Origin of the sequence: Rhizobium sp. FKL33 (assembly GCF_005222915.1) — a bacterium.
Classification (GTDB): Bacteria; Pseudomonadota; Alphaproteobacteria; order Rhizobiales; family Rhizobiaceae; genus Rhizobium_E.
Genome location: NZ_STFX01000007.1, coordinates 56,425 through 142,634, shown reverse-complemented (window position 1 = coordinate 142,634; position 86,210 = coordinate 56,425). Strand labels below are relative to the sequence as shown.

Genomic DNA, 86,210 nt, shown 5'->3' with positions numbered 1-86,210 from the left:
TGAAGGAGGAGGAGCGGCGCTTGATGCCATGGACGATATAGCCCTTGCTCAGCAAGAGTTCGGCGAGATAGGCTCCGTCCTGGCCGGTGATGCCGGTGATCAGCGCTACCTTCTTCTTATCAGTTGCCATATGAGATTGCCCCAATGTTGTGAACGATCAGATTGAATTAGTGTTCTTGATAAACTTGTCTGTGTTGCAACGCAACGAAGTGTTTCCTGAATGGTAAACTGTGCGGCATTGCCTAGTTAAGCGCCAAAATCTGGGTATTTTCTATGCAATATGCTGCAGTCGCCTGATCATGGGCGGGAGCCGTTTGGGTCTGAGTTATGCGAAACAAATTCCATGCGCGCGATTTCTGCTCCACCGCACGGAGTTCTCGTCGGGTCTTTCGAGAGCTTAGTGACGATGCTTTCGTAGTTTGATAACCGACCGGTATAAAACCGGTAATCGATCGAATAATTTTCGCAGTTGATTTTTTTCTTATTAAACTTTGAACTGACGAAGCTGCAGGCATTCATCATATCCTCCAGTTGGTGTCCTCGAAGCGATACACTCTTGTCGATAAGGGTAACATGCCCCTACCTTGCCGATATTTCGCATATCTTGTAGCTTGTTCTGCATTAAGGGCGTGTTATGACACCAAAAGTACGGGGCCATTTGTTGGCTCGGATCATTCCGTGTAGGTTTCGATCATCAGGTGTCGCCGGAGATGGTTAAGTATTTGAAATATAATGTTATAGTTTTCCACAATATTCTGACTTTTGTCTTTTTTCATCATTTCTACCCTTGGTCGAACATTTCTTCAAAGCGGCTTCAAACCCCCTTCAAAGGCGCTTCAAAGCAAGTTTTAGGTAGTGGCTGGATTTTGTTGTTTTGCGGCTCTCATAGGTTGAGTGTGCTGGTTTTCCTCACTTGCTTCCGACCTCGCCATCGCAAATCATTGAGGCGTGATTTGTCCGATGCTTTTGAGGTCTTTCATGAACACGCATTCGCCTTCGATTGAACTGCTGCCGGTTGGTTCCTTGCGACCCTATGCCGGCAATGCTCGCACCCATTCCAGGAAGCAGATCGGCCAGATTGCCGAGAGCATCAGGCGGTTTGGCTTTACCAATCCCGTGCTGATCGGCGATGACGGCGAGATCCTCGCGGGCCATGGCCGGGTGAGGGCGGCCAAGGAGTTGGGACTGACGGACGTGCCAGTGGTGCGCCTGTCGCATCTGACGCCGGCCGAGCGGCGCGCCTATGTGCTGGCGGACAACAAGCTGGCGTTGAATGCCGGCTGGGACAGCGAGGTGCTGGCGATCGAGCTGCAGGGGCTCATCGATCTCGACTTCGATGTGACGCTGACCGGCTTCTCGCTGGCGGAAGTCGACTTCGCTCTGGATCATGCGCGTGAGGCGTCGCCAGCGACGGTGGACGATGACGCCGATCGGATCGTGGCGCCATCGTCCGGGCCGGCGGTCAACCGGACGGGTGATCTCTGGCGGCTTGGCCGGCATCGGCTGCTTTGTGGCGACGCGCGGTCGAGTGAGGATGTGGATCAGCTGGTGGGTGGAGAAAACATCGATCTGATCTTCACGGATCCGCCCTACAATGTGGCGATCGACGGCAATGTCGGTGGACTGGGCTCTGTCCGCCATCGCGAATTCGCCTTCGCCTCCGGTGAGATGAGCAGGGAAGAGTTCACCCACTTCCTGACTGTCACATTGAGCAACGCCGCCCGTGTCGCCAGGGACGGCGCCATCGCCTTTGTCTGCATGGACTGGCGTCACATGCGCGAGATGCTCGATGCCGGCGAGGCGGCGTTTTCCGAGCTGAAGAACCTCTGCGTCTGGAACAAGACCAATGGCGGCATGGGGACCTTCTATCGCTCCAAGCATGAGCTGGTCTTCGTGTTCAAGGTCGGCTCTCAGCCGCACACCAACAGCTTTGGTCTGGGCGACAGCGGTCGCTATCGTACCAATGTCTGGGACTATGCCGGCATCAGCAGTCTCGGGGTCAGGCGTATGGAGGATCTGGCCATGCACCCCACCGTCAAGCCGGTGGCGCTGGTGGCGGACGCCATCAAGGATTGCTCGCGGCGCGGCGAGACGGTTCTGGATCTCTTCGGCGGCTCCGGCTCGACGCTGATCGCCGCCGAGCAATGCGGCAGGGCGGCCCGTCTCATCGAGTATGACCCGCTCTATTGCGACACGATCATCGAGCGCTGGCAGCGCTATACCGGCAAGCAGGCGGCGCTGGAGGGCAGGGGAGATCAGGCGACCTTCGAGAGAATGCGAGAGGAACGGCTGGAGGGGCAGATAGAAAGCGGCGCCGGCGATGAAACGCCCCATCGACCAACGAGCACCGCACATCCTCAGCCGGCCGTCACTTCAGTTGCAACCCGCAAGCCCAGGAGCCGCCGCCATGGATGAAGAGGCGATCAAGAGGCAGATCCTGTTCGGCGAGGACAGCGAGCCAAAGCGCCCCGCCAATCGCGGCCAGTTCCAGAAGGGTCAGTCCGGCAATCCCAAGGGGCGGCCGAAGAAGGCCATTGCCGATCATGCGCTGTTCGACCAGCCGATGCTGTCGGCGGCCCTCAGTCTTGCCGATAGCCATGTGCCGGTCCGGGAGGGAGGGGAGACGCACTCCATTCCCTGGCGCGAGGCGATCATGCGCTCGATCTTTACCAATGCCGCCAAGGGCAATGCCCGCTCTCAAACGCTGGCTGTGCACACCATCATGCGTGCCGACGCGGAAAGGGCGCGCAAACGCGCCGAGGAGATCGCTTTCTGGCGCGACTACCAGCAGAAGACCTGGGCCCAGATCGAGGCTGCAAAGAGGAAGGGGCTGCCGCCGCCAACGCCTCTGCCTCACCCTGATGACATCATTCTCGATGTGCAGGAGGGCGTCCGCTTCAAAGGGCCCATCGACGAAGTCTGGCAGGCAAAGCTGGAAGAGACCATTCGCTACCGGGATGCGCTGATCATGCAGGACGCGCTCGACCAGCGCAGCGACAGCCGTCTTGACGGCGAGCCGATGCGCGACCCCGGAGCGGCCGGTCTGTGCGCCCATCTCCTGGAAAAGAGCATTCCGCCGCGATTGAGGCTCACCGACACCGAATGGTTGCTGCGGATGATGAAATATGAAGGCATGCCGAAGCGGGCGCTGATGAAGGAGCTCTATGGCGCATGGCGCGGCCTCGGCAAAGACCTGCCGCGTGGCTATGTCTTTCCGGAAAGGACGGTCATGGTTGAGAACATGGAAATCATCATGAGCAAGGTTCATGAGATCCTCGCCGCCGAGGCATGATCGTTGCGCGGCGAGGCGGGCGCGGAAACGAAAAGTTTTTCCCGCAGCAGGGAGGCTCGTGTTGTCAATGCAGCCCGCGCTGCCGGCCCCGCCTCGCCACGAGGGGGTGGACGTAGGCCGGCTGAGGAATAAGCGAACTCCCCGCTCACGCGACTGGACTTCAGCCGCAAAGGAAGCATTGCTGTCAGGGCGGAGCGGAACTCGCCTCCGCCTGCCTACGCCCGCCACAACTATGCGGGCTTTCGTCAGTGCAAGCGCTGGATGGTCCGGCGCTGTATCGACGGAGATCAGCATGACCAGCAAACGTTCCAAATCTCGCCACAAAGACCCCGTAGGTGACGGAAATCTATGCGAAATCGGCGCGGAGTCGAATGAATCTATAATGGAAGGGGCCTGCGCCGGGGATGCTGTCTTGGCGACCAGTCCATTGCCAGCCGGCAGAGCAAACACAAAATCGGCCACAGTTCTGGCGATGCTCCGCTCCACGTCGGGCGCTTCCTTGGCTGAAATCATGGCTGCGACGGGCTGGCAGGCGCATTCGGTGCGGGGATTTCTGTCAGGCACAGTGCGTAAGCGCTTGGCGCTTGTGGTGACATGCGAAACCACCTGCTCTGGGGAGCGGCGATATCGTCTCGGTACCGATGCGCCTCTTGAAACCATCGTAACTACGGAGCCATCCGAACCTGTCGATATTCCAGCCTTTCTGTTGAAGTCCAAGGCCACGAAAGATGCGCCCGGCATCGAGAGTGAGACAGAGTGACATGCCGAAGATGGACAGCATAGACAGCATCAACCAGTTGAACGCATTGCCCAGATCCCACTTGGTCGACCTCTGGACCGAAACCTATAAGTGCTCGCCGCCGAAGGGCATGAGGCAGCCGCTGATGATCCGCGCGATAGCCTGGCACTTTCAAGCAAGGGCGCAGGATGGATTTTCGGCCGATACAAAACGGCTTCTGAAAGCCGCAGTCAAACGTGTGATGGCTGAGTTGGAGTCGTCTCGCACAAACGCGTCTTCTTCAGTGGTGCGAGGTGGCTCTTTAATCAAGAATAGGCGCAACCTCTCAATTCAGAATGCGCCTCGACCACTGCCTCCGCCAGGCGCACGCTTGATCCGTGACTGGAATGGGCGGCGCTATGTGGTTGATGTTGTTGAAGACGGATATATTATGGACGGCAAACACTATAAATCGCTCACCGCCCTAAGCTTCCGGATCACCGGCGTCAAATGGTCTGGCCCCAGGTTTTTTGGCCTATGAGCGAGAAGAGGACTTTCCGCTGCGCCATTTACACCCGCAAGTCCAGCGACGAGGGGCTCGATCAGGCCTTCAACTCGCTCGACGCACAGAGGGAGGCATGTTCGGCCTATATCGCGTCTCAGGAGAGCCTCGGCTGGCGGCTTGTTCCCGAACTTTACGACGATGGCGGCATATCCGGTGGTACGCTTGAGCGTCCTGCGATCCAGAGGTTGCTGCGCGACATCCGAAACGGCGCCATCGACATCATCGTTGTCTACAAGATTGATCGCCTGACTCGCTCGCTCACGGATTTCGCCAAGCTCGTAGATGTGTTCGACAAGCACGGCACATCGTTTGTCTCCGTCACCCAGCAATTCAACACGACCACGTCCATGGGCCGCTTGACGCTGAACGTGCTGCTGTCCTTTGCTCAGTTCGAGCGGGAAGTCACGGCGGAACGCATCCGCGACAAAATCGCCGCGTCTAAGAAGAAGGGAATGTGGATGGGAGGCACCGTGCCATTCGGCTATAAGGTAAACGACCGCAAGCTTGTCATTGATGAAGGCGAGGCCAAACAGGTGCGGCGCGTCTTCGATCGCTATCTTGAGTTACAGTCCGCGAAAAAACTACTGGCCGAGCTCAATGGGCTGCAGGCATCTGCGGAAGCTGGGATTTGTGTTGGCGCATCGAAGCAGGCGAGGCGGTATAGCTACAGCAATCTCTTGTCCATGCTGGCAAACCCCATTTACGCGGGAAAAGTCCGGCATAAGAATTTAGTCTACGATGGCGAACATAGCGCTATCATTGCGCCAGAGACCTTTGCAGCCGTTCAACGAGCCATGGCCGACAATGCTGTTGTGGCGAAGGGAGCGCGTCTCAACCCCGACATCCATCTGCTGACTGGTAAAATCTTCGATCATGAGGGGCATCGACTGACGCCCGTCCACGCCACCAATCACGGCAAACGCTACCGCTACTACGCGACCGACATGCGTCGAGCGGGGAGCGAGAAGGCAACCAAAATGCGGATCGCGGCTGCCGTCATTGAGCCGGTCGTGATCGCGCAGATGATACAAATGCTGAGAGACGGCCCAAAACTATCGCAATGGATTGCGGATTTCGGGGACCAGAGTGAGGTGCAGACGCTGCTCGAACAAGCCCACATTCTGTCCTTGCGGCTTGAGGCCGATCGTAGTGGTGTGCAGCGTCGACTTATCTTCCGGACGATCATGGATCGTGTGATAATCGGGGCGGCTGAAATTCGCTATGTTTTGAATATCGCCATCTTGCTGCGCATCCTTGCAAATCAATGGGATTTCAACGTCGAACAAGACTTTATCCGCCGCTTGTCTTCATGTTTCCCTGATGATTTGCATGACGAAGATCACGGCCTGAAATTGATCGAGATTGTTCAGCCCTGCGTCATCAAGCGCCGCGGCGTGGAGATGCGACTGATTGTCGAAAATGCCGCCGCGATGCGCCCGGAATATGATGAAACACTCATCGCCGCGATCGCCAAAGCTCATATCGCTGTTACGATGCTGACAGAAAGAAAGGGAAGATCGATTTCCCAAGTCGCAACCAATCTTCGCATGAATGGCTCCGACCTCTGCCGGGTTCTTCCGCTGGCATTCCTTTCGCCGAAGGTGACACAAGCCATCTTGTCGGGACGACAGCCGCCGGAATTGACCCTGCGCAAACTGACGCGCAGCGTTGAAATACCGATTGCTTGGGTGGATCAGGACGAGCTGATGTAGGGTTGAGGAAGTTTAACCCGCGATATTGCGAGAAAATTCTAGCGCCCTTGGGAAAAGGTTAATGAAATCAAAGTTTTGATTTTGGTGGGTGATGTAGGGCTCGAACCTACGACCCGCTGATTAAGAGTCAGCTGCTCTACCAACTGAGCTAATCACCCGTCCAGATGCGCTTGCTGCGCGTCTGAGGGGCCGTATAATCAGCTTCCGCCAACTTGGCAAGGGCCACCTGGTCAGAAAGTGCGATGGTTATCAACAGGGTTAAAGGCAGCCCTTGGAACAGCGGTACACTTTAACGTTTGCGCTTCAGCCGACGTTGGACCGGCGCCTCAAGAGACTGGTGGGATGCGATCAACGCCTCAGCTGCGTCCAGCGTGAGCGGCCGGCCGAGATGATAGCCTTGGCCGAGATCGAAACCCAATTCGGTCAAGGCTGAGGCCTGGCTTTCGGTTTCCACGCCCTCGGCGACCGTGATTGCACCAAAACCCGAGGCGATTGCCACTACGGCCTTTGCGATCGAGAGCGAGCCATTGTTGCTTTCGAGGTCGGTGATGAAACTGCGATCGAGCTTGATCTTGTCGAATGGAAAATCGCGAAGATAAGCGAGGGAAGAATATCCCGTGCCAAAATCGTCAATCGAGATCTTCACGCCCAGGGCTTTCAATGACTTAAACAGAACAAGGCTGTGCTGGGCGTCGCCTACGAACACCGACTCGGTGATTTCCAAATCAAGGCGTTGCGGCGCTAACCCGCTTTCGTCCAGCGCGCTTTTGATTGCCTTAACAATGTCGGCGCCCTGCATTTGCCGCGCCGAAAGATTGACGGCCACCGTCAGCTTCTCTGGCCATGCGCTGGCGACGGCGCAGGCGCGGCGAAGCACCCATTCACCGAGTTGCGAAATGAGGCCGGTCGCTTCGGCCAGGTCGATGAAATGGCCGGGGCCGATCAGGCCAAAGCGAGGATGGCGCCAGCGCACAAGCGCCTCGAAGCCGGCGAGACTCCGGTCGCCCAATCTGAAAAGGGGCTGAAAATCCAGTTCCAATTCATTGCGTGTGATCGCCTCACGCAACTCCACGCTCATTTGCCGGCGTCGCTGGGCGGCAGCGCTCATGATCGGCGAATAGACGCGGAATGTCGCCCGGCCAGCCTCCTTTGCGGCATAGAGCGCGATGTCGGCAAGCCGCAGCAAATCCTCATCGGCGCCGGCGTGATGGGGGGCCAGGGCAATGCCGAGACTGCAACTCAGCATTTCCTCGCCGTTTTCGAGCGCGAATGGCTCTGCGAACACGGTCTGCACTTTCTGACCAAAGGCCTCGACGTCACTGACGTCAGCGAGTTGCCCCACCAGGGCAAATTCGTCACCGCCTAGTCGCGCGATCAACGTGTCGGGGAGGGTGGAGGTGAGCCGAACGGCGAGTTGGCGCAACAGCGCATCGCCGGCGCTATGGCCGCCCGTGTCATTGATGTCCTTGAAGTTATCCACGTCCAGAAAGGCGAGCGCCACCACTCCGCCCTTCTTTATTGCCTTGTTGAGCCCGTCGACAAAGGCCGCCCGATTGGCTAGTCCTGTCAGCGTGTCTTCAAGCGCTAGCTTTTCGAGCTTCCGTTCAAACATCCGCGCCTCGGTGACATCCTCGGAAACCCCCAGAAGAAAGCGTGGGGCGCTGCCGTCGCCGACCTGGAGCATTTTCTTGGTGGTCTTGATGATGCGGGTGGCCCCATCGGCGATTTGATGCACCGCCTCATAGACATACGGTTCCCCGGATGTGATCGCGACCTGGTCGGACGCTAGGAATGTCTGGGCGATATGAGCAGGGAAGATGTCGACATCGCGACGCCCCAGAACATCGGCAGGATCCTTGCCGTCATTGGCGCCGCTGACGGCATTGAAGATGATGTAGGCGCTTTCGGCTGCGATGTCCTTGACGAACACCCCATTCGGCATGTTTTCGATAATCGCGTTCAGGATGGTCTGCGTTTCATCCAGTCTACGCTGGGCCTCGTTGAATTCCGTACGGTCCTGAACGATCGCCAGAATTGCGTCGACGCCATTGAAGCGTATCGAACGCCCGTAGGTCTGGACCTCAAACGTCTCGCCATTCGCCTTAAGGTGGACCCAACGGCCGGTTCTCTCAATGTCGCTGCGCACATTGACGGCCAGTTGCATGCGCCTACGTTCATAACTCGGACGGATGTCGAGAACGGTCATCTCCGCTAGTTGCTCTCTGCTGTAGCCATAGAGATCGAGCATGGCGTCATTGACCGTCAGGAATTCAAGTGTCTTGGGATCGTACACCCACATCGGCGACGGATGGGTCGCGAACAGGGATTGAAAGTCATTTTCGCCGATCGGAATGCGAGGCGTTTCAATATTGCCCATTATTAGTCACTTTGAATGAGTAATTGTGACAACGTATCGCAAAAGTATGAACAAATACAAAAAATGGCTGCACAAACCCCAAAGACGATTGCGTGCGATTTCCGGAATTGGGTGGCCCAGGAAGCTCACCAACAATGCTGTCAATTGCTTCAAACGCTGAAAGTCGCTGATACTGGCAGGGAATTCGAGCGCTTGGCCCGCATGAATTCATAGCTCGCCAACGTTGCGGAGAAAACAATCAGCATTTAAGTGAATACCTTAATGTCGAGTTAACCATAAAAATAGGCCGCATCAGCGCAAAAAATATACGTTTCGCCTATTTGGCTGATATAAATTTAGGCTTTAGTAAAAAAAATCTTAATGCTCTGGACTCTTCTCGGCTGAAATGTATATTGCGCTGCAATAGTGCTGCGTAGTGAATGAGGGGCTAATCATGTATCTTGATGTGGAGGCTCGTTCGTCTCAAGTTGAGAATGGCTTGCGAATTCTTTTGTCGAATCCGCGGTCCTTGACTGTTTCGCGCTACATGAATGCAGGCTTGAAGCGGGCAACAGACGTCGTCGTTTCCCTTTTCGCGCTGATCGTGCTCTCCCCGATTTTGTTATTCATTGCTTTTTTGATCCGCATGGAATCGAGCGGTCCGGCTTTGTTCTCACAGAGGCGTTGGGGACGAGGCGGCAGCACAATCAAAGTCTACAAGTTTCGATCAATGTATGTCGATTTGTGTGATCCAACTGGGGTCGCCCAAACTGTTGACAACGATCCTCGCATAACGCGTGTCGGAAGGTGGCTTCGTAAGGCCAACCTTGATGAATTGCCGCAGTTGATCAATGTCCTTCTTGGCGACATGTCGCTTGTGGGGCCTCGTTGTCACGCGATCGGCATGCGAGCGGCGGGTGTGCTGTATGAAGAATTGGTTCCTGAGTATCACCTGCGCCACAGCGTCCGGCCGGGGATGACGGGTCTTGCTCAGGTTCGCGGTTGGCGGGGTTCGACAGAGTCTGCGTCGGCTTCGAAAGCGCGTATAGCGGCTGATCTTTACTATATCGAGCACGCGTCTTGGTTTTTTGATGCCGAGATTCTGGTTGCTACGGTTGTTAATGAGTTGCGTTGCGCGAGTGGATCTTGATTTTGATTTCGGATCCGTTTGGTCTTTGCGTTGCATGTGGGCAACAAGTGTAAAGTGCTTATGTAGCGTAAAGTCGGAATTCAACTTTTGACTTGATTTATACGCCGGTTTCTTGGCGGAGTGTGGACGGGGAATCATCTATTCGCGCTACGGTGCGTGTGTCAGGGGAATATATCATGGTGCGGAAGAAACATATTGGCGTATGGGCGATGATGGTTGTGCTGAGCTCCTGCACGACTTTGCCGCGGTCCGGTCCGACGCATCAGGCGATCGACTCTCAGGCGTCTGAGAAGCTTGTGTCTGCTGATAAGAAGTCGGGTGTGAGCTACGCGTTGGTCGATATTACAAAGAATGTTGTCGGTCACTACGAGTATAGCATTATCTCGTCGCTTGAGGCTGGATTTGGAGTTGGAAGGTCGGCCCCACCGGAGGTCCAGCTCGGCGTTGGTGATGTGGTTGAGATTTCTATCTTCGAAGCGCAGGCTGGCGGTCTCTTTATTCCGGATGACGCCGGAAGCCGTCCCGGCAATTACATCACTCTGCCGAAGCAGACTGTTGACCGTGCTGGCATGATAACGGTTCCGTATGCCGGTTCCGTTGAGGCTGCCGGGCGTCCGGTGTCGGCGGTTCAGGCGGATATTGAAAAGCGTCTTGCAAACCGCGCCATCGAGCCTCAGGTCGTTATCACGACGACTCTCAGCCGTTCGCAAATGGTCTCTATCCTCGGTGATGTGAATTCTCCGGCGCAACTTGACCTGAATCCCGCGGGCGAGCGCGTGTTGGAAGTTATTTCGCGCGCTGGCGGCATCAATGCTCCTGGTTATGAGACTTACGTAACGATCGAGCGCCGAGGAAAGAAGGCGACCGTCCTGTTCCGCACGCTGATCGACAAGCCGTCCGAGAATATCTATGTGCGCCCAGGCGACGTTGTTTACGTCAATCGCGAGCGTCGGACCTATCTGGCGTTCGGTGCGTCTGGTCTCAACGGTCGCATTGACTTCGAAGACTCCAACTTGACCCTCGGCGAAGCCGTTGCCAAAGCTGGTGGTCTGCTGGATGATCGTGCTGATCCTAGCCAGGTGTTCCTCTATCGTGAAGTCGATCGCAAAACTCTTCAGGAGACTGGCGTTGATGTGTCTCGCTTCTCCGGCGATTTGATCCCGACGGTATTCAGAGCCAATCTTCGTGATCCCGGGACCTTCTTTGCTGTTCAGCAGTTTAAGATGAAGGACAAGGACATCATCTACGTGTCGAATTCGAACGCCACTGAAATCAGTAAGTTCCTGAGCTTCGTCAACGGCGTCTCCAACACGACAGCGAATGTCCCTGCAAATGCATTGACGACACGTAATTCTATTCGGCGGTTAACTAACTAATCGGTGCCGCCGATAAGATGAGTGTAAATCTATTGCATTTCTCGACCAGAATGGTATGGGTAAGAAAATGTTAAAGGAGACACGAATGAATAAGTTTTCGCGTGAAGTGCTCGCTGGAGCAGCTTTCGCTGTCTTCGCGGGTCTGGTTGCCCCTGTTGCCGCGTTTGCACAAGATGCTCCCGTTGCAGCCCCGACTGCGCAGGAAGCCAAGGCGGACACGTCTTGCTTCTTGGCTCCGGCAAAGCTGTCGGCTGCGGAAGTCGATGCCTTCCTCGCCAACCCTGCGAAGTTGCTGGCAGATGAGCCTTCGGGTGGCTTGCCGCTTTCGAACAAGGTGCGCGCGCTTGCTGGCTCCAGCAGCCAGGCTGCCGCCAAGATGGTTGATCTGTCCAAGTCCGCGACAGACATCCAGAAGGCTGCCATCGGCGCTGGGTTGTCTCGTGTGGTCCAGGCCTGCGCGAGTTTCCCTGACTATGCAGCAAATATCCAGAACCTCGTTGCAGGTCTCGGTGATAGTACTGTGATCGCCGCCTTTATGGCTGCGTCTTCTGATGTCCAGGTGGCCGCTGTTGGTGGAGCAGGCGTCGGCGCGGCCGGTGGTGGTGTTGGGGGTGGTGATACTTCTGATACGTCAAGCCAGACGAATGCAGATAACTCCACGACTTTCGGTGGTAATGCGACAACTGCTCAGTCTGCCGGTTCTGCTTTTGATGTCGGTGATGCCGGCGGTTCCGCAACCGAAGTGATCAGCGGCGTTACAGATTAACATCGTCTATATAAATTAACTAAAACGCTGATATTGCCGAAATATCAGCGTTTTTTGTTTGACTGTATACGGGCTGAATTTAAATTTGGGGCCTGTGAAATTACTGGTGTGAAAGCAGACAAAATGGCTCTTGCTGCAGACGAGTCCAACAGCGAATTTGAACAATCTATTGATTTTGAAGCTCTGCTAGCCGTTGCCCGGCGCCAGTGGCGCGTTGTTGCGGTTGCTGGAGTGGCTGGTATACTGCTTGGTATCGCTTACATCGTTACCGCGGTGCCCCTTTATACATCGTCAGCATCTCTTCTTATCGACTCGGGCAACCAGAAGATTGTAGACCAGCTCTCTGCAGTCAGTGGGGTTTTGGAGGATGAGGCTTCGGTACTAAGCCAGGTAGAGCTCTTGAAATCTGAGAAAATCGCTCAAGCGGTTAGCGACAAGCTTGACCTGAAGAACGACAAGCTCTTCATGGCTTCGAAAACGGGGCCTTTGCAGTCTGTCATTGCTATTGTACGTTCGTTCTTGAACGTTTCATCGTGGTTCTCGAAAACGCCAGATATAGTGTCCAATGAAGCCACGCAAAGGTCCATACTCGACACACTCTCCAGTAATCTCGCGATATCCCGGGTTGGTCGAACTTATGTCCTGCAACTGAGCTACACATCCCCAGATCCAGGATTGTCGGCAAAAATTGCTCGATCTTATGCTGAGGCGTATCTGACCGATCAACTCGACTCAAAATATGATGCGACTCGACGTGCAAGCGATTGGCTGCAGCAGCGCATAGGAGAACTCCGGCAAAAGTCACTTGAAACGGATATGGCGGTCCAGAGGTTTCGTGCTGAAAAGGGTCTAATTGCGACAGACGGCAAGCTTGTCACCGATCAACAGTTGGCCCAACTAACTAGTCAGTTGATCGTAGCCCAAGCGGAGACCGCAAATGCGGATGCCCGCTATCAGCGGATTAAATCGATTATCGACAGTGGCCAGTTGGACGCAGCCGTTACCGACTCGATCGAAAGCGCCGTTATTACGACACTGCGCGAAAAATTTCTTGAAGCATCCCGTAAAGAAGCGGACATAACAAATCGCCTCGGCTCAAGACACGTTCAGGCTATTCGGCTCAGAACGGAAATGAGCGAATACAAACGGTTAATGTTTGAGGAGTTGTCTCGCATCGCCGAAAGTTATCGCAGCACCTATGCTGTTGCGCGGGATCGTCAGAAGAATCTCGAAGACCAAGTCGCTCAAGCTAAAGGCATCAGTGCTTCTGCAAATGATTCACAGGTTCAACTCAGAGAGCTTGAACGAGAGGCCGAAACCTACAAAAATCTCTATCAAACCTTTTTGCAGCGGTATCAGGAAGCGATTCAGCAGCAGTCTTTCCCGGTAACGGAAGCGCGCATCATTACGAATCCTTCTATCCCGGAGAAGCCGAGCGCGCCTAAGAAGCCGCTCGTCTTAACCCTGTCTGCCTTGCTCGGGCTTATGGCTGGTGCCGGTATCGGCGCATTTCGTGAGTTCAGGGATCGTTTCTTCCGGACCGGCGATCAGATTTCTTCTGCCCTTGGTCTCGAATTTCTAGGGACGATCCCGCTTGCTGCCGATGCCGGACCTGTCAAATCTGCGGACACGAGCCATAAGCGAGCGATAATCAAGACGAGCAAGATTGCTGATCAGGTAATTGATCATCCGTTGTCCGCTTTTGCGGAAACCTTGCGAAGCGCCAAGATTGCTGTCGATATTTACACAGGCGCCAAGAAGCCGAAGATAATCGGGCTTGTTTCTGTGCTGCCCGGGGAAGGTAAGTCGACGGTTTCGGTCAATTTTGCGGAATTGCTTGCCGTGCAGGGAGCGCGCGTGTTGCTGATCGATGCAGACTTGCGTAATCCGGGTGCCACCAGAATGCTGGGTCGACATGCTGAGGCTGGTGTCCTCGAAGTCATCCAGGATGGCGCATCGGTTTGGGACCTGCTTCTTGTCAATCCCAAGACCAAACTTGCCTTCCTGCCCGCGATTGTGAAGCGCAGAATACCGTATTCGTCTGAGTTGCTCGCGTCTGAGGGTATGGATCGGCTACTCGCGCAAGCGTCAGAGCGGTTCGACTACATCGTCGTCGACTTGCCGCCACTGGCGCCAGTGGTCGATGCCCGCGCGGTTGCTTCCAAAATGGATGCTTTTTTGTTCGTCGTCGAGTGGGGTCGCACTGCCCGCAATGTCGTCCGCAAGACGCTTGAACATTCTCCGACTATCGTCAACAAATGCGCAGGCGTGGTGCTCAACAAGGTCGACAACAATAAGATGAAACTCTACCAGCAGTACGGATCTTCGGAGTACTACTATTCAAGGTATTCCAGTTATTATCGCGAAGACTGAGGCGGGGAAGTCGATGTTTTTGCGATTGGCCGTGGCTGGTCTGTTTGCCTGCAGCGCCGCCTATTCGATGCATCTCGCAATCGAGAATGGGCGGGCTCGGGAGATGGTCGCGGCCGCACGTGAGTTGGAGAAGAGTAGGACGTCCTATTCTGCGTCGCAACTTGACCAACTTGTTTTGTCTGATGGCATGGCTTTGGCCATGGAAACATGTCGTTCAGATGTTTTGCGGCCTGCTTTGAGTGTTCAGCTTGTCTCTGCTTCCATGAGAGATGTGGGCGCTGATTTTGACGGTTGGTCACGATCGATGGGCCAAGCCCAATCCTTAGTACGCCATATGGCGCGCTGTATGCCTTCAGAAGGAAATGTCTGGGTTCGAGATAGTCTGTTATCGCGGGCGATCGCGGAGAATCCGACAGAACTTGCTGACAAGATCGCCATCAATGTTGCTCTTAGCCCAAATGAGGCAATTCAACTGCAAGCGCGCCTGGCATTGTGGAAGAAGCTTACTCCGACGACGCTTGAGGCCGCGCAGGACGTTATGACTGCGGATGTTTCGACCATCCTCAACTATGGGGATCAGCGCCTCCTCAAGCCACTTCTTGAAAATACGCCAGTGAGTTTGAGCGCTGTGGTGGATTCCGAAATCAGCAGGCTCGCGGATGATAGAAAGAATTATATTCAAGTTATCCGTGGCCGGCTGAACAAGTCCAGCCGGCTTCATTGATTTCGATTCGAGGTGTGGCCCCCTCGGGGGCTGCCATCCCTTAGATTTGCGTAGCCGCTCCAATAAGGATGCGCCCGTCGCGGTGAAAGGTTTTCGGATAGCTTGATGTTTACACCGAATGCCAGACGCGTGGGTTGCCTGCCGCCTGGATCATGATCCAGTTGAGGCCTGTCTCACGCCAGTTGCGGATGCGGCTGGTGAGCGAGTCCAGAACCAGATCGCCTTCCGAGGTGCGCACCACCAACACCAGATGACCTTCACCCCAGCTGGTGCGGGCTTGTGCAAGACGCAGTGCCCTGGCGGGCCAACCAAGCCGGATCAGTTCATGGCGCTTGGTGATGGCGAAATCTTCGCAATCGCCTGCAACAGGGGCCAGAGACCACTCATCGCCACCGATCGCGCCATAGTCGTTCTGAGGCGTAATCTGACGATTGACCCTGGAATTTACCCGCTTCAATTCCTTGAACTTCGCGGATGTCAGGGTGACCGTGTCTCTTCCTCCCGATGCTCTGCACTCGGACGGCTGCTTGGTGCAGAACAGGACATGGGCGAAGGGTTCCAGCGAGCGGCTCCGCTCGCTGATGAAAAGGGTTTTCGCGTCCGGCGCCGCCTTGCGGGCAGCGCTGCCCAGGCTGAAGGCCTGAGCCGTGGTTGCGGCCGTTGTGCCCATCAGCAGCGCCGCCGACATGATCATCCAGAATTTCATTCTCATGACACATCCCCGTTTTTTCAAAAATCGGGGCGCTGACTTTACGTCGGCTTGCTTTTCAGCGCGCGCCCCGTGTTTTCCATGGGGCCAAGTTACGCGGTTGGACTGTCCATCCCGCTAAACGGTTCAGTACAATTTTATTGAGTGTGTCTTTTTTCTAATTTTTGGACAGGGCGAGAATCTGTTGGGTCAGTTTGCTACAGTCTCTGATCTCTTCACGCGTCTTGTCGACGTTGAACCACGATTGGTGGAGAGCGATACGCAGGCAGCCAAGGCGCCTGCGAAGACGGCCGCCACAGCCGGAATCTGTATCGAGAAGTCGACGATGTTGTGAAGCATCTGCAGGATCAGAATGGAGAGGCCGAGAACCGGCGCCCAACGAAGTTTACGGCGGGCGCTGATGCCCCGGGCAAAGATCCAGATGAGGCAGACGACCGTGATGAGCGTCGCCACGAGAAAGGGCAGTCCCAGCGCAATCACGCCATCGAGATAGAAATTATGCGCCCGCTCCCAAGTGCCATACAATCCGCAGGCGGCGTCTTTGTAGGCCGGAAACACCATTCTAAATGTGCCAAGGCCTGTTCCGGTGAGCAGGTTGTCATCAGCCAGCCGCAATAGGCCAGGCATGATGCAGAAGCGGGCGTCCTCGGTTCCTTGTGTTTCTGCGCGCAGAAGGGCGCGTCCCGAGAACAACAAGCCGATGCCGATAACGACGGCGATGGCTATGAAAGCGCGTGCAAGCCGGAAGCCCAGCTTCGGTCTCGATGACGAGAAGCCGCTTTTCCGGCTCTGCATCGATTGTTGACCTCCCAGGAAGGAGAACATGAAGACGATAAACAGGAGGCCGACCATGGTCGCCGCGAGACCGGCGCGTGAGCGAGTCAGAGACATAGCGCTGAGCGCCAGGGCTGCGCACAACATGTAAAGCGCGGTCCACAGAGCGTCGGGTGTTTTCGTCGCGCTGCGCGCGCCGATCATGCGTCGCCAGAGATTTCCGAGGCCTGCATTTTGCACATGATGAAAGGCGAGGGCGCAGGCGAACAGTGTCGACATGCCGAGATAGGTGGCCGCCGTGTTGCGGTTGACAAAGACGGCGGTCAGGTCACCGAGGTAGAGGCGCTTCTTCTCGAACATCAGACTGTCGGGAAAAAACAGAAACTGGATCAGGCCAAAGGCGGCGATCGCGCCGCCCGTCAGCGCCAGGAAGCGGATCATTTTCAGCGCCTGCTCGTCCTGTCTGAACAAACAAATGCCGGATAAAAAGACTGAGAAAGGCAGGAGCACCGCGATCAGGCCCTGCATTGTGTCTGCGGGAGCGACTGATATCGAATGGTGGCTTGGTCCGTAATAAGCGGCGGATGTGCGCCAGATCGCGTTGACGAGGCTGTCGGGTGCGTAATCGGATGCCTGAAACAGGACCCAGCCCGCCAGTGCAAAGGCAAGAAATGCCGCAACTGCGAAGGCGAAGCGATTGCCGGTCGATGGCGCCGCAATCAAAACCGAAAGGACTGTTACAAGGAACGAAAAAAGTGCAAGCAGATGCAGAGGGCCTGGTTCTACTGAGCCGAAAGGAAGCAGGAGCGCCGGAAAGAGGATCAGATAGACAATTCGTAATACCCGCTCCAGCCATGAGACCGAATGCGAAAACAGCTTTGCCATCGATAGTCCCCCCGATATTGCGCCGGTCGCCGCAACAGTATCCGTCCGGTAACGCTTTTCTCATGAATAATCATGAGATTGAGCCGTGCCGATCTTTTCAGTATCAATCCTGCGGCGCGACGCAAGAGAGAGTGTAATATGTTCAGGCGGCTAAGAGAGTTTTTTAAGACACGCGAGCCCGTTGCGCAGCGTCCGCGTCTGACAATTTCTCCCGATGCTGTCCATGACATCTTTGCTGTTGGCGACGTGCATGGACGGCTGGATCTCGTCAGAGAAGCCGAGCGCAAGATACTTGCTCAGCCTGCTGATACCGAGAAAATCCGTCTGGTGATCTATCTCGGCGACTATGTCGATCGCGGGCCTGACTCTAAGGGCGTGCTTGATTATCTGATGGAGCCGCTGCCGTATCCCTTCCAGCGCATCTGTATATGCGGCAATCACGACGACGCGTTCTTCCAGTTCGCGATGGCGAAGAGCTTCGATAAGCGCTGGCTGGAGTTCGGCGGCGATGCCACCTTGCGTTCCTATGGAATAGACAGCAGCTATGTGCTGCAGACCTCTCCGGATGGCTCTGAACTGAAACGATTGATGAAGCTGGAAGTCGCGCCAGCGCATCTGATGTTTCTGAAGAATGCTCCGACCAGCGTGCGCTGCGGACCATATCTGTTCGTGCATGCCGGCATCATGCCGGGCGTCCCGCTAGAGGAGCAGGACGACATGGACCTGATGTGGATGAGGGAACCATTCCTATCGCGCGGCCCCGAGCTGGATCTGACGGTGGTGCATGGACACACGGCCACGCAAGAGGTTGTCTTCGGAACGAGGCGCATCGGCGTCGATACCGGCGCCTATATGACAGACAAATTGACGGTGCTGCATATCGGCCGACAGGGTGTCTCGATCTTGTAAGGAACCGGGACGAGGGGCGCATCCTTGATGCGCCGCTCCGGGACAATCAGACGCCCACCCATTTCCGGGGATCTAGGCTGGCCTGCATCATCTTCCATTTGAGGCCGGTCTTGTTCCACATGCGGATGGCGTCGATGCGGTTGTCGAGAACGAGATCACCTTTGTTGGAGCGAACGACAAGCACCATGTGGCCTTCGCCGCTCGCAGTATAGGTCACAGCCAGACGCACGGCCCGTGCGGGCCAGCCCATGCTGATGAGCTTGTGCCGCTTGGTGATGGCGTAATCCTCGCAATCTCCGGCCTTCGGGCTCAGCGCCCAGCTATCGCCGAAGCCGGCGGCAATCTGATCGTTCTTGGGCGTAATGGCAGAATTCACCGCCATGTTGATCTGGCGGAGTTGCTCCTGCCTCTTTGCCGTGAGGAAAACCGGAGCGCGGCCCCAACGGGTCCGCTTTGTCGCGCGGCAATCATCCGGGTTCGCCTTGCAAAACAGCACATGGGCAAAGGGACCGACCGTCTGTATCTTTTCGGAGATGAAGGCGAGTTGCTTGGCGCCGGCGCCTGCCGTGCGGCTCGCGCTCGACAGGGAAAATGCCGCAGACTCTTGCGCCATGGTCAGGCCCATGAAGGCGGCAGACAGGGCAATGAAGGTCTTTGCAACGGGACGCATCGCGGTTCTCCTTGTTTTCGGCTCTTTGAATGCCGGTCTTTCCTTGCGATGTGCCAAGGATAGGAGAGAGCGATTTGGGTCCGCTTACAGAATTGCCTCAATTTTTATCGAAGTGCGTTTTTGATACGGCTCTTTCGATCGAGCCTGTTTCAAGCTTTTCGTCTGGCCGTGAAGGCGCTGTGACCTGTGGGATCTTTTGACTGATCTTATGGTCTCGTCCGTCGTCACGGACGAGAAGCTGGCGCTCGCAGCCGGCTTTCCAGCAATTCCAGGCCGGGCCGCCAAAGGGCTTCAAGAAGCTCGAGCGTTTGAAGTAAGCCGCTGTCCGCTTTTGTTCTGCGCCTTTGGGGTTGGGATAGATCACCAGATTGTAGTTCCCCGGTCGGCTCATTTCCTGCCGGAACCGGACCGACAGGGCGTAATCGTCTTTCTCATATTGAGACACGGTGAGGATTTGCGAGGATGCGCCCGCCACGCCGCGCCATTGTTCAAGGCCATTGAAGGCGTCGACAATTTTTGTCAGCGTCTTCGTCATGTCGCTGGAGAGTTTTGGCGAGCCAAGCACGAATTTGACGCGCACGTTGCCGGCCGCTTCGTCCTCGTGGCCCTTGACAATCATGAAAAGTCGCTCGCTTCCATCCGGCCGCACCCTGCTGGCTCCGAAAACACGCTCCCAGGAGCACTCGAAGGCGCCGCTTTTCAAAGCGTCTGGCGCCCATTTGGAGATTGGCACGCCCTGTTTCCGGAGAGCGTCGCACAGCGTCTGGCCATCTGGCATCACCGACACAAAGCTTGCTAGCGGGCCCATCAGTTCGGTTGTAAGCCGCGCTTTGGTAAGCTGTTTTCCTGATGCCGGGAGCCTCGATGTCTTCGGCGTCTTGTGCGCGACGATCGTTTCCGGTTCCGAAAGATCGATGTTCAGGATATCCGCCACTCTTCGAAGGTTGCGGCCATCATGGGCGAGCAGCAAGACGGCGCATAGGGCGGATAGCAGCACAAAGAGACCCAGCCAGAAAACAACAATGTTTCCGCGTGCTCGATGAGGCTTTAGTCCGCTTTTACTCATGGCAGACCCTGGGGCTGTTCCGCCCACGTTTCGTATGCCAAGCATCGTATTATGCTGCGGCGCAATATTCAATGCTGAGCAGAAATTGAAACAAATCCAGGTTAATGGCGGGGTGGGGGGACCGAATTTCGGCAATAAAGGCAGGATCCGAGGAAAGTTCGCATCCGATCGACTGTTTGTCCAATTGTATCTGGTTCAGTTCTTAAACGGGACGATCGATCAGGCGTCGCACGCCGACGAGACTAAGCGATAAAATTGAACGCCTATTGACTGCCTGCTTGCAGAAACAGCGTTGCATCCCTCGATCCCCGCCTTTGATCATGGCTCCTTTGACGGACGGACGCCAACAAGTGGCCTCTCGAACTGCCAGAGCGCCCGTTTCTGCTTGTGACCTTCACCTTCACCCGTACACTCCATTCATGAATGAAGCTTGAATTATTCCGCGGATGGAATACAGTGTGAAGACGGATGAGTTGGAACGTCGAATATACCGATGAATTTGGTCACTGGTATACGCCGTTGGCGGAAGCCATCCAGGACGATATCGACCGTGTGGTGGGGTTGCTGGAAGCAAAAGGTCCACAGCTGCCGTTTCCCTATTCCTCCGGCATCGAAAGGTCGGAGCACGAGCATATGCGCGAGTTGCGAATACAATGCGGCGGCGAACCTTATCGAATATTCTACGCGTTTGATCCGCGACGAACAGCAATCTTGCTCATTGGCGGCAATAAGGTTGGAAACGATCGTTTTTATGATGAGATGATCCCAATCGCGGATCGATTGTATAGCCAGTACCTGATCGAAATCAGGAAGGAAGGACTGACGCCATGACAGGACACCAACCGTTTAATGCCCTGCGAGATCGCATGTCACCCGAACGCCGCGCGCGCAATGCGGATGCAACTCAGGCTATGTTGCATGAAATGGCTCTGCATGAACTGAGGCTGGCGCGCGAGAAAACGCAGGCCGATGTGGCGCGGGAGCTTCACGTAAAGCAACCCGCCGTCGCAAAACTGGAACAGCGCGCCGACATCTATGTCAGCAATCTCCGCCGCTACATCGAGGCGTTGGGCGGCAAGCTCGAAATTGTCGCGAGATTTCCTGATGCTTCGGTCAATATCAAAAATTTTGGCGATCTTTCCAAATTACCATCTACGCCAGAATGAAATAGACCATCCTGCCAAAAAGACCGCCTCGCATCGATTGTGCGGATAGCGTCACACGAAATGTCGAGATCTCATGACTTACGAAAATCCTGGCAAGGATTAAACGTTGGTCGGTTGTCTGGCTGCAACAAGGCCTGTCTGCATGCCATGGGTTCATATTGGTAACAATTAAGTACCCGTAGTTTCAGTCGGGGCATCATCTTATGTATAGTTTTTCCGCGTGCGCCCGCATGTATTGCGTCAAGGCTTCATTTGACAGATGGCCCGTCCGAGCGTGATTTGACCGACGAAACACCTGTAGAAACCGCAAGCGCCTTCAGACTGCCTGCCCGCAGAAACTGCGCTAACCTACGACCCGTTGTTCAAAAATTACCGGGAACAAAAAACTACGCCGCAGAGACAATGCCGCCGAAAAGGGGAAAAATCACCTAAATTTGGTGGAGGTTCTTGAGACACGGCGCCTCTCCGCCTTGCAAGCCTTTGAAGTGTCGGAAGCATTCCGAGCCGAAAAAAGTGAATGAAATCAAGGGCGTAACAGTGGTGGGCAAGCAATACGTTCGAACTAATCTCCTGTAGATTTTTAACTGATTGACTTTGTTAAGAGAATTTGTCGGCCAGAGTTTGTGCGGTGATCGATGGCATGGATTTATGTTGAGAACAATTAAGCCCCCGTAGTTTCAGTTAAAACTTCACCTTAAAGTAATTTAAAACGGTTGATACGCGCATGTGTTGCGTTGGAAAGATGATCCTTCCGAGCGAGATTTGGCCGACGCAAAACCGGAGAAACCGAAACGGCCTCCCGCATGCCCACCCGCAGAAACTGCGCAAACCTTCGACCCGTTGTTCAAAAATTACGGGGAACAGAAAACTACGCGGCAGAGACAGTGCCGCCGAAAAGGGGAAAAATCGCCTAAACTTGGTGGGTGTTCTTGAGACGCGGCGCGTCTCCGCCTTGCAAGCCTTTGAAGTGTCGGAAGCATTCCGAACCCGGAAAAACAAGTAAAATCAAGGCTTTAAAAATGGTGGGTGATGTAGGGCTCGAACCTACGACCCGCTGATTAAGAGTCAGCTGCTCTACCAACTGAGCTAATCACCCGTCCAGATGCGCTTGCTGCGCGTCTGAGGGGGCGTATAAAGGGGTTGCCTGAGCTTGGCAACCCCTCGGGCGTCACAAATCTGAAAAAATTCCGCAAAAGCGAAGAAGGCTTCGGACCTGTTGAAAACTCACAGGAAAAGCTCTCCCGCCGCGAGCTTCACCGCCTGGCCGCCGATGCGGGCGCGGATGACCCGGCCGGCTTCGGTGTCGATGTGAAGATGGATGTGAGAGGCGCGGCCCATCTCCACGCCCTGTTCGATGAAGAGGGCGTGATGGCCGTCTGTGAGGCCGTCGAAGCGCTGGATCGCGCCGCTCATGGCGGCCACGGCGCCGCCGGTCGCGGGGTCCTCGGCGATGCCCATATCGGGGGCGAACATGCGCGCGTGGAAGCTGGCGCGGTGATCCTCGCCGCCGCGGCAATAGAGATAGCAGGCGCCTGTCGGGACCGCTTTCGTCCAGAGTTTCGGGTCGAAGCGCACGGCTGCGGCAGCCGCCAGTCCCGAGACAGGGACCATGACGAAGGGCACGCCAGCGCTCCAGAGCGACAGGCGGTGGTTTTCGAAGCCGATATCGCCGGCGCTGAGGCACAGCGCGTCGGCGATCGCCTGGATGTCGAACTCGGTCGGAATTTCTTCCGACAGGCGAGGCAGATCGAATTCTGCGAAGGAGGTTTCGCCCGCGGCCAGGCGGACGGCGGCGCGCACCGGGCCGACCTTCTCCTCAAGCACGCTGACGAGATCGATGCTTGCGTCCGGCGCCTGGCGTTCGGCGAGCGCGATGGCGCAGCCGACGGTGGGATGGCCGGCGAAAGGCAGTTCGCGGCCTGGCGTGAAGATGCGCAGTTGCGCGGTGTGCGCAGGGTTTTCCGGCGGCAGCACGAACACGGTTTCGGACAAGTTGAATTCGCCGGCGATGGTCTGCATCGCCTCATCGGAGAGGCCGGAGCCGTCGAAGACGACGGCGAGGGGATTGCCCTTCAGCTTGGCGGCGGTGAAGACATCGTAGATGGCGTAGGCGCGGGACATGGTCATCCTTTCCGGTCGAACAGCCAGGTGAGTAGGTGGGGCATGAAGGCGGGATAGTCATGCGCGGCGGGATCCGCATCGCGGATCGCCAGCGCGCAGTCGATTTCGGGTTCGGGATCTGCGGCGATATGAGCGGCGATGCGGGCCAGCATTTCGTCGGCCGTCAGGTCGAAGAAGAAGCGACGAAACACGGTCACGGTGTTGTGCGACTGGACGGCGTAGGATTGCGCCTCCGCCCGGGCGGATGCGAGGTCGAAGCCGGTTTCTTCCTGCACTTCGCGGCGCATGTTGAAGTCGAGATCGCAATGGCCCGAGATCACATCGCTTTCGTCCATCGAGCCCGCCGCGCAATAGACCCGGCCGGGATTGGCGGTGTGGCGCCCCATGCGGATGGCGATCAGCGCGCCGTCCGACGAAATCGGCAAGGGCAGCCCGAAGAGATGATAGCCGCCCGCCGGCCGCGCCAGTTTCCGCCAATGCAGAAAGGTGGCGAAGGGCGCGAGATAGGCGTCTCCCTCGATGCGGCCTTCAGCGAAGGACAGGCGACGCTGGAACACCATGCGTCCGTTGAACAAAGCGGGATTGGCCGCCACTTCCCGGGTCCAGTTCTCCTCGATGGCGGCGCGATTGTCCGTCACCCAGGGATGGTCCCCCTCATGCACCGCGAGACGATATCCGACGATCGGAAAAACCTGGCCGGCGGGCGGAAAGCCTGCGGCTTCGAGACTGGTTTGGGTATTCACGGCAGATGCAGCTCCATGACGACGGGGCAATGGTCGGAGGCCTTCGGCCGGTCCCAACCGGTGCGCGGATAACGATCCACCTCCTGTCCCGGCGGGAAGGGCGTGCGGAAGGGTTGGCCAGATCGGACGATGTCGGGCGCCGCGTCAGAATTGGCGGCGGACAGCGCCGGCGACAGCCAGATATAATCGAGCTGGCAGAGATGGCGGTCCTCAATGCCGCGGGCGTGGAACAGCGTCCAGCGATCGTCCTCAGGGCGGCGCGTCACGGCGTTTTCGGCAAAGCCGTCATGGCTGAACACGTCGAGGGCGCTTTCCGTCTCGCGCGCCGGAGTGAAGGTGAACCCCGTACGACGGTCGCCGCCGATCAGCAGCTTTTCCTGATAGTCATTCATGTCGCCGCAGATGACGAAGTTGCGATGGCCGACGCCCTCGCCGAAACGGGTTTCGATGATGCGCCGGACAGCGCGCGCCTCGGCGCGGCGCAGCGGCATGGTGGCGGTGCGACCATCCATGCCGTCACGCGGGCTGGTCATGGATTTGAAATGGCAGACGAACAGCGTCAAGCGCTTGCCGCCGATGCGGACGTCGAGCTCCAGGCAGTCGCGCCGGAAAATGCGATCGTCGGGCTTTTCTGTCGCGGTGAGCGCCTCCTCAAAGAGGTCGAAATCGCGGAAAGTGACGGCGGCATGGCTGCGGATATCGATGAATTCTATCGGCGCCCCGTCGCGGGTGCGGTCGCGCATCATCACCGCCACGTCGATGCCGCGGCTGTCGTTTCCCTTGATCAGATATTTCTGGCGATAGCCTTCGCCGACCATTTTGTAGAGATAGCCATATTCGAAGGCGTTCAGCGCTTCGAGGCTTTCGACCTCCTGCAGGCAGAGAATGTCGGCGTCGGCGTCGGCAATGGCGAGCGCCGACATCTGCCGCGTGTCGTCGGTCGAAGACACCATCCGCGCCTCCTCGAGGCGCCGGTAATCGGCTTCCGAATCGATGGTGTAGAGACGGAGCGCGCGGTCCTGGCGGAGCTGGTTGCGAAAGCCGGTGAAATCGAAGCGATTCAATAGGTTTTCGATGTTGAATGTCCCGATCCGAACCGCCATGACTGTCTCCGTTGACATCGCGACGCTAGCACGAGGCCTGACGGCAAGGCAAACCCGCGGGGGCGGCGGATGAGGCTGCAAACCAAATTTGGGTGCAGCTGAAATGCCCGTTGTAGACCTCGCGGCGGTCGTGATTTAGTGCGCGCCAAATGAGCAAACGCGCATATCCATAGACAAAAAAAGGGGAGTTCTCCGAAATGAAAAAGTTCCTGCTCGCCGCGGCCATCGCAACGGCCGCCATGACGGCTCCTGTCGCGGCCCTGGCCAACGATCTCTTCGGGGCCATCGCCTATTCGGGCTCCACCGGCTCTTTTGGCTGGAGCACGGGATTCAGCACGCGCCGCGCCGCAGAGCGCGAAGCCCTGGGCAATTGCGCCGACCGCGCCAATGATTGCGAAGTTGCGACATATTTCAAAAACGCCTGCGGTTCGCTGGCGGCCGGTTCCAACGGCGGTTGGGGCGCTAATTGGGGCGATCATATGGGCGAGGCCGAGCGCAAGGCCATGAAGATCTGCAATCAGAACGACAGCGGTTGCTCGGTCGTCGTCACGAAATGCGCCGACGATTGATCGCACCGGCTTCGTTCCACGTCGCCTCTCGAGCCCGCCGCTGCATTCGGCGGGCTTTTTGATGATTGACGCCCGAGCGGTCGCGAAGGCGCTTGCGCCTTCTTCTCAAGCCTGTACCGTCTCGGCAACAGCGCGGCTTTTTTGCGAGCCGCGTCTTACATTCGGCTTCGATGAAACTATGTCTGCTAAGTGATTTGCCGCGCCGCCGTCGGACTTGGGGTCCAATAAGAGTGGCCGGCGGTCGGACAAGCGAGAGGGCATGTAGAGAATGACGACAGCGCAGGATCATCAGGGCGCCGCGCAACCGGATCGAGACGGCGAGATCGTGGGCGCATGGCCACAATCGCGGCATGCCGTGCTTGACTGGCTCATCAGCGAAACCCGTAGCGAACGCTTTCTCGACAATCTGTTCCGCGACATGTGCGTGCGGTTGAACGCCGCCGGCCTTATGATCGGCCGCGCCACTATCCATCTGCGCGTGCATCATCCGCAATGGTTGGGCGCGCGCATTCTCTGGCGTCGGGGTATGGAAGAAGCCGAAGTCGACACGTTCGACTATGGCATCGAGGAGACGCCGCAATTTCAGCGCAGCCCGGCGCGATTGCTCTATAGCGGCGTCAATGAAGTGCGCCAGATTCTCGGCGATCCCGCTCTGGCGGAGCATTTCCCGCTCTATGGCGATCTCTACAAACAGGGCTTGACCGAATATCTCGCCTGGCCGCTCGAATATACGCTCGACAAGAAGCACATCATCACGTTTTCCAGCGATCGGCCGGGCGGGTTTCAGCACTGGGAGATCACGGCGCTCCGGGACATTCTCCCTGTCTTCGCGCTGGCGTCCGAAGTGCGTGTCAAGAACCGCATGGCGCGCACGCTGCTCGAAACCTATGTGGGACCGCATGCCAGCGAACAGATTCTCGCCGGCGCATCGACGCGCGGCAGCGGCGCGACGACCGAGGCGGCGATCATGATCTGCGATCTCCGAGATTTCACCTCGCTGTCCGATCTCTGGCCGCGCGACGACGTCATCGACATGCTCAACGCCTATTTCGACGCGCTGTCGGAGCCGATCGAACGGCAGGGCGGCGAAATCCTGAAATTCATGGGCGATGGTCTGTTGGCGATCTTTCCGCTTTCAGACCCACAGGCCTGCGCCAAGCTGCTCCTCGCCATCCGCCACGCCAGCCGGCGCATGGCGACGTTGAACCGGGTTCATGAGGATCGGGGCCTGCCCAATCTGCGCTTCGGCACCGGCGTGCATATCGGCGATGTCATGTATGGCAATATCGGTTCGCGCCGCCGGCTCGACTTCACCGCCATCGGTCCCGTGGTCAATATCGCGTCGCGGCTGGAAACCCTGACCAAGGATCTCGGTCGCAGCGTGCTCCTGTCCGGCGAATTCGTCGAGCGCGCCGGCTGTCAGGACGAGGTCGACAGCGTCGGGCTGCATGTGCTGAAGGGGCTCAATCATCCCGTCGACGTCTACGCCCTGCAGGCGTAGCGCCGGGAATGGCCCGCACGACAGTTCTCCGAGAGGGTCAGGGGGCGGGCAACAACGTCTTGGTGCGCCCCGACAGCCAATAGCCGAACAGGCCGATCCATTCATGGGCGGCGAGATCGAGATTGGCCAGGCCGACCGCCGTCGAGCGTGGCCGGTTGAGAGGATGCGAAAGGCCACGCGTGCGATAATCGACGGGGTAGGGGATGAAATCCAGCCCCTGTTCGCGGAACACCGCCACCGAACGCGGCATATGCGAGGCCGAGGTCAGGAGCAGCCAGCGTTCGCCGGGTTTGGGCGTAACAGCCTTTTTGGTCTCGACGGCGTTTTCGAAGGTGGTGCGGGAGTTTTCCTCCATCTCAATCCGCTCCGGGGCGACGCCCATGCCGATCAAGGCCTCCCGGGCGAAATAGGATTCGCTGACGCGGCCTTTGTCGGTGTCGAAGCTCCAACCGCCCGAGAGGAAGATGCGCATGGTCGGATAGCGATTTGCGAGCGCGGCTGTTTCGGTCACCCTTTCGGCGGCGTCGTTCAGGATCACCCGGTCACGGCTGATCGCAAGATGCAGATCGACAGCGCCGCCGAGCATCACCACGCCCGTCGGCGGTTCGGAAAGATCGGGCGCGGGAAAGCGATCTTCGAGAATGGCCACCGGCAGGTTGCCGAGCGGCGTAAAGCCGGCGGCAAAGGGGATGGCGAGCGCCAGCGCCCCGATTGCAAAGCCGGTTCTGCGCCAGCGCAACACCAGCAAGAGCGCCGCCAGCAGGCCAAGCGCGACCATCACATTCGAGGGCAGGATCAGCGTGTCGACGAGTTTGGACAGATAGAAAAACATGTCGGCTCCAGGCGGGGGCGCTCATCGCGCAGATGCGGCGACCCTACAAGAGATTCCTTTCGAAATCGAAATCCTGCGGTTCAGCTGCGGCTGCGGTTCATGAGGAATGCCAGCACCGGCGCGCCGATCATCGCGGAAACCAGTCCAGCCGGGATCTGGTAGGGGAAGGCGAGCATCCGACCGCACCAATCCGCGAGCGCCATCAGGGCCGCGCCGATCAGCGCCGCGCCGATTGTCTGGGCGCCGGCGTGGCGCAGGCCGGCTTCTCGGGCCAGATGCGGCGCCATCAGGCCGATGAAGCTCATCGGACCAACGGTCAACGTCGCCGCCGCGGTGAGGAGCGCCGCCAAGGCGTAGAGGGTCAGGCGCACCTTCGGCAGAGCGAGACCAAGCGCCTGCGACGGCGCAGGGCCGAGCGGCAGGATCTGCAGCCAGCGCCGCCCCATGAACGCCAGCGCCACGAGCACGAGCATGGCTGCAAGCGAAACAAAGGCGGTCTCGGCGTCGACGGCGTAAGTCGAACCGCTCATCCATCGCACCAGCGCCATGCCGCGGGGATCGCCCATCGAACTCAGGGCGCCCGACAGGGCGTCCGCCATGGCGCTGATTGCGACGCCTGTCAGCAGCACGCGTTCTGCGGCGAAGGCCGAGCGACGTCCCATGGCGAGAATGCCGAGCAATACCAGCCCCGCGCCGAGCCCGGCGAAACCGAGTTGCAACGACACGACAGGCGTGGCGACCAGGAACAGCGACAGCGCCATGCCCATGGTCGCGCCGGCGCTCACGCCGAGCACTTCGGGGCTCGCCATCTCGTTGCCGGTCAGCCGTTGCAGGATGACGCCCGCGACCGCCAGCATCGCGCCGGCGCCGAGCGCGGCGAAAACGCGGGGTGCGCGATAGGGCAACACATCGGTCAGCGTCTGGCCGAGGGACAGTTCGAAGCCCCCGTCCAGTCCCCGGCCAACCAGCAGGGCGATGGCTATGATCAGAATCGCCAGAAGGATCGCGAGCGCCGGGACCCAGGCGGGCGTCGACCGTTCGGTCACCACCGGAGCCGCGCTCGCGCGAAAGCGCGTCTTCAGGCGCGGCAACAGAAGCAAAAGCAGCGGCGAGCCGAAGACGGCGGTGACGGCGCCTGTCGGCAGCGAATCCGAGAGATCGCCGAGCAGCGCCACGAGCGCGGCGTCGGTCAGCGTCAGAAGCGCCGCGCCGATCAGGCTCGACCAGATGAACAGCGACAGCGGCCGCCTCGCGCCGCTGATGCGGGCAAGGAGCGGCGCGACGAGACCGATGAAGCCGATCACGCCGACGGCGGCTGTCGCGACGGCGGCGAGCGTCACGGCGATGGCGACCGCCGCGAAACGGGCGTAGCGCACCGACACTCCGCGCCCCGCCGCGCCATCCTCGCCGAGATCGAGAAGGCCGAGCGGCCGCACCGCCAGAAAAGCAAGCGCCGTGAGGAAAGCGAGTTTCGGCGCGAGCGCGAGCGGGACGGCCCAGCTCTGCTGCGACAGGGATCCCGCGCCCCAGACGAACAGGCCGACGAGATAGCGGTCGTTCATCAGGATCAGGATGGCGGAAAGCGCGCCGCACCACAGGCTGATCACCATGCCCGACAGCACCAGCGAAAAGGGGGTGAGGCCGCGTCGCGCCCCGATCAGGAAGACGAGGCCCGCCGCAGCGGCGCTGCCCAAAAGCGCGATCCCGTCGCGACCGAGGGAGAGGAGCGCCGGCGCATAGAGCATCGCGGCGGCGAGCGCCAATTGCGCGCCGGCGGCAATGCCGAGCGTCGTGGGCGAGGCGAGCGGATTGCGCAGCGCCTGCTGCAGGATCGCGCCCGACAGCGACAGCGCCGCCCCGACCATCAGCGCCGTCGCGATGCGCGGCAAGGCGGCGTTGATGAAGACGAGTTCCGCCATCCGATAGCCGGCGGCGGACGGATCGAGCGCCCAAAACCGGTCGATCCTGATCCAGACCATGAGGCCGGCGAGGAGCGTGAGCCCGAGGGTCAGCGCCAAGGGACTGCGGCGCGGATCGATGAGAGACAGGGTCATGCGCGCGCCTCCAGAGCCGATGTCAGCAAATCGGCGAAACGGACCGCCTCCACGACCATGCCATAGGCGAGGGCGGGCGGCAGGACCGACAGCCGACCCGTGCGGTTGAAGGGCAGAGCCTTCCAGATCGGGCTCTCGCCGACCTTGGCCATCACGTCGCGCGGCGTCGGCTCGAAGAGGACGGCATGGGTGTTTTCCGTGGCGGCTAAAGCGAGGCCTTCGAGCCCGGTCATGGCGAAACCCCAGTAATTGCAGGGCGACGTCCAGGCGTTCTTGAGGCCCAGGCGGTCGAGCGCCCCTTGATAGAGGCCCGGCGCGCCATAGACATAGGCATGGCGGTCGTCGATCAGATAGAACAGCAGCTGATCGCCTTTCGGCAGCCGGGCGAGACGGGCTCGGCAATCGGCGAACATGTGGTCGGCGCGTTCGAGATAGGCGGAGATTGCTCCGGATGCGCCGAGATAGTCCCCCATACGCCGCGTTTCGGAGATCGCTTTCGGCAGCACCGGGTCGCCCGAGCCGTCAAAGACGGAGATGCGCAGGCAGGGCGCGATGTCCTTCAGCTTCGGCAGCAAGGCGTCGAGAAACGGCGTGGTGATGATCAGATCGGGCTTCAGCGACGCCAGCAGTTCGAAATTCACCTCCCAGGCGCTGCCGAGATTGACGACGCCGGCCGGCAAAGCCGGCGCGCCCATCCATTTGTCCCAGTCGGCGGCTTCGGCCACGGCGGCGAGCCCGCCGCCGGTCTCGATCAGCGTCGACGCCACGGAATAATCGAGCGTGGCGATGCGGCGGAAGCGCGGCGTCTCGGCCCGGGCCGTGAGAGCGAGAGGCGCGACCGCCAGGCTGGCGATCACCGCGCGGCGGCTGAGGGGGAGGCGGTCAGGAAACATAGGCGAGCGGAATGTCGAGGGCCGGATGCGGCATCACCGTCATGTCGACGCCGTAGATCATGCGCAGCGTTTGGTCGGTCATGATGTCTCGCGCCGGGCCGGAAGCGACGAGCCGCCCGCCCTTGAGGGCATGGATCTCGTCGGCGAAACGCGCGGCCATGTTGACGTCGTGCAGCACGATGATCACCGACAGCGATTTTTCCCGCGACAGGCGGCGGATCAGCGCCAGAAGCTCGAGTTGATGGGCGACATCGAGCGCCGATGTCGGCTCGTCCAGAAGCAGGCAGCGGCTGTCCTGCGCCATCAGCATGGCGATCCAGGCGCGCTGGCGTTCGCCGCCGGACAGGGTTTCGACCATGCGGTCGCGCATGGGCGCGGTATGGGTGATGTCGAGCGCCTCTTCGACCTTGGCGCGGTCGATCGCGGAAAAGCGGCCCAGCGCGCCGTGCCAGGGATAGCGGCCGGCGGCGGCCAGTTCGCCCACCGTCATGCCGGCGGCGGTCGTCAGATCCTGCGGCAGGTAAGCCACCTCGCGGGCGAAGCGGCGGGCGCCGAAGGCGGCGACGGGTTCTCCGGCAAACATTATATCGCCGCCCGACGGCGCGATCTGCCTGGCCAGAAGTTTGAGAAGCGTGGATTTTCCCGATCCGTTGTGGCCGATCAGCGCCGACACGCAGCCGCTTTTGAAATCGATCGACACGTCGTCGAGAAGCAGTCGCTCGGGGACCTTGAAACTCAGGCCGCGTGTGGAAAAGACAGGCTGACTGGGAGACATCTCAATACCTTTCGCGCCGCTCCGGTGTCCGGGCGCTTTGTCGCGTCATCTGCGTTGAAACGCCGCTACATAATATGATAAGTTAAGTCAAGTTAACTTGCGGCCGCTACGCCGCGCCAGGTATGGACAAGGTCTCGTGTCTCAATGAATTTCGTTCCCCGCATGAACAATCGCATCGGCGGCTACACCGTCGAGCGCTATTTCCATCGCCGTTACTGGAACGGCATGGCGGCGGATCTCTGGGACGTCACCTGCGCGCCTGGAGCCGGCGGATTTTATAGCGCCCGGGATCCCCGTCTGTTCGTGGCGCTCGCCGCCGATGGCGGCGGCGACGCGCGTTTCGAGATGCGCGAGGTCGGCGGACGCATGAGCGCGCGGAGCGTTGCGCCCTTCATCTCCTTCATCCCGGCCGGCATGGATCTGGAGGCCTATTCGCACGGCATTCGCTCGGTTCGTCATCTCGATCTGCATTTCGACGCCGAAACGCTGGAACGCCGTTTTGGCGAAGATGTGGCGCCTTCAGTGTTCGAACAACCACGCTTGATGCTGTCGGAGCCAGACCTGTTCTCGTTGGCCGAACTCCTGGCTGGCGAATGCCTGACGGAAGAGCCGCTGCACGATCTCTATGGGGACGGGTTGGCGCTCGCTCTCCTTATTGCGGTGATGAAACTGCCGGCCCCGGAACGGCGCATGCGGGGCAAGCTCGCGCAATGGCAATTGCGCCGGGTGACGGATTTTATCGAGGACAATTGCCTGCGCACCATTCGCCTCGATGAACTCGCGACGATCGCCGGCCTGTCCGCCTGCTATTTCAGCCATGCGTTCAAGGCCACCACGGGCCTGCCGCCGCATCAGTGGCAGATGCGGGCGCGGATCCGCCGGGTCAAGGAGAGGCTGGCCGAGAGCCGTCAACCCTTGGCGGAAATAGCTGCGGAAATGGGCTTTTCGGACGCTGCCCATCTGACGCGGATGTTTCGCCGCCATGTCGGCTCGCCGCCATCCGTATGGCGGCGGGATCGAGCCGAATGATGGCCTATCGGCCTCGCGATGTTGATTTCGGACAAAATCGTTCAAGCCCGCAAAAGAACGGTCAAGCAGCGGGATAAAAGCTGACTTATAAAGTCAGCTTATTATCAAGCATGATGCAGGCGCGCGAGCGCTCGCGATGGGGACAAGCATGACACAGATGAACAGACGGGCGCGCCCTCAGCCTTGGCTTGCGGCCGGCGTGGCGGCGATAGCGATCCTTTCGGCGCAGGGCGCCGCCGCACAGGAGGCCACCCAGCTCAAGAAGATCGTCGTCGACACGGACGAGAAGGACAAGGCGACCGGGCCGGTCAAGGGCTATGCGGCGGTAGCGACCGAAGCGGGCGCCAAGACCGCTATGCCGATCAGCCGCGTGCCGCAATCGGTGAGCGTGATCGGCCGCGAGGAACTCGAGGATCGCGCCCTGTCCGGCAAGATCGACGAAGCGCTGCGTTACGTCTCCGGCGTCACAGCCCAGCCTTTCGGCAGCGATCCCGACACGGATTGGACCTATATCCGCGGCTTCGACGCCACCCAGACCGGCGGCTATCTCGACGGCCTCAATCTCTACAGCTACGGCTTCGGTGGTTTCCAGGTCGACTCCTATTTCCTCGACCGGATCACGGTGCTGAAGGGCCCGTCCTCGGCGCTTTACGGCGGCGGCAGCCCCGGCGGCATCATCGACATGACCCGAAAGACGCCAACCGATGAGCCGCTTCTCTCCACCGAAGCCGGCGTCAACAATTTCGGCAACGGCTATGTCGCCTTCGACGCATCCGACAAGATCAAGGACAGCGCCTTCAGCTATCGCCTGGCCGCCAAGGTCTCGGGCGGCAATTACCAGACCGATTACGGCAACGACCTGCGCAGCGCGGTAATGCCGCAGCTGACCTGGAGCCCGGACGATTCCACCAAGCTCAATATCTTCGCCTACTACTCGACGCTCGATCAGCGCCATAGCGCGGGCAGCTTCCTGCCCTATTACGGCACGGTCAAAGACGCGCCGTTCGGCAAGATCGATCCGGACAACTACTATGGCGAGCCCGATCTCGACGAGGGCACGACGCGCCAGACCATGATCGGCTACAATTTCGAGCGCGAACTCGACAATGGCGTGACGCTCAAACAGTCGCTGCGCTACGGCCATGTGAAGAAATACGAAAACGCGCCTTACACCTATGGCTGCTATGACGCGGTCACCTATTTCAGCGACTGCTCGTCCGCCGACGCCGAGAATGCGCAGTTCTATCGCATCGGTTTCGAACATCACACCAGCGTCGACGCGCTCAATGTCGACAACCATGCCGAAGGCTCCTTCGACACAGGCCCGATCAGCCATGACCTGATGGTCGGGATCGACTACAAATATTTCAAGATCGACCAGGTCCAGGCTTCAGGCTACGCCGCGCCGATCAGCGTTCTCGATCCGGATTATGGCGCCGACATCGTCACCACGCCCTATCTCATCCAGGATCTCGTGCAGCAGCAGGTCGGGATCTACGCCCAGAACCAGATGCGTTTCGGCTCCGGCTGGGTCGCCACGCTGAACGGCCGCTACGATTTCGTTCATACCGATTCAGACTATGATCTCGGCGGAACGGACTATGTCGCCGACAACACGGCGCTCAGCGGCCGGGCGGGTCTGGCCTATGAATTCGCCAATGGCGTCACGCCCTATGTGAGCGCCTCCACCTTCTTCGATCCGGTCATCGGCACGACCGCGAGCGGCGAGGGGCTCGATCCGGAAGAAGGCTACCAGCTCGAGGCAGGCGTCAAATACCGGCCCGATTTCATCGACGGCGTCTTCACCGCCTCCGTCTTCCAGATCGTCAAGCAGAACTGGACGCTCACCAATCCCACGACTTACGCCAGCGAGCAGATCGGCGAAGTCAAATCGCGCGGCGTCGAACTCGAGGCCAAGGTCGATCTGACCGAACAATGGCGCGCTGTCGCCGGCTTCACCTATCTCGACATGGAGATCACCAAGCACAATGTGGCGTCCTATGTCGGCAATTCGCCCTATCTGATCCCCGAGGTGTCGGCGACGGCCTGGCTCGACTACAAACTGCCGGCCGGAGCGCTGGAGGGCGTCAGCATCGGCGGCGGCCTGCGCTACCAGGGCAAGAGCTGGGCGGATCTGGAAAACACACTGCGGGTTCCCGAAGCCGTCGTGGCCGACGCGGCCATCCGTTACCAGAAGGACAATCTCGGCGTCTCGCTGACCGCGAGCAACCTGTTCGACAAGGACTATGTGACGGGCTGCCAGGGAACTCTGGTGTGCTCTTATGGCGCCGGGCGCACCGTGATGCTGAAGATCAACAAGCTCTGGTAAACCGGCGCGCGAGAGACGGCGGACTCTCAAACGTCGAAGGCCGGCGGATCATGCATCCGCCGGCCTTTCGCATTCATGACGCTCTGTAGGCGGCGTCAGGGTCCGTCGATTTCGGTCGGGAGGATCGGTCTCGCCTCATTGGCCTGTTTGGCTTCGTAAACCCATTCCCGCCAGATCGACACCAGCAGCGCCATCAGCACCGGGCCAACGAACAGGCCCAGGAAGCCCATGGTCTTGACGCCGCCGATCAGGCCGAAAAAGGTCGGCAGGAAAGGCAGCTTGATCGGTCCGCCCACGAGCTTGGGACGCAGGGTCTTGTCGACGATGAACAGTTCGACCGAACCCCAGGTGATCAGCGCCACGCCGGCCATGAAATCGCCGCTGGCGGCCAGATAGATCGACACCAGCGTGAAGGACAAGGGCGCCCCGCCCGGGATGAGCGCCATGACGCCGGTGATGATGCCGAGGGTGACCGGCGAGGGCACGCCGGCCAGCCAGTAGGCCACGCCGAGCACGATGCCTTCGCCGATGGCGATGATGGTCATGCCCGAGACGGTCGAACTGATGGTGAGCGGCACGATCCGCGATACGCGCCGCCAGCGACCCGGCAGCACCTGTTCGCCGAGCTGGTCGAGTTGGGCGACGAGATGTTCGCCGTCGCGATAGACGAACAGCAGCGTGATCAGCATGAACAACAGGCTGAGCAGTTTCTGGAACGCGGTTGCGCCGATGACGAGCACGCCCTGGCCGATATTGCCTATATTGGCGCCCGAGACCACCTGCACCAATTCGCCGAAACCGCCCGGCTTGCCGAAATGCAGCGTCCATTGCTCGCTCAGGAAATCGCCGACCAGCGGGATCTGCAGGAGCCAGAGCGGCGCGGGAGCGCCGGCCGCATTGGCGGCCATGGCCCAGGCGCTCCACACCTTGATTTCCTTGACGGCGGCGATGATGGCCAGCGACAGCGGCGCGATGATCACCAGCAGAACCAGCGCAAGGGCGATGGAGGCGGCGAGCGTCCTGCGGCCGTTCACGGCGTCGAGAAGACGCCGGTAGATCGGCCAGGTGGCGAAGCCGATCACCAGCGCGGCCAGCACCGGAACGACGAAGCCGTAGAAGAAATAGACGCCGGCGATGAGCACGAACAGCAGCAGCCATCGCGCCGCCGAAGTCGGCCCGACCAGAGCCGAACGCCGCGGCGTTCGCGACGCCTGCTCTGCCGAGGGCGTGATTTCTGCCGAGTCTGTAATGATCGCCATGTCTGTTGTCTCGTAAGCGCCGTTTGCAGCGCGATTCGCTAGCCCAAGGCCGGGTGTTAGGGAAGCGTCTTAATGGTCGCGATTGATGAAATTATTGCGAACGGACGAATTACGCGGGGATTGAGGAACTTTAGCGACGAAGAGACGGTTGGGCGCGCGTTACTTCAAAGGAGTTTTCCATACGCTTGCTCAATATCGTTACACTGCTTCTCATCATCGTCGGGGGGCTCGACTGGCTATTGGTCGGTCTTGCCGATCTCGATCTGGTCGCCAGGCTGTTCGGCGGCCAGAATTCGGCGCTCGCGACTATCATCTATGTGCTTGTCGGCCTGTCGGCGCTCTGGCAGCTCGTTCCGTTCTCCCGTTCGCTGTCCGTCGGCGAAACTCGGGCGGAAACCAATCTCCGATAAGACTTCGCAAGACAGCATTGTCGCGGGGACCGCTAGAAACTCCGCGATAAGCCTTTTAGTCAGGCGACCTTGTGGGCGGATTTAAGCAGGGGAAAGTAGCGGGCGGCGATTTCGGCGGCCGAAACGGGCCGGGAGAAATGGTAACCTTGCAGTTCGTCGCAACCCGACAGCTTGGCGAAGGCGGCCTGCGTCTCTGTCTCGATGCCCTCGGCGGTCACCGCCACTTTGAGCGCATTGGCGAGCGAGATCGTCGCCTGCAGCACGGCGCTGGCGTTTTCATCCGCCTCCAGCGCCACCACCAGTGAGCGGTCGATCTTCAGCCGGTCGAAGCCGAATTCCCTGAGAGCGCCGATGCTGGCGTAACCGCAGCCGAAATCGTCGAGCGCGATCTTGACCCCCATCGCCTTCAAGGCGTCGAAGGTCTTGTGCGCCTGTTCCGGATCGGAGATCAGCACGCCTTCGGTCACCTCGATGGTCAGACGCTGCGGCGAGAACCGATGCCGCTGCATGAGTTCGGCGAGATTGGCGACCAGGAAGGGGTTCTTGAGCTGGATCGGCGAAATGTTGAGCGCCAGCCGCGTGTCGCCCCAATCGGCCGCAGCCTTGAACGAAAGTTCGGCGATGCGCAGGCCGAGCTGGTCGATCAGGCCCGAACGCTCCGCGGCGGGGATGAACAGATCCGGTCCCACCAGCATGCCGTCCGCCTTTCGCCAGCGAGCCAAGGCTTCGACGCCGCCGAGTGCGCCGGTGCGGGCGTTGATCAGCGGCTGGAAGGCCACGTCGATTTCGCCGTCGGCCAGCCCCTGGCGCAGGTCCTGCTCCAGATCGCGCTGGCGGCGGGCGTCGCGGTCGAGCCCTGCCTCGTAGTCGACATTGACGCCGCGTCCCATTTCCTTGGCGCGGTAAAGCGCGAGATCGGCGCGGCGCAGCAATTCGTGGATATCGCCGGCGGACGGGTCAGAAGAGGCGATCCCGACGCTCGCGCCGATCTTCATCACCCGACCGTCGATGTCGAAATGCGCCGACAGCGCCTGCTGAATCGAGGCGCCGATGCCGGCGTCGCCATGGTTTTCGGAGAGAACGGCGAATTCATCGCCGCCGAGGCGGGCAATCGTCACATCGGCGGGAAGGGCGAGAGTGAGCCGCTCGGACGCGGCTCGGATCAGCTGGTCGCCGACGGGATGCCCCCAAATGTCGTTGACGGCCTTGAAGCCGTCGAGATCGACGAGATGCAGGGTCAGCGCTCGCAGGCCCGGCGAATTGAAGCTGCGTTCGGCCTGCTGATACAGCCCGGAGCGGTTGAAAAGTCCGGTGAGCGGATCATGCGCCGCCTGCCAGGCGAGAGACGTTTCACGCCGACGCGCGTCGCGGAGAAGCAGTCCCGCAACGCCGACGATTCCCGCCACGATCGCGATGAAAACGCCCGCCGCTGTCTCCAGACTGGCCTGCACCTTCTCGAAGCTCGCCGTTCCCGGCTTCTGGCTCGGCCAGACGAAATAGGCGATGCGCTCGCCCTTGATGTTGCGCAGCGCGATCGAGAGATTGCCTTCCACGGGGGCATTGCTCAGCGTGAGACCGCGAATGTTGAAGGTGCCGCGCACGTCGCCGATCATTTCCGGCGTCAAATGCTTGGCGAACAGCAGCACATGCGAGCGTTCGTAAGATTGCCCGGGCTTGAACGCCGCCGGCTGAATGGGCGCCGCGCCAACCACCGCGACGCCGAGCCGGGTTCTGGTGAAGCCTATCGTCAGCCTGTCGTGACTGATGGTCTTTTCCCTGGCTCTGGCGAGCAGCGTCGACAGGGAAAGATCGAAGAACTGATCGGCGTGATCGATTTCGGAACCGTTCTGATACGCCACCAGCGGTCGGTTGAAGCCGTCAAAGACGATCGCCGTGTCATAAAGCGGGTAGTTCGCCGTGGTCAAAGCCCAGGTGTCGATGATCCATTGCTTGGCGTCCGGCGTCTGCACGACGTCATAGGCGTCATCCCAGAAAGCGTTGTCGCGCAATGTCGCGGACAGGCGCGAGCGCAGCGATTTCGACGCCCCTTGGGCGGCCGTGACGGCGCGCGCGTCGTCGATCCGGTCGGCATTATGATAGATTGATGTGACGGACTGGACCACCAGGGCGGCGAGGGTCGCGCTGAGCGCCACGAGGAGCAGGCCGACGACCACCACCATTCCGGCATGGCTCAAGCCGTTTTTCTTGTGTCGCAAAATTCGCATGCCGCCTCCGCGAATCCGCTCTCATCGCGGTTCATGTCCCTTTTCGCATATTACCGCTTTCGAATGATAATTCACAGTTAACACGCCCAAGGAATTCAGGGGTTTTCTTGAGGCTGACACCCTAAAACGGAAAAAATTCCGCAGTGCGGCGCAACCTAGCCTGCCTGAATGCGTTGTGCCTCGACCCGTAGCGGGTCCTCGACCCTGCTGCGCGGATGTACCGAAAAAGACGATATGGAGTTAGTTATGAACGGGTTCGACGGCGCTCTCAGGGGACGGCGCGTGATGGTGCTTGAGGATGACGTGCTCATCGCGATGGACATGGAGGATTTCCTCCTCGGCGTAGGCTGCAAGGTCGTCGGCCCCATCTCCAATGTCGAGGCGGCGCTGGAAAAGGTGGAGACGGTCGAACTCGATGGCGCCGTCGTCGATCTCAACCTGCGCGGCGAACTCTCCATTCCCGTCATCGAAGCCCTGAAATCGCGCGGCGTGCCAGTCGTCGTCTGCAGCGGCTACGCCGAGTTGAGCGGGGTTCAGGACATGCTCGCAGATGTCCCGATGGTGCCAAAGCCCTGCGATTTCAGCGCGTTGTCGAGGCTGCTCGCCGAAAAGTTCACGGCGCCTTCAGCCCCTCAGCCAGCGGGAAGCTGAGCAGGCATCTGAGGCCGTCATTGGCGAAATCCATGATGGCCCGTCCTTCCAGTTCATATTCGATCATGCTGCGGATCAGTCGCGAACCCAGGCCGCCTTGGCCGGGCGCGCTGATGGCGGGTCCGCCCGTTTCGATCCAGTTGAAGTGAAGCAGCGGCGCGTCGCCCTGGCGCGGCTCCAGCGTCCAGCTGGCATAGACGCGACCTTCCTGCTGTGACAGCGCGCCGAATTTCGTCGCGTTGGAGATGAGCTCGTGAAACACCAGAGCCAATGACAGGGCGATGCGCGGGCTGATGCGGATATTCGGCGACGTCTCGACGGAAATCCGTCGCTGGAGGTCGTCGAAGCTGGCCGCGGCGCGGGTCAGCACGTCGTGCAGCGCCGTTTCGTTCCAGTTGTTCTCGAACAGAAGCGCATGTCCGTCGGCCAGAGCGGTGACGCGGGCGCTGAGGCTCCGCTCGAACTCTTCCACGGTTTTGGCGACCCGGGCTGTGCGGCGGATCAGCGACAGCATCACCGCCATGTTGTTCTTGACACGGTGGCTCAGTTCGCGAACGAGGATTTCGCGCTGATGCTCGGCATGACGGCGCCTATGACGTTCGCGCGCTTCGGAAAGCGCCCGTTCCACTGCGGAGGGCAGGCGGTTCAGCTTCTGCTTCAGCACATAGTCGGTTGCGCCGCGACGGAATGCGTCGATGGCCGCATCCTCGCCAAGCACCCCGGATACGAAGATGAAAGGAGTTTCCGGCGCATGCTCCACCACGATGTCGAGCGCCGCCATGCCGTCGAAATCCGGCAACGAGTAATCGGAAAGAACGAGGTCGCATCTGTGCTGCGCCAAAGCCGCCATGAATTCCAGCCGGCTGGTTGCGAAGACCAGACGCGGGCTCGGCTCGATCCTGGCGATCTGTTCGGAAATCAGTTCGGCGTCAATGGCGCTGTCTTCCAGCAAAAGGATGCAGGGCGTTGCGTTCGATACGTCAGTCATGGATGCGGTATCCCGGCGGCGGTTCGTTGAGAAGCGCCCAGAAGACGCCAAGATCTTGTATCGCCTTGAAGAACTGCGTGAACTCCACCGGCTTGACCACAAAAGCGTTTACGCCGAGTTCATAGCTGCGGATGAGGTCCTGCTCCTCGCGCGACGAGGTGAGCATGACGATGGGGATATGGCGAAGCTTCTCGTTGCTCTTGACGCGCTCCAGCACTTCAAGGCCGTCAATCTTCGGCAGCTTGAGGTCGAGCAACACAACGGTCGGGTCGCCCGGCATCCGTTCAGATTGTGCGCCTTCCATGAAGAGATAGTCGATCGCTTCGGCGCCGTCGCGCGCGATGACGATCTCGTTGGCGAATTGGCATTTCTCAAGAGCGGTCAGTGTCAGCTCCAGATCTCGGGGACTGTCCTCCACGAGCAGGATGGGCCGGAGTTCAGGCAAGGGTCTTTTCTCCTTTCGGACGGACAGGTAGACGGAATTCAAAACATGCCCCGACATCTGGTTCGCCGGTGGCGGCGATGCCGCCGCCGTGTCGTTCGATGATGCGGCGGGTGAGCGCCAAGCCGATGCCGGTTCCTTCGAAGTCCTCGACACGCTGCAATCGCTGGAACACGCCGAAAAGTTTTCCGTAGTAAGCCATGTCGAAGCCGACGCCGTTGTCGCACACGGCATAGGAGCAGGCGTCGCCCACCCGCTCGCCTGAAATCTCGATGCGCGCCTCGGTGCGCCGTCGGGTATATTTGACAGCGTTTTCGATCAGGTTGAACCAGGCCTGCCGGAGAAGACCGGGATCGCCGACCGCAGGCGGCAGCTCACCGATGGTCCAGACGATGTTGCGTCCTTCGATCGGATGCTGAAGGCTTCGCACGACCTCCGCAACCAGCTTGTTCATATCCACGGGCCGGGACGCGATGGGGGTTCGGCCAAGCTGGGAAAAGCTCAGGAGGTCATCGACCAAACGCCCGGCGGCCATGGCGGAATCGGTGATGGTCGCCAGATAATGTCTCGATTTCTCATCGAGCTCCGGCGCGTGCTCTCGCAGGAGCTGCGCGAAGCCGACAATATGGCGGAAGGGCGCGCGCAGGTCATGCGAAACCGAATAGCTGAACGCCTCGAGTTCTTTGTTCGACCGCTGGAGCTCTTCGCTCAATTGCGCGAGTTCTTCTGCCTTCTTCAGCACGATATTGATGATCGCCGCCCGCAAGGCGCGCGCCGCTTCGATTTCGGTGGAGCGCCAGGGCGCGGATTTGCCATGCACCTGCTGCTGCCAGGCGGCGAAAGACTGACGCGGGTGGATCCGGCCGTTTTCCGCGACGGTCTTGTGCGGTCTGCCGCCCCAGGTCACGGTCCGGACGACTTCGGGGCGAAACCAAATCAGCCAGCTGTTGTGATGTTCGGAGACGCGCAGCGCCAGCATGCCGCTTGCGACGTCCGTTGCCGGCGGCTCCATGTTGAAAATTTCCGACAGCTGATCCGTGACGACGACGTCCCCGTCGTCACGGTGACACAGCCAGGCCACGAGGCGGCGGATTTCGCTGTGCGGCGGCGTCTGACCGACGGTCTTGATTTCCGTGTCTTCCTCGATGACGGCGGCGCCGCCCGCCGAGACAAAGCTGAGCAACTGCTTCCTGGCCCGCAGCAGGCCTTCGCTCCAGGTGGCGGCCGAACTCATTGCTCCGATCAGATGACCATGCACGCTGGCGTGGCGGGCGCGGTGCAGAGCGTTTTCCGATTCCCGCTGCGAGGAAATCCGGATCGCGAGCGACTGCACGGCGAAATCGCAGGCGTCGCGCAGCGCCGGCGACACATAATGAGGTTCGCGGCTGTGGCAGGCCAACAATCCCCAGAGCTGTCCGGACACCATGATGGATATGGACATGGAGGACGCCGTGCCCATATTGCGCATATATTCGAGATGGACCGGAGACACGCTGCGGACCTGGGAGAAGCTGAGATCGAGCGGTCCAACCGCTTGCGGATGAAGCGAAACGAGATCCACCGGCAGATAGTCTGTCGTTGGGATGATGCGCGTACGGTTGAGCGCATAGAGACGTCGGGCCTGCGCGGGAATGTCGTCGGCCGGAAAATGCAGACCGAGATAGGATGGCAGCGCGCCGGAATTCCATTCGGCCAGAACCTGACCGTTCCACGTTTCGTCGAACCGGTAGATCATGGCGCGGTCGAAGCCGCTTGTTTTTCCGACGAAGCGCGCCGTCGCCTCCAGCGCCGAGGCGATATCGGCGCGCGCGGCGAGCAGCGGCGCGAAATTGGCGAGATGGGACAACAGTTCGTCGGTGGCGTCGGCCGACAATGGTTCGAAATCGATGACCGCGAGGTCGCCGCTTCGATGGACAAAGGCGGTGCTGGCGACCTCCGGCGTGGTTTTCCTGAGCGTGTTTTCACGGCTCGGTAGCCAGGCTCGGATGGCCTGGGCCAGCGGCGCGAGAGCGCCATTCTCGAATAAAGCCTTTTCGGGCGGGAACGAAAGTCGCGCCTCGAAGTTCTGGGACGCCCAAATCGGCGTTAACGACGCCATGTCGAGCGCGACCAGGGCCCCGTGGGGCTGAATGGCGCCAGGAATATGAATGGGTTCCCGCGCGCATGCGTCGAGATCGGGTTGGGATGTCAATGTCACCAGCTCCCTCTCGCGCCGTGCGGCGTTCTTGCATCGGTGTCCGGGCTGTTCAGCCTCTCGCGAAGTTTTTTCATCGTCAGTCTAGCGGGCCATCCATTCGCTCTTCTCTGAAACATGCTCCCTGTGACGCCAGGGCTGCGCAGTCCCTGCGCCAACCGGGCCAGATCTTGCTTGTATCGCCGCGCGGTCGAACAAGCGCGCCAACGCAAGGCGATCCGGCTCGACGGCCGAAAGCGTTCTTTCGATCAGCCTGATGGTGGGATTATCGGGAGGATCCGACCCCGGCGGCTCAGTGGGACAGGGTGCGGCTTTCACCTGCAATCGTGCTCCGACGCCGTCCTGATACTGCGCCAAGAGAAGCCCGACGAGCTTCAACTGATCGCGAATGCGAAATCGCGGCTCGTTTGCGATCAGCAGCCGGAAGGCTTCGATCATTGCCGGACGCGTGGCTGGCAACTCGGCGGCGTCAAGAACATCGTGGCCGATCGGTTGATCGCGAAGATCGGCGAGAAAACGGATCACCAGCGCCCGCGCCTGGTCGAGGCCGCTTGAAGATCCTGCTGCGTTATGCGCGTCACCGAAATACGCCATTCTCTTTGCCAGTTGTTTCCTCTCGGCATCAACGCCGGATGAAGCAAATGGTTCATTTCGAAGTCGTCTTGGTCCTTTTTTCAATCGCCTGTTAGATTTTCCTTAAATGGATTTCCCTAAACTACTCCCAGTTGGGGGAAACAGATTTGATTACTCGCTGGCTCAAGGCGCGCCGCATGCAAGTCGAGGCTCTGGCGTTGACCGGGCTTGGCGTTGTGGTCTGGGTGTTCGCCATTCAGCATGACGCTTTCGAAGCGCTTGTGGATTATGTCGAAAGCCATGAAGCGCTCGAGGTCGACGAAGTTCTGACCGCGCTCGTCATCATCGGGCTGTTCGGCTTGATCTATTCGCTCTCGCGTCTCGGAGAACTCCACGCGGAAATCACCAGGCGCAGCACCGCCGAACGGGATGTCACCTGGATCGCAAATCATGATCCATTGACCCGGCTGCCGAACCGCGCCGGCCTCAACGTTCTGCTCGACACAATGGCGGGCGGCGTCGGTCGAGGCGGCCGTATCGCCTATTATTCCATCGATCTCGACGGCTTCAAGCGCGTCAACGATCTTCTCGGCCATCAATCCGGCGACGAAGTGTTGATCGCCGTCGCCGACCGGCTCAGGGCCATCTTCGATCCCGAAGTCATCTTCCGTCTCGGCGGCGATGAATTTGTCGTGATCGAAAAGATCAGGGATCTCGCCGAAGCCGCGGCCAAGGCGCGTCGCATCACCAACTATCTCTCTCGCTCCTATAACCTATCCTCGGGCGTCACCGCCGAGCTTGGCGCAAGCGTTGGTCTTGCGCTCGATCCTGATCATGTGGACCACCCCAAACAAGGATTGCTGGCCGCAGACGCGGCCATGTACGAGGCAAAGCGCCGCGGCAAAGGCACGGTCGTTGTGTTCGAAGACGCCATGAAGACCTCCCTCGAGCATCGGGCCGCTCTCGAGATAGCGCTGCGTGACGCCCTGAAGCGGAGGGCGATCGTTCCCAATTATCAGCCGCTCATCGACCTCAAGACAGGGGGATTACGCGGTTTTGAGGCGCTCGCCCGCTGGACGGGCGTCGATGGTCGGCAAGTGCCGCCGGTGGAGTTCATCTCGCTTGCGGAAGAAACGGGCCTAATCGTGGAACTGGCGGATCAATTGCTTCGACGCGCCTGTCGCGACGCGGTCAAATGGCCGCCGCATCTGAGACTCGCCTTCAACCTGTCGTCAGCGCAGTTTTCGGACAAACTACTGGGTTTGCGCATTCTTCGCATTCTCGCCGAGGAAGGACTGCCGCCCAATCGTCTGGAAATCGAGGTGACCGAAACCGCGATCGTGAAGGATATGGCGGCGGCCGAAACGGTGCTCGCCGATCTCAATGCCGCCGGCATCCATGTCGCGCTTGATGACTTCGGAACCGGATATTCCAGTCTCTCGCAGCTCTCTCGCTTCAAGTTCGACAAGATCAAGATCGATCGCAGTTTCGTCGCCAGTTTCCAGGACGACGAGCGTCAGGAAAAGATCGTCCGCGCCATGCTCGGTCTCGGCCAGGGGCTGGGAATCGCCACCACCGCCGTAGGCATCGAAAAGGAAAGCCAGGTGCGCGACCTCCAGGCCCTGGGATGCGATTTCGGCCAGGGATACCTGTTCGGGAAAGCGATGCCCTCTCAGGAAATCGCGGAATTCATCCGGAAGTCGGATGGCGATAGCAGAGTCTCGGACGCCTATCTGAAACAGGACGAATTGTCCGAAGCAATCGAAAGCACCCGCCGCGGGGCTTGAGTAGGATCTTTCGCCTGTCTAATCAGTTGGCTGGAGAAATATCTCGGCGTCCCAGAACTGTGTCGATGATCCCGACGTAAAAGCTGATCATCGACTTTAAGGCTTTTGTTATGGATTCACAAAGCGGCGCTGCGCGGGACTGCTTCAATGGCAAGACTTTTCTGGTTGTGGATCAAGATTATTTTCTGGTCGACGCGGCCCGCCGCATGATCGAGGAGTGGGGCGGCTCTTTCGTTGTTTTCGACAGCGTTCGTACGGCGGTGGAGTTTTTGAGCGATGGACGCGTGGATGCGTCGATTTTGGATATCGAGATCGAGACGGAAGAGGCTTTCCTGCTTTGCGAGCGGCTTGACGAACTGGGTATTCCCTTCGTTTTCGCATTTGGGGAAAGCGCCGGCCGATCGGTGCAGGACCATGGCGGCTTTGTGCTGCGTGGGACCATCGACGCACTGTCCGACATCGGGGACAGCCTCTTCAGCCGCGACAATGTGTCAGCCTCCAACTGATCAGCCTACGCCTCCGTCGGCGTCGCCGCCTTCGTTGTCCTTGTCCACCAATGCCCCCGATCCCGGCGTTTTCTCGTCATCGGTGAGATCGGGGCGCGCATGGGGGCCCTCGGCTGGCGCGTTCTTGGTCTCGGCCTGCGGCTTGCCTTCGCCCTGACGTCCTTCGATATCGATTTGGGCTTTTGTCATCATCTGCTCCTGTTGACCTGCCCCGACAACGATGCTGGACGCGCTTCCGTTCCGAAATTGCGCAGCCGCTATATCTTTTGCGGACACATCGGAACCGACATGAGCAGTTCTTGTTGTCCTTGCGCAGGAGAACTCCATACGCGATCCACCTGAACTCCTGCGGGGGGGGCTCTCCGGATCGAACGCTCGGCTGACCTCCGGGGCGCAAGGCCGGCGGAGCGGCCATTCTCCGCATGCGAAACGGAACAACTCGGCTGCTGCCGTGTTGATCCGGATCACACGCATGCGGATCAGGGGAAGACAATATGCAGAAGCCCGATTACCTCTCATTCGAGCCGGATCAGATCGTCAAGGTCGGCGTCAATGCCTGGCGCTCGGCCGTCGCCGAGCGCGTCGGCTTCATGGTGGATGGCGCCGCCTATTTCACCGCGCTCGACGAGGCGCTGCGCAATGCGCGAAGGACAATCTGGATTGTCGGCTGGGACTTCAACCCGGATATCTATCTCCGTCCCGACCGTCCCAACGAAACCTTGGGTGAATTGCTTCGCGGCCTTGTCGAACAGAACGACGCACTTGAAATCCGCATTCTGGTCTGGGCGATGGGACCGATCTATTCGGGCAAGTCGTTGGCGCTGTTTTCCGAAAACAGTTGGTCGACGCATCCCCGGATTCATCTGCGCTTTGACCGCCGGCATGCGATCCGCGGATCGCATCATCAGAAGCTCGTCGCGATCGATGATCAGGTGGCTTTCATTGGCGGCATCGATCTGACCCACAAGCGCTGGGACGACCCCCGCCATGATCCCGATAATCCGCTGCGCGTCACGCCGAAGGGCGAAGCCTATGAGCCGGTGCATGATCTGCAGGCGGCGCTGTCGGGGTCGGCGGCGGCGATGATCGGGGATCTGGCTCGACGACGCTGGCGCCATGCGATGGGCGAGGAAATCATGCCGGTTTTAGTTGAGGGCGAAGAGGCTATATGGCCCGATAGCGTGTCGGATGAATTCGGCGGCTGCGAGGTGGCGCTCGCCCGCACCGAGCCGGGCATCCGCGGTCGCAAGAGCCGGCGTGAAGCCATGCGCCTGACCATGGATGCGCTCGCCTCTGCAAAGGACTCGATATATATCGAGACTCAATATCTGGCCTCTTTCGAGGTCGGCCGGCTGCTCGCCAGACGGCTTGCGGAGCCGAATGGCCCCGAAGTCGTGGTGATCGTCACCAAGCAGTCGCATGGCTTCTTGGAGAAGATGATGATGGGCGCCAATCGCGATCGGCTGATCCGCCGGTTGAAGCGCGCCGATCGTTACGGCCGGTTCCGGGCGCTTTCTCCCGTCGTTCCCGATCGCAACGGCGGCGAATGCGATATCCTCGTCCACGCCAAGCTGGTGGTGGTGGACGACCGGTTCATCCGGCTCGGCTCCTCCAACCTCAACAATCGGTCAGAAGGTCTGGACACCGAATCCGATATTGCGATTGAAGCCGATAGCGGCGCCTGCAAGGGTGCGATCCTGTCGCTGCGCGACCGGCTGATGGCGGAACATCTCGACTGCGCCGAACAGGATGTGCGCGCCGCCGTGACCGAACGCGCGAGCCTGATCGCTGCAATCGAAGACTTGAATGTGAAGCCCCGCGGGCTGCGCGCGCTTAATATCGACGTCCGCAAGGGCCAGACCGGACCTGTCTTTGGCACCGGCGTTGTCGATCCGCGCAAGCCCTTCACGCCGATCAAGGGTGCGCGTCGTCTATGGGATGCGCTGACTGGTCGACTGTCTTGGCTGACCGCGCCGCAGAAACGCAACGACGTGTAACGAGGTGTTCCACCGCAAGAAGACGGAACCGCAGTCTCCGTGTCTTCAGAAAACGCACACTATTCGGCGGCGGCGGGTTGATAGCCCGCCGCCTTGTTTTTCAGCGTCAGTTCGCTCGCGGCCAGGAGGAGCAGGCCGAAGGCGAGGGGGATGAAATAATAAACCACGCGGAACGCGATCACCGCGGCGATCGACGACGCGCCGGGTAGGATATGCACGATGGTCGCCTCGAGCACGCCCAGACCGCCCGGCACATGCGAGATGATGGCGGCGATGTTGGCGGTGATCGAAGCGGCAGCGACCTTGAGATAGCTTGCGGGCGCAAAGGCGGTCAGCATCTGATGCAGAGCCGCCGAAACGAAGGAGAAATTGATCGTGCCCACAACGACCTGCGCGAGCGCCAGTCGCATCGTCGGCAGTTTCATGCTCCAGGAGCGAATGCGCAGCGGCTTGCGCAACACGGCGCAGAGCAGGAGATAGACCACCGGGAAGATGGCGAAGACGCCCGCCAGCAGGTGGATCGCGCCTGTGTCGAGCTTCATCATGTCGCCGGCGTCCTCCGGCCGCAGCGCCATGCCGATCGAACCCAGCGTCGACAGGCCGAGCGCGACGGTGACGCCGCAAAACAGGATGATCTTGGCGACGGCCTCGCCATCCAGACCCCAGCGCGAATAAAAGCGGTAACGCACGGCGCCGCTCGACAGCGCCGCGACCCCGACATTGTGTCCGATCGACAGGCTGACGAAGGAGGCCAGCGCCGTCTGGCGGAACTTGAGCGGCTTGCCGGCATAGCGCGTCGCGAGCCAGTCGCCGACCGCGAGGCAGAAGTAGGAGCAGGCGGCGAAGCCCAGGCCGATCGCCAGATGGCTGAGTGGAATGGCGCCGAGCGTGGACAGCACGTCGTCGAGCGAATATTGCCTCAGCGTCCTGACGAGAAGATAGATCGCGCCGATGACGGCGATGACGAAAATGGCGCGTGCGAGATATTTGAGAAGCATGGACCGCCGGTCTCCTGAAGTGTCGGAAGGGAACGAATCCGGCCGCAATGGGTTCCCCTCGCATGATGACGCCGAAGGTTCCCCCCTCCCGGCGCGTGTTGCGCGCGCTCACCTATAATATTCACAGTTGCCGAGGCTCGGATCGCCGCCACGATCCCGGACGTATCGCCGAGGTAATCGCGGCATCGGGCGCAGATGTCATCGCGCTGCAGGAGCTCGATGTCGGGCGCAAGCGCTCCGGCGGAATCGACCAGGCCGAGGCGATCGCGGCGCATCTCAAGATGCGGGCGCATTTCCACCCGGCTCTTTATGTCGAGGATGAGCGTTATGGCGACGCCATCCTCACCGCCTTGCCCTCGATCCGTCACCGCGCCGCAGCGCTGCCGTCACGCGGCGAACCGCGCGGAGCGTTGTGGATAGAAATCCAACTGGACGGACAGAGAATGCAGATCTTCAACACGCATTTCGGACTGTCCTCTTCGGAGCGGATGCTGCAGGCCGAGGCGCTGCTTGGTCCCGGCTGGATAGGGCATGATTGCTGCAGGCGCGCGCCGGTGCTGCTTTTGGGCGATTTCAACGCCATTCCCAGTTCCCGCGCGTTTCGGCGGCTTTCCGAACCTCTGCAAGTCGCCGCGCCACGCCTCGGTGGCCGCTGGCTGGCGACCTTCCCGGCGCGGCTGCCGCTTCTGCGGCTCGACCATATCCTTCACAATGAGCGACTGAGGCCGATTTCGGCGCGGGTGATCGACACGCCGCTCGCCAGAAAGGCGTCGGATCATCTGCCGATCGTCGTCGATCTGGAACTGGTCAGCTGACCGGCCAGACCCAGAGCAGCATCGGCACGCTGACCACTATGACGATGAAGGACAAGGGCAGGCCCAGTCGTGGATAATCGCTGAAGCGATAGCCGCCCGGACCCATGACCAGCGTGTTGCATTGATGGCCGATCGGGGTCAGGAAATCGCAGCCCGCGCCGATCGCCACCGCCATCAGGAAGGCTTCCGGCTTGTAGCCGAGCGTGGTTGCAAAAGAGGCGGCGATGGGCGCCATGACCAGCACCGTGGCGGCGTTGTTGAGAAAGGGCGTCACGGCCATCGCTGTGACCAGGATCAGCGTGAGCGCGCCCCAAGACGGCATGGTGTGGGCAATTTCGCCCAGGTGGTGGGCGAGGATCTCGCTGGCGCCGGACGTCCTGAGCGTGTCGGCGACAGGGATCAGCGCCGCCAGCATGATCAGGATGGGGCCGTCGAAAGCCTTGTAGACGTCAGCCAGCGGAATGACGCCGAAGATCACCATGGCCAGCGCCGAACAGAAAAAGGCCACCGGCACCGATGCAAGCCCGGCCGCCGTGGCCGCCATGGCCGCTGCGAGAATGATCACCGGCAGATAGGCGCGCCGCGACGCGCCGAGCATGATGTCGCGCTGGGCGAGCGGCAGACAGGCGAAATCCTGCAGCACGCTCGGCAGCGTCGCGCGGCTGCCCTGCAGCACGATGACATCGCCTTCCTGCAGCACGAGTTCGGACAGGCGTTCCGACAGGCGATGTCCCTGGCGGCTGACGGCCAGCAGATTGACGTTGCGACGGTTGGACAATGACAATTGCCGGGCTGAGAGACCGACGAGCGAGGACTCCCGGGTGATGACGGCTTCGACGGAAATCAGATCGGCGCGATCCTTGACGAGGGCCCGAGAGCCCTGCAGCTTCAACTTCGCTCCCGATACGGCGCGGTCGAGATTGTTCGGGCTGCCTTCGAGAATGATCGTGTCGCCTGTATGCATGACGAGATCCGGGAAGGGCGTCATGCGGGTATGACCGCGGATCACGGCAGTGGCGACGATTTCACGATCGCTATACTGCAGCAGCTCGCTGAGCGCCTTGCCATTGATCGGGGACTCGTCGGTGACCGTCGCCTCGGTCGAGTAGATCTTGCTGTCGAGCGATTCCTCGATCGACGGGTTTTCGTTGCGGCGCTCGGGCAGGATCCAGTGAAAGAAAATCAGGAAGGCGGCGCCCACCACCGTCAGCGTCGCCCCAACTGGCGTGAAGTCGAACATCGTGAAACTCTCGCCGGTCAATTCATGACGCAGGCGGGAAACGACGATGTTGGGGGAGGTGCCGATCTGGGTCATCAGGCCGCCGAGCAGGGCGCCGAAGCTCATCGGCATCAGGTAGAGCGAGGGCGATTTGCCGCTCTTGCGCGCAAACTGAAAGGCGGCCGGCATCATGATCGCGAGCGCGCCGATGTTCTTGATGAAGGCGGAGAGAATGGCGACCGAAAGAACCAGCAGCGCCAGCTGCGCATGCACCGTCTGCAGGTTGGGAAAGAAACGCTTGATGGTCAGATCGACAATGCCGGACCGGGCGACGCCGTAACTCACGACCAGCGCCGAGCCGACGATGATGACGATATCGTCGCTGAAGCCGGAAAAAGCCTTCTCAGCGGGCACGATGCCGACGACGACACTCAGCGCCAATGCGCCGCACGCGACCACATCGTAACGAATACGGTCCCAGATGAAGACGGCCATCATGAGAGCGATGACGCCGAGGGCGAGGTATTGGGGAGTTGTCATGCCTATCCGGTCTGGATCAAAGGAGCTCAAGGCGTAAATGCGCGGGTCAATGCTGTCAATGCCGCAAAGTTCCTGTCCAAAATTTGGCTTTTTGCGGCGCCGGTGTTTCCATGCCGCAGCTGCTAGAATATGCTCGATTCCACCTGGAGCGCAGTCGTCGCGCGTGGAACAACTTCAGGCTTGAACCGTTAGCCGGCCGCGGCAGGCGGAACCCGCCGCCAAGGGGACGATATCCTTACATAGTCCGACGATGGGGAGTTCACAGCATGGCAGACACCAAAGAAGACCGCATCCGCAAACGGGCGCACAAGATCTGGGAAGATGCAGGCCAACCAGAAGGCCTTCATGAAGAGCATTGGTCGCAAGCGGTCGCTGAAATAGAGGCCGAGGACGCCGCTCCCGCCAAGGCCGCCAAACCGCGCGCCGCCAAGAAAACGGACGGCGCCGAAAAGCCCGCCGCCAAGAAGGCGCCGGCGGTGAAATCGGAGACAAGCGCCAAGAAGCCTGCGGCCCGTAAGGTCAAGGAAGCGCCGGTCGCCTGAGCGGCGGGAATGTCTGGCGCTTGACAAACCGCAGCGGAAAGCGTTGCGGCGAAACATGCCGTTTGGCGTTCAACAGCCGCTCGCAGGACTGGCGTCTCCCTCACTTTGATGTGCTTCGGGCCATTTCCGCATGGTTAGGCGAACCGTCTGTTGCGACGGTTCGCGATACTCTTTTTCGGTCAAGCCGTCGCGAGATACAGGGCGAAGGGAGCTTGATCGAACGCATGCTTCAGCGACGCCCTGCCATCCTCTATTTCAAGCGATTGTCCCGACGCGAGACACGCGAAGGGTAGGTCGGCTGCGTCTGCAGGCAGAACAAGGTTTGTGCCGGCGAACATCGTTTTCGGCTCCCCTTGACGCATCAAGGTAAACGGCAGTCTTGGGGCGATCACGATCAACGCCGTATTGCCCAATATCCGGGCATAGGCAACTGCATGACCGCTGGCCGGGCCGTGCAGGGACAGGGGCGTATAGTGACCATCGGAAAACAGGTCCGGCAGGCGCTTTCGCAACGACAGGATTTCCGCGACGAGCCGGAATTTCATGGCCGCCATATCGTCGGCCGTTTCAGGCCAAGCCGATGGCCGCAAGGTTTCGAGTTCCTCCATTGCGGCGTAATCGACCGGGCGACGGTTGTCGGGATCGACCAGCGAGAAATCCAGGCCTTCAGATCCCTGATAGATATCGGGAATGCCGGGCGCGGTCAGTTTGATCAGCGTCTGGGTGAGGCTGTTGATCAGGCCGGCGCGGGCGAACGGTTCGAGCGTCTTTTCGAAATCGGCGCGAAAGGCGGCGGCGTCGGGCGAGAACAACCGTTCCGCATAGGCGAGAACGGCTTTTTCATAGTTGTTGCCGGCGTCGGACCAGTTGCCGCGCCGTTTCGCCTCGCGGACCGACTTCTCGACATAGGCGAGGAAGCGGTCACGGAAGGCGGCGAGGCTGGTCTCGCTGTCGCCGTCTTCGCCGAGCCTCCATGCGCCGGCGAGGCCCTGATAGATCATCCATTCGACGTCGGGCTCGGGGGCAGTGCCATCAGAGAGACCGGCGATGGCGCCCTTGTTCATGTCCCGCCATCGCGTCACCGCCTCGGCCCAGATATCAGGCGCTTCCGCCAGCGTGAACAGGCGGGCGCGGGCGTCTTCGCCACGTTTGGTGTCATGGGTCGAGGTCGCCGACAGGCCATTCGGCTGACGCAGGGCGCGGTCCTTCATTCGCGCATGAAAATGCTCGATCGAACCGCCCTGGATGAACGGGTCGCAGCCGACTTCGTTCAGCGCCAGCAGCCTGTGGTAGCGGTAGAAGAAGGTGTCCTCCAGCGCCTTGGCGAGCAGCGGGCCGGTGAGATGCTGCATGCGGGTGCGGAAGCGGATGGCGTCGTCGAGATTTTCAGGCTGCATGTCGCCACGCAGAATGGCCTGCAGGCAACGCAGTGTCGCGGCGTCGGCGCGATCGACCTGTCGATAGAGCTTTTCGAAGATCCTGAGCAGCACCTCCGTATCCTGCGACCTCAGGCCCGCCTTGGAGCCATAGGTGCGATAGACAGGGAAAGCGGCGAGCAGCGCGCGCAGCGCCCGGCTCATGCCGTCGGGATCGGGCGTCGAACAGTCTTCCTCGCGGACGGCGAGATCGAGCGCCAGGCGTTCGAGCGCCTTGACCTCGCCCTCGAAATTGACGTCGATCATCAGCCGGCGCGCCTCGTCGAAATCGGCTTGGGGATCGTAATCCGGTTGGGTCAGGGCGGCATAGGCGCGATCGAGAGGGGCGAGATCATCGGGGGCCAGCGCCAATGCCGTCGTGGCGATGACCTCGTAGCCGGTCGTGCCCTGCACCGGCCAGTGGCTCGGCAACTGCTCCTCATGTTCGAGGATCTTCTCGACCACCAGATAAGCGTTGGGACCGATATGCTGGCGGAGCTTGACGAGATAGGCTTCAGGATCGGCGAGGCCGTCGATATGGTCGACGCGCACGCCGTCGACGACGCCTTTCTCGATGAGATCGAGAATGAGGGCGTGGCTATCCTCGAACACCTGCTCGTCTTCCACGCGCAGGCCGACCAGACCGGTGATCTCAAAAAAGCGTCGATAGCTGAGCCCGCTCGCCGCCTTCTGCCACTGGATCGGGACCCAGGGCTGAAGACCGATGATCTCCACCAGCCTCTCGGGAGACATGGCGGCCCGCAAGTCGGCGTTCAGATCGACAGCGCCGGCGAGCGCCTGCCGCATCGCGTCGTGGAAATCGGCCTCATTGTCGGGTCGGGCGGCGGCGGCCAGCGCGAGGATCTCGGCGAGACCGGGCGCGGCGAAGCCCTTCAGCGCGTCCGCATAGCTGCGCGGATGAAGCGGGTAGGCGCTGCCATAGAAGGAGAAAGCGAGGGCGCCGCGGTCGCTGTCGAAAGCGAGATACGCCTCGTCCAGCGTCGCCGCCTCCTCGAGCGGCCTCGACAGGAAGGGCAAAGTAAGCTTCTGGCTCCAGTCGATGTCGAAATGGCGGGCATAGGGGCTGTCTTCACCCCATTCGACTACGCTCCGCCACCAGCGATTGTCGAGCGAGGCGGAGAGATGATTGGGCACGATGTCGAGGATGACGCCGATATTGGCGGCGCTCAGCGCGTTGGCCAGCCGGTCGAAGCCGTCGCGGCCGCCGAGGTCCGGATCGATCTCGTTGGGATCGGCGATATCGTAGCCATGGGTGGAGCCGGCGGCGGCGGTGAAGATCGGCGAGCAATAGAGATGGCTGACGCCGAGACGGTTGAGATGAGGAACGAGGTCGATGGCGCGATCGAAGGTCATGCCGTTGCGAAACTGCAGGCGGTAGGTTGCGATGGGGAGCGTCATGAAGCGAGGTTCCATTGGGAGAGGGCAGAGGCGGAAACTCCTGGGACGAAAGCCGGTTCCAGCCCTGCAGGGACGGCGCTTTGAATATTTTTGCGCCGCAGCATTCACCATGTCCGCAGCTGTTCATTGTGACGACAGGAAAGTCCAGTTAGATTTCGGCTCGCAACAACGAAGGATTTTCCATGTCTCTCGCCCGTCTTCGCCAGTATTTCGTCGACAAAATTCTGCCGGAATGGCTTGAGGCGGCGTTTGACGAGAACGCCGGCCAGTTCGTCGAAGGTCTCGATCTTGACGGCGCGCAGGACAGAAGCGGCGTCGTGCGCATTCGCACCGCCGCAAGGCAGATCTATGTCTATGCCCAGGCGGCGTCTCTCGGCGTCGGCCCCGAGGGAGGGCTCGAAAAGGCGGAGCGCGCCTATGACCATCTCCGGCGCACGGCCTGGGTGGCGGATGGTAAACCGGGCTTTGCCCGTTCGATAAGCCTCACGGATGGTACGATCACCGATCCCGTCCGCGATCTCTATGATCACGCCTGCGTGCTCCTGGCGCAGGCCTGGCTCGCGGAGGCCACCGGCAAGCCTGTCTATGACGAGGCGATCGCCGAGACGCTGGCGGCCATGGATGTCACGTTCAAAGCCCCGGCCGGCGGCTGGGCGGAAGATCATCTGGGCACGCTGCCGCGGCGGCAGAACCCGCATATGCATTATTTCGAAGCGATGATCGCGCTGTGGGACACGGGCTGCGATCCGCGTCATGCGGCCCGCGCGGGTGAACTCTTCGGCCTGTTCAAGTCTCGATTCTTCGATGAGCGCCTCGGCGGCCTGCGAGAGTTTTTCGGCCCATTCTGGGATCTTTCGTCAGAACTTGGCTCGGATCGACTGGAGCCGGGACATATGGCGGAGTGGGTCTGGCTGATCCGACGTTACGACGAGCTCTCCGGCGACGACCATTCGGACCTCGCCGCGCGCCTTCTCGACACGGCGCTAAGGCTGGGGCAAGACCCGAAAAGCGGTTTCCTGATCGACGAGGTCGGCCTGGACGGACAGCCGCTCAAGACAAGCCGCCGCCTCTGGGCGCAGGCGGAACGGGTCAAGGCGCATCTGATGCTCGGTCTGGCCAATCCCGACAGCGATCACAGCGCGCTCGCAGATGCCGCCGCCGCCGATCTCCTCGACGCCTATATGGCGGGCGGCCCACTCGGCTTCTGGCGCGACTGCTACGATCTCGACGGTCAAATGATAGCCAAATCGGCGCCGGGCAGCTCGCTCTATCATGTCTGGTCGGCCGTGGCGGAATTGATCACCCGCAAAATCTGACGTTCAAGCCCGCCGGCGCTTGCCATCGGCGGGCTCTTTCATTATTCAATATTTCAAGAATCATAGGAATGTTGAATCATGGAAGACAAGGACGCGCTTTCAGCCTTTGCCGCGTTGGCGCAGGAGACGCGGCTCTGCATCGTGCGCATGCTGGTCGTGGCCGGCAAGGACGGGCTGGCGGCAGGCGACATCGCCGAGCGCGCCGGCGTCTCCGCCTCCAACGTCTCCTTCCATCTCAAGGAACTCGATCGCGCCGGGTTGATCGTCTCGGAACGCGCCTCGCGCTCGATCATCTATACGGCCAATTATTCTGCGCTCGGCGCGCTCGTGCAGTTTCTGATGCGCGACTGCTGCGCCGGCCATCCCGAAATCTGCGCGCCGGCGCTGGACGCCGCCGCCTGCTGCATTCCATCCGCACCGACAATGGGGGTATCGTCATGACGGACAAGATCTACAATGTTCTCTTTCTCTGCACGGGAAATTCCGCCCGTTCGATCATCGCCGAGGCGCTGCTCAATCGCGCCGGGAAGGGGCGGTTTCGCGCCTATTCGGCGGGCTCTCAGCCCAAGGGCGAGGTGCATCCCTATACGCTCGATCTGCTGCGCAGCCTGAATTATGACGTCAGCGACGCCCGCTCGAAGAGCTGGGTGGAATTCTCCGCCGACGGCGCGCCACAAATGGATTTTGTGTTCACCGTCTGCGACAGCGCCGCCGCCGAATCCTGCCCGATCTGGCCGGGCCATCCAATCACCGCGCATTGGGGCGTTCCCGATCCAGCCGCCGCCGAAGGCAGCGAAAGCGAGAAGCGTCTGGCTTTCGCCGAGGCGCATCGCATGCTCGGCAACCGCGTCAACGCCTTTGTCAGCCTGCCGCTCGCCAGCCTCGATCGGCTGACGACCGAGGGCCGCGTCCGCGATATCGGCCGCTCCCTGTCCGAGGCCGTGTGATCCATGACCGATCTTTCACGTCGCCTCGTCGCCGAAACGCTTGGCACGGCGCTGCTCGTCGCCACCGTGGTCGGCTCCGGCATCATGGCCGACCGTCTGAGCGATGACGTCGCTGTGTCGCTGCTCGGCAACACCATCCCGACAGGGGCGATCCTGTTCGTGCTGATCACGCTGCTGGGGCCGATCTCGGGGGCGCATTTCAATCCGGCCGTCACACTGATCTTCCTTGTCAGGCGTGAGATCGGCGCCCGCGACGCCTGCTTTTACGTCGGCGCGCAGATCCTCGGCGGCGTCGCCGGGACCATGGTTGCGCATCTGATGTTCGATCTGCCGCTCCTGGCTGCCTCCGCGACAGTTCGCACCGGCGGCGCGCAGTGGTTCGCCGAAGTGGTTGCGACGGCGGGGCTGGTGATCACCATTCTCGGCGGCTTGCGTCACAGGCCCGAACAGATTCCGACGCTGGTCGGGCTCTATATCACCGCGGCCTACTGGTTCACCGCGTCCACATCCTTCGCCAATCCGGCGGTGGCGATCGCCCGCTCGCTGACCGACACATTCTCCGGCATCCGTCCAATCGACCTGCCGGGCTTCATCCTCGCCGAACTGATCGGCGCCCTTGTCGCGCTGGCGCTCTGCCGCTGGCTGTTCGCCGAGCGCCCCGTTCATCCTGAAAAACCCATGGGAGAAACAGTGTGAGCTTCACTGCCACCATCTATCATAACCCCGCCTGCGGCACCTCGCGCAACACGCTGGCGCTGATCGAGCATGCGGGCATCGCCCCCGCCGTGATCGAATATCTCAAGACGCCGCCATCCCGCGACGAACTCGTGAAGATGATCGCTGATGCGGGGCTGACCGTCCGCGCGGCGATCCGCGAGAAGGGAACGCCCTATGCGGAACTCGGTCTCGATAATCCCGCGCTCACCGACGATCAATTGCTCGATGCGATGCTCGCGCATCCCATCCTGATCAACCGACCCTTTGTCGTGACGCCGCTCGGCACGCGCCTTTGCCGCCCGTCCGAGAAGGCGCTGGACATCCTGCCCGACACTTTCACCGGCCCCTTCGCCAAGGAAGACGGCGAGTTGATCCTGGATGAGCAGGGGAAGCGCCTTGTCTGATCCGCAAGCCCAGCCTGACGCCGTCGATCTGCCCGCGGCCGCGCCTGAGCATCTGCGTATGCCGGATCTCGATGCGTTGCGCCGACCGTTTTCGACGCATAAGCCGCGCATCCTGATCCTCTACGGTTCGCTGCGGCAGGTCTCCTATAGTCGCCTGCTTGCCGAAGAGGCGGGGCGGCTGCTGACCCATTTCGGAGCCGAAGTGCGTTTCTTCAATCCCGAAGGATTGCCCTTGCCCGACGGCGCGCCGGTGACGCATGCCAAGGTGCAGGAATTGCGGGAATTGTCGCAATGGTCGGAAGCCCAGGTCTGGGTGAGCCCGGAGCGGCATGGCGCGATGACCGGCATCATGAAAGCGCAGATCGACTGGATTCCGCTGTCGGTGGGCGCCGTCAGGCCGACGCAGGGCAAGACGCTTGCGGTCATGCAGGTGTCCGGCGGCTCGCAGAGTTTCAACGCCGTCAACCAGATGCGCATTCTCGGGCGCTGGATGCGGATGATCACCATTCCCAACCAGTCCTCCGTCGCCAAGGCCTGGACGGAATTCGACCAGAACGGACGCATGAAGCCGTCGTCCTATTACGAACGCGTGGTCGACGTATGCGAAGAATTGATGAAATTTACGCTCCTCACCCGTGATATATCCCCCTATCTGACCGATCGTTACAGCGAGCGGAAAGAAGCGGCGGAAAAGCTGGAGGAGCGGGTGACGCTGAAATCTCTATGAGCGTAGCGGCCTCCGGCCTCAACATTCAGGCCGAGGGCCTGCCGAAATTGATCATCGCCATTCTCGGCCTGACGCAGATCGTCGGCTACGGCACGCTGTATTACAGCTTTTCCATTCTCGCGCCCGATATGGGCCGCGAATTCGGCTGGAGTGACGATGTCGTCTTCGGCCTGTTCTCCGCCGCGCTAATGGCGGGCGGCTTCGCCTCGGCCTGGATCGGCAAGCTGCTCGACCGTTTCGGCGCTAGCCGCATGATGGCCTGGGGCTCCGTGGTCTCGGCAATGTTGCTGGCGTTGACTGCGCTCGCTCCCAATCCTGTTGTGTTCGGGGTCGGCGTCGTGGCCTCGGAAGTGGCCGCGGGCCTCGTGCTCTATCAGGCGGCGTTTGCGGCGCTGGTCGAGATCGCGCCGCGCGTCGCCGGCCGCAGCATCACCTATCTGACGTTGATGGCGGGTTTCGCGTCCTCGCTGTTCTGGCCTTTCACCACCTGGCTGCACGGGAATCTCGATTGGCGCGAGGTCTATCTGTTGTTTGCCGCGCTGAATCTCGGCCTCTGTGCGCCGGCGCATCTGTTCGTGGTCCTGCGGAGGCGCGCCGAAGCCGCCCGCGGCGACGTTCGATCAGGGCCCGCCAAAGTGATAGGCGTGCTCAAGGATCAGCAACGGGCGATGGGCTATCGACTGGCTGCGGCTGCCTTCACGCTGCAAGGCTTCACGCTGTCGGCCATGCTGGTGCATATGGTCCCGCTTTTGACGGCGCTCGGGCTGGGGGCGGCGGCGGTGTCGATCGGCGTGCTGTTCGGCCCCTCGCAGGTGCTGAGCCGGCTGATCAACATGGTGTTCGGCGCCCGGCTCAGCCCGCTGACGTTGTCGCTTCTATCTGGCCTGTTCATGGCGAGCGCGGTTGTGGTGCTGCTGGTCTCTGGCGGCGGTTTGATCGGCGCGGGCCTCTTCGCCATCTGCCTCGGCATCGGCTCCGGCATCAACTCCATCGCCGCCGGCGCGCTGCCGCTCTGGCTGTTCGGCTCGGACGGTTATGGCGAAATCACCGGCCGCATGTCCGGCTGGCGGCTCGGCGCGTCGGCGGCCGCGCCCTATGTCTTTTCGCTGCTGATGCATTGGTCCGGCCCGACGCTGGCGCTCGGAGTCATGGCGGGAATCGGCTTTCTGGCGGCGGGCTGTTTTTTGCAGTTGAAGCGGTTGCTTTGATAAGCGTTAAAAATTCCCTTCTGGGTTGTGTTGGCGCGTCATTCTGTTTAGGCTCACGCCATGCGCGGCGATGCGGATGAGTGGTGGGCCTATGCGAAAGAGGAGAAGGATACGGCCACCGTCTTGATGGCGGCCGAGCGGTGGCGCGCCTGCTATCACCATGCAGGTCAAAGCCTCGAATTCGCTCTCAAAGCGCTCTACCTTCGCCGCAACTTTCTGGCTCTGATGCCGGAACACGCTCGCGGCGCGAAATGGCATCAGCTTGAAGTCATCGCCGAACATGCTAAACTTCAAGTCGAAATCGGTGGACTGAAGACGGACAGAATACGTTACGCCAACTGGCTGACCGCGCGCGACTGGAACAGCAATGCGAGATTTCCTGGCGCTAAAACCAGCAAAGCCGAGGCCCTCGACCTGATGTCGGCGGCCTTCAACCCGAGCAAAGGCATTTTTCCATGGCTCGAAAAGATCTATCTCCGCAGTTGATCGCTGCAGGTCGAGCGACGCTCACGGCTCTGGATGAGATGGGCATGGCTGTGCAGTCGGCCAAGTGGGCGTTTGATCCGGCGCTCGAAGCCTGGAAGTTTTGCCTCGTCACCAGCCTCGTCGATAGCGCGGGACGACGGAAAGCCTATCAACTGCTGCTCAGGGCGTTCGAACTGGGGGCGTTTCCGCTTTCGGTAGAAGACGTTTATCTCAGGAGCGTGGACGACGAGATGTCGGTGGATGGAAATACCAGCTCCGAGCCGGTGATTTATCGAACGATGAGCGCCGCGCCCTCTGACGCCGAAGCGCGCGCTTTGCAGCGGGCTTTCGAACAGACCCTCAGTGACTTGGAGCAGCGGTCGGTCCCTGCGTGATCCTCTAAATCCCTCAATAATGGGGCGGCGTGATCACCCAGACCGCCTTGACCGGCTCTGTACCGGAATTGGCGCAGCGATGCGTCTCGGTGCTGTCGAAGGCGAAGCTGTCGCCGGCTTTGAGTTGGAAGAAGCGGTCGCCGACCCAGAGGTCGAGCACGCCTGAGATCACCACCCCGGCTTCGGCGCCGTTGTGGCTGTAGTCGCCGCTGTCGGCGCCGGGTTCGATGGTGGAGTAGAGAAGCTCCAGGGGACCGCCGAGATTGGGGGACAGCAGTTCTTCCTGGATGCCGAGGCCGGTGAAGGTGAGCCTACGGCGGTTTTCTGCGCGGACGACGATGTCGCGTTCTTCTGCCGGCGCATCGGCGGCGGGCTGGAAGAACCAGTTCATATGCACATCCAGCGCGTCGCAGATCTTGCGCAACACGCCGATCGGCAGTTGCGACTGGTTGCGCTCGATCTGGCTGAGATAGCCCACCGAAATGCCGGCCGCGTCGGCGATCTGCTGCAGCGTCTTGCCGCGCATCTTGCGCAATTCGCGGATCTGGCCGCCGATCACGCTTTCGTCGATCTCGGCGCCGCCGCCGGGTTGAAGCGCGTTTTCCTGGGAGAGCAGCGGACGTGGGGGCATGGAACCTCTTTCGATGCAGCCAACCTAATCCTCATGAAAATTTCATGCAAGATTTTCATGCTTGCATTCTGAAGAATTCGCGCTAGCTTTCTGTTCGCATGAAAAAATGAATGAGAAATTTCACGAGGCTTTGCCTCGGACATGGGGGAGCGGATCATGTCGGAACTGCCAGCGACAGCGCGTGTGGTCATCATCGGCGGCGGCGCGGTGGGGGCGTCCTGCCTTTATCATCTCGCCAAAGCGGGCTGGACGGACTGCCTGCTGCTCGAAAAGAACGAGCTGACCGCCGGCTCCACATGGCATGCGGCCGGCAATGTGCCGACCTTCTCCTCGTCCTGGTCGCTGATGAACATGCAGCGCTATTCGGCAGAACTCTACCGCAAGCTCGGCGCCGAGGTCGATTATCCCATGAATTACCATGTCACCGGCTCGGTGCGGCTGGGGCACAGCAAGGAACGGTTGCTGGAATTCAAGCGCGTGGTCGGCATGGGCCGCTATCAGGGCATGGATCTCGACATTCTCTCGCCTGCGGAGATCAAGGCGCGCTATCCCTTTGCCGAGACGCATGAGCTCGAAGGCGCGCTCTACGATCCCTATGACGGCGATATCGATCCGGCGCAGCTGACCCAGGCTCTGGCCAAGGGCGCACGCGACATGGGCGCCAGGATCGTCCGCTTCTGCCCGGTGGATTCGGTGCGGCGTGAGAACGGCGAATGGGTGCTGGCGACGGCCAAGGGCGAGGTGCGCTGCGACTATGTCGTCAACGCCGCCGGCTATTATGCGCGCGAAGTCGGCAAACTGTTCGGTCGCGACGTGCCGATGATGGTGATGAGCCATCAATATATGCTGTTCGACACCATTCCCGAGCTTGAAGCCTGGTCGAAAGAGGCCGGCCACAAGCTGCCGCTGCTGCGCGATGTCGATTCTTCCTATTATCTCCGGCAGGAGAAATACGGCTTCAATCTCGGCCCCTATGAGGGCAATTGCCGGGCGCATTGGGTGACGGATGACGATCCGATGCCCAAGGATTTCTCCTTCCAGCTGTTCCCAGACGATCTCGACCGGTTGGAATGGCATATCAACGACGCCGTCGCCCGTGTGCCGATCCTGGGCACGGCAGGCCTCTCCAAGGTCATCAATGGCCCGATCCCCTATGCGCCCGACGGCAATCCGCTGATCGGGCCGATGCCGGGCGTGCCCAATGCGTTTGAGGCCTGCGTCTTCACCTTCGGCATCTGCCAGGCGGGCGGCGCGGGCAAGGTGCTGGCGGAATGGGTGACACAAGGCGAGACGGAATGGGACATGTGGTCCTGCGATCCCAGGCGCTATACGAGCTATACCGACCCGGCCTTTTGCGTCGACAAGGGCATGGAGGTCTATGGCCACGAATACGCCATCCACTTCCCGAAACATTACTGGCCGGCGGGCCGCGACCGGCGGCAATCGGCCATTCATGACCGCATCGCCGCCCTCGGCGCCGTGTTCAAGCCCTATAACGGCTGGGAGCGGGCGATGTGGTATGCCAAGCCGGGCGACGACACCTCGGAAGAGGCGGCGCAGACCTGGGCGCGCAAGGGACCATGGAGCCCGCGCATCGAGGAGGAGTGCCTGGCGGTGCGCGATGCGGCCGGCATTCTCGATCTGCCGGGCTTCTCGCGCTACCGGCTGCAGGGGCCGGGGGCGACGGAATGGCTCTCCAGCCTCACCACCGGCAAGATCCCCAAGCCCGGCCGCATCGGCCTTGCCTATTTCGCCGACGACAAGGGCCGCATCGTTACCGAAATGTCGGTGATGACGATTGCCGAGGATTTCTTCTTCCTGATCACGGCGGCGACCGCGCAATGGCATGATTGGGAATGGCTCACCAAGCACAAGCCCGAGGACGCAGCCTTTACGCTCACCGACGTGTCCGACCAGTTCTCCTGCCAGATTCTGAGCGGGCCGAATTCGCGGGCCATTCTGGCCGAGGTGTCGGATGCGGATCTCACGAAATCCTGGCTCAGCCATCAATCCTGCCAGATCGCCGGGCGCTGGCTGCAGCTGGTGCGCGTCTCCTTTGCGGGCGAACTCGGCTGGGAAATCCACACCAAGACCGAGGACACGGCCGCTGTCTTCGACGCCGTCTGGGCTGCCGGCCAGAAGCACAGGCTGAAGCCGTTCGGCATGGAGGCGCTCGACAGTCTCAGACTGGAAAAAGGCTACCGCGCCTGGAAGGGCGATCTGTCGACCGACTACACCGTGCTGCAGGGCGGTCTGGAGCGTTTCGTCGATTGGGCCAAGCCCGATTTCAAGGGCAAGGCGGCCTTGGCGCGCGAGAAGCAGCAGGGGGTGACCAAACGCTTCGTGCTCATGACCATCGAGGCCGGCGATTATGACGCGCCCTATATGTCGACGCTCTGGCATGGCGACCGCGTGGTGGGCGAGACGACCTCGGGCAATTGGGGTTACCGCATCGGCAAATCCATCGCCATTGGCATGGTCAGATCCGATCTCGCCGTGCCCGGCCAGGAGCTCGAAGTCGAAGTGTTCGGCGAACGCCTGAAGGCCACGGTCCATGGCGACACGCCGCTTTATGATCCCATGAATGAAAGGCTGCGCGCATGAAAAAGCCCATTCCGTCCAAGGCCCGCGCCGTCATCATCGGCGGCGGCGTCTCCGGTTGCTCGGTCGCCTATCATCTCGCCAAGCTCGGCTGGACCGATGTGGTGCTGCTCGAACGCAAGCAGCTGACCTGCGGCACCACCTGGCATGCGGCCGGCCTGATCGGCCAGTTGCGCGCCAGCCAAAACATGACCCGGCTCGCCAAATATTCCGCCGACCTCTATGTCAAGCTCGAAGCCGAGACCGGCATCGGCACCGGCATGAAGCAGAACGGCTCTATGACCGTGGCGCTGACCGAGGCGCGCAAGCAGGAGATCTACCGCCAGGCCTCGCTGGCCCGCGCCTTCAATGTCGATGTGCGCGAGATTTCGCCCAGCGAAGTCAAGGAGATGTATCCGCATCTGAATGTAGCGGATGTGAGGGCCGCCGTGCATTTGCCGCTCGACGGGCAATGCGATCCCGCCAATATCGCCATGGCGCTCGCCAAGGGCGCGCGGCAGAATGGCGCGCAGGTGATCGAGGGCGTCATCGTCACCGGCGTCACCACCAAAGACGGCCGCGTGACCGGCGTGACTTGCGAGCAGGACGGCGAGGTCTATACGATCGAGACCGAGAATGTCGTCAACGCCGCGGGCATGTGGGGGCGCGATTTCGCGCGTCAATCCGGTGTCACCGTGCCGCTGCATGCCTGCGAGCATTTCTACATCGTCACCGAGCCGATCGCGGGTCTGAAACAATTGCCGGTGCTGCGCGTGCCGGATGAATGCACCTATTACAAAGAAGACGCCGGCAAGATGCTGGTGGGCGCCTTCGAGCTCAAGGCAAAACCCTGGCCGCCGAAGGGCGAGGCGATCCGCGCCGATTTTTGCTTCGACCAGCTGCCGGAGGATTTCGACCATTTCCAGCCGATCCTGGAAATGGCGGTCAATCGCCTGCCGATGCTGGAGACGGCGGGCATCCACACCTTCTTCAACGGCCCGGAAAGCTTCACCCCCGACGACCGCTATTATCTCGGCGAGGCGCCGGAACTGAAGGGCTATTGGGTCGCGGCGGGCTATAATTCCATCGGCATCGTTTCCTCCGGCGGCGCCGGCATGGCGCTGGCGCAGTGGATGAACGATGGCGAGCCGCCTTTCGATCTCTGGGAGGTGGATATCCGCCGCGCCCAGCCCTTCCAGCGCAATCGCGCTTACCTGCGCGAACGCGTGTCGGAAACGCTCGGCCTGCTCTATGCCGATCACTATCCCTATCGCCAGATGGATACGGCCCGCGGCGTGCGCCGCTCGCCTCTGCATGAACATCTCAAGGCGCGGGGCGCGGTGTTCGGCGAGGTGGCCGGCAATGAGCGGGCCAACTGGTTCGCCGAGCCGGGGCAGGAGCGCGAATACCGCTATAGCTGGGGCCGGCAGAACTGGTTCGACAATCAGCGCCGCGAACATCTCGCTGTCCGCCACGGCGTCGGGCTGTTCGACATGTCGAGCTTCGGCAAGATCCGCGTCGAGGGCCGCGACGCGATGGCCTTCCTCAACCGCCTCTGCGCCAACCAGATCGATGTGCCCGTGGGCCGCATCGTCTACACCCAGATGCTGAATGCGCGGGGCGGCATCGAGAGCGATCTCACCGTCACGCGGCTCTCGGAGACCGCCTTCCTGCTCGTCGTGCCCGGCGCGACGCTGCAGCGCGATCTCGCCTGGCTGCGCAAGCATCTCCGCGACGAATTCGTCGTTATCACCGATGTCACGGCGGGTGAGGCGGTGCTCTGCGTCATGGGGCCGAAATCGCGCGATCTGCTCTCCGCCGTCAGCCCCGACGATTTTTCCAACGCCGCCCATCCCTTCGGCACGGCGCGCGAGATCGAGATCGGCATGGGGCTGGCCCGCGCCCATCGTGTCACCTATGTCGGCGAACTCGGCTGGGAGCTCTATGTCTCCGCAGATCAGGCCGCGCATGTGTTCGAGACGATCGAGGCGGAGGGCGCGGCGCACGGCCTCAAACTCTGCGGCCTGCATACGCTGGATTCCTGCCGCATCGAGAAAGCCTATCGCCATTTCGGCCATGACATCACCGACGAGGACCATGTGCTCGAAGCCGGCCTCGGCTTTGCGGTGAAGACGGCGAAACCCGATTTCATCGGCCGCGACGCGGTGCTGGCGAAACAGGACAAAGGCCTCTCGCGTCGCCTCGTGCAATTCCTGCTCGAAGACCCCGAGCCGCTGCTCTTCCACAACGAAGCGCTGGTCCGCGACGGCCAGATCGTCTCCACCATCACATCAGGCAATTACGGCCACCACCTCGGCGGCGCCGTAGGCCTGGGCTATGTGCCGTGTGAGGGCGAGAGCGAGGCGGAGGTGCTGGCGTCACGTTACGAGGTGGAGATTGCCGGGGTGAGGGTGAAGGCGAAGGCGTCGCTGGCGGCGATGTATGATGCGAAGGCGGAGCGGGTGAGAGGGTAGAAGGCAATTCACCGCGATGTGCAGACATTCAAGGGTGGAGGGCTTGAAATTTCATCCAATCGTTGTAGACAATTGGTGGGAACACCTGTCAATGCAGGTCCGATTTTGATCTTTGTTCGATAGCAATATTTGTCTTCGGGGAATTTCAATGAACCATCATATCCCTATTCCAATTGAAGAATTGCAGTTCGGGGAACGTGATGCATTTCACGAGTTCATTAAGCAGGATAAACAGGGATCCAGTATACTGGACAATGCATTTGTTGTGCCACCACGCATAAAGCTGAATGAGCTAAATTCGGGGGCTCGGACTTTTATTGTTGGCCCAAAGGGCAGTGGCAAAACAACTCTGATGCTCCATTTGCGGCGTCATCAAAATCCGGCTTATAGTGGTTTAGTGCTATTCAAGTCGCATATCCGTAAGGAGGACAGGGACGCTCTCGATAAAATGACGAATATCATCGTTGTCGAGGATCAACACAGTGTTCGTCCAGATGCTGACTATAAGACTGTTTGGGAATGGTATATTCTCAAAAATGTATTTAGATTGATACCATCCGATGCTGTTCTTTCGGGCTTGGATGTTTATAGAGATATTTCTGTTTTGCTTGAGGTTGATAATCATAAGTTCAATACTATTTACGATAAGATGTATGTTGAGCGTGCGAAAGGATCAATAAAGGTTTCTGTAGATTTCGGAGCTTTGAAGTCAGAGCTTGGGGCAGAAGTTGAGGCAAGACGTACAGCCGAAGGTAGGATGCAGCTTCTCGATCTTGTGAGGATTATTATTCATTCTCTTCGCATGATTAAGCTAAAGCATGATAGGTCTGTGCGATTGTACTTCGACGAGCTAGAATTTTTTATGAGTGACGATGGAGATGGGAATCGGGATCGAAGGCTGGTTCGAGATCTTCTGTTCGCAGCTTATAATATGAATAATCACTTTTCTGAGGCGGGCCTCGATGTAAATGTTTATGCTACTCTTAGATCTGAAATACTTGGCTCAATAAAACTTACAACACAAGAATTGGGGAAGATTATAGATGCGTTTGGGGTAAATTTAAATTGGTATAATGATAATATAGATAATCATCCTGTTGTAAATATATTTGAAAATAAAATACGCCTATCCGAGATAGAATATTGTGGCTCTCAGAGTGGCGACCCGTTGTCTGTTTATTTGCCTGATTTTGTTGGTCAGAAGGATATTCGAAGATATCTATTGGATGCTGGCCTTCATAGACCGAGAGGAGTTCTGCTTCGTTTAAAAGCCGCTGCTGAATTGGCTTTTGGAAAGAGTAGCATTTCTTCGGCTGACTTTCTGTCATCGGAGAATTCTTTTGGTGAAGCGATGCTCGAGGAATTTACCGAAGAAATATCAGCATCATTTGATGAATCCTCGAAGGCCGCAATTTTAGGGATGTTCCGCGGAAAGCATTTTGCTTTTACAGTAAATGATCTGGAAATCAGACTTAGAGATGCTGCGGTTAAAGATAAATCTGCTAGGAATCTTCTAAGAGATTACGGTATCAACGAAATAGTCCGTCTTTTATTTAGGGTTGGAATGATTGGGAATCAGTTTGAAATAAAAGAGCACGGATATTCGAAAGTTCGTGATGTTTGGAGTTTTCGAGGTGCCGCTGATCCAATAATGGATCAGAGATTTGTGCTTCATCTTTCTGTTAGAAAAGCTTTGATTTCAAGTTGATTTTCATGTTTTATTGTCGTTTTTGTGGATAGGGGTGCGAGTATAATTTAGAAATATTGATTAAATATATCTAATGCATGCTTTTCTGAAGTGGCTGAATCACTTCACCACCTTCAACGCAATCAAACTCTTATACTTTCGCACCAGCCCCTGCTGCTCGCGCATCATCCGGTCTATGAAGTCGTTATACTCGTCGAGATCGCGCACCGCAAGTTGCAGCACATAGTCCATGTCGCCGGTGACATACCAGCAGGCCTGAACTTCCGGCGCTTTCACGGCCCAGGCCTGGAAGGCGTCGAGCGTGTGGCGGTGTTCGTTCTGGATGTCGAGCTCCACCAGCACGGTCAGGCCGCGGCCCACCGCCTTGGGGTCGATGACGGCGGCGATCTTCTGGATCACGCCTGATTGCTTGAGCCTGGCGATACGGCGCTCGACGGCGGAGGGGGAGAGGCCGACGCGGTCGGCGATGCGCTTGGCGGGCTGGTCGGCATTCTCCTGCAGCAGGTCGAGAATGGTCTGGTCGATCTCATCCACGGCGGAAAACTCCTGTTGGACGCGGAATTTCGGCGTCGATCTCCGCAGTCGCGCGGTCACTCCGCGCGGGTCTTTTCTATCCTGTCTCTATGACAAAGCACAGACAACTTTCCGCAGACCGCATCGTCGAGGCCATGGGCCGCATCGATCCCGTCTTTCTTCATTCGCCTGTTCTCGCCTCGCAGGCGCTGGGTTTCGACCTCATCGCCAAGGACGAGACCGACAATCCGATCCGCAGCTTCAAGGGCCGCGGCACGGGCTATTTCCTGGCCGCGCATCCCGGCGACGGCCCGCTGGTGACGGCGTCGGCCGGCAATTTCGGCCAGGGCCTCGCCTATAACGCGGCGCGTTCGGGCCGGGCGCTGACGGTGTTTGCCAGCGTCAACGCCAATCCCCTGAAGATCGAGGCCATGCGGCGCTTCGGCGCCGAGGTCCGGCTCGAAGGCGAGGATTTCGACGCCGCCAAACAGGCTGGCCGCGCTTTCGCCCACGCTTCGGGCCATGTCTTTGTCGAAGACGGCGCGTCCGCCGAGATCGCCGAGGGCGCCGGCACGATCGCGCTGGAACTGACAGAGGTCGCAGGGCGCCTCGACCGGGTCTATCTGCCGCTCGGCAATGGCGCGCTCGCCGCCGGCATGGGCGCCTGGCTCAAGGCGCGGTCGCCCGAGACGCGGGTGATCGCGGTGGCGGCCAAAGGCGCGCCCTGCATGGCGCTGTCGCATCAGGCCGGCCATCCCGTCTCGACGCGCTCCGCCAACACCATCGCCGACGGCATCGCCGTGCGCGAACCGGTGCCGGAGGCGGTGGAATGGCTGAAAGACACGATTGATGAGGTCGTGCTGGTCGACGACGACGAGATCCTCGCCGCCATGCGCTTCGCCCGGGATGAATGGACCCGCATCGTTGAGCCCGCCGGCTCGGCGGGACTGGCGGCGATCCTGAAGGACAGAGCGTCGCTGCAGGGGCTCAGGTTGGCGACGCCGCTCTGCGGCGGAAATGTCACGGCGGCGCAGGCGAAAGAGTGGTTTTGAGGGGAGGTCGTAAGGTGTGCTGCGGTTGGGCGTGAATGTTCTGCCCGGCCCCTTGCTCATCCGGCTGCCGCCACCTTCTCCCCGTATGACGGGGAGAAGGGGGATGGAGCGCCGACCTCGCCACATCCTCCTTCGCCCCGCAGGCGCGGGGAGAAGGTGGCGGCAGGGGGGAAGGGGCGGCGCACGGCCTTGCTCAATGCGCCGTAACGCCTGAAACGGCGTCCGCGCGTCCGTCAACGCCCGTCGTCGTCGCCGTCCCCACCGTCTGCATCCTCGTCGTCGCGATGGTTGTGGTGGCTGTGGCGTGCGCCGGCGACCTGGTCTATGTCGCGGGCGGCGTCTTCGGCGCGTTTGCGCACGCCGTCGCGGGCGCGGGCGAGCGCCTGAGCTTCGTCATCAGTCATGCCTTCGCCGCGCAGCGCCTGGGCCAGTTCGGCGTTGGAAAGTCCGGGTTCGCGGCCGATGGTGAGGATCTGGCGGGGAACCGGCAGCTCCACGCCTTCTTCCTTGAAGCGTTCGAGAAGTTCGATGCGGATGTCGTTGCGCACGCCCATGCCGGTGAAGAGATCGGCGAGGTAGAAGCGCAGTTCGAAATCGAGGCCTGCGTCGCCATAGCGGACGAATTCCACATGCGGCTCCGGCATGGTCAAGACCAGCGGCTGGTTGCGCGCCACCTCCAGCATGATGTCCATCACCTTGCGAGGCTCGGAGCCATAGGCGACGGTGACCGGGATTTCCGAGCGCGCCAGCTTGTTGCGCAGCGTCCAGTTGCCGACGGCGGCGTTGATGAGCTGCGAATTCGGCACGATGACCGACTGGTTGCGAAAGGTCTCGATTTCGGTGGCGCGCACCGAAATACGCCGCACGAAGCCTTCGACATTGCCGTTGACGATCCAGTCGCCCACCCGGAACGGGCGCTCGGCGAGCAGGATCAGGCCAGAGACGAAGTTTTGCACGATGGTCTGCAGGCCGAAACCGATGCCGAGGGACAGCGCGGAGGCGATCAGCGCGAGGCTGGAGAGATCGATGCCGGCGGCGGAAATGCCGATGACGGCGGCGATCACCACGCCAGCGTAACCGAGCGCGGTGTTGACCGAATTTCGCGCGCCGACATCGATCTGCGAGCGGGCGAGCACATTGCCGTCGAGCCAGCGCTGGAACCAGCGCGCGCCGAACAGGCCGGCGAAGAACACCAGAACGCCGGCGAAGATGCCCAGAAGCGAAATGCTGATATTGCCGATATGGATCTCGGTGAACAGATCCACGAACATGCCGAGGATGTCGGCGGCGCGGAAGCCCCATTGCGACAGGATCAGCGGAACGCCGATCAGCACCACCAGCGCATAGCCGGCGAGGCCGACGACGAGGCCGACCTGGTCGATGCGGATCTCGTCGAGATTGTGCCGGCGGGCGATCGCCGCGCCCATATTGGTCTGGGCGAAGGAGCCGCTTTCGGAAATGGCGTGGGCGGCGGAGAAGCCGATATACATCGTCACGATGATGGTGGAGGTGACGATGACCTGGCTGGAGACGAATTGCGCCAGTCCGATATAACCCGACAGCGCCGCCAGGATCTGCCCGGCGCCGGTCAGCAGCAGCAAAAGTCGCACATAGATCGGCCAGGCCTGGCTCGGCCCGCCCTCTTCCTTGGGCAGGCGCGGCTTGATGAAGGAGCCGACGATCAGCGTGCCGCCGATCAACAGCGCCGAGACGATGCCCTTGACGATGCTCAGCGACACCGGGGCGCTGAATTGCGTAAAGGTCTGGGTCAGCACAGAAGAAACCGCGTTGAAGACCGCGAGCAGCATGCCGATCGTCACCAGCCAATTGGCGCCGCGATCGGTCATGTCGACCAGCCGCCATTGCGGCTTGAGCGGCGAGAAGATGGCGCGCGACAGTTTCCAGATGAAGTAGACGCCGACGCTGGCCCAGAGCGCCGAGGCCAGGATGGCGTAGAGATCCTCGCGCAGAACCTTGAGATTGTAGAGAATGATCAGGCAGGTCAGCACAAAGGCCCCGGCCGCCGCCGTCGGCACGATCAACGACAGAAAGCCCGCAGACACGCGACGGAAATAGGGCGGATCGAGGACGGTGGGATCGCGATGGGCGAGCGGCGCCAGCTTTCGCTTGAGCGGCAGCCTGAACAGCACTGCGGCGACAAAAGCCCCGAAAATCGCGATCAGGAAGCCGCCACGCTTGAAATTCCACATGAATTCCAGAGAATTTGTCATCGCGGAGAGAACCTGTCCAGACAGTGTCACCGCTGCCGTTGAAGCTTCCGAGAGCAGATCGCTGGAGATCGGCATGCGGCGGAACAACGTGTCGGTGAACAGAGTGCGGCGGCGCTCGGTGATCTCGGCGCTGACGCGGGCGACTTCGGTCTTCAGCGCATCGACGTCCGACAGAAGCGAATTCATCGAAGCCTTTTCGTCCTGCAGGCGCTTGCGGTCGTCGGTGACGGCCTTGTCCTCGGTCTTGCCGTCGGTGGGGGCGGGGCCGAGTTCCTCAAGCCGCTTGGTCACCACCTGATAACGCGCTTCGAGGTCGGCGGTGGAGCCCGCGATATCCTCGGCCAGCACATCGGCCTCCAGCTTCAGCAGCGACAGCGCCGAATCGTCGTCATTCGAGCGCGTGGCCTTGCCGCGCAGGGCTTCGAGATCGCTGGCGGCCTTGTTGACGCTCGCCTGCACCTCTTCCTGCAGCGTGTCGACCGCGCTTTTCACCACATTGCGCTGGGTCGACGGCTGGGCGGCGGCGGGCTGGGTCGCGACAGCCGGCTGTGGCGCCGTTTGCGCCAGCGCCGCGCCTTGGGCCGTCATCAGCGCAGAAGCGAGGAACAGGGAGAGAAGGGACAGTCTTTTCATGGCGGTCTCGTCGCAAGGTTCCGGAATCGCGCTGATCATGCGCATGGTTTCCCCTTCCTTAACGGAAAAGCCGGATGCGGCAAGCGGCGGATCAGCTTCGGCGCATGATCCAGAGGAAGGCAAGTCCACCCACGAGCCCGGTGACGACGCCGATCGGCATGTCTTCGGGCGCCATGATGGTGCGGGCGGCGAGATCGGCCCAGATCAGCGCCACCCCGCCACTATAGGCCGAAAGCGGCAAAACGCGGGCATTGTCGGGCCCGGCGAGCGCGCGGACGAAATGCGGCGCCATCAGGCCGACAAAGCCGATCGCGCCTGAAAAGGCCACCATCACGCCTGTGAGCAGTGCTGAAATTGTAAACAGCGCCATGCGGAAAGGCTGCACGGACACGCCCAGGGTCGCCGCCGTCTCGTCGCCCATGGCGATGGCGTTCAGCGCCCGGGCATTCGGTTGCAGGAAGGCGAGAGCGATCATCAACGTGACGGCCGGATAGAGAAGATGCGGCCATTCGGCCAGCCCGAGACCGCCGAGCATCCAGAAGGTCACCGATTGCGCCGCGCGGGGATCTCCGAGGAAAACCAGCAGGTTGGCGAGCGCGGTGAAGACGAAGGATACGGCCACGCCCGCCAGCACCAGCCGATCGGCGCCATTGGCGTGTCCCACCCGGGCGGCGAGCGGCACGGCGACCATGGCGACGAGGGCGCCGGCGAAGGCGAAAATCGGCACGGTCAGCCCGCCCAGCACCATGCCGACATGAATGAGCGCGATCACCGCCCCCACCGCCGCGCCCGAGGACACGCCGAGCAGATGCGGATCGGCGAGCGGATTGCGGGTCAGCGGCTGCAGCACCGCGCCCGTCAGCCCCAAGCCCGCGCCGACCAGCCCGCCGAGAATGACGCGCGGCAGCCTGACATCCCAGACGATGCTTTCCCGTCCCGCCGACCAGTCGACTGCAATCATATCGGGCGCAATCTTGTTGGCCACGATCTTCCAGACGGTCAGAGCCGGAATCGAGGCCGCGCCGAGCGACACGGCGGTGATCACGGTGAAACAGAGGAAGCCGAGGACAGCCGCGATGATCAGGAGTAGGCGGAGAGGGGGCATGGAGAGCGGTGGCTACCTGTCTTGGTTTCAGTTTTGGGAGGTAAACTTCGGATGAAGGCGTTTTGGCGTGCCCGGTTCCTGCGTTTCAGAGATGTCGGGGATTTTGGCCACCCCCCTCTGTCCTGCCGGACATCTCCCCCTCAAGGGGGGAGATTGATGCGCGGTTAGGCCTCGCCCTTTCTTGACGCCGGCAGTTGCTGCAAAGACGTCATGCAATGCGGCGGAAACCGGCGCTCCAGCCGATCTCCCCCCTTGAGGGGGAGATGCCCGGCAGGGCAGAGGGGGGTGTTCCGGTCCGCAGCGCCCGCTAGCTGTCTCTCATCCTTCTCACATATTGCTTGGATGAAACGCCTTGGCCAGCCGGGCGATCGCTCCGATGTTGCGCGGACCCGGCGTCGCCTCGACATATTCCAGCACGACGAAACGATCATTCTTGACCGCGTCCACATTCTTGAACGCGGGATTGTTCTTCATGAAGGCGATCTTCTGTTCGGCGGTCACTTCGCCGTAATTGACGATCACCACGACTTCCGGATTGCGCTCGATCACCGGCTCCCAGGAGACTTCGGTCCAGCTCTTGGCGACATCGTCCATGATGTTCTCGCCGCCGGCGGCCTCGATCATCGCGGTGGGGATGCCATATTCGCCCGAGGTGAACGGCTTTTCCTCGCCGGAGTCATAGACGAAGACGCGGGTCGGGCGCTCGATCGGGCCAACACCCTTGACGATCTCGGCCAATTCCTTGCGATAGCCGGCCACCAGAGCCTCGGCTCGGTCTTCGACGCGGAAGATCTTGCCGAGATTGAGGAGGTCCACGAACATGTCGTCCATGGTCGGCTTGGCCTTGTTCATGATGTGAACGCAGCTTTCGGTCAGCTCATAGACCTTGATGCCGAGCGGCTGAAGCGTTTCCGGCGTCACGTCGCCGCCGACCTTCATGCCGTAATTCCAGCCGGCGAAATAGAAGTCGGCGTCGGCGCCGAGCAGCACTTCCTTGGTGGGATATTTGGGCGACAGTTCCGGCAGCTGCTTGACGCCTTCGCGCAATTTCTCGTCGAGCGTCTTCCAGCCTGAGACGCCGGTATAGCCGACCATGCGGTCCTGCAGCTTCAGCGCTAGCATCATTTCGGTGAGGTTGACGTCGTTGGAGATGGCGCGGCTCGGCGCGGCGTCGAAGGTCACGTCGCGGTTGCAGCTTTTCACGGTGACGGGGGCGGCGAAGGCGGTCGTAGCGAGGAACGAAAGGGCGGCGCCGGCGAGAAGAGAGAGGGTTTTCACAGGAAAGCTCCGGAATAAGACGAACGGGAAAATGCGAAGCGCGCGGCGCCCTCGGCGCCGATGCGGAATTTTTCGGCCTCGACGCCGAAGGCGCCGGCGATGGCCGTCTCTGTCAGCACGGTCTCGGGCGGCCCGAAAGCCGTCAACCTTCCGCCGTTGAGAATGGCGGCGCGCGAGGCGAAGCCGGCAGCGAGATTGATGTCGTGCAGCGTGGCGATCACGGTCACGCCCAAACCTTCCAGCAGATGCAGGATGTCGAGCTGGTGGCGGATGTCGAGATGGTTCGAGGGCTCGTCGAGGATCAAGAGCCTCGGCTCCTGGGCGAGCGCCCGGGCCACCAGCACACGCTGTTTTTCGCCGCCCGACAGGGTGGAAAACTGCCGCTCAGCGAGACTTTCGAGCCCGAGATGCTCCAAAGCGTGATGCACCTTGGCGCGGTCTTCCTCCGACCAGCGGCTCATGCCGCGCCGCCAGGGGATGCGGCCCATCATGACGATGTCGCGCACGCTGAAAGGGAAGGTCGCCGGGCTTTCCTGCAACACCACCGCCACTTTGCGGGCGAATTCGCGCTGCGGGATCGACCAGATGTCCTCGCCGCCGAGCAGCACCGAGCCTTCGCTCGGGCGGGCGCCGCGAAACAGGCAGCGCAAGAGTGTTGTCTTGCCGGCGCCATTCGGGCCGACGATCGCGAGGCGTTCTCCAGCCGCAATGCGCAGGGAGATGTCGGCGATGAGTTTGGGGCCGCGCGGCGGCGAGAAGCTGACGCCGCGGGCTTCGAGATCCAATCCTTCGACCGCGCAATTCATGAGGCGGCCTCGACTTGGAGGGTAGATTTGTAAGTGAAGTCGCGGCTTTGCGCCGCCATTGGCATAGCGTCTTGACCGGCCTTGTGCCGGTCGTTCTTCGATAATCGCATCGGAACACCCCGTCCGTGGTTACTGTCTGCGAATGGCAGGTCTCCTGGCTTGCGGGTCTTCGCCGGTCTGCGCCTTCCCAGCTTGCGCCAGTGGCTCGTTGCAGACAGGCTCGCCGCATACAGTTGCGGGGGCAGCCACGGCATCGGCCCCTCTGGGGTCATCCTCACCGTGTTCCCTATTAAGCCGTCGCCCATTTTCGCGGCGACAGCGCCATTCCTCTTTGTCATGCCATCAACTCTCCAGTCGCGCAAGCCGGTTTGCGACATGTCCCGCTCGCCGCATATGTAATGGTATAACATTTAAATCCTGTCAATCCGTTCACCAAGACTTTCGACGTGGTGTTTACCCGCGTCGACTAACAATCGGGCGGAAGGAGCCGCACATGCTGAACTGGAACGGGATCACCGATCATGACGATTACGCCGCCGAGCGCTCATCTTTCCTGACGCTTCTCGAAGGCGCGACGTTCAAGCCCTATGTCGACATTGTCGGCGTGCCGACGATCGGCATCGGTTTCAGCCTGCGCGCCAATCTCGACACGGTGCTGCTGGCGATGGTGGGGGAGGATCACTACAGCAGCAAGCTTCTGGCGAAGCTCGATGCGGTGGTGGACAAGAGTTATTCCTACGGCTCCAGCGCCACGCTGATCTCGGCGCTCGACAAGGTCATGGCGGCCTGGAACAAGTCGGTCGATAGCGACGTTCCCAAGACATTCGCTTTTTCGAGCGACGCGCAGATCGCCGAGGCGCTCGACCTGATTTCCCCCACCTATGACGGTTACGTCGACAACTGGCTATCGGGCATTCCGGACTCCGATGAACGCATGGCGCTGTTCTCGCTGGCCTATAACAATCCGAGCCTGCTTGGTTCCGGGCTGAAGGCGGCAATCGAGGAGGGGGATAGGGCCGAAGCCTGGTTCCAGATCCGCTATTATTCCAATGGCGGCGCGAGCGCCGGGCAGGGCATCGCCAACCGGCGCTATGTCGAAGCCGATCTTTTCGGCCTCTACGACGCGGACGGCAAGGCGACGTTCTCCGAGGCTGTGCAAACCGGCCAGATGCTGGCCGAATGGCATGAGAAGATCCTGAGTTACGAGGCGGCTTACGATCCTGATACGGCGGCGTCGGTGAAAGGCGTCGAGACGATCGGCGACATCACCGAAGAACTGGCGCCGGCCATTCGCGCCGCGCTCAAGACTTTCGGCCTGTCGACCAAGATGGAGGTCGAGGAACTGCTCGCTGCCGACAAGGGCATGACGACGCTTTACGGCGACGGAACAAGCGCCGACAGCGCTGCGAACGACGCCGATATGCTGATCGGCCGCGCGAGCGCCGATACGCTTTCTGGCGGGACGGGAGACGACATTCTCGTCGGTCGCGCCGGGCGCGACATCATGACGGGCGGGGAGGGCGCGGATCTCTTCGTCTTCTCGACTTTGAAAGACAGCACGAGCAAGGCGTCGGATCTCATCGAAGACTTCAGCAAGGGCGAAGACCAGATCGCGCTGACCAAGGCGCTTGATGGCGATTACGATCTTTTGGCACGTGGCGTCGGCTTTTCCGGCGACGGCGCCGAAATCGGTTGGCGCTGGAGCGGCGGCGACACCGTGGTGACGGTCGACCGGGATGGCGACGGCAAAGCCGATCTCACCTTCAAGCTGGATGGAAAGATCCGGCTCGAGGAGACGGATTTTTTGGTTTGAGCAGCAAAAGTGTCGCGGTAGCAGTCTTCCGACGTCTGGACGGGTGGTCGACTTTCCAACGCGGCAATGTCAATAAAGCTGACAAAACAATAAGCCGCTGCTTTGTGGCTACGTCAACGGAGAGCCCATGACCACCGCCCGCGACATCATCCACGCTTTGAAGCTCGAGCCGCATCCCGAAGGCGGCTGGTATGTGCAGACCTTCAAGGACGACGAGACCCGGGACGGGAGAGCCTGCTCCACCTGTATCTATTACCTCTTGGAGGCGGGGCAGCGCTCGCACTGGCACAAGGTCGATGCGGTGGAGGTCTGGCATTATTACGCCGGGGCGCCATTGACCTTGCGGCTCTCGGACGACGACAAGACGGTCCGCGCCGTGACGCTCGGCCCTGACGTTCTGAACGGCGAGCATCCGCAAGTCGTGGTGCGCAAGGACGAATGGCAATGCGCCGAAAGCCGGGGCGACTGGACCCTGGTCGGCTGCACGGTCGCGCCGGGCTTCGACTTTGCCGGTTTCACCATGGCCGAGCCGGGCTGGGAGCCCGGCTGATCAGGCGAGATCCGGCTGCGGCGGGCGCGGGATCCGGCTTTCGGGATTAATCCGCGCCGCATCCTCTTCTCCCCTGGCTCCGTCCTCGATTTCCCGATCCGACAACTCGCCATTAGGCGCGATCGGAATGGGCTTGCCGGTAAGCGGGTCGATCTGCGGCGCGGCGTCATGCGAAGAGTGGGCAACGGGCTTCGGGGTCATGATCGTCTCCTTTTCCTGTGAAACGATGGGCAGGCGGCAGAGTTCCCGCGCCTGCCGCCAACCTCTCCAGCAGGTCAGGCCGCCCGCGCCTCCACCAGCGCCATGTCGAGCATGAAGGAGCCGTCGGGCCCGATCTCGAAATAGGCTTTCACATCCGCCGAGGCGCTGTCCTGCACCGCCCGGATCGCCGCGACCAGCGCCGGCGGCGTCGCCATGCGGGCGATCCAGCTTGAAAACTCCATCTGCATCCGCCAGCGCCTGACGCCGGTGACCTCGAAGCCCGCCTGTTCCAGCATCACGGTCCATTCGGCCAGCGAGTAATCGCGGACATGCGAGGTGTCGCGGAGCGTCTCGACCACCTGCAGATGGCTGTCATAGAGCGGATCGGCCGAGGCGACGACATCGACGAAGAGGGCGGTCGCGCCCGGTTTCAGCACGCGGCGCGCCTCGCGCAACCCGGCCTTGGCGTCACGCCAGTGATGGGCGGTGAAGCGACAGCCGAGCATGTCGAACGTCGCCGTCTCGAAAGGCAGCTTTTCCGCCGGTGTGCGGACGGTGTCGATATTGGCGAGCCCGCGCGCGGCGGCGGTGTCGGCCACGGCTTTCAGCATGTCGGCGGAGAGGTCGCAGGCGGTGACTTGGGCCGCATGTTCGGCCAGCCGATAGGCGACATGGCCGCCGCCGCAGCCGAGATCGATGGCGCGGGCAGGTCGGATCGCGGCGGCGACCTCGCCGATATAGCCGAGATCGGCGCCCTGGGCATGCACGCTCGAGGCGACATAGGCCTGGGCGCGGGGCCCGAATTGTCCCTCGACATGGGTCTGGTGGCTCTTTTGCATCAATTGTTCTCCTGTCTTGGCGAGGCGACTATGACAGGCACTTATTCTGTTACAAGATGAGGCTTTATCCTGGTATAAGATCTGCCATGACCGGTGACCATCAACGAAAACTGCTGGGCGATTTCGTCCGCGCCCATCGCGAGCGGCTGACGCCCGACCCGCCCCTGGGGCGACGGCGCACGCCGGGTCTGCGACGCGAGGAATTGGCCGCCCGCGCCCAGCTTTCCGCCACCTGGGTGACCTGGATCGAGCAGGGGCGCGACGCGCAGGCGTCGCCGCAGGCCTTGGCGCGGCTCGCCGAGGCGCTGCTGCTGACGCGGGCCGAACGCGCCTATCTGTTCGAGCTCGCCGGCCGCCGTGATCCCGAACATGCCCTGGCTGAGCCGAGCGAGCGGGCGCCGGACAGTCTGGCCGCGGCGGTCGAGGCTTTGCCGCATCCCGCCTATGGCCTCGACCGGTTCTGGAACGCCATCGCCTGGAACGCCGCCGCCGCCGATCTCTTCTCCGGCTGGCTTGGCGAGCGGCGCGACCACAATCTGCTGCGCTACATCTTCCTCGATCCCTCGGCGCGGCGCTTCATTCTCGACTGGCCCGATCGCGCCGTCCGCGCGCTCGCCGAATTCCGCGCCGATTTCGGCGCCAGCTTCAACGACCCGCCGATGCTGGCGCTGGTGGAGCAATTGATCGCCGAAAGCGCCGATTTCGCCGCTTTGTGGAAGGCGCAGACGGTGATGGATCGCGAGGGCGGCGACCGGGGCTTCTGCCATCCGGAGCGCGAGATAGTGCGTTACCGGCAGTATACGTTTCGGCCGGCGGACAGGCCGGATTGCAAGCTGGTGATGCTGGTGGGGGAATAGGTGGCAGATTGGTTGCGGCTCGGCATATTCGTCGCAATATGCCGGGATCGCATGATGCTTGCGGCTTTGGAAGACGAAAATGGGTGAAATAAAAACTGAAGGCCGAGCTGATTTCGAACTCGTTTTCGGCGAAGGCGTTCATCCCTTCTATCTCGGAATGACGGCTGATCATGTCTTGGAAGCTGCTCTCGACTGGAAGACATGTTCGGCGGAACGTGAAGATTCTTCGCTCAACCTTGTCCTGAGTAAGCAGGGAAAAGTGATTGAAGTCAGTCTCTTGAATGCGTTCTATCTTTTTCCGGGTCATGAGCCCCATTTCACCGTTTATCATATCGCGACGGAAGAATTGGACGCCGGGTTGGGTTAATCGAGGTGCTACGTGTCCGGTGATCGACAATCTTTGCGGATTTTGTTGAAAAACTCTCTTTCGCGCCTTAATCAGGTTGTGAATGCGTTAGGAGCATCGCCCTCAGATTGGAGTGATTGATGAACCTGGTTTGGTGGCTTCTTTGCGGTCCAAGATGCGGACTGACCCATGGGCTGATACTGAGCTTGGTCTTCTTTGCCTTGTACGGCGCAAACAGTCTTCTTGGAGATAGCGCGGTATCTGATCAGACATTCAAGTTTGCCTATATCTTTTGTCTGGTGGCAATGGTTCCATCTGCTCCCTGGCGGAAGCGTTTCTTTGAGAACTTGGAAAGCAAATATCGTCGGCGATATTATTAAAATCGATCGGTGTTGAAGCCCCCAGGTTTGAGTGATTCAGTCCCCCTTTGATTTAAGGAGGAGCGAGCGACGAATGGGCTGTGAAATGGGTTCCGGCGTGCTCTTCTATATCTTTTGCCCAGATGATCACATTTCCTCCAATCATCTGTGGCGCAAACTATTCGGCACCAGAGCTTCGTGGCGGTCGGAATGGATGCTAGCGCCGTATGCAAGTTATGCTGGCGAGTGGCTCGTCGCCCATATCTTTCCTCCCCGCGACACCCATCCCCCATATCCCGACGCCCTCAGGCGCGCCTCGTGCACAAGAGATTTTCCCTCAGTCGTGCAGTTTGGGTAGAATGTCGCATTCAGGCTTTAACGACGTCGCCTGACCCCGTAAAATCCCCGCCAACAACAATCGGGGTTGCATGCACATGGCAGAGTTTCCGCAAAAGGCAAAAGTCGTCATCATCGGGTTGGGTGGCATCGTGGGGGCGTCGATCGCCCACCATCTCATCGAGCGCGGCTGGGACGACATCGTCGGCATCGACAAATCCGGCATTCCGACCGATATCGGCTCGACGGCGCATGCGTCGGATTTCTGCTACACGACCAGCCATGACTATCTGTCGGTCTGGACGACGCAGTATTCGATCGATTTCTACGAGAAGATGGGCCATTACGCCCGCATCGGCGGTCTCGAAGTCGCCCGCACCGGCGACGAGACCTGGATGGAAGAGATCAAGCGCAAGCTCTCCTCCGCCAAGGCCTTCGGCACCCGCGCCCATTATGTCAGCCCCTCCGAGATCAAGAAGCTCTTCCCGCTGATCGAGGAAGATCAGGTGATGGGCGGCATGTTCGACCCCGACGCTGGCCTCGTGGTGCCGCGCTCGCAGACGGTCGCCGGCAAGCTCATCGACGCGGCTGAGAAGACCGGCAAGCTTTCGGTGTTCTCCAACACGCCGGCGAAATCGCTGATCGTCGAGGGCGGACGCATCAAGGGCGTCGTCACCCATCGCGGCACCATCATGGCCGATCACGTCATCGTCTGCGCCGGCCTCTGGGGCCGCCTGATCGCCGAAATGGTCGGCGAAGACCTGCCGGTGATGCCGGTCGACCATCCGCTGACCTTCTTCGGCCCCTATAACGAGTTCGAAGGCACCGGCAAGGAAATCGGCTATCCGCTGCTGCGCGACCAGGGCAACTCCGCCTATATGCGCGACACGGGCGACCCGAAGACCACCGAAGGCGGCCAGATCGAGTGGGGTTATTACGAGACCACCAATCCGCGCATGTGCCATCCGCGTGACCTGCTCGAAAAGCATGAGGCGCGCCTGTCGCCCTCGCAGCGCGACCTGGAAATGGAGCAGATCCTCGAGCCGCTTGAGCGCGCCATGGAGCTGACGCCGATCCTCGGCGAACTCGGCTATAATGAAAGCCACTCCTTCAACGGCCTCCTGCAGGTGTCGGCCGCCGGCGGCCCGTCCTGCGGCGAGAGCCAGAAGGTGCGCGGTCTCTGGTATTGCGTCGCCATCTGGGTCAAGGACGGCCCGGGTTACGGCAAGCTGATCGCCGACTGGCTGACCGACGGCCGCACCGAGATCGACCACAACTCGATCGATTACGCCCGCTTCTATCCGCATCAGCTGACGGAAGAGTTCATCGCCAACCGCTGCTTTGAAGCCGCGCAGAAGATCTATTTCCCGGCCGTGCATCCGCGCGAGCCCTACGCCACCAGCCGCAATGTCAAGCGCTCGCCGATGTATGAGCGCGAAGTCGAACTCGGCGGCTATTTCATGGAGCTCGGCGGCTGGGAGCGCGCCCATGGCTACAAGGCCAATGAGCATCTGCTCGAAAAATACGCCGACCGCGTGCCGGTGCGCGCCAATGAATGGGACAACCGCCATTTCTGGCGCGTCTCCAATGCCGAACATCTGGCGATGAGCGAGGATTGCGGCATCGTCAATCTCAGCCATTTCCACATGGTCGACATCGAAGGCCCCGATCATGTCGAACTGCTCGAATGGCTCTGCGCCGCGAAAATCGGCGGCGACGCCAATATCGGCAAGGGCGTCTACACCCACTTCCTCGATGACGAGGGCATGGTGCGGGCCGACTTCACCGTGTTCCGTATGGCCGATCGCTGCCGCCTGGTGAACGGCGCCGACGCCGGCCCGCGCGACTTCCACTATATGAAGCGCGTCGCCGAAGATCGCGGCCTCGACGTGACCATCACCGATGTCAGCGAAAAATTCATCACCATCGGCATCTGGGGCCCCAACGCCCGCGACACGCTGAAGAAGGTTGTCGCCGATCCCGCCGGTCTCGATGTCGAGAACTTCGCCTTTGCCGCCATCAAGCCGATCGAGATCGCCGGCAAGCCGGTCACCGCCTTCCGCATCTCCTATGTCGGTGAGCAGGGCTGGGAACTGCATATGAAGTATGAGGACGGCCTGGCCGTCTGGGACGCGCTGCGCTCCACCGGCGTCATGGCTTTCGGCGTGGAAACCTACGCCAATTCCCGCCGCATGGAAAAGAGCCTGCGCCTGCAGAACGCCGACCTCCTGACCCAGTACAACCTGATCGAAGCCGATCTCGCGCGTCCGAAGGTCAAGGAAGCCGATTTCCGCGGCAAGGCCAAGCATCTGGAATACAAGGCCCGCGACCATCAGCCCGCCATGCTCTGCACGCTGGTGCTGACCGACACTGTCGACAAGAACGGCGTGACCCGCTACCCCGTGGGCACGCTGCCGGTCATGGACCCCGACACGGGCGCGGTGCTGATCGACGAACTCGGCCGCCGCTCTTACACCACCTCGATCGCTTTCGGCCCGACGCTGGGCAAGAACATCGCGCTGGCTTACCTGCCCTGGGACTACTGCCAGGTCGGCCGCAAGCTGAATGTCGAATATTTCACCGAGACCTTCCCGGTGGAAGTGGCGGCGGTGGGCTACAAGCCGCTGTATGACCCGGAAAACCTGAAGCCGCGCACGTAAGACGCGCTGGAGTTTTGTGAATGTTGAGCCCGCCGGTTGGGAGACCGGCGGGTTTTTTGCTGGAATTTGACAGCTTTACTGCTATTTTCGGTTGCTGACTTTGCAGTCAACAATTTTTCTTGAAAAATCGTATCTTATGGGATACTGTGGTCATGGATGTCCGACGTCATCCGCTTTTTGATCGCTCGCTACGCAGCGTGAGAGACCTACGCGCTATTTCCAAAATTGCCTTGCGTCTGGAGCGCTTGGCGGACGGGAATTTTGGTGATTTCAAGACACTCGGCGACAGTGTCTACGAAATGCGGATCGACCATGGTCCGGGCTACCGGATTTATTACGCACAGCGGGGCCGAACAATTGTGGTTCTGCTTTGCGGCGGAGACAAAAGCAGCCAGACGCGCGACATTTTGGTCGCCAAGCGCCTCGCTAAGGAATTGAAGGATTAGCCTGATGACCTCCATTAAGGATCTTCCCCGCTTCGACGCCCCCGACTATCTCGGCAGCGCCGAAGCGCGCGCCGACTATCTGGCGTTGGCGCTGGAGGAGGGCGATGCAGTCGAGATCCGCCGGGCGCTCAACACGGTAGCTCGATCACTGGGTATGTCTGCGGTCGCGGAAAAGGCCGGTCTCGGGCGGGAAAGCCTGTACAAGGCGCTCGGCGAAAGCGGTAATCCGGAATTCGCCACTGTTCTCAAACTGATGAAGGCTATGGGGTTGAAACTGTCGGCGCTGCCGATCGCGGGGGCCGAAGGAGAGGAGGGGTAGGCGCTCTATCCTGCCCCCAACGGCATTCTGACCTGTACACGTCAGTGATTTCGCATGCGCTGCGCTGACAAAACGATTTCTCACATTTCGCCGCTTACCCGCCGGTAACGTTAAACACACGACCCAGCCCCCTCCGCTCCATTCGGCATCCTTGCGCCGCGTTCATGAGCCGTTGCTTAACCGAATGTCAAAAGCTTGCTGTTAAACGGTTTTAGAGGGGCGCAATCCAGACAAGGGGCTTTTATGGATTTCCTGGGTGTTTCCGGAATGCATTATTCCGGCGTGTCGTTAAAAGGCAGCCGCGTGATCGTCGCCGAGGATTCGGCGGTGTTCACCTCGATGATCAAGCAGCGGATGAAGGAACTGCTCGAGATCGACGTCGAGATCTGCCGCGACTTCGAAGAGATGCAGAAGGCGAACGAGACGTCGGACGAGGAAATCCTGCTGGCCATCTCCAACATGAACCTTCCGGGGGCGGAAAAGGGCGAGGCGCTGAACTATCTCGTCGATGTCGGCATCCCCACCATCGTGTTCACCGGCACCTTGCAGGACGCCACGCGCGACAAGCTGCTCGCCAACCAGATCGTCGACTATATCCTGAAAGACAGCGTCTTCGCCGTCGACATGCTGGTCGAGGCCGCCTGCCGGTTTCTCACCAACCACCATCATCACGTGCTGATCGTCGACGACAGCCAGACGGCGCGGGCGCTTCTGACGACCCGCCTCAAGCGCTATAATTTCAAGGTCAGCGTCGCCGACAGCGGCCAGAAGGCGCTGGAAATCCTCAAAGCCAATCGCGACATCAATCTGGTCATCACCGACTACAACATGCCCGATATCGACGGCTTCGAGCTGACGCGGCGCATTCGCTCGCATATCGGCTCGAACGAGATCCGCATCATCGGCGTGTCCTCGTCCACCGACCGGCTGTTGTCGGCGCGGTTCCTGAAGGCCGGCGGCAACGACTTCATGCTCCGGCCGTTCATCGACGAAGAGTTCTATTGCCGCGTCAACCAGAACCTCGATACGCTGGCGCAGATGAAATTCATGCTGGAGCGCAAGAAGCGCGCCTGATTGCCCTTTTCGCGGGGACCGGGGCGAAAACCATGCTCCGGTTCCCGTCGACGTCTATTATTGATGAGCTAATAAACTGC

At 60.5% G+C, this 86,210-nt stretch carries 76 protein-coding genes, 2 tRNA genes and 1 riboswitch; of the genes, 45 read left to right on the top strand and 33 right to left on the bottom strand.

Annotated elements, in window-relative coordinates; translation table 11 throughout:
- Window positions 1–130, bottom strand: a 130-nt coding sequence (locus E8Q41_RS05570) for a GDP-mannose 4,6-dehydratase (RefSeq protein ID WP_137154521.1), incomplete at its 3' end; no start/stop codon positions are given.
- Window positions 131–978: 848 nt separating this feature from the next.
- Between E8Q41_RS05570 and E8Q41_RS05565 the strand changes: the two genes are divergently transcribed.
- The 5 genes from E8Q41_RS05565 (at window position 979) to E8Q41_RS05545 (ending at window position 6,287) form a co-directional block, all read left to right on the top strand.
- Complete coding sequence (locus E8Q41_RS05565; RefSeq protein WP_137154520.1) at window positions 979–2,415, top strand: DNA methyltransferase; 1,437 nt, start codon at window positions 979–981, stop codon at window positions 2,413–2,415.
- Window positions 2,408–3,292 carry a DUF5681 domain-containing protein gene (locus tag E8Q41_RS05560; protein WP_137154519.1) on the top strand — a complete coding sequence of 295 codons (885 nt, stop codon included), beginning with the start codon at window positions 2,408–2,410 and terminating at the stop codon, window positions 3,290–3,292. Before E8Q41_RS05565 ends, E8Q41_RS05560 begins: the two co-directional genes overlap by 8 nt.
- A gap of 292 nt (window positions 3,293–3,584) precedes the next feature.
- Window positions 3,585–4,052, top strand: a complete 468-nt coding sequence (locus tag E8Q41_RS25480; RefSeq protein ID WP_170976369.1) for a DUF3489 domain-containing protein — start codon at window positions 3,585–3,587, stop codon at window positions 4,050–4,052.
- Between the two features lies 1 nt (window position 4,053).
- Window positions 4,054–4,551, top strand: a complete 498-nt coding sequence (locus tag E8Q41_RS05550) for a DUF2924 domain-containing protein (protein ID WP_170976368.1) — start codon at window positions 4,054–4,056, stop codon at window positions 4,549–4,551.
- Window positions 4,548–6,287 (top strand): recombinase family protein, encoded by a 1,740-nt coding sequence (locus E8Q41_RS05545; protein WP_137154516.1) that lies wholly within the window; start codon window positions 4,548–4,550, stop codon window positions 6,285–6,287. The genes E8Q41_RS05550 and E8Q41_RS05545 overlap by 4 nt, the downstream gene beginning before the upstream one ends.
- Before the next feature lie 82 nt (window positions 6,288–6,369).
- On the opposite strand, the gene E8Q41_RS05540 is transcribed toward E8Q41_RS05545, so the two are convergent.
- Window positions 6,370–6,445, bottom strand: a tRNA-Lys gene (locus E8Q41_RS05540).
- Window positions 6,446–6,576: 131 nt separating this feature from the next.
- Window positions 6,577–8,664 (bottom strand): EAL domain-containing protein, encoded by a 2,088-nt coding sequence (locus E8Q41_RS05535; RefSeq protein ID WP_137154515.1) that lies wholly within the window; start codon window positions 8,662–8,664, stop codon window positions 6,577–6,579.
- Window positions 8,665–9,097: 433 nt separating this feature from the next.
- Between E8Q41_RS05535 and E8Q41_RS05530 the strand changes: the two genes are divergently transcribed.
- The 5 genes from E8Q41_RS05530 (at window position 9,098) to E8Q41_RS05510 (ending at window position 15,032) form a co-directional block, all read left to right on the top strand.
- Window positions 9,098–9,793: a sugar transferase gene (locus E8Q41_RS05530; RefSeq protein WP_348640010.1), complete on the top strand. Its 696-nt coding sequence runs from the start codon at window positions 9,098–9,100 to the stop codon at window positions 9,791–9,793.
- Window positions 9,794–9,969: 176 nt separating this feature from the next.
- Window positions 9,970–11,169, top strand: coding sequence for a polysaccharide biosynthesis/export family protein (locus tag E8Q41_RS05525; protein WP_246660086.1), 1,200 nt, complete (start codon window positions 9,970–9,972; stop codon window positions 11,167–11,169).
- Between the two features lie 85 nt (window positions 11,170–11,254).
- Window positions 11,255–11,935 carry a hypothetical protein gene (locus E8Q41_RS05520; RefSeq protein WP_137154514.1) on the top strand — a complete coding sequence of 227 codons (681 nt, stop codon included), beginning with the start codon at window positions 11,255–11,257 and terminating at the stop codon, window positions 11,933–11,935.
- Between the two features lie 123 nt (window positions 11,936–12,058).
- Window positions 12,059–14,308: a polysaccharide biosynthesis tyrosine autokinase gene (locus E8Q41_RS05515; protein ID WP_137154513.1), complete on the top strand. Its 2,250-nt coding sequence runs from the start codon at window positions 12,059–12,061 to the stop codon at window positions 14,306–14,308.
- Window positions 14,309–14,321: 13 nt separating this feature from the next.
- Window positions 14,322–15,032, top strand: coding sequence for a hypothetical protein (locus tag E8Q41_RS05510; protein WP_137154512.1), 711 nt, complete (start codon window positions 14,322–14,324; stop codon window positions 15,030–15,032).
- Between the two features lie 109 nt (window positions 15,033–15,141).
- Here the strand turns inward: E8Q41_RS05510 and E8Q41_RS05505 are convergent, their stop codons facing one another.
- Together E8Q41_RS05505 and E8Q41_RS05500 are read right to left on the bottom strand one after the other, a co-directional pair.
- The gene (locus tag E8Q41_RS05505; RefSeq protein WP_246660085.1) at window positions 15,142–15,744 is read right to left on the bottom strand and encodes a transglutaminase-like cysteine peptidase; all 603 of its coding nucleotides are present in this window, start codon (window positions 15,742–15,744) and stop codon (window positions 15,142–15,144) included.
- Between the two features lie 186 nt (window positions 15,745–15,930).
- Window positions 15,931–17,400: an O-antigen ligase family protein gene (locus E8Q41_RS05500; RefSeq protein ID WP_137154511.1), complete on the bottom strand. Its 1,470-nt coding sequence runs from the start codon at window positions 17,398–17,400 to the stop codon at window positions 15,931–15,933.
- Window positions 17,401–17,472: 72 nt separating this feature from the next.
- On the opposite strand from E8Q41_RS05500, the gene E8Q41_RS05495 reads away from it, so the two are divergent.
- Window positions 17,473–18,309: a metallophosphoesterase family protein gene (locus E8Q41_RS05495; protein ID WP_137154510.1), complete on the top strand. Its 837-nt coding sequence runs from the start codon at window positions 17,473–17,475 to the stop codon at window positions 18,307–18,309.
- Between the two features lie 46 nt (window positions 18,310–18,355).
- Here E8Q41_RS05495 and E8Q41_RS05490 read toward each other — a convergent pair whose 3' ends face one another.
- Window positions 18,356–18,979, bottom strand: a complete 624-nt coding sequence (locus tag E8Q41_RS05490; RefSeq protein WP_137154509.1) for a transglutaminase-like cysteine peptidase — start codon at window positions 18,977–18,979, stop codon at window positions 18,356–18,358.
- 97 nt (window positions 18,980–19,076) lie between these two features.
- A complete protein-coding gene (locus tag E8Q41_RS05485; RefSeq protein WP_137154508.1) occupies window positions 19,077–20,045 on the bottom strand; it encodes a DUF6030 family protein in 969 nt (322 codons plus the stop codon).
- Between the two features lie 468 nt (window positions 20,046–20,513).
- Here E8Q41_RS05485 and E8Q41_RS05480 point away from each other — a divergent pair, with 468 nt between their 5' ends.
- Both E8Q41_RS05480 and E8Q41_RS05475 read left to right on the top strand, forming a co-directional pair.
- Window positions 20,514–20,876 carry a type II toxin-antitoxin system RelE/ParE family toxin gene (locus E8Q41_RS05480; RefSeq protein ID WP_137154507.1) on the top strand — a complete coding sequence of 121 codons (363 nt, stop codon included), beginning with the start codon at window positions 20,514–20,516 and terminating at the stop codon, window positions 20,874–20,876.
- The gene (locus E8Q41_RS05475) at window positions 20,873–21,211 is read left to right on the top strand and encodes an XRE family transcriptional regulator (RefSeq protein ID WP_170976367.1); all 339 of its coding nucleotides are present in this window, start codon (window positions 20,873–20,875) and stop codon (window positions 21,209–21,211) included. The genes E8Q41_RS05480 and E8Q41_RS05475 overlap by 4 nt, the downstream gene beginning before the upstream one ends.
- 1,020 nt (window positions 21,212–22,231) lie before the next feature.
- Here E8Q41_RS05475 and E8Q41_RS05470 read toward each other — a convergent pair.
- From E8Q41_RS05470 to E8Q41_RS05455, 4 genes are all read right to left on the bottom strand, one after another.
- Window positions 22,232–22,307 (bottom strand) — tRNA-Lys (locus E8Q41_RS05470).
- Between the two features lie 128 nt (window positions 22,308–22,435).
- Window positions 22,436–23,332 (bottom strand): PhzF family phenazine biosynthesis protein, encoded by an 897-nt coding sequence (locus tag E8Q41_RS05465; protein ID WP_137154506.1) that lies wholly within the window; start codon window positions 23,330–23,332, stop codon window positions 22,436–22,438.
- Between the two features lie 2 nt (window positions 23,333–23,334).
- Window positions 23,335–24,075 (bottom strand): NUDIX hydrolase, encoded by a 741-nt coding sequence (locus E8Q41_RS05460; RefSeq protein WP_137154505.1) that lies wholly within the window; start codon window positions 24,073–24,075, stop codon window positions 23,335–23,337.
- A complete protein-coding gene (locus E8Q41_RS05455) occupies window positions 24,072–25,178 on the bottom strand; it encodes an endonuclease/exonuclease/phosphatase family protein (RefSeq protein ID WP_137154504.1) in 1,107 nt (368 codons plus the stop codon). The genes E8Q41_RS05460 and E8Q41_RS05455 overlap by 4 nt, the downstream gene beginning before the upstream one ends.
- Before the next feature lie 197 nt (window positions 25,179–25,375).
- Here E8Q41_RS05455 and E8Q41_RS05450 point away from each other — a divergent pair, with 197 nt between their 5' ends.
- Both E8Q41_RS05450 and E8Q41_RS05445 read left to right on the top strand, forming a co-directional pair.
- Window positions 25,376–25,747 (top strand): DUF4189 domain-containing protein, encoded by a 372-nt coding sequence (locus E8Q41_RS05450; RefSeq protein WP_137154503.1) that lies wholly within the window; start codon window positions 25,376–25,378, stop codon window positions 25,745–25,747.
- A 268-nt stretch (window positions 25,748–26,015) separates the two neighbouring features.
- The gene (locus E8Q41_RS05445; protein WP_137154502.1) at window positions 26,016–27,248 is read left to right on the top strand and encodes an adenylate/guanylate cyclase domain-containing protein; all 1,233 of its coding nucleotides are present in this window, start codon (window positions 26,016–26,018) and stop codon (window positions 27,246–27,248) included.
- 37 nt (window positions 27,249–27,285) lie between these two features.
- Here the strand turns inward: E8Q41_RS05445 and E8Q41_RS05440 are convergent, their stop codons facing one another.
- From E8Q41_RS05440 to E8Q41_RS05425, 4 genes are all read right to left on the bottom strand, one after another.
- Complete coding sequence (locus E8Q41_RS05440; RefSeq protein ID WP_137154501.1) at window positions 27,286–28,080, bottom strand: YdcF family protein; 795 nt, start codon at window positions 28,078–28,080, stop codon at window positions 27,286–27,288.
- Window positions 28,081–28,160: 80 nt separating this feature from the next.
- Entirely contained in the window at window positions 28,161–30,134 is a 1,974-nt protein-coding gene (gene fhuB / locus E8Q41_RS05435) for a Fe(3+)-hydroxamate ABC transporter permease FhuB (RefSeq protein ID WP_137154500.1), read from the bottom strand.
- Window positions 30,131–31,027, bottom strand: coding sequence for an ABC transporter substrate-binding protein (locus tag E8Q41_RS05430; RefSeq protein WP_137154499.1), 897 nt, complete (start codon window positions 31,025–31,027; stop codon window positions 30,131–30,133). Before E8Q41_RS05430 ends, fhuB begins: the two co-directional genes overlap by 4 nt.
- Complete coding sequence (locus E8Q41_RS05425) at window positions 31,017–31,802, bottom strand: ATP-binding cassette domain-containing protein (RefSeq protein WP_137154498.1); 786 nt, start codon at window positions 31,800–31,802, stop codon at window positions 31,017–31,019. Before E8Q41_RS05425 ends, E8Q41_RS05430 begins: the two co-directional genes overlap by 11 nt.
- A gap of 162 nt (window positions 31,803–31,964) precedes the next feature.
- Between E8Q41_RS05425 and E8Q41_RS05420 the strand changes: the two genes are divergently transcribed.
- Both E8Q41_RS05420 and E8Q41_RS05415 read left to right on the top strand, forming a co-directional pair.
- A complete protein-coding gene (locus tag E8Q41_RS05420) occupies window positions 31,965–32,831 on the top strand; it encodes an AraC family transcriptional regulator (protein WP_246660084.1) in 867 nt (288 codons plus the stop codon).
- Between the two features lie 148 nt (window positions 32,832–32,979).
- Window positions 32,980–35,160: a TonB-dependent siderophore receptor gene (locus E8Q41_RS05415; RefSeq protein ID WP_137154496.1), complete on the top strand. Its 2,181-nt coding sequence runs from the start codon at window positions 32,980–32,982 to the stop codon at window positions 35,158–35,160.
- A gap of 95 nt (window positions 35,161–35,255) precedes the next feature.
- Here the strand turns inward: E8Q41_RS05415 and E8Q41_RS05410 are convergent, their stop codons facing one another.
- Window positions 35,256–36,419, bottom strand: a complete 1,164-nt coding sequence (locus tag E8Q41_RS05410) for an AI-2E family transporter (protein WP_137154495.1) — start codon at window positions 36,417–36,419, stop codon at window positions 35,256–35,258.
- A gap of 179 nt (window positions 36,420–36,598) precedes the next feature.
- On the opposite strand from E8Q41_RS05410, the gene E8Q41_RS05405 reads away from it, so the two are divergent.
- Complete coding sequence (locus E8Q41_RS05405) at window positions 36,599–36,829, top strand: DUF378 domain-containing protein (protein ID WP_137154494.1); 231 nt, start codon at window positions 36,599–36,601, stop codon at window positions 36,827–36,829.
- 59 nt (window positions 36,830–36,888) lie between these two features.
- Here the strand turns inward: E8Q41_RS05405 and E8Q41_RS05400 are convergent, their stop codons facing one another.
- Entirely contained in the window at window positions 36,889–39,054 is a 2,166-nt protein-coding gene (locus E8Q41_RS05400; RefSeq protein ID WP_246660083.1) for a bifunctional diguanylate cyclase/phosphodiesterase, read from the bottom strand.
- A 246-nt stretch (window positions 39,055–39,300) separates the two neighbouring features.
- On the opposite strand from E8Q41_RS05400, the gene E8Q41_RS05395 reads away from it, so the two are divergent.
- Complete coding sequence (locus tag E8Q41_RS05395) at window positions 39,301–39,705, top strand: response regulator (protein WP_137154493.1); 405 nt, start codon at window positions 39,301–39,303, stop codon at window positions 39,703–39,705.
- On the opposite strand, the gene E8Q41_RS05390 is transcribed toward E8Q41_RS05395, so the two are convergent.
- The 4 genes from E8Q41_RS05390 to E8Q41_RS05375 all read right to left on the bottom strand — a co-directional run bounded on the left by E8Q41_RS05390 (window position 39,668) and on the right by E8Q41_RS05375 (window position 44,007).
- Entirely contained in the window at window positions 39,668–40,693 is a 1,026-nt protein-coding gene (locus E8Q41_RS05390) for an HWE histidine kinase domain-containing protein (protein ID WP_137154492.1), read from the bottom strand. The genes E8Q41_RS05395 and E8Q41_RS05390 overlap by 38 nt on opposite strands.
- A complete protein-coding gene (locus E8Q41_RS05385) occupies window positions 40,686–41,138 on the bottom strand; it encodes a response regulator (protein WP_137154491.1) in 453 nt (150 codons plus the stop codon). Before E8Q41_RS05385 ends, E8Q41_RS05390 begins: the two co-directional genes overlap by 8 nt.
- Window positions 41,131–43,332: an ATP-binding protein gene (locus E8Q41_RS05380; RefSeq protein ID WP_246660082.1), complete on the bottom strand. Its 2,202-nt coding sequence runs from the start codon at window positions 43,330–43,332 to the stop codon at window positions 41,131–41,133. Before E8Q41_RS05380 ends, E8Q41_RS05385 begins: the two co-directional genes overlap by 8 nt.
- 81 nt (window positions 43,333–43,413) lie before the next feature.
- A complete protein-coding gene (locus E8Q41_RS05375) occupies window positions 43,414–44,007 on the bottom strand; it encodes a hypothetical protein (protein WP_137154490.1) in 594 nt (197 codons plus the stop codon).
- A 92-nt stretch (window positions 44,008–44,099) separates the two neighbouring features.
- Here E8Q41_RS05375 and E8Q41_RS05370 point away from each other — a divergent pair, with 92 nt between their 5' ends.
- Together E8Q41_RS05370 and E8Q41_RS05365 are read left to right on the top strand one after the other, a co-directional pair.
- A complete protein-coding gene (locus E8Q41_RS05370; RefSeq protein ID WP_137154489.1) occupies window positions 44,100–45,689 on the top strand; it encodes an EAL domain-containing protein in 1,590 nt (529 codons plus the stop codon).
- A 110-nt stretch (window positions 45,690–45,799) separates the two neighbouring features.
- Window positions 45,800–46,195, top strand: a complete 396-nt coding sequence (locus E8Q41_RS05365; protein WP_137154488.1) for a response regulator — start codon at window positions 45,800–45,802, stop codon at window positions 46,193–46,195.
- Here E8Q41_RS05365 and E8Q41_RS05360 read toward each other — a convergent pair whose 3' ends face one another.
- Complete coding sequence (locus E8Q41_RS05360; protein WP_137154487.1) at window positions 46,196–46,384, bottom strand: hypothetical protein; 189 nt, start codon at window positions 46,382–46,384, stop codon at window positions 46,196–46,198.
- Window positions 46,385–46,689: 305 nt separating this feature from the next.
- Between E8Q41_RS05360 and E8Q41_RS05355 the strand changes: the two genes are divergently transcribed.
- Window positions 46,690–48,192, top strand: a complete 1,503-nt coding sequence (locus E8Q41_RS05355; RefSeq protein WP_137154486.1) for a phospholipase D-like domain-containing protein — start codon at window positions 46,690–46,692, stop codon at window positions 48,190–48,192.
- Between the two features lie 59 nt (window positions 48,193–48,251).
- Here the strand turns inward: E8Q41_RS05355 and E8Q41_RS05350 are convergent, their stop codons facing one another.
- The gene (locus tag E8Q41_RS05350; RefSeq protein ID WP_137154485.1) at window positions 48,252–49,190 is read right to left on the bottom strand and encodes a lysylphosphatidylglycerol synthase domain-containing protein; all 939 of its coding nucleotides are present in this window, start codon (window positions 49,188–49,190) and stop codon (window positions 48,252–48,254) included.
- A 62-nt stretch (window positions 49,191–49,252) separates the two neighbouring features.
- Between E8Q41_RS05350 and E8Q41_RS05345 the strand changes: the two genes are divergently transcribed.
- Window positions 49,253–50,005, top strand: a complete 753-nt coding sequence (locus E8Q41_RS05345) for an endonuclease/exonuclease/phosphatase family protein (protein ID WP_137154484.1) — start codon at window positions 49,253–49,255, stop codon at window positions 50,003–50,005.
- On the opposite strand, the gene E8Q41_RS05340 is transcribed toward E8Q41_RS05345, so the two are convergent.
- Window positions 49,998–51,764: an SLC13 family permease gene (locus E8Q41_RS05340; RefSeq protein WP_137154483.1), complete on the bottom strand. Its 1,767-nt coding sequence runs from the start codon at window positions 51,762–51,764 to the stop codon at window positions 49,998–50,000. The genes E8Q41_RS05345 and E8Q41_RS05340 overlap by 8 nt on opposite strands.
- 266 nt (window positions 51,765–52,030) lie before the next feature.
- Between E8Q41_RS05340 and E8Q41_RS05335 the strand changes: the two genes are divergently transcribed.
- Window positions 52,031–52,306 carry a DUF2934 domain-containing protein gene (locus E8Q41_RS05335; RefSeq protein ID WP_137154482.1) on the top strand — a complete coding sequence of 92 codons (276 nt, stop codon included), beginning with the start codon at window positions 52,031–52,033 and terminating at the stop codon, window positions 52,304–52,306.
- A gap of 179 nt (window positions 52,307–52,485) precedes the next feature.
- Here the strand turns inward: E8Q41_RS05335 and treY are convergent, their stop codons facing one another.
- Window positions 52,486–55,140 (bottom strand): malto-oligosyltrehalose synthase, encoded by a 2,655-nt coding sequence (gene treY / locus E8Q41_RS05330; protein ID WP_137154481.1) that lies wholly within the window; start codon window positions 55,138–55,140, stop codon window positions 52,486–52,488.
- A 182-nt stretch (window positions 55,141–55,322) separates the two neighbouring features.
- Between treY and E8Q41_RS05325 the strand changes: the two genes are divergently transcribed.
- From E8Q41_RS05325 to E8Q41_RS05285, 9 genes are all read left to right on the top strand, one after another.
- Window positions 55,323–56,456 carry an AGE family epimerase/isomerase gene (locus E8Q41_RS05325; RefSeq protein WP_137154480.1) on the top strand — a complete coding sequence of 378 codons (1,134 nt, stop codon included), beginning with the start codon at window positions 55,323–55,325 and terminating at the stop codon, window positions 56,454–56,456.
- Between the two features lie 78 nt (window positions 56,457–56,534).
- Window positions 56,535–56,897, top strand: coding sequence for a metalloregulator ArsR/SmtB family transcription factor (locus tag E8Q41_RS05320; RefSeq protein ID WP_137154479.1), 363 nt, complete (start codon window positions 56,535–56,537; stop codon window positions 56,895–56,897).
- Window positions 56,894–57,403, top strand: a complete 510-nt coding sequence (locus tag E8Q41_RS05315) for an arsenate reductase ArsC (RefSeq protein WP_137154478.1) — start codon at window positions 56,894–56,896, stop codon at window positions 57,401–57,403. Before E8Q41_RS05320 ends, E8Q41_RS05315 begins: the two co-directional genes overlap by 4 nt.
- 3 nt (window positions 57,404–57,406) lie before the next feature.
- Window positions 57,407–58,099: an MIP/aquaporin family protein gene (locus E8Q41_RS05310; RefSeq protein ID WP_137154477.1), complete on the top strand. Its 693-nt coding sequence runs from the start codon at window positions 57,407–57,409 to the stop codon at window positions 58,097–58,099.
- The gene (gene arsC / locus E8Q41_RS05305; RefSeq protein ID WP_137154476.1) at window positions 58,096–58,524 is read left to right on the top strand and encodes an arsenate reductase (glutaredoxin); all 429 of its coding nucleotides are present in this window, start codon (window positions 58,096–58,098) and stop codon (window positions 58,522–58,524) included. Before E8Q41_RS05310 ends, arsC begins: the two co-directional genes overlap by 4 nt.
- Window positions 58,499–59,251: an arsenical resistance protein ArsH gene (gene arsH / locus E8Q41_RS05300; RefSeq protein ID WP_137154475.1), complete on the top strand. Its 753-nt coding sequence runs from the start codon at window positions 58,499–58,501 to the stop codon at window positions 59,249–59,251. Before arsC ends, arsH begins: the two co-directional genes overlap by 26 nt.
- Window positions 59,248–60,459: an arsenite efflux MFS transporter ArsK gene (arsK, locus tag E8Q41_RS05295; protein ID WP_137154474.1), complete on the top strand. Its 1,212-nt coding sequence runs from the start codon at window positions 59,248–59,250 to the stop codon at window positions 60,457–60,459. The genes arsH and arsK overlap by 4 nt, the downstream gene beginning before the upstream one ends.
- Window positions 60,460–60,519: 60 nt before the next feature.
- The gene (locus tag E8Q41_RS05290; protein WP_137154473.1) at window positions 60,520–60,945 is read left to right on the top strand and encodes a HEPN domain-containing protein; all 426 of its coding nucleotides are present in this window, start codon (window positions 60,520–60,522) and stop codon (window positions 60,943–60,945) included.
- Window positions 60,915–61,319, top strand: coding sequence for a hypothetical protein (locus E8Q41_RS05285; protein WP_137154472.1), 405 nt, complete (start codon window positions 60,915–60,917; stop codon window positions 61,317–61,319). Before E8Q41_RS05290 ends, E8Q41_RS05285 begins: the two co-directional genes overlap by 31 nt.
- Window positions 61,320–61,332: 13 nt before the next feature.
- On the opposite strand, the gene E8Q41_RS05280 is transcribed toward E8Q41_RS05285, so the two are convergent.
- Window positions 61,333–61,950, bottom strand: a complete 618-nt coding sequence (locus E8Q41_RS05280) for an XRE family transcriptional regulator (RefSeq protein WP_137154471.1) — start codon at window positions 61,948–61,950, stop codon at window positions 61,333–61,335.
- A 156-nt stretch (window positions 61,951–62,106) separates the two neighbouring features.
- On the opposite strand from E8Q41_RS05280, the gene E8Q41_RS05275 reads away from it, so the two are divergent.
- From E8Q41_RS05275 to E8Q41_RS05265, 3 genes are all read left to right on the top strand, one after another.
- A complete protein-coding gene (locus E8Q41_RS05275; protein ID WP_137154470.1) occupies window positions 62,107–64,554 on the top strand; it encodes an FAD-dependent oxidoreductase in 2,448 nt (815 codons plus the stop codon).
- Window positions 64,551–67,004 carry an FAD-dependent oxidoreductase gene (locus E8Q41_RS05270; RefSeq protein WP_137154469.1) on the top strand — a complete coding sequence of 818 codons (2,454 nt, stop codon included), beginning with the start codon at window positions 64,551–64,553 and terminating at the stop codon, window positions 67,002–67,004. The genes E8Q41_RS05275 and E8Q41_RS05270 overlap by 4 nt, the downstream gene beginning before the upstream one ends.
- Window positions 67,005–67,152: 148 nt before the next feature.
- The gene (locus E8Q41_RS05265; protein ID WP_137154468.1) at window positions 67,153–68,712 is read left to right on the top strand and encodes an ATP-binding cassette domain-containing protein; all 1,560 of its coding nucleotides are present in this window, start codon (window positions 67,153–67,155) and stop codon (window positions 68,710–68,712) included.
- A 99-nt stretch (window positions 68,713–68,811) separates the two neighbouring features.
- Here the strand turns inward: E8Q41_RS05265 and E8Q41_RS05260 are convergent, their stop codons facing one another.
- Window positions 68,812–69,246: an Lrp/AsnC family transcriptional regulator gene (locus E8Q41_RS05260; protein WP_137154467.1), complete on the bottom strand. Its 435-nt coding sequence runs from the start codon at window positions 69,244–69,246 to the stop codon at window positions 68,812–68,814.
- Window positions 69,247–69,335: 89 nt separating this feature from the next.
- On the opposite strand from E8Q41_RS05260, the gene E8Q41_RS05255 reads away from it, so the two are divergent.
- Window positions 69,336–70,277, top strand: a complete 942-nt coding sequence (locus E8Q41_RS05255) for a pyridoxal-phosphate dependent enzyme (protein ID WP_137154466.1) — start codon at window positions 69,336–69,338, stop codon at window positions 70,275–70,277.
- Window positions 70,278–70,510: 233 nt separating this feature from the next.
- On the opposite strand, the gene E8Q41_RS05250 is transcribed toward E8Q41_RS05255, so the two are convergent.
- The 4 genes from E8Q41_RS05250 to E8Q41_RS05230 all read right to left on the bottom strand — a co-directional run bounded on the left by E8Q41_RS05250 (window position 70,511) and on the right by E8Q41_RS05230 (window position 76,330).
- Complete coding sequence (locus tag E8Q41_RS05250; RefSeq protein ID WP_170976365.1) at window positions 70,511–73,141, bottom strand: mechanosensitive ion channel domain-containing protein; 2,631 nt, start codon at window positions 73,139–73,141, stop codon at window positions 70,511–70,513.
- A gap of 91 nt (window positions 73,142–73,232) precedes the next feature.
- Entirely contained in the window at window positions 73,233–74,246 is a 1,014-nt protein-coding gene (locus tag E8Q41_RS05245) for an iron ABC transporter permease (RefSeq protein WP_137154464.1), read from the bottom strand.
- 327 nt (window positions 74,247–74,573) lie between these two features.
- Window positions 74,574–75,524, bottom strand: coding sequence for an ABC transporter substrate-binding protein (locus E8Q41_RS05235; RefSeq protein WP_137154463.1), 951 nt, complete (start codon window positions 75,522–75,524; stop codon window positions 74,574–74,576).
- A complete protein-coding gene (locus E8Q41_RS05230; protein WP_137154462.1) occupies window positions 75,521–76,330 on the bottom strand; it encodes an ABC transporter ATP-binding protein in 810 nt (269 codons plus the stop codon). The genes E8Q41_RS05235 and E8Q41_RS05230 overlap by 4 nt, the downstream gene beginning before the upstream one ends.
- Window positions 76,331–76,456: 126 nt before the next feature.
- Window positions 76,457–76,671: riboswitch (cobalamin riboswitch) on the bottom strand.
- 152 nt (window positions 76,672–76,823) lie between these two features.
- On the opposite strand from E8Q41_RS05230, the gene E8Q41_RS26095 reads away from it, so the two are divergent.
- Both E8Q41_RS26095 and E8Q41_RS05220 read left to right on the top strand, forming a co-directional pair.
- Window positions 76,824–78,143 carry a M10 family metallopeptidase C-terminal domain-containing protein gene (locus tag E8Q41_RS26095; RefSeq protein ID WP_137154461.1) on the top strand — a complete coding sequence of 440 codons (1,320 nt, stop codon included), beginning with the start codon at window positions 76,824–76,826 and terminating at the stop codon, window positions 78,141–78,143.
- A gap of 127 nt (window positions 78,144–78,270) precedes the next feature.
- On the top strand, window positions 78,271–78,693 hold the full coding sequence (locus E8Q41_RS05220; RefSeq protein WP_137154460.1) for a cupin domain-containing protein: 423 nt from the start codon (window positions 78,271–78,273) through the stop codon (window positions 78,691–78,693).
- On the opposite strand, the gene E8Q41_RS05215 is transcribed toward E8Q41_RS05220, so the two are convergent.
- Window positions 78,694–78,894, bottom strand: coding sequence for a hypothetical protein (locus E8Q41_RS05215; protein WP_137154459.1), 201 nt, complete (start codon window positions 78,892–78,894; stop codon window positions 78,694–78,696). It abuts the gene before it with no gap.
- Window positions 78,895–78,968: 74 nt separating this feature from the next.
- A complete protein-coding gene (locus E8Q41_RS05210) occupies window positions 78,969–79,733 on the bottom strand; it encodes a class I SAM-dependent methyltransferase (protein WP_137154458.1) in 765 nt (254 codons plus the stop codon).
- A gap of 86 nt (window positions 79,734–79,819) precedes the next feature.
- On the opposite strand from E8Q41_RS05210, the gene E8Q41_RS05205 reads away from it, so the two are divergent.
- The 6 genes from E8Q41_RS05205 (at window position 79,820) to E8Q41_RS05180 (ending at window position 86,130) form a co-directional block, all read left to right on the top strand.
- Window positions 79,820–80,590: a helix-turn-helix transcriptional regulator gene (locus E8Q41_RS05205; RefSeq protein WP_137154457.1), complete on the top strand. Its 771-nt coding sequence runs from the start codon at window positions 79,820–79,822 to the stop codon at window positions 80,588–80,590.
- Window positions 80,591–80,669: 79 nt separating this feature from the next.
- Window positions 80,670–80,957 (top strand): hypothetical protein, encoded by a 288-nt coding sequence (locus tag E8Q41_RS05200; protein ID WP_137154456.1) that lies wholly within the window; start codon window positions 80,670–80,672, stop codon window positions 80,955–80,957.
- Window positions 80,958–81,729: 772 nt separating this feature from the next.
- A complete protein-coding gene (locus E8Q41_RS05195) occupies window positions 81,730–84,291 on the top strand; it encodes an FAD-dependent oxidoreductase (RefSeq protein ID WP_137154455.1) in 2,562 nt (853 codons plus the stop codon).
- A gap of 152 nt (window positions 84,292–84,443) precedes the next feature.
- Complete coding sequence (locus E8Q41_RS05190; RefSeq protein ID WP_137154454.1) at window positions 84,444–84,737, top strand: type II toxin-antitoxin system RelE/ParE family toxin; 294 nt, start codon at window positions 84,444–84,446, stop codon at window positions 84,735–84,737.
- Between the two features lie 4 nt (window positions 84,738–84,741).
- Entirely contained in the window at window positions 84,742–85,056 is a 315-nt protein-coding gene (locus tag E8Q41_RS05185; RefSeq protein WP_137154453.1) for an addiction module antidote protein, read from the top strand.
- Window positions 85,057–85,299: 243 nt separating this feature from the next.
- Window positions 85,300–86,130 (top strand): response regulator, encoded by an 831-nt coding sequence (locus E8Q41_RS05180; protein ID WP_137154452.1) that lies wholly within the window; start codon window positions 85,300–85,302, stop codon window positions 86,128–86,130.
- Window positions 86,131–86,210: the final 80 nt, after the last annotated feature.

What these genes read in the sequence shown, in the direction of transcription:
- E8Q41_RS05565 (WP_137154520.1), top strand. Translation starts at nt 979, where the DNA reads ATGAACACGCATTCGCCTTCGATTGAACTGCTGCCGGTTGGTTCCTTG.
- E8Q41_RS05560 (WP_137154519.1), top strand. Translation starts at nt 2,408, where the DNA reads ATGGATGAAGAGGCGATCAAGAGGCAGATCCTGTTCGGCGAGGACAGC.
- E8Q41_RS25480 (WP_170976369.1), top strand. Translation starts at nt 3,585, where the DNA reads ATGACCAGCAAACGTTCCAAATCTCGCCACAAAGACCCCGTAGGTGAC.
- E8Q41_RS05550 (WP_170976368.1), top strand. Translation starts at nt 4,054, where the DNA reads ATGCCGAAGATGGACAGCATAGACAGCATCAACCAGTTGAACGCATTG.
- E8Q41_RS05545 (WP_137154516.1), top strand. Translation starts at nt 4,548, where the DNA reads ATGAGCGAGAAGAGGACTTTCCGCTGCGCCATTTACACCCGCAAGTCC.
- E8Q41_RS05535 (WP_137154515.1), bottom strand. Translation starts at nt 8,664, where the DNA reads ATGGGCAATATTGAAACGCCTCGCATTCCGATCGGCGAAAATGACTTT.
- E8Q41_RS05530 (WP_348640010.1), top strand. Translation starts at nt 9,098, where the DNA reads ATGTATCTTGATGTGGAGGCTCGTTCGTCTCAAGTTGAGAATGGCTTG.
- E8Q41_RS05525 (WP_246660086.1), top strand. Translation starts at nt 9,970, where the DNA reads ATGGTGCGGAAGAAACATATTGGCGTATGGGCGATGATGGTTGTGCTG.
- E8Q41_RS05520 (WP_137154514.1), top strand. Translation starts at nt 11,255, where the DNA reads ATGAATAAGTTTTCGCGTGAAGTGCTCGCTGGAGCAGCTTTCGCTGTC.
- E8Q41_RS05515 (WP_137154513.1), top strand. Translation starts at nt 12,059, where the DNA reads ATGGCTCTTGCTGCAGACGAGTCCAACAGCGAATTTGAACAATCTATT.
- E8Q41_RS05510 (WP_137154512.1), top strand. Translation starts at nt 14,322, where the DNA reads ATGTTTTTGCGATTGGCCGTGGCTGGTCTGTTTGCCTGCAGCGCCGCC.
- E8Q41_RS05505 (WP_246660085.1), bottom strand. Translation starts at nt 15,744, where the DNA reads ATGAGAATGAAATTCTGGATGATCATGTCGGCGGCGCTGCTGATGGGC.
- E8Q41_RS05500 (WP_137154511.1), bottom strand. Translation starts at nt 17,400, where the DNA reads ATGGCAAAGCTGTTTTCGCATTCGGTCTCATGGCTGGAGCGGGTATTA.
- E8Q41_RS05495 (WP_137154510.1), top strand. Translation starts at nt 17,473, where the DNA reads ATGAGATTGAGCCGTGCCGATCTTTTCAGTATCAATCCTGCGGCGCGA.
- E8Q41_RS05490 (WP_137154509.1), bottom strand. Translation starts at nt 18,979, where the DNA reads ATGCGTCCCGTTGCAAAGACCTTCATTGCCCTGTCTGCCGCCTTCATG.
- E8Q41_RS05485 (WP_137154508.1), bottom strand. Translation starts at nt 20,045, where the DNA reads ATGAGTAAAAGCGGACTAAAGCCTCATCGAGCACGCGGAAACATTGTT.
- E8Q41_RS05480 (WP_137154507.1), top strand. Translation starts at nt 20,514, where the DNA reads ATGAGTTGGAACGTCGAATATACCGATGAATTTGGTCACTGGTATACG.
- E8Q41_RS05475 (WP_170976367.1), top strand. Translation starts at nt 20,873, where the DNA reads ATGACAGGACACCAACCGTTTAATGCCCTGCGAGATCGCATGTCACCC.
- E8Q41_RS05465 (WP_137154506.1), bottom strand. Translation starts at nt 23,332, where the DNA reads ATGTCCCGCGCCTACGCCATCTACGATGTCTTCACCGCCGCCAAGCTG.
- E8Q41_RS05455 (WP_137154504.1), bottom strand. Translation starts at nt 25,178, where the DNA reads ATGGCGGTTCGGATCGGGACATTCAACATCGAAAACCTATTGAATCGC.
- E8Q41_RS05450 (WP_137154503.1), top strand. Translation starts at nt 25,376, where the DNA reads ATGAAAAAGTTCCTGCTCGCCGCGGCCATCGCAACGGCCGCCATGACG.
- E8Q41_RS05445 (WP_137154502.1), top strand. Translation starts at nt 26,016, where the DNA reads ATGACGACAGCGCAGGATCATCAGGGCGCCGCGCAACCGGATCGAGAC.
- E8Q41_RS05440 (WP_137154501.1), bottom strand. Translation starts at nt 28,080, where the DNA reads ATGTTTTTCTATCTGTCCAAACTCGTCGACACGCTGATCCTGCCCTCG.
- fhuB (WP_137154500.1), bottom strand. Translation starts at nt 30,134, where the DNA reads ATGACCCTGTCTCTCATCGATCCGCGCCGCAGTCCCTTGGCGCTGACC.
- E8Q41_RS05430 (WP_137154499.1), bottom strand. Translation starts at nt 31,027, where the DNA reads ATGTTTCCTGACCGCCTCCCCCTCAGCCGCCGCGCGGTGATCGCCAGC.
- E8Q41_RS05425 (WP_137154498.1), bottom strand. Translation starts at nt 31,802, where the DNA reads ATGTCTCCCAGTCAGCCTGTCTTTTCCACACGCGGCCTGAGTTTCAAG.
- E8Q41_RS05420 (WP_246660084.1), top strand. Translation starts at nt 31,965, where the DNA reads ATGAACAATCGCATCGGCGGCTACACCGTCGAGCGCTATTTCCATCGC.
- E8Q41_RS05415 (WP_137154496.1), top strand. Translation starts at nt 32,980, where the DNA reads ATGACACAGATGAACAGACGGGCGCGCCCTCAGCCTTGGCTTGCGGCC.
- E8Q41_RS05410 (WP_137154495.1), bottom strand. Translation starts at nt 36,419, where the DNA reads ATGGCGATCATTACAGACTCGGCAGAAATCACGCCCTCGGCAGAGCAG.
- E8Q41_RS05400 (WP_246660083.1), bottom strand. Translation starts at nt 39,054, where the DNA reads ATGCGAATTTTGCGACACAAGAAAAACGGCTTGAGCCATGCCGGAATG.
- E8Q41_RS05395 (WP_137154493.1), top strand. Translation starts at nt 39,301, where the DNA reads ATGAACGGGTTCGACGGCGCTCTCAGGGGACGGCGCGTGATGGTGCTT.
- E8Q41_RS05390 (WP_137154492.1), bottom strand. Translation starts at nt 40,693, where the DNA reads ATGACTGACGTATCGAACGCAACGCCCTGCATCCTTTTGCTGGAAGAC.
- E8Q41_RS05370 (WP_137154489.1), top strand. Translation starts at nt 44,100, where the DNA reads ATGCAAGTCGAGGCTCTGGCGTTGACCGGGCTTGGCGTTGTGGTCTGG.
- E8Q41_RS05365 (WP_137154488.1), top strand. Translation starts at nt 45,800, where the DNA reads ATGGATTCACAAAGCGGCGCTGCGCGGGACTGCTTCAATGGCAAGACT.
- E8Q41_RS05360 (WP_137154487.1), bottom strand. Translation starts at nt 46,384, where the DNA reads ATGACAAAAGCCCAAATCGATATCGAAGGACGTCAGGGCGAAGGCAAG.
- E8Q41_RS05355 (WP_137154486.1), top strand. Translation starts at nt 46,690, where the DNA reads ATGCAGAAGCCCGATTACCTCTCATTCGAGCCGGATCAGATCGTCAAG.
- E8Q41_RS05350 (WP_137154485.1), bottom strand. Translation starts at nt 49,190, where the DNA reads ATGCTTCTCAAATATCTCGCACGCGCCATTTTCGTCATCGCCGTCATC.
- E8Q41_RS05345 (WP_137154484.1), top strand. Translation starts at nt 49,253, where the DNA reads ATGATGACGCCGAAGGTTCCCCCCTCCCGGCGCGTGTTGCGCGCGCTC.
- E8Q41_RS05340 (WP_137154483.1), bottom strand. Translation starts at nt 51,764, where the DNA reads ATGACAACTCCCCAATACCTCGCCCTCGGCGTCATCGCTCTCATGATG.
- E8Q41_RS05335 (WP_137154482.1), top strand. Translation starts at nt 52,031, where the DNA reads ATGGCAGACACCAAAGAAGACCGCATCCGCAAACGGGCGCACAAGATC.
- treY (WP_137154481.1), bottom strand. Translation starts at nt 55,140, where the DNA reads ATGACGCTCCCCATCGCAACCTACCGCCTGCAGTTTCGCAACGGCATG.
- E8Q41_RS05325 (WP_137154480.1), top strand. Translation starts at nt 55,323, where the DNA reads ATGTCTCTCGCCCGTCTTCGCCAGTATTTCGTCGACAAAATTCTGCCG.
- E8Q41_RS05320 (WP_137154479.1), top strand. Translation starts at nt 56,535, where the DNA reads ATGGAAGACAAGGACGCGCTTTCAGCCTTTGCCGCGTTGGCGCAGGAG.
- E8Q41_RS05315 (WP_137154478.1), top strand. Translation starts at nt 56,894, where the DNA reads ATGACGGACAAGATCTACAATGTTCTCTTTCTCTGCACGGGAAATTCC.
- E8Q41_RS05310 (WP_137154477.1), top strand. Translation starts at nt 57,407, where the DNA reads ATGACCGATCTTTCACGTCGCCTCGTCGCCGAAACGCTTGGCACGGCG.
- arsH (WP_137154475.1), top strand. Translation starts at nt 58,499, where the DNA reads ATGAGCAGGGGAAGCGCCTTGTCTGATCCGCAAGCCCAGCCTGACGCC.
- arsK (WP_137154474.1), top strand. Translation starts at nt 59,248, where the DNA reads ATGAGCGTAGCGGCCTCCGGCCTCAACATTCAGGCCGAGGGCCTGCCG.
- E8Q41_RS05290 (WP_137154473.1), top strand. Translation starts at nt 60,520, where the DNA reads ATGCGCGGCGATGCGGATGAGTGGTGGGCCTATGCGAAAGAGGAGAAG.
- E8Q41_RS05285 (WP_137154472.1), top strand. Translation starts at nt 60,915, where the DNA reads ATGGCTCGAAAAGATCTATCTCCGCAGTTGATCGCTGCAGGTCGAGCG.
- E8Q41_RS05280 (WP_137154471.1), bottom strand. Translation starts at nt 61,950, where the DNA reads ATGCCCCCACGTCCGCTGCTCTCCCAGGAAAACGCGCTTCAACCCGGC.
- E8Q41_RS05275 (WP_137154470.1), top strand. Translation starts at nt 62,107, where the DNA reads ATGTCGGAACTGCCAGCGACAGCGCGTGTGGTCATCATCGGCGGCGGC.
- E8Q41_RS05270 (WP_137154469.1), top strand. Translation starts at nt 64,551, where the DNA reads ATGAAAAAGCCCATTCCGTCCAAGGCCCGCGCCGTCATCATCGGCGGC.
- E8Q41_RS05265 (WP_137154468.1), top strand. Translation starts at nt 67,153, where the DNA reads ATGAACCATCATATCCCTATTCCAATTGAAGAATTGCAGTTCGGGGAA.
- E8Q41_RS05255 (WP_137154466.1), top strand. Translation starts at nt 69,336, where the DNA reads ATGACAAAGCACAGACAACTTTCCGCAGACCGCATCGTCGAGGCCATG.
- E8Q41_RS05250 (WP_170976365.1), bottom strand. Translation starts at nt 73,141, where the DNA reads ATGAAAAGACTGTCCCTTCTCTCCCTGTTCCTCGCTTCTGCGCTGATG.
- E8Q41_RS05245 (WP_137154464.1), bottom strand. Translation starts at nt 74,246, where the DNA reads ATGCCCCCTCTCCGCCTACTCCTGATCATCGCGGCTGTCCTCGGCTTC.
- E8Q41_RS05230 (WP_137154462.1), bottom strand. Translation starts at nt 76,330, where the DNA reads ATGAATTGCGCGGTCGAAGGATTGGATCTCGAAGCCCGCGGCGTCAGC.
- E8Q41_RS26095 (WP_137154461.1), top strand. Translation starts at nt 76,824, where the DNA reads ATGCTGAACTGGAACGGGATCACCGATCATGACGATTACGCCGCCGAG.
- E8Q41_RS05220 (WP_137154460.1), top strand. Translation starts at nt 78,271, where the DNA reads ATGACCACCGCCCGCGACATCATCCACGCTTTGAAGCTCGAGCCGCAT.
- E8Q41_RS05215 (WP_137154459.1), bottom strand. Translation starts at nt 78,894, where the DNA reads ATGACCCCGAAGCCCGTTGCCCACTCTTCGCATGACGCCGCGCCGCAG.
- E8Q41_RS05210 (WP_137154458.1), bottom strand. Translation starts at nt 79,733, where the DNA reads ATGCAAAAGAGCCACCAGACCCATGTCGAGGGACAATTCGGGCCCCGC.
- E8Q41_RS05205 (WP_137154457.1), top strand. Translation starts at nt 79,820, where the DNA reads ATGACCGGTGACCATCAACGAAAACTGCTGGGCGATTTCGTCCGCGCC.
- E8Q41_RS05200 (WP_137154456.1), top strand. Translation starts at nt 80,670, where the DNA reads ATGGGTGAAATAAAAACTGAAGGCCGAGCTGATTTCGAACTCGTTTTC.
- E8Q41_RS05195 (WP_137154455.1), top strand. Translation starts at nt 81,730, where the DNA reads ATGGCAGAGTTTCCGCAAAAGGCAAAAGTCGTCATCATCGGGTTGGGT.
- E8Q41_RS05190 (WP_137154454.1), top strand. Translation starts at nt 84,444, where the DNA reads ATGGATGTCCGACGTCATCCGCTTTTTGATCGCTCGCTACGCAGCGTG.
- E8Q41_RS05185 (WP_137154453.1), top strand. Translation starts at nt 84,742, where the DNA reads ATGACCTCCATTAAGGATCTTCCCCGCTTCGACGCCCCCGACTATCTC.
- E8Q41_RS05180 (WP_137154452.1), top strand. Translation starts at nt 85,300, where the DNA reads ATGGATTTCCTGGGTGTTTCCGGAATGCATTATTCCGGCGTGTCGTTA.